Genomic DNA, 115,343 nt, shown 5'->3' with positions numbered 1-115,343 from the left:
GGGCTAACTCTTCTTGATAAAGAACTGGGGAACGCCTATTGTTACTGAACATAGGAAGAACTTTTTAAATGGGAAGGCTGAGAAAATGTGTAAAAGAAGGCGGGTATCAAACCGCACTTGATTCCTGTTCCACAAACCTAACATCTGAGTATATAATTAAATTCATGTTCAGAAAATCGTTTAAGTGAGGAGTATACATGAAAAGGGGAGTTAGTTTTCAAATACCGAATGAATATGGAAATTATCTATGGAGAATACTGCAGCCGTTAGAAATAGCTAATTATATGTGGCAAACGAGTGGGGAATCTTATTTTGTTGTAGACGGAGAGCTAGATAATGAGGAGCTCTTTAATGATTACGCAATTGTTGAAGGGGCTGACTTTGCGAATCGATTAAAAACAAATCAGTACTACACCATTTTCGTTGAATTGAAAGCATTTCCATTTGGAAAAACGGTTAATGAAGTCCAGACATATGAAGAGTTTGTTGACAGTGATTGCGAACTTGTCCTTTTGATAGCAGATAATAGCTATGTTTCGATTTACTGTAAAAACAAAAATACCATTGAAAAACTTTACTTCAATGCTTTAAAGAATGATTTTGAAGAAGTTCTATTTATAACTGATGAAAACGACACAAGAACAGGCCTTACCGTATGGTAATTCAATAATGTTAAAGGAGTAATACATATGACAATGCAAATTAAAATCAAATATCTAGATGAAACACAAACAAGAATCAGCAAAATTGAGCAAGGAGATTGGATTGATCTTCGAGCAGCTGAAGATGTAGCAATTAAAAAAGGTGAATTTAAACTTGTCCCATTAGGTGTAGCTATGGAATTGCCCGAAGGTTACGAAGCACATGTCGTTCCTCGTTCGAGTACATATAAGAACTTTGGCGTTATTCAAACAAACTCAATGGGTGTTATCGATGAGTCTTATAAGGGAGACAACGATTTTTGGTTCTTTCCTGCTTATGCGTTACGTGACACAGAGATTAACAAAGGGGATCGGATCTGCCAGTTCAGAATCATGAAAAAGATGCCGGCAGTTGAATTAATTGAAGTCGAGCGTTTAGGGAATGAAGATAGAGGAGGACACGGTTCAACGGGAACGAAGTAAATAATAAAAACCTTGGCTGTATTCATGCTTTGATCTGAACAATGGAAGTTTCATCCAAGGTACATATAATAATATGTATAAAATGAATATTTTAATACGAAGGGTTTAATTATAAACAAATTTTAAAAAGGGAGGTTTTGGAAAAGAGAAATAGTAATAACTAAAGTAGATAAAGAACCTAAAGATGTCAAAGAAACAATTTTTCGGGTGCTTTGCTTTTTTGAAGGTTTACTTAGTTCATGAACAACTGCACCCCATAAAAGCATGGATGCTAAAACTATAATACTTATATACATATAGATGCTCCTTTTCTTATTTACAGTTTTTACATTTTTATCGATTTTACCACATTTAGGATTGAGATGTCGATGAAACAAGCATCTCTATAAAAGAATACTTTTATCTAAATTTTTATAAGTAGGGGAAGGCAGCCATGAGAAAAGTTCAAAATATAAGATGAAATGAGACACAAGACTTCACAAAAAAATCTGAGTATCGTCGACAAATATCATAAAAAAAGCCCCCGGTATGTCGCCGGGGAATAAATAGATGTTTAAGAGATTTAGTGATGTTTTTTATATGATTCGACAAAATCATAATAATGATCATCGTCATCATAATACTTTTTGTCGTAATGATAATCGTGATCATCGTAATACTTTTTATCATGGTCATAATACTTTTTGTCGCAATCATAATGCTTCTTATCATGGTCGTAATACTTTTTGTAATACGTTTTTTTCCAAGTGTAATACTCTTCTTTATATTTTTTATAATAACCCAATTAAATTCCTCCCTTTATTTGATTCGAAATTAATTTATGAAGTTTAAATGATATGGTATGGTCAAATGAAATAAGAATAGTAAAAAGAGGCTGTTTAAAAAACTTTCTGAAAAACAAAATGGATAACTGCTTATTAAAGTAAGAGCGGGAGAAGGACTCAATCACTGTAAAAGAATAAAATAATATAGTGTATGGAGAAGATTAATATACGCAAAGAGAGACTTTCTCTAATTGAAGAATATTTGAACGTCTTGGTTAAGATTCAAGAACTCTATGTTGTGATTCCTGATGCTGCTTTTGAAGGATTTAAAGTTAGACCTTAACAAACAGCAAACCGGTCAGAAACGGATTAAAGAAGGAATGAACTGCTGCCAAATATCATAAAAAAAGTTGTAAATGATCAAATGAATGAAATTAGAGGATTTATTTTAAAGAAAGCCCAATTGCACATGGACAAATGACAATTGATATTGAGGTAAAATACAATGCATTAAATCAGAGGGAGCGATTGGAGGGTTTAATGTGTTTAGACAATATCCAATTTGGTATACACAAACACCTTACTATTTGAATGTTCATGTGCCTCAATATCAAATCATTTCTTATAATCCTCAACAATGTTATCAACGGTGTATGTATCAAACTGGCGGTAACTATGAGCAATGTGACAGACTATGTTATGGTGAAATACAGGTGTAAAAGAGGGGGTTAACTCCTCTTTTACAGTAATTAGAATAAAAATCTCATTTTATCTGCATGTGCTTAGTATTTGCGTTAATATTGTTTTCGTAATAAATTATGCCAAGTAACTGAAAATGAAAGAAGGATATGAATAGTTATGACTCAATTCGATAAACAATACAATTCAATCATAAAGGACATTATGAATAATGGAATCTCAGATGAAGAATTTAATGTAAGAACCAAGTGGGACTCTGATGGAACACCGGCTCATACACTAAGCGTGATTAGTAAGCAAATGAGGTTTGACAACTCAGAGGTTCCTATTTTAACGACAAAAAAGGTTGCCTGGAAAACAGCCATTAAAGAGTTGCTCTGGATTTGGCAGCTAAAATCTAACGATGTTACTGAATTAAACAAGATGGGCGTACATATTTGGGATCAGTGGAAACAAGAAGACGGCACCATCGGAAATGCTTATGGATTTCAGTTGAGCAAGAAAAACAGAAATCTAAATGGAGAAAAAGTGGATCAAGTTGATTATCTTCTTCATCAATTGAAGAACAACCCATCTTCACGCAGACACATTACAATGCTATGGAATCCAGATGAATTAGATTCAATGGCCTTAACGCCATGTGTATACGAAACTCAATGGTATGTTAAGCAAGGAAAGCTCCACCTCGAGGTAAGAGCACGGAGCAATGACATGGCGTTGGGAAATCCATTCAATGTATTCCAGTATAATGTGTTACAGCGCATGATTGCTCAAGTCACTGGTTATGAGCTTGGTGATTATATCTTTAACATTGGTGATTGCCATGTGTACACACGTCATATCGACAATTTGAAAATCCAAATGGAAAGAGAGCAGTTTGAAGCACCTGAATTATGGATCAATCCTGAAGTCAAAGATTTTTATGACTTTACGATTGATGATTTTAAGTTAATTAACTATAAGCATGGGGACAAGCTTTTATTTGAGGTAGCAGTATAATGCTGCCTCTTTATTGATCACTATATTGTAGTAGGCAATCCTAATTTTATTTTTAAGACATCCGGAAGATGAATGAATTTGGATTATCGAAGAAGTTAAAAAGATAAATACATATATTCTAAAGACTCATATAAAAAAGATTAACTTTACAAGTTAATCTTTTTTATTTAGAAGAAAATATCCTAATTTTGAAACTAGATACAACGTGAAAGCGATCATTAAGGTTCTTGATATTACAATTCCATGAATGGCCAGATCATATCCAGCAGGTATCAACGCTTTTGTATTAAACATAAAATACATTGATATTAGAAGCGCTATAATAACCAAAAGCATTCCAAAAGGACCTGTCTTTCCATATTTCATACAATTTCCACCCTATATTAAAATATGATATAACAAACAAATGAGCTGAAGATTCTGATGATTATTTCTAAAATAATGCGAGCTATGAACAGCATGCCATTTTTTGTGTAATTGTCCTAATAAAACCGCCTGGCAATGCCGGCGGCCTTTTGCTGCTTTATTTATTAACAGAAATCGAAACGTTATTTCCTGAAACAGAAACCTTTGCGAAATCCTGTGTATCTACCACAGGAGTGACGGCTTTATTGTCGATTGTAATGTTGTTAAAAGATGTCGAAAAGGTTGCTTTGATGGCATTACGCTGACTTTCATACGAAACAGCCGCGGTAGCAAGTGTTTTCCATTTTGAAATCGTGCCGATGTTGGTTCCTTGGATTTCTGTGATAATCCGTCCGGTATAACCATCATTGTTCGTTCCCCAAAGAGTCATGCGTGTATTGCCGAAATTGTCATTTGGACTGTGCTTCCAGGGCGGAAGCCTTTATTGTATGTGAATTTGTCTTTTCCTTCGATATACGTTTCTTCATTTTTGGCCCCAACCTTCATGAGGGGCTTCCAGACGTTGTATTGTTTGCTGTACTGGAGCCCGATGTCTGCCTCAGTTCCGCTTGTTGCCCTGAAGCCTGAATAAATATAAGGCGTAGAGACCGAGTCATCATGTTTTACGGTGTCGGGAAGCTTGATTTTAGCTGTGAAAACGGTGCCAGTACTGTTCAGATAGGCGCGGCCGCCGATGCCTTTAGGCAGCTGGGTGGCTGCTTTTGCGACCTGAGTGTCTGCCGCGGGCAACCCTGGAATACCCGCTGAAAGTGTTCCGAAAAGAACTGCTGTTCCTACTGCACCTGCAATCAATACTTTTTTCATCAAAATTCCCCCTTTTAATAGTGGTTTCGTCATTCATTATACCTTATTTTGGAACTGGATTTATGTATATCAATCGACAAAATATTTCATTTCGCCAATCAGTTTCATGTTGGATGGTTTATGGGACGAAACGGCTCCTCCAATTTGAAAACTATATACATTTATTAGATGAGAGGGTTAGCTCACAATGGTTTTAACCGATTTGAAATCTTCCTCAAAATAAAAACACAAATGCTTAAAGAAACGATAATCAAAAGAATGACCGCTATTGTTTCCCAGCCGGTAAAAAAGGGGTGATCTTTAATTACTGCTTGTCCTTGCAAAATCATAAAAGTACAGGTACCGACTAAGAAAAGAAAACAAATACTTAGAATCGCCAACGATTTACGTGTATATGTTTTCAATTCGTCTTTAACATACAGCAAAACGAAAACAAAGCAGCTAACATTGGCAATCGTTTTTACCACATCAAAGTTTTTCATGACAATTGATATAAATAGACAAAGTAAAATAAGATAAAATACGATGTTTTTAGACAAAGAATCTCTCCTTTTATGTATGGCCCTTAAAGAGCTTACAAAAGTTCCTTTATCACTGCAATACTTGGAAGCAGAACCAATCGCACTTTCATAAACTAATTTAACTATGTACTAAATATTCAACATAAATTTAGATTCAGTCATTAAGGAAAACTTCAGATTATACCAACAGTAGATCAAACAAAAAAAACCCGGCATTAGCCGGGGAAAAAGTGAAATCGAGGAGATGTTAATGGAGTTTAGTAATGTTTCTTATGCTTTTTATACTCTACAACATAATCATAGTCTTTTTTGTCGTGATCATAATATTTTTTATCATAGTCGTAATATTTTTTGTCATAATCACAGTCATAATATTTTTTATCATGGTGATCATAGTATTTTTTATCATATTCGTAATACTTCTTATAATACGTTTTTTTGACCGTATAATACTCTTCTTTATATTTTTTGTAATAACCCATATTTACTCCTCCTTTATTATTGATACGCTTTATTATATGGCGAATTGATTGTGCGGCTTGGACAGTTACTATCATAGAAGAAAAAAAGGGCTGTCCAAATCATAGAAAAAGAGGCAGATGACACAGAAACAAATCAACATAAAAAGCCGATTTTTTATCGTCCCAAATCATTTATCTTATATTAGTTTGTCTTCTTTGTTTTCTGAATCACTTTTTCTTACATCCTGAGTCAGTCCGCTGGCCGCTTGTTTACATCTTGATAAGGCTTTTCCGGCAGCACGGCCAACAGGTCCAAATACGAAAAAACCTACAAATAAATAACGAGTATTTTTGTGAAGCTTACTTCATGTTTTTTTCCTCCTGATTGAAGTACAACCTGCGAAACAAATGATAAGAGATGACGATTCAAATGGAAATGCGCTTATTTTGAACAAGAGTTGATTCATAAAATGGCTGCAGCCGAATATAATGTCCAATGCCATTTGTAAAAAAAGCGGAGAGGTGATCTGGATCAATGTTGTTTACGCTGGCCAGTATCTATGGCTTTTGCGAACAAGGCACGGGGGGTATAGGGATCATATCGGCCATACTGGGTGGCATATTAGATTCAAAGCAATGATAGTACTGTGACTTGCTATGATTGAAAGAGAGGAGAGATATGGTTGATACGATTCAATAAGGTAATTGGATTCCTGTCTGTTTTAGGATTCACTGCGGTTTTACCATTAACAGCACAAGCAGAACAAGCGGGAACTGCTGGGGCTGGGGAGTGGGATAAGTTGGGGACTTACACATATACTTATTCAAGTCCGACGGTATATTCGAGCGGAGGAGATTTTAGAGTCTGCCTTTCAGGAAGCACTCCTTTTTCTGTCTCGCTGCACTTATATGAGGATGATGCCGGTGACAATCCTGATGATTATGTAGGGGCAAACTATTTTTCTCCCGGAGAATGCCACACTTTTAGCAGTATTGGAAAATTTGTAGATGGGAGCAATAACAAGGCCGAGTTCTTTGTTACCGATTACTCTGGTAAATCTAAAACAGTTACGTTTTATGATTGATGGACTCAAACTGTGAAGTATAACCTTTGAAAACAAAAGAGAGAGACACCTCTCTCTTTTTCTATTCTTCGACAGTCTTACGAAGCCGTTCATTTACAATGCTTGTCCAGCCTCCATCCATCTTATCGCGTATGATGGAGCTTTTCTCGTTTGCTTTGCCAATCATTTCATTTGGCTCCTTCCAGCCGCCGTGAATAAGGGTAAACCTCGTCTTTTCTCCTAAGTCTTCTAATTGAAAGGTAACGATCCATCCATCTGTATCCCATTCAAATGAAAGTTCAGTGGGAACTTGAACAGTCAAAACTTTACAAGGAGATGGCCCAAACGGCGATTGTAAGTGGAATTCTTGTCCTTCTTTCAGCTGAAAATCATTGGGCATAAACCACTTGGCAATGCCTTCTGAAGTGGAAATCGTTTCCCAGACTTTCTGAATAGGTGCCTCTAGGGTAATATTTTTCGTAATATCCGGTAATGTATTTTCGCGATTTTCACGATTTTGATCCATTTCGTTTACCTCTAACATATGATGTTTTTTTCAATTAAATCATATAATAACTAATAAGATCATGTCCATATCTTGCATGATTTATGCTGCAGCCTGTTGTTGAACATTGTATCAGTCCCATCCAGTTTGATCTGTTAAAGGGGGGAGTTCCTGCGTGTACGAGAAAGAAAATACAGTGAGAGAGTGGAAAGTGTATCTTTTCGTCTTTTCATTCATGATTCTTTGTGCAGTTGCATTTGTTATTTTTGAATCGAAAATTTTGTTCAGCCAAATCGTTCTGCGCGGATTTGATGCCTTCATCAGTTTTGTTTTATTAACGAATGTGCTGTTTTTCTGGAGAAGGAGCAAACGTATAGCATATGTTTCAGGAGTTTTAGCCGTTATCAATCTCATTATGGTTATTTCTCTGGTTTAATCTAAAACAGGAGGTTTTTTTATGCTTGGAAAAATTAAAGCAGCCATTGATAATAGTCCGGGAAAGCCGGCTAGAATTGTAGTCAGTGAAAAAACGTTTCAGCAACTAGAAAAAGAGATGCGTTTCGTTTACGTTTCCAAACCGAAAACGATAATGGGAATACCTGTGGAAGTGTCAGATCAGGCAGAAAGCTTCAAGCTGGAATTTTAATCTATTCCGAACTGCAAAAAGGCTCATTTTGAGCCTTTTTATTATAATAAAGTTAAGATTCGTTATCATTTCAAACAAGCGCTTGCAAACATGTTTCAGTTTTTTATACTTAAGTGGAGTATTTCAGCTTTTTTAGAATGCTGAGAATATGGGAGGGAGCAATGCACAAACATAAGCGCAACAGCTTTAAAACTCTGATAGAAATTTTAATTGTTTCGACAAGACTCGGGTTTACATCATTCGGAGGTCCCATTGCTCATCTGGGCTACTTTTATGAAGAATATATTCGCAAAAGAAAATGGCTGGATGAAAAAAGCTATGCTGATTTGGTTGCTTTGTGCCAGTTCTTGCCCGGACCGGCGAGCAGCCAAGTTGGGATTGGGATTGGTGTTATGCGTGGCGGGTTACTCGGCGGTATCGTTTCATTTCTCGGCTTTACGCTGCCCTCTGTTTTGGCACTTATCATATTTGCTCTTTTGTTAAAAAGTACCGATATAGAGCAAGCCGGCTGGATTCATGGTTTAAAAATCGTGGCGGTTGCAGTTGTTGCACATGCTATAACAGGAATGGCTCAAAAACTGACGCCTGATGTTAAGCGAAAAACGATGGCTTTGTTTGCATTGGTTGTTTCACTTTTATGGCAAACCGCGTTTACCCAAGCAGGTATTATAATCATTTCAGCAGCGATTGGTTTTCTGCTGTTTAAAGAGTCTATCGACAAAAAAGAATCAGCATTCCATTTTCCTATTTCTAAGACATTCGGAACAGTGTGTCTTTCATTATTCTTCGGATTGCTTGTTCTTCTGCCTGTTCTGCGAGAAACTGCGGATTTGCGCTGGCTTTCTATGTTTGACAGTTTTTACAGGGCAGGTTCCTTGGTTTTTGGCGGGGGACATGTTGTATTGCCGTTATTGGAACAGGAATTTGTACCAACTGGAATGGTCAGCAAAGAAGCATTTTTAGCAGGATATGGTGCAGCACAAGCTGTGCCGGGACCGTTATTTACATTTGCCGCCTATCTTGGTGCAGTCATGGGCGGCTGGCAGGGCGGAATGTTAGCTGCTATTGCCATTTTCCTGCCTGCGTTTTTGCTGATTTTAGGTGCGTTGCCCTATTGGGATATTTTGCGGAGGAATCCCAACCTAAAGGGAGCTCTTGCAGGAGTGAATGCAGCGGTAGTCGGAATTTTAATTTCAGCTTTTTATTTTCCGATTTGGACAAGTGCGATTTTGAATCCGATTGATTTTGCGTTTGCGGCTGTATTGTTTAGTATGCTTGCTTATTGGAAGCTGCCTCCTTGGGTGATTGTAGTCACCGGTGTCATTGGCGGTTTTCTTCTGAACCTTCTTTACATTTGACTTCTTTAAAGCGTGATGAAGACGTTCATCATGCTTTTTTTATTGGGAAAAAAGACGAACATAAAAAATAGATATACGGGAAAAATAATCCTATTAGACAGAATTTCATTCCATGTCGATATTGAAACAGAAGGGGATTTGGTTGAAAACTGGAACACAAAAGAGACGTCGGACACTCAGTTTTTAGAACGTATTGAAACAAACACTGAAAACGAAGTAAAGAAAATAGTCGGTAATGTATTAAAAAAAATCCAGCATGAATATAAAGCAGATGTTGCGGGTTTTGATGAATCTTTAAGACTTGAGCATCCGGACTTATGGAAAAAGGTGAAAAATAATTGGGGTGACACATTCAGTAAGGTTGCCATCACGTACAGCGTAAACGCCACAATTACTCATTATGGAACGGTTAAAACACAGTGATGAATCAAATAGATGCTTAAAAAGAAGAGAAGGCAAATATCTCTTCTTTTTTATGTGTTTTTAGGATTAGTATACTTTTTTTGGAGGTAATGGATTTTTTTGAATGGTCAATATGCTAATATAGAATTGCTTCAAATCGAAGGGAGGAGGGGCTGTGAGACAGAAACCGATTTATGTAGAAATCGAAATGAGATCTGATCTGGATAAGCTTTGGGAATATACACAAAACCCATCGCTGCATAAGGAATGGGACCTCCGGTTTTCAAATATCACGTATTTGCATAGGCAGCCATACGAAAAGCAGAAGTTTCTTTACGAAACAAGGATAGGCTTTGGATTAAAGGTATCGGGTACAGGAGAAACAGTCGGTGTTTTCGACAAATGTTCATCTGAAAGAGTTTCCTCACTGGCTTTTGGCTCTGACCATCCGTTATCTCTGATTCAGCATGGCAGCGGGTACTGGAAGTATATACAGCGAGACAACGGGAAAATGATGTTTTTAACACAGTACCAATACAAAACAGCCTACGGGCTGCCGGGAAGATGGATCGATCGTTTATTATTTCGGCCGCTTCTTGGCTGGGCGACTGCATGGAGCTTTGATGCATTAAGGCTTTGGATTGAGCAAAATAAACATCCGAAACACACAATTCGATCGGCTATCGTCTATGTGTTAATGTGTCTGTTTTTCAGTCTGTTTTGGTTTTATCAAGGCTTTACAGGTTTTTACACAAGGATTTTTGCAGGGGCAGCGGAGATAGGTATGGGTATTTTATGGCTGATTCCATTAAAGAGAAAATGGATCATTCATGCTGTACAGGCTTGTATCTTTGCTGGATTCGCTTTTCGAGGTTCCGAGATATTATGGATACTATTGAGTGTGTTTTCTGCGGCAAGTGGCGTTCTTAGTCAGCAGCTCCCCAGTGCCCGGCACACAAAACGAAAGAGAAAGAAGTGACATTGTGAGTTCGATTTATGAAAAAACGATCAAGAACTATCATTTACTGCATCCCAAGCTGCGAGAACGGTATCAATTAGACGAATCTCATACATTCAGCGGGACAGGAACGATGTCAGAAATAAGCGGAGGCTCTTTTCTGGTCAGAATGCTGTTAAAGCTGGGTGTTTTTTTCAGGTGCTTTTTTTCGGAAAGAGGCAAAAACATCCCATTTACCATTCAAAATAGAACTTGTCTTTTGAATCGGGAACATACTGGGATAGAATGGAATCGTACATTTTTCTTTAAAGGCAAAAAACGTTTCTTTGACGCGATCATGGTATACGACGAAAAAGAAGATAGAATACTTGATTTCTTCGGCAAACCTCATCTTCTGCTGTCTGTTTTAGCGTTCGAGGCATCTCCTGACGGCTCTCTAACCATTACAACGGGAAAGCAATGGCTATTGATATGCGGAAAAAGAATACCGCTTCCAAAATGGCTGACCGGTACATCCGCTGTTTGCGAAACGTTTGATGAAAGAAAGAATTGCTTCACCATTCAAGTGCATGTCCAAAATACAATTCTCGGCACTCTTTTCTTTTATAAAGGAATGTTTCAGGAAGAAGAGAGAGAATCATGATAAAACGAAATGGCATGATCAGTTCGCTTTGCTTTATAGGATTTCTTGCAGCGGAAGCACCTCATATATCAGTGGCAGAGGCACTTGTTTTGTTATCCATTCTTTTTTTTGTGCCGGGAATTTTTCTTTTTGTCTTTCAATCGCAGCTTCGGGCTGCTCCATTTCTGGAATCTGTGTTAATCCAATGCTATCCGGCAGCCGCTTTCTTTGCGGTGCTGGCTCTTGTGACAGACATCGGAGGTTTCGCGCTGATCTGGTGGATGTACACAGTTTTTATGGCGCTGTATGCGATCCTTCGTCTTTGGGAAACAAAGATACATAGAATCGAAGAGACATCAGTTCTGTTCGGGCTTATCTATTTGGCGGGAGGAGGTTTTTGGTTTTTTGCTTATGCTGCACATTTGCAGATAATGCAATTTGGCCCTCTCATCATTTTGCTGACTGCTGTCCACTTTCACTATTCAGCTTTTCTTATCCCGATCTTTAACGGCTTGCTCGGGAGAATCACCAGAAAAAATCGGATGTTGTACAGTTGGATAACATGGGTGATTTTGTTTTCGCCCCTTCTTATCGCGCTTGGCATCACATATTCAAAAACACTAGATGTCATTGCGGTTGGCATCTATATGGCGGCGCTTTATCTTCACGCATTTTTGGTGTTCACCACATCTTTTCGCAGCAAGACGGGGAAATTTCTTATTCGGTTCTCTTCTGCCGTTCTAATGATAACGATCTCTTTCTCGATGATTTATTCATTTGGTGTATTTCGGCAAGACGTTACACTGACCATTAATCAGATGATTTGGATTCACGGTTTTGTTAACGCGTTTTTTGTTATATTGCCCGCTCTCATAGGATGGAGAATAGAAGATCCGAAACCTTTTGATGCAGACAGCGTAAAGACATTCAGCCGTATCTACGGAAAAAGAAGGATTGGAAAAGACTTTTTAGCTAACATTCAAGCTGAAAATAACGTTCAGTACAGAGGGCTCGTGGATGATATGGGAAGCCTTCGATCAAAAGATTTTTCACCTGAAAAACTGGCGCCGTTCATTCTTTCGTTTTATGAACAAACCATTGATTATGATGTAAAAGCAAAAGTGACGTGGAGCACGTGGTTTCGGCCGCTTGCAATGGTTTACGAAAGGTTCAGCAGAAGAACCGGCCAAATCCATTTGTCGACGAACCCTGACTGGTATAGGATGTACAGCACGATAAAGGGTGTTCATTCGAAAAAAGACGGAAGAAAAAAAGTGCGTGCCTGGATCAGAACAAATGAAAAAAACGAAACCATTTTTACCGCTCTATATTCAGTATATCGTTCGAATGGAGAAGGGTATATGAACATTTCTCTACCGCTTCCATTCAGCAGTATGACAGGCATTTTAAAGCCTTATCATCATCGTGAGAAGCTGGTTTTGACAAGCCGGCGGAGAAAAAGCGGAGCCGGGGATGAGGGGATTTATCTGCAAACAAGAGCGGGAACTTGTCCGCTGCCTTTATCTGAAACCTTTCTGATAGAAGCTATACATGACAACAAGTTAACTGCTGTTCATCACATGTGGCTGTTTGGAATAAAATTTCTAACTGTACATTACATCATTACATATTGTCCGTCCAAATGAAAGAACCTAATACATAGAAGAGGATTCATCGGCCAGCTGTTTAATGATTAGATCTGCTACATTCCAATTCTGCGCCGCATCTAGACGGGAAAGGAAGGATTAATGATGTTTTATATCAGTTGTTTTCTGATTCTTTGGCTGGCTGCGGGATTTACAGTGGGAATGAAACAAGTGTATGTCGATCAGCTGTTTGATAAAGACGTAACCGAAAGACTGGAAAAAGAAGCGGATGATCATGGCCACGCTGACCGGATGATCAAACAGCGTGTCCTTTACATTGCAGCAGTGACATTAAGCGGGTTTATCGCTGTTTATTATGAAGTGAAAACAATCCCGCAAAGGCGAAAAATAAGAAAAATTGAAAAAAACATCATGAAACTGAATAAAGAAAATAAACGAAGAATGAAAAGAAAATAAAAATGCACAGGCCAAAGGGCAGGTGCGTTTTTTTTCTGTTTGATATGCGAATTGGGAAAAAGGTAGTTGGTACCAACTTACTTTTCATAAATTCAGAAATGGGAAGAACAGCGCCCGGGCCAATGGTATATAATATTGTGAATTTAACAAAAATTTAACAAGGAGGACGAGAAATTCGTGCTAAAGCCTCAAAGAAACCGACATCCTGTTGATTTGGACTTAGAGGCGGAGTAGATGAAACCGGCCAAAGTATCCCTGCTCCGCCGTTTGCTCCATTCCTTGAAGCATGTTGATTGTAACATAGCCAAACGTTTTCCATCAACTCTTAAAATTGTAAAATTATTGTTTATTTTTATGGTATTTACTCCGATTTCTTCAATATATGCTGAAGATGTATATCAGAATTTTGAGGAATTAAAAAACAATGAAGATCCTTCTGATTACGGCATTGTTACGAAAGAAACCGGCAGTCCTGTTCTTGTTTTAGCCATTCACGGAGGAGGTATTGAAGGCGGGACAAGTGAAATAGCGAGAGAGCTCAGCAAAGAGTACTCGATGTATTTATTTGAAGGCTTAAAATCGTCAGGAAACTCAGTGCTGCATATTACGAGCACGCATTTTGATGAGCCTCGGGCCCTGAAAATGACGGGAAGTCATGAATATGTCATTTCATTGCACGGATATGCAGAAGAAGATCAGCAGATCGAAGTCGGCGGTACAGATCGTGTAAGAGCGTCAGATTTAGTTGAAAAACTGCAAAATGCCGGTTTTCCTGCTGTATTGCTCGGTATGGACCATCCGCATGCAGGCGTAAGTCCGAATAACATCGCAAATAAATCAAAAACAGGTTTGAGTATCCAGTTAGAAATGAGCACAGGTTTTAGAAGATCTTTGTTCGGCGTTTTTTCTTTAAAAAGCAGATCTGTTACTCAAAATGAGAGGTTTTATGATTTCACAGAAGTGATGTCCCGTTTTATCAATAATAGCTACTGAAAAATAGGAGGCGCTAAGCCTCCTATTCCTCATGCTTCTCATTCGTAACGTCAGGAAACAGTTCGTCTGCGGCTTCTGTTTGATACTGCAGTGTGTTATCCCTGGCTGACAGTTCATTTCGGAAGGTTTCATCCAGCACATTTTTTAGCAAATACCGATGAAAAAAGTATTCAAAAACAGTAAGACAGAGGGCGGAAAGTAGAGCAGCTGCAAACGGTGGGAAATCATTTCTTGTTTGGGTTAAAACAAAGACCCAAAGAATAACGAATGAAAGTCCAAAGTCAGCCAATGAAGCTGTAATATTGTTTGTTCGCGGAAGGACGAGCATGTCACCGGATAGATAGGAAACAAAACCTAGGAAAAGTGCAATAAACATTACACTTAAAAAGGGCGCGTGATAGACTCTGTCCAAAATCACATATAAAAGGGCGAGAGTGAAAGCAACCTTTGAAGCAAGAGCAATGATATGTTTCATTTGACCACCTAAATTGTTATTTTTGAAGAAAACCCTTGGCTGTAAACAAATTATAAAAACATAAGTAATTCAATTCGACAATCATTATTTTAAACAATCCGATTTTGTTTACACTGGTATTTTTTGCTGACTGCATGAAACTTTTTTGGAAAAAAGTCGTACATATGGATGATCAGCTTTCAAGGGGGAATGATTTGTGAAGGTAAAAGGAATCAATCACTTATTATTTTCAGTTTCTCATCTGTATACATCGATTGATTTTTATCAAAAAGTGTTTGATGCCAAACTTTTGGTAAAGGGAAAAACAACAGCATATTTTGATTTAAATGGCATCTGGCTTGCGCTTAATGAAGAACCTGACATTCCGAGAAATGACATTAAGGCGTCTTATACCCATATTGCATTTACTATTGAAGATCAAGAGTTTGAGGAAATGTCAGCAAAATTAAAAACGCTTCATGTCAATATTCTGCCTGGCAGAGAACGAGATGAACGCGATCGAAAATCAATTTATTTTACCGACCCTGACGGCCACAAGTTTGAATTTCATACCGGAACCCTTCAAGACAGGCTTCGTTATTATAAACAGGAAAAAACGCATATGGATTTTTATGATTGAAACGACCTCTTTATATTACACAGAACATATACATAAATCTCATGTAGGGTTAAAATGTGGTAAAGGAGGGGTGTAATTGAAAATAAAAATCTTAGGCTTAACAGCAGTTTTGATGTGTTTTTTTGGCATTGGCAGTACCCATGTGTCAGCTTTAGATTTTGATCACAAAACAGACTTTATTTTAAATGACAGCACAAAATCGTTTGTTCTGGAAAATATCAGTGATGTCCCGGCGATCGACTATATTTTAGGCTATCAGTTTACGATCTTGGGAGCCAATACTTGTTCAGTTGAGATTAAACTTCAGCGAATGGGGCTTACGGGAGAATATACCACACTGAGCACGAAGCAATTCAGCGGCAGCTGGTTTGATTTTAGTGCTCAGGATAAGGTTTCTATCGATCCATTTCACCGATACCGTATATTAGCAGAAGAACACTCAGAAAACTGCACGAGTGTTCGGGTAAAGGGCAGTTATGGTATACAATATTTTCATTTTGATTGAAGCTCACGTTGATCAAGAGAAGTGAGCTGTTTTTTTAGAAAATGTTGAACCAACTACACTATGTACTAAATTTTCATTAAAATTCAATTACTGCCGCGCTCCTTACATAAACATGAAGCCACGTCATTCCACGACCTAAGAAAATGAAACATTTTTAAGGACATAACGTCTAATATTTTAAACGGACAATATTCAGATAAAAGTTTCCTGAAGGAAAGAAAATTTCTTGACTTCAACAATTGTTTGGTGGATAATTATGGTGTAAACATGATGTTCTTTTTCCTCCTATTCAGGCTCGCACCCATAAGTCAGGGCGAGCCTGCTTTTTTGTACAATAAACCCCCTCTCCATAAAGGAAGAGGGGGTTATTTCATGCATTTGATAGATCAATAGGTTAATGGACGGTTCTGAACACGCCAATCACTTTCCCTAGAATGCTGACATTCTGCAAGATGATAGGTTCCATCGTTGGGTTTTCAGGCTGTAAGCGAATGTGAGTATCCTCTTTATAGAAACGTTTTACCGTAGCTTCATCATCTTCTGTCATCGCAACTACAATTTCCCCGTTGTTCGCTGTATTTTGCTGTTTAACGATGACATAATCCTTATCGAGAATACCAGCATCAATCATACTGTCTCCCATAATCTCCAGCATAAACACATGCTCGTCCGGAGGAACCATACGGTCAGGAAGCGGAAAATATTCTTCAATATTTTCTACTGCTGTAATAGGAGATCCCGCCGTGACTTTCCCGATGACCGGTACATTAACGACCTGACTTTGCGGAATGTCTACTTCTTCATCAAGTATTTCTATTGCTCTAGGTTTTGTCGGATCCCGTCTGATCAGCCCTTTTGTTTCCAAACGGGCCAAATGGCCGTGGACAGTTGAGCTGGACGCAAGCCCAACAGCCTCTCCGATTTCTCTCACGGAAGGCGGATATCCTTTTGATTTAACCTCTGCTTTAATAAAACGGAGGATATCAAGTTGCCTTTTTGATAGCTTCGTCATTTTTCGCACCTCAAAACGTCGATTTTAAGAAGATTATAGCATGATTTTCCTTACAGTACAAACATAGGTTCGAAAAAACAATTGACAGAAACGTTTGTTCGTATATACTGAAATTATAAAAAAGCGAACAAACATTCCTGTTGGAGGTTATGATCATGAGTAAAGAATCTATTATTTTTGTCGGTCTATTCTCAGTGATTTTGAGCGCGGTTATCCTTTTGCTGTCATATACAAGCAGCGGTCAGGAACTTAATCAGTATGCTAAAATAGAAGTCCAGCAAGGCGACACACTTTGGTCAATTGCTGATCAGGTAGCAGATACAAAAAAGATAAACAAAAACGATTTTATTGAATGGGTAGCTGATAAAAATCATCTTCAGACGTCTGATATCCAGCCGGGAGATGAGTTGGTGATTCCATTGAAAAAGAAGCATCAGGATGCATATGAATTGGCAACTGTAAGATAGAGAGGAAAGATAGAAAAAATGAAAGCACTCATATATGCCCGCGTAAGCACAAATAAAGAACAGCAGGAAACTTCATTAAAGCGGCAGGTGGAGGAGCTAACGGCCATTGCAGCCGAGAACGGCATGGAAGTCGTCAAAGTGATTTCTGAAAAAGCCAGCGGATATGAAATGGATCGAGACGGTGTATTTGAGCTGCTTGATGAGATCAAGAATTCGGGAATTGATGTTATTTTGGTTCAGGATGAGACTAGGCTCGGTCGGGGAAATGCAAAAATCGCCCTGCTCCATTGTATCTACAGAGAAGATGTGAAAGTCTATACAACGGCTCACAGAGGTGAACTGGAGTTATCGGAGGCTGACTCGATGGTGCTGGAGATCGTCAGCATTGTGGAAGAGTACCAGCGGAAAATTCACAATATGAAAATCAAGCGGGGAATGAAGCGTGCAGTAAAAAACGGTTTTAAACCGCAAAAAAACCTGAAAAACCAACATGAAAACAGCGGAAAGGAAAGAATAGAGGTCCCAATCTCAGAGATCGTCCGCCTAAGAGCGAATAAACTGACGTTCGCAGAAATTGCCGCAACGCTAAGAGGGTTTGGCTATGATGTGTCTAAAGCGACCGTCCACCGGCGGTATCAGGAATACATAGAGAATGACGAGACAGCCGAGTGAATCAGTTGTAAAACTCTTTTTGATCTAGTACTATATAGACAAAATGCAATAAAGGAGTTTAACATGATTTCAAACGCTAAAATTGCCAGAATTAATGAACTTGCTGCTAAAGCCAAAGCTGGCGTTATGACAGAAGAAGAAAAAGCCGAACAGCAAAAGCTTCGTCAAGAGTACTTGAAAGGTTTTCGCTCTTCTATGAAAAACACGTTAAAAAGTGTGAAAATCATAGACCCAGAAGGCAATGATGTAACACCAGAAAAGCTAAAAAAAGAACAACAAAATAACAAACTTCACTAATATAAGAGGAATACGGAAATATCGTATTCCTCTTTTGCATATACTATAAGCAAAACTCTTATGTGACAAAATTCAACAAGTTTCTCTCAAATTTAAGCTGAAACAGTTGAGAAAAAGTCGTCAGACATTTATGATGTAAGGGTACAACACATAAGGAAGGGGATTTTTATGGATACAATTGAAAAGAAATCAGTTGCTACCATTCGCACACTGTCAATAGACGCTATTGAAAAAGCAAATTCTGGTCACCCAGGGATGCCAATGGGGGCCGCTCCAATGGCATACACGCTGTGGACAAAATTTATGAACGTAAGTCCGGCAAACCCTGGCTGGTTTAACCGTGACCGTTTTGTTTTATCTGCTGGACACGGATCAGCACTTTTATACAGCATGCTTCATTTAAGCGGGTTTGATCTTAGCATCGAAGATCTTAAGGGATTCCGCCAGTGGGGCAGCAAAACACCTGGACATCCTGAATTCGGACATACTGCTGGTGTTGATGCGACAACAGGTCCGCTCGGCCAAGGAATTGCCATGGCGGTCGGAATGGCTATCGCTGAACGCCATTTAGCAGAAACTTACAACCGCGATTCATTTAACGTAGTCGATCATTATACATACAGTATTTGCGGTGATGGTGATTTAATGGAGGGCATTTCTTCCGAAGCTGCTTCACTCGCAGGCCATCTTCAGCTTGGCCGTCTGATCGTATTATACGATTCTAATGACATCTCTCTTGATGGAGATCTCGACCGTTCATTCTCTGAAAACGCAAAACAGCGTTTTGAAGCAATGAATTGGGAAGTTCTTTATGTTGAGGATGGAAACAATATCGAAGAATTAACAGCGGCTATCGAAAAAGCACGCCAAAATGAAAAGAAACCTACATTAATTGAAGTGAAAACGACTATCGGTTTCGGTTCACCTAACCGTGCTGGCACATCCGGTGTTCACGGTGCTCCGCTTGGTAAAGAGGAAAGCAAGTTAACAAAAGAAGCTTACGCGTGGACATATGAAGAAGATTTCTACGTACCGTCAGAAGTATATGAGCATTTTGCTGCAGTGGTTAAAGAATCAGGCGAGAAAAAAGAACAAGAATGGAATGCTCAATTCGCTAAATATAAAGAAGTTTATCCTGAACTTGCTGAACAGCTTGAGCTGGCAATCAAAGGAGAGCTTCCGAAGGACTGGGATCAAGAGGTTCCTGTTTATGAAAAAGGAAGCAGCCTGGCATCCCGTGCCTCTTCCGGTGAAGTTCTCAACGGACTTGCGAAAAAAATTCCATTCTTTGTCGGAGGATCTGCTGACCTAGCGGGATCAAACAAAACGACAATTAAAAATGCCGGTGATTTTACAGCGGTTGATTACTCAGGCAAAAACTTCTGGTTCGGTGTTCGTGAATTTGCGATGGGTGCAGCCTTAAATGGTATGGCGCTCCATGGCGGACTGCGTGTATTCGGCGGAACTTTCTTTGTCTTCTCTGATTACCTGCGTCCGGCAATTCGCCTTGCAGCGTTAATGGGTCTTCCTGTCACTTATGTCTTCACACATGACAGTATTGCGGTAGGTGAAGACGGCCCGACGCACGAGCCTGTTGAACAGCTTGCTTCACTCCGTGCGATGCCTAATCTTTCCTTGATCCGTCCTGCAGACGGAAATGAGACAGCGGCAGCATGGAAGCTTGCAGTGCAAAGCACTGATCAGCCAACAGCGCTAGTATTGACACGCCAAAACCTTCCTACGATTGACCAAACTGCTGAAGAAGCATTGGCAGGAGTGGAAAAAGGAGCATATGTCGTTTCTAAATCTAAAAACGAAACACCTGACGCTCTTCTTATCGCTTCAGGCTCTGAAGTAGGTCTTGCGATTGAAGCACAAGCTGAATTGGCAAAAGAAAATATCGATGTTTCTGTTGTCAGCATGCCTTCAATGGACCGTTTCGATAAACAATCTGTTGAATACAAAAACTCTGTCCTTCCTGCAGATGTGAAAAAACGTCTTGCGATTGAGATGGGCGCATCATTTGGATGGGGCAAATACACAGGGCTTGAAGGAGATGTGCTCGGCATAGACCGATTCGGTGCATCTGCTCCTGGCGAAACCGTCATCAATGAATACGGCTTCTCAGTTCCAAACGTAGTGAACCGAGTTAAAGCATTACTCAATAAGTAAAAGTCTTTTAAAGAGGATGAGTCAAATCATCCTCTTTTTCTTGTTTATCCGACAAAAATAGTATTGGCTGTTTAACAGTAATAGACAATTCTTTCTTTTCTTCTTTTGTATAATAGAGAGCAAATGAAATGCTGCTGGAAAAGGGGATGAAAAGATGGAACGTCACTACTATACGTACCTGATAAAAGAGGAGTTTGCTAATCACTATTTCGGGCGGGAATCGGTTATGTTTGAGCTGTTTCAAGATTATCATTGGACAAGCCTGACAAAGCAGCAGTATGAAATGACAGAGAAACAGATTCAATATATTACACAGCCAATCCCGATTCTACATATGCATCAGCGGTTAAAAATGAATTTACACAATACGGATTACAGGCAGCTAGATTATATTTATAGATTAGCTTTGCCGAAAGCAAAAGGCCACGCGACGTTTATGATGAAGGAGCACATGATAGAATTAGTGGCTTCGGGGGATTACGAGGCAGAAACGATTTTCTTTGAGGTGTTGAGAAAAGTAAGCCCTTGCTTTCTGGCTATGGATTTTAATTCGAAGCGTTACGGATGGCTAAATCCGGTGAAAGAAAGAAATTTTGTCTAAAACCGAAGAAAAAGAGATGTAAATGTTGTATAATAGCTTTTGGTTTAGTACACTTTAAACTAGACAACATGAAGGAGGAAATAAAATGACTTTATGGGTTGGCATCCTAGTGGGCGTAGTTGCATTGCTCATAGGTGTTGCACTCGGGTTTTTTATTGCTCGTAAATATATGATGAGCTACCTTAAAAAGAATCCGCCTATTAATGAACAAATGTTACGCATGATGATGATGCAAATGGGAATGAAACCTTCTCAAAAGAAAATCAATCAAATGATGAAAGCCATGAATAATCAAACGAAATAATACGTAAAGATTATGATATAGAGAAACATGGTTATAAAATAAAAAACCCTTATACGGGTTTTTTATTTTGCAATCATTCATCACCCGCTACTGCTCTAAGGCGCTGCTTTTGATATTGTATGAGAAGATGGTCAAGCTCCTGACTGAGCTCTATCGTAATATGAGATGTCATTCCGTTCGCCATGACAATTTGCAGCAGCTCTGCTCTTTTTTTTTCAATTTCATTTAATAGATGCTCTCTAATCACAGGGATGTATCCTTTCATACATTAGATCTTCAAAGTGAATGTTTATATTATATCCATATTTATACTAATTTTCAAATGAGAAGGAGTACAATATCTCAATGTCAAATTAAATTATATAAGTTTTTTCTGTAAATAGAAATCCTTCAAGTGAAAGTGTTAAAAAAATGAAATGATTTTGTCATAACTTGAAGGAATGTCAAATCATGAAGGGATGATGACATGGGAGACGTGAATTATTTTTTGACATTCGGAGCGGGATTTTTATCCTTTATTTCGCCTTGCTGCCTGCCGCTTTACCCAGCTTTCTTGTCATATATTACAGGGGTCAGCATGGATGATGTGAAAACAGAAAAGCTGCTGCTGCAGAAAAGAAGCTTGTTTCATACTTTGTGTTTTTTGCTTGGCTTTTCAGTCATTTTTATCGCTTTAGGCTATGGAACATCTTTTGTTGGCAGCCTGTTTAGGGATTATCACGATGCAATTCGGCAAATTGGAGCGTTGCTTATTATTTTGTTCGGTTTCATTACGCTCGGCGTGTTCCGGCCTGAGGCTATGATGAAAGAGCGGAGAATCCACTTTAAGCATAAACCAAGCGGGTTTTTAGGTTCCGTCTTAATTGGAATGGCATTTGCGGCGGGATGGACGCCATGTACCGGTCCGATATTAGCTGCTGTTATCACACTTGCAAGCACAAATCCAGGCTCAGCGGTGCCGTACATGATGTTATATGTACTCGGTTTTGCTGTTCCGTTTCTTTTATTGTCTTTCTTTATCACAAAACTGAAGTGGATAAGAAAGAACCAGCTTTTGATCATGAAAGCAGGCGGCGTTTTGATGATTGTGATTGGTGTGCTGTTATTCTTTAATTGGATGAGCCTGATCATTATTTTGCTGTCGGATCTTTTTGGAGGATTCACTGGTTTTTGACGGTAAATTACTTTCGTACTACTACTAGTCCTTTTGTTTTTGGTACAATAAGACTATTATCTGTGGAAATCGATTGTTGGAGGGGAATATGACAAGAGTTTTAGTTGTAGACGACGCCAAGTTCATGAGGGTGAAAATCAGAGAGATCTTGGAAGAGGCAAATTACATAATCGCAGGCGAAGCCGCGGACGGTGAGCAAGCCGCGGACCTGTATAAAAAACTGCGGCCGGACATCGTGACAATGGATATTACAATGCCAGTGAAAAACGGCATTAAGGCGCTTCGTGATATTTTAACCTTCGATCCTAAAGCGAAGGTCATCATGTGCACCGCCATGCGCCAGCAAAGAATTGTAACGGAAGCGATTGAGCTGGGGGCAAAGGACTTTATTGTCAAGCCGTTCGAAGAAACAAAAGTGTTAGAGGCTGTCAGCCGCGTTATGGGATATTAACGTCATTTCTTTTCAAAATGGTTTTTTTTATTGTTTTGGAGTATAGTATATAGTATCAACACTCCTAGAAACAAAGGAATGATAAGTATGATGATTATAGTTTCATCGATTATTGCTGTGTTAATGGCTGTAGCTGTGATGGTGGTCAGAATAAAGTCCTCTGACAAGCCCGTTTCACCGAAAAAAATCATTCTTCCGCCGATTTTTATGAGTACGGGAGCGTTAATGTTTTTATTTCCGGTATTTTGGGTCACTGGTGCAGAGTTTTTAGAAGCAATCACTTTAGGCGTGATTTTTTCTATTTTTCTCATCAAAACTTCTAAGTTTGAAATTAAAAATAATGAAATTTACATGAAACGCTCTAAAGCATTTGTATTTATATTAGTCGGTCTTTTGGTGATCAGAATCGCGATGAAATCGATTTTAAGCACATCAATTGATTACGGCGCACTGAGCGGAATGTTTTGGATTCTGGCTTTCGGTATGATTGTGCCGTGGAGAATCGCCATGTATTTATCATATCGAAAACTTCATAACGAGCTGCAGTCAGCTAATATTCAAATGAATTAAAAAACCTTTCCTTCTATCAGGAAAGGTTTTTTATTTGAGAAGGGTCTGATAAGGTTCGAGATCGATTTTTTTATCCTGCAGATGTCTTTTTAAGAAGGTATGGTCTCTTTTAGGAGTTGCGAGAATATAGCCTCTGATCATCAGTTGCTGATCAATCTTTGATACCTTTTCTTCTAATGCAAGCTCACCGATTTTACCTGCGATTTTGGCTTTTGCTGCATCTCTGAACAGCTCCGGAACCGGCGAAACCAATTCATTAAGAAATTGTTTGTTTTCATTGCTCCACAAATGCATGCTGTTTTCGATATAGTAATCCTGCCAATCAAGCTCTGACCTGCCGTCTTCTTTCGGTAAACGCTTTAAAAACTTTCGAAACATAAAAAAACCGCCGATTGATAATAAGACAACCATCATGATCACCCAAAACAGAATAAACCACAAAAACCAGCCTTCCAGCATCAACCATTCCCCCCTTATTCTAACCATATTGTATACGAAGAGAGATTAGAAGAACACAGTAAAAAAAGAATAGAAAGAAATGATAGACGTCTAGTCAAAAGAGATAGTAGATCATATTCTATTGTATAGTGAATCTGCTATTTGGCCATGGGAGAGTCACTAGAGGGTATTTGACGATAAATGGACGGAAAAAAGTCACTTTCATAATAGGGGATGAAAGTGACTTTTTATGTTAGCTGAGAGGAAATTGAAGAGAAAAAGAAGAACCATCTTCTGTTTCTTTATTGACGGCAACTGTGAGTATTTGATTTTCGCATTCGGTTTGAATGGTTTTGTCATTAAAATAAAAAGGAAGCATCATTTGTTTTTCAAAAGTCTGCCCTGACGATTTGACTGTTAAGATGAACTCGCAGCCAGACAGAGTAACCGTTACTTGTGTCGGCTGTAAAAAAGTCAGATCCGCTTCAATAATATACTGCTGACTTGTTTCATATAAATCAATAGGCAATGTGTCGTCGTACCAGGCGAAGGGGTCTTCAAAAAATTGCCGAAGCCATTCATCCATACTATCGAAATCATTAGCGTCATTACGTTTTGAATGGGTCATGGAAGCATTCCTCCACATATCAACCTTGCTTTACATCATATGCGGAATATCAGAAATGGGTGAACGCATAAAAAAACAGACACTAAGGTCTGCTTTTCTTACATATCATGGCTTGAGTTGTGCTTCTGTCTTGTGTGGTTTCGGTTTTTTACTTTTTTGCTACCGCTGAGAGGCTCCGGCTGACCCGGATTGTGTCCTTTAGGGGCGTTTTTATGCATATCTTTACTTGTATTTTTATTGGTCATAAAATGAGAACCTCCTTAAAAAGAGTCCGGTGCTATTGATTGGTTTTTCTTTTTTTATTATTTTGGCGTTCAGCTTCAGTCAGTACAAGCTGGTCGTTTTCGACGTAGCCGGCGCCTTTGCCTTGGCTTTTCGCGTCATTCATTCCGTTAATGACGTGATTCGCTTTTCTTTTGACCATCATTATCACCTCAATCATAATATGGCTCCTTTTGTTGTGTTATATGAGAGAGCATAAACAGTAATAATTACCGGTACATTTGTCCGATAAGCCGAACTTATTGTATTTAATAAAAACATTGATATTTACTTATGTATGATTTTGTTTTAATATGAAATTGTGAGAAAATTGTGATGGAATTTACTTCATCTGAGAATGATCTGATCTGAAGGGGGATTTTGGAGAATGGCAAACGAGCAAAAAACTGTAGCAAAAGACGTTTTCCAAGCGAGAAAAACGTTTACTACTAATGGGAAAACATATCATTACTACTCTTTAAAGGCGTTAGAAGATTCAGGAATCGGGAAGGTTTCGAAGCTTCCTTATTCTATCAAAGTTCTTTTAGAATCAGTATTGCGTCAAGTTGACGGATTCGTCATCAAAAAAGAACACGTAGAAAATTTGGCAAAGTGGGGAACTGCCGAATTAAAGGAAATCGACGTTCCGTTTAAACCGTCTCGTGTTATTTTACAAGACTTCACAGGGGTTCCGGCAGTAGTAGACCTTGCTTCACTGCGTAAAGCGATGGCGGCTGTCGGCGGAGATCCTGATAAAATTAACCCTGAAATTCCTGTTGATCTCGTTATCGACCACTCTGTACAGGTTGATAAAGCGGGCACAGAAGATGCGTTAGCTATTAATATGGACTTGGAATTCGAAAGAAATGCAGAACGCTACAAATTTTTAAGCTGGGCAAAGAAAGCGTTTAATAACTATCAGGCAGTGCCGCCTGCAACAGGTATCGTGCACCAGGTAAACCTGGAGTTCCTGGCAAGTGTCGTCCATGCCACTGAAGAAGACGGTGAACTTGTAACGTATCCTGATACGCTTGTCGGAACAGACTCACATACCACAATGATTAACGGTATCGGTGTTCTTGGCTGGGGTGTCGGCGGAATTGAAGCTGAAGCGGGAATGCTTGGACAGCCTTCTTACTTCCCAGTTCCTGAGGTAATTGGCGCGAAACTTGTCGGCAAGCTTCCGAACGGAACAACAGCTACTGACTTGGCGTTAAAAGTGACACAGGTGCTGCGTGAAAAAGGCGTTGTCGGCAAGTTTGTTGAATTCTTTGGACCGGGAGTTGCTGAACTGCCTCTTGCAGATCGCGCAACTATTGCGAACATGGCTCCGGAATACGGTGCTACATGCGGATTCTTCCCAGTAGATGAAGAAGCGCTAAACTATCTGCGCCTGACAGGCCGTGACCCTGAACATATTGATGTTGTCGAAGCATACTGCAGAAGCAATGGCTTGTTCTACACTCCAGATGCGGAAGACCCTCAATTTACTGATGTGGTTGAAATTGACCTGTCTCAAATTGAAGCAAACTTATCAGGTCCAAAACGCCCTCAGGATTTGATCCCGCTTTCTGCTATGCAGGAAACGTTTAAAAAGCATTTAGTCAGCCCTGCGGGTAACCAAGGATTCGGTTTACATGCAGAAGAAGAAGAAAAAGAAATTAAGTTTAAACTCCTTAATGGCGAAGAAACAGTTATGAAAACGGGTGCGATCGCCATTGCTGCGATCACAAGCTGTACGAATACATCCAACCCGTTCGTTCTGATCGGCGCCGGACTCGTAGCGAAAAAAGCGGTTGAGTTAGGGCTTAAAGTGCCTAATTACGTAAAAACGTCACTTGCACCTGGCTCTAAAGTCGTTACAGGATATCTTGTGAATTCAGGCCTTCTTCCATACATGAAAGAGCTTGGTTTTAACCTCGTTGGGTACGGATGTACAACATGTATCGGAAACTCAGGTCCGCTTTCACCAGAAATCGAAGAAGCGGTTGCGAAAAATGATCTTCTGATTACATCTGTCCTTTCCGGAAACCGTAACTTTGAAGGGCGTATTCACCCGCTGGTTAAAGGTAATTATCTTGCTTCTCCGCCGCTCGTTGTGGCATATGCGCTGGCTGGAACGGTAAACATTAATTTGAAAACTGATCCGATCGGTGTGGGCAAGGATGGTCAAAACGTATACTTTAACGATATTTGGCCATCAATGGACGAAATCAATTCACTTGTTAAGCAAACTGTTACGCCTGAGCTCTTCCGCAAAGAGTATGAAACAGTATTTGATGACAACAAGCGATGGAACGAGATTGAAACAACAGATGAAGCCCTATATAAATGGGATAACGAGTCAACTTACATTCAAAACCCGCCATTCTTCGAAGAAATGTCTGTTGATCCAGGTAAGGTTGAGCCATTAAAAGGTCTGCGTGTTGTCGGTAAATTCGGCGATTCAGTCACAACTGACCATATTTCTCCTGCGGGGGCAATCGGAAAAGACACGCCTGCCGGAAAGTATTTGCAAGAAAAAGGCGTTTCTCCTCGTGACTTTAACTCCTACGGTTCCCGCCGCGGAAACCATGAAGTTATGATGAGAGGAACATTTGCAAACATCCGCATCAAAAACCAAATCGCACCGGGTACAGAAGGCGGATTTACAACGTACTGGCCGACTGGTGAAGTAACGTCCATCTATGATGCGTGCATGAGATACAAAGAAGATAAAACAGGTCTTGTCGTATTAGCAGGAAAAGACTACGGTATGGGATCTTCACGTGACTGGGCTGCAAAAGGAACAAACCTTCTCGGCATCAGAACGGTAATTGCTGAAAGCTTTGAAAGAATTCACAGAAGCAACCTTGTATTCATGGGTGTGCTGCCGCTTCAGTTTAAACAAGGTGAAAATGCGGAAACACTCGGTTTAACAGGTAAAGAAGTTATCGAGGTTGATGTGGATGAAACAGTTCGCCCTCGTGACCTTGTGACAGTAAGAGCAATCAATGAAAACGGTAATGTAACAACATTTGAAGCAGTCGTCCGCTTTGATAGTGAAGTGGAAATTGATTACTATCGCCATGGCGGCATCCTGCAAATGGTGCTTCGTGAAAAAATGAAGCAGTCCTGATGAATCAATAGGAAGAGAAGGCATTTCTGCTTTCTCTTCTTTTTATGACAAAGTGTGCTGCGGAGGTGGCATATGCTGAAAAAATGGCTCGCAGGTATCCTGCTTATCATGCTTGCCGGTTATATGGGATGGAATTTGTATCAAACATACAGCAAAAAAGAAGTCGGAATTGAAGAGGGACAGCAAGCACCTGATTTTGCTTTGAGAACGCTATCGGGAGAGAAAAGTTCCTTACAGGACACAAAAGGCAAAAAGGTGCTGCTCAATTTTTGGGCAACTTGGTGTAAACCGTGCCGTCAGGAAATGCCGGCGATGGAACAGCTGCAAAAAGAACACGCTGACGAACTTGCGGTTGTTGCGGTAAATTTCACTTCAGCTGAGAAAAGCGAGAAACAGGTCCGGGCATTTGCTGAAACGTATGATTTAACGTTTCCCATTCTGATTGATAAACAAGGGATCAATGCTGACTATAACGTGATGTCATATCCAACGACGTATATCTTAAATGAAAAAGGTGTTATTCAAGACATACACATTGGCACCATGACAAAAAAAGAAATGGAACAAAAACTGGATCTTGATTAGATTCAGTTTTTTTTATGTTCAGATATGCTTACAAGTTTTCAGAATTGGAAAAAATAAAAGAATATGCGGAGGTGAGAAGAGTGAAGAAGATGAGAAAGCGTTCTTTTCATGAGCTCGTCATGGAAAACAAAAAAGAGCTGATGACCAATACGGAGTATTTAAATCAGCTTGAGGAAAAGCTTGAACAGCGATTTAAGCAAAAATAACCTTTAATTTGTATTCATGTTTACCCCTCCTTTTGAGAATCCTATCTGTTGAGGAGGGATAAACATGGGAAACAACAAGAAAAACGGTCAGCCTCAATATGCTCCCAGCCACTTGGGTACAAAGCCTGTAAAATATAAAGCCAATAAAGGGGAAAAAATGCATGATACTTCAGGGCAGCAGCCGATCATCATGCAGACAAAAGGCGAGTAGCGCCGAATCAAGTTTATTTCTAGGGGGTACATCCGAATGACAAAGAACCAAAATCAATACCAGCAGCCTAATCCTGATGATCGTTCTGATAACGTAGAAAAATTGCAGGATATGGTTCAAAACACAATTGAAAACATAGAAGAAGCAGAGGAGTCAATGGAGTTTGCTTCAGGAGAAGATAAACAGCGTATCAAAGAAAAAAATGAAAGACGCGAACAGAGTATCGAAGCGTTTCGTAATGAAATTCAAGACGAATCTGCAGCGAGACAAAACGGATACCGTTCATAAAAACCAGGGAAACCTGGTTTTTTTCTTTCTGATTTGATTATGGTAAAATGGGGCTAAATTGACGTTAAGGGAGCAGAGTAATCTTGCATGTATCAAAAAAAGAAATAGAAGTGCGTTATGCAGAAACAGATCAAATGGGGATTGTTTATCACGCAAATTATCTTGTATGGATGGAGGTCGGCAGAACGGCCCTCATTAAGGACTTAGGCTTTTTATACAGTGATATGGAAAAGAGAGGCGTTCTGTCTCCAGTCGTTGATATCAATATTTCCTATAAAAAGCCGCTTCATTACGGAGAAACCGCGGTTGTGCAAACATGGATAGAGGAATACAACGGTTTTAAAACCGTCTATGGTTATCACATTTATAATCCGGCCGGTGAGCTTTCCATCAAAGCCACCTCATCTCATATTTGTGTAGATAAAGAAAGCTTTAAGCCTATTCAGTTTCGTAAAGCTTTCCCTGATTGGCACGAGGCATATGAAAAGGCCAAAAAATAGGGAAGTGAACGAGATATGGCGTTTGGTGTGAAACGTGAGGAACTCAACCGGTGGAAACAAGCAGTGAAAAGAGGAGAAATCGCATTTTTAACACATTACTGGCTGGATGACCGGTTTCCGGAAGCAAAGACTGTGACAAAAGCTGGCTGTGCAGATATTGATAAGCTGATTCAGTGGGGAGCGGCGTACGGTTTAAAAAAAGAATGGATACATAAAAAAAGTGAATTTCCTCACTTTGATCTGCTGGGTGAGACACAAAAATATATTTTGGAGCAAGAAAACCTGACAGATCATCTTATCAGATTTCATTTATAAAAAAAGAGCGCACATAATGTGCGTTCTTTTTTTATTGGTATTCAAAAACCGGTTCATCAGCGTCTGCTGAATAGCTGACTAGTAGGTCGTGGTTATCGAAGTACCAAAGATCACTTTCTTCAATAAAGAAGGTGATGCCGCCGGCTTCTGCAGTGGCTCCAGCCTCTTGTGGGGCATCTTTCGCCACTCCGAGGGAAAATCCCTTTTGAACGTTGCTGCAGCCGCCGTAGCGGACGAAAAAGCGAACCTGGTCTCCGCTTTCTAAATCGAGCTCTTCCTTATACCAGTTCAGTGCGTCTTCGTTAATTGTCATATTCATAACAGAACACCCCTTTGTTCTTCATTTGAATTTTCTCTATTATAAACGTATTAGGCTATTCTGTGTCAAAAGAGAAGGTTTATAACCATTTCACTTTAGGTTCTGTTTTATTGATAATTCGTTTAATGTTCGCCCGGTGTCTGTATATCACAAAAATAGTGAGCAGGGTAACGACAATCAATAAATACTTATCATGGACAAAGAGACTATATATAACAGTATAGATCCCTGTTAACATCGATGACAGAGAAACAAATTTAGTTAAGTATAAAAAGATGAAAAATACCGCGACCATCGTGATAAATAACAGAGGTGCGTAAAATAGCAAAACGCCTCCGGACGTTGCCACGGCTTTGCCGCCTTTAAATTTAGCGAAGACGGGAAACACATGGCCCAAAACTGCAAAGACTCCTGCTAGAAGCGGGTGAATATCAACATGCATGAGAAAAGGCAATGCAGTTGCCAGCGTACCTTTCAAAATATCTCCGGCTATTACGATCGAACCAGCTTTTACGCCCAACGTACGGAATGCATTGGTAGCTCCTAAGTTGCCGCTCCCGTGCTCCCGGATATCAATTCCCTTGGCAAGCTTGCCAACAATTAAGCCAGATGGAATGCTGCCTATCAAGTAGGCCAAAATAATCAATAAAGCAATTAACATCTACATTTCTCCTTTTTCAAAATCCCTTCTTTCTATTTTAACATGAGATATCATAATCTGATGATAAGTTTTTTGTAAAGTTTGCTTACAAATCCAATCAAACATGCATCATATTTTGATTTCTTACATTTTGATCGTGTAAAATAGATGAAAAAGGAGTGGTACATGATGCAAAACCCTTCCAAAGCGGAAATTAAAGAGATTCTTGATCAAAGCAAGCGAATCGCGGTAGTGGGGCTTTCTGACCGCCCGGATAGAACGTCGTATATGGTTTCCAAAGCGATGCAGGATGCGGGCTATGAAATCATTCCCGTCAATCCTACAATTGATGAGGCACTTGGTGTCAAAGCTGTTTCATCTTTACAGGAGATTGATGGTCCGATTGACATCGTCAATGTATTCCGGCGCTCAGAACAGCTGCCAGGCGTGGCGGAAGAGTTTTTGGAGACAGACGCTCCAGTATTTTGGGCACAGCAAGGGCTGGTAAACGAAGAAGCTTACCAGATGCTAAAGCAAAAAGACAGAACGGTTATCATGGATCTGTGCATAAAAGTGGCGCACGCTGTAACAAAATAGATGCAGAACTGCAAAAATCCTTGTGAATTCAAGGATTTTTGCTTTTTAATTTTAAGATATTGTTTGCGTATTACGGTGAAACAGATACAATAAAGCTTGAACAGCTTTTTTTGAATACCTTGTCTAGCTGGGTTTCGGCCGTTCGATTTGCGAAGGTCTGCTGCTTTATATATAATAAACAAACATACGTTCTCATAGTGTAAAAACAGCACTATCCGATGTTTTGCGAACTGATTCGTTAGCTCTATGTTGCGATTGCAAACATATTGGTTATAATGAGGAGTCCAAGGCAGTACCGGCTCGAGGCGAGGTTTATAACAAATACTTTATACTATTGATGGTGTAACACTGAAAAAGAGAAAGACAATGTTAGTTTTTGAAAGGGGTTTGTACGTTTGGCTAGAAAACAGCAATTTGATTACAACGAAGATGCCATACAGGTGCTCGAAGGCCTTGAGGCTGTCAGGAAAAGGCCGGGTATGTATATTGGCTCTACTGACGCACGGGGCTTGCACCACTTGGTTTATGAAATTGTAGATAACTCTGTCGACGAGGTGCTTGCCGGCCATGGAGATCACATAATCGTCAAAATACATAAAGACAACAGTATATCTGTACAGGATAGAGGCCGCGGCATGCCAACCGGAATGCATAAGCTCGGCAAACCAACCCCTGAAGTGATTTTAACGGTGCTTCATGCCGGAGGAAAGTTCGGTCAAGGCGGCTATAAGACAAGCGGAGGGCTGCACGGAGTTGGTGCATCAGTTGTGAATGCTTTATCTGAATGGCTGACGGTTACCATTGAGCGGGACGGTTTCGTCTATCAGCAGCGTTTTGAACACGGAGGAAAGCCAGTCACATCTCTCGAAAAGATCGGCAAAACAAAAAAGACAGGAACGCTAACACACTTTAAGCCAGATCCAACGATGTTCAGCACAACGACTTATAATTTTGAAACGCTTTCTGAACGCTTAAGAGAATCTGCGTTTTTGTTAAAAGGATTAAAAATTGAGCTGATTGACGAGCGCAATGACCAGCAAGAGGTCTTTTATTATGAGAACGGCATAGAAGCATTTGTCGCTTACTTAAATGAGGAAAAAGACGCCTTGTCTGAAGTGGTCTCATTTGAGGGAGAGCATCATTCAATAGAAGTGGACTTTGCGTTCCAGTTTAACGACGGCTATTCTGAAAACATTTTATCGTTTGTTAACAACGTCAGAACAAAAGACGGCGGGACTCATGAGTCAGGTGCAAAAACAGCGATGACACGCGCTTTTAATGAATATGCACGAAAAGTGGCTTTGCTGAAAGAAAAGGATAAAAACCTGGAAGGCACTGATATAAGGGAAGGGCTTTCAGCCATTATTTCTGTTCGGATTCCTGAGGAGCTTCTTCAATTTGAAGGACAAACAAAAGGAAAGCTGGGTACGAGTGAAGCGAGATCAGCAGTTGATGCGATTGTTTCAGAGCAGCTTGCTTACTTTTTAGAGGAAAACCGGGATACTGCAACGCTTCTTGTCAAAAAAGCTATCAAAGCGAGCCAGGCACGCGAAGCGGCACGCAAAGCCCGTGAAGAAGCAAGAAGCGGCAAAAAACGAAAAAAATCAGAAGCGACATTAAGCGGGAAGCTGACGCCTGCGGGTTCGAGAAACCCGGCAAAAAATGAATTGTATCTCGTTGAGGGGGATTCTGCAGGCGGATCAGCCAAGCAGGGAAGAGACCGCAGATTCCAAGCAGTTCTGCCTTTACGCGGTAAAGTCATTAATACGGAAAAAGCTAAGCTTGCTGATATCTTTAAAAATGAAGAGATCAATACAATCATACATGCGATCGGCGGGGGTGTCGGAGCTGATTTCTCAATCGATGATATCAACTACGACAAAATCATCATTATGACCGATGCGGATACGGACGGCGCTCATATTCAAGTGCTGCTTCTTACCTTTTTCTATCGCTATATGAAGCCGCTCATTGAACATGGCAAAGTGTTCATTGCACTGCCTCCTTTATATAAGGTCAGCAAAGGAAGCGGAAAAAAGGAAATCATTGAATATGCATGGTCTGATGAAGAGATGGGTGATGTCCTGAAAAAAGTCGGCAAAGGTTATACCATTCAGCGATATAAGGGTCTTGGAGAGATGAACGCAGACCAGCTGTGGGAAACGACGATGAATCCGGAATCACGTACGCTTGTAAGGGTCAAAATCGACGATGCGGCACGTGTAGAGAGACGTGTCACGACGTTAATGGGAGACAAAGTAGAGCCGCGCAGAAAGTGGATTGAGAAAAACGTCGCTTTCGGCTTAGATGAAGAAAGCAATATTTTAGAAAATGAAAACTTATCGGTCGCTGAGGAGGTTTAATGTTGTCACAGCCAGAATTATTTCATGATTTACCATTAGAAGAGGTGATCGGCGACCGTTTTGGACGCTATAGTAAATATATTATTCAAGACAGGGCGCTTCCTGATGCAAGAGACGGCTTAAAGCCGGTACAGCGCAGAATTCTGTACGCGATGCATACAGATGGAAACACGTTTGATAAAAACTTCAGAAAAGCGGCCAAAACGGTCGGTAACGTCATCGGTAACTATCATCCGCACGGTGACAGTTCGGTTTATGAAGCAATGGTACGGATGAGCCAGGATTGGAAAGTGCGAAATGTGTTAATTGAAATGCATGGGAACAACGGAAGCATCGACGGAGATCCCCCGGCAGCTATGCGTTATACAGAAGCGAGGTTATCTCCGATCGCTTCTGAGCTTCTTCGGGATATTGACAAAAATACAGTTGAATTTGTGCCGAACTTCGATGATACAAGCAAGGAGCCTGTTGTACTCCCGGCGATGTTTCCTAACCTATTGGTCAACGGATCTACCGGGATTTCAGCAGGATACGCAACCGACATTCCCCCTCATCATCTGGGAGAAGTCATTGATGCTGTCATCAAGCGCATTCAAATGCCATCTTGCTCTGTTGATGAACTCATGGAAGTCATTAAAGGGCCTGATTTTCCGACAGGCGGGATTATTCAAGGCGTTGACGGCATAAAAAAAGCTTACGAAACCGGAAAAGGAAAAATCATTATCCGTGGAAAAGCTGAAATTGAAACAATCAGAGGCGGACGAGAACAAATTGTCATTACGGAAATTCCATTTGAAGTGAATAAAGCAAACCTTGTGAAAAAAATGGACGAGTACCGCATTGATAAAAAGGTTGAAGGCATCTCAGAGGTTCGCGATGAAACGGATCGAACTGGGCTGAGAGTGGTCATTGAACTGAAAAAAGAAGCGGATGCCAAAGGCATTTTGAATTTCTTATATAAAAATACTGATTTGCAGATCACCTATAACTTTAACATGGTGGCTATTCATAATCGCCGTCCGATGTTGATGAGCCTGCCGTCTATTTTGGATGCATATATCGGCCACCAAAAGGAAGTCGTCACAAACCGGTCCGTTTATGAGCTTCAAAAAGCAAAAGACAGACATCACATCGTAGAAGGACTCATGAAAGCTTTGTCCATTTTGGATGAAGTCATTGCAACAATTCGTTCTTCAAGCGATAAACGTGACGCTAAAAACAACTTGATAGCGAAATATGAATTTACAGAGCCTCAGGCTGAAGCCATCGTGTCACTGCAGCTATATCGTTTAACCAATACAGATATCACAGCACTGAAAGAAGAAGCAGAAGAGCTCGGCAAAAAAATTGAAGAGCTCGAATCCATTCTGAGCAATGATAAAAAGCTGTTAAAAGTGATCACAAACAGCTTAAAAGCACTGAAAAAGAAATATGCAGACACGAGACGCTCCGTGATTGAAGAAAAAATTGAGGAAATTAAGATTAACCTTGAAGTCATGGTTGCGTCTGAGGATGTATATGTGACCGTTACGAAGGATGGCTACCTAAAACGGACGAGCCAGCGTTCATTTGCCGCTTCCAACGGCCAGGATTTCGGAATGAAAGATACGGACAGGATGCTCCATCAGTTTGAAATGAATACGACGGATGTGCTGCTGCTCTTTACGAACAAAGGAAGCTACATTTATTGTCCGGTTCACCAGCTGCCTGATATTAGATGGAAGGACATGGGCCAGCATTTTTCAAATATAATCACCATTGACCGTGATGAAACGATTGTAAAGGCCATACCGATAAAAGAATTTGATCCGTCGGCGTATCTATTGTTCTTTACGAAAAACGGAATGGTGAAAAAGACAGAGCTCACCCATTATAAAGCACAGCGTTATTCTAAAGCGCTTGTGGCCTTAAATCTGAAGGGTGAAGACGAACTGATTGATGTACATGTAACAAATGGGGAAAGCCAGATCTTTATGGCCACTCACCTAGGGTATGGCTTATGGTTTGGAGAAGACGAAGTAAATGTAGTTGGCGCGCGTGCCGCTGGTGTCAAAGGGATTAACTTAAAAGAAGATGACTTTGTTGTCTCTGGAGAAATCCTTCAAGAATCTGATTCAATTGTATTGTTCACACAGCGGGGAGCGGTGAAACGCATGAGTCTTTCCGAGTTTGAAAAAACATCCCGTGCAAAACGTGGTGTTGTTATGCTAAGGGAACTGAAGAAGAATCCTCACCGGGTCGTAGCGCTGTTCGCTTGCGGTCTTGAACAGCGGCTTATGGTGGAAACAGAAAAAGGCGACAGAAAAGAACTGCAGGCAAAAGACTTGCGGACAAACGACAGATACAGCAATGGCTCTTTCTTTATTGATGAAGAGGAATCAGGCAAGGTTACAGCTGTCTGGCGCCTTCATACAGAACAATAATAAAAAACCCGCTCATATCATGTGAGCGGGTTTCGTTTGTTTTTCAATTAGCTTTCATGGCTAGTGAAAAGATCTGTAAAGGCATGAACAAATTCAATTCCTTGCCATACAAATAAATTCAGAGCGGTGAAAGAAAATAAGCCTAAAATCACCATTCTTAAGATAAACAACATGTTTAACAGCCTCCTCATATTTTCGTTATATAATCGGGTGATGTTGAACATGAAGTTTGCCGAAATAAGACGATTGATAAAATTTGGCCAGTATAAAGCTTTTTTTCCGCTGGCGCCTGCGGGAGTAACCCGTACTTTTGCTTTCAGCGGTCAGAAGCAGAACAGCCATTGCCCATAGAGCAGTCAGCGCAAATGCCCCTGTGATGGATTTCTTCTCATCATCTGCATTTTGCCCGGATTTCATCTCATGCATTTCCTGCTGGTCGGCTACGGCTTTATAATGATGGCCGATATCAAAGGCGTGGGGAATTGAGAACAAATGAAAGCTGGCAATCGCCAAAAATAAGATGGACGCTTTTAGTATCGTTACTTTTTTCAAATGATCTCCCCCTCCTTTAATATTACTGAATATTTTTATAATAATACCCTAATCCATCCTAAAAGTAAACCTGATTTATTAAATTTAAAAATAAATTTCACTTTGTTAAGTATATATCTTTTTGCTTATTTTTGAAAGAGAAATTTCTTTTATTAGTGTATGTATACCCGGTCTAAGATGTGAATAAAAACACATTTTAAAAGATATGTTTGTTGTTTAGGAATTATGATTTTATTTATCAAAGGAAACGGAAGGTGGCAGGAAAGAAATTCTTACTTTTAAAAGAGAAATCTTGCTTATAAGAAATATTTTTATTCATAGGAAAATAATAGAGAGGGAGACCAAAGGAGTGAAGCATCAATCTAGGACAACAATCTTCACGAAAAAACTTCCTAATTCGACATATTGTGATATAATAAAACTCGTTATGTTAAAAAATCTAACATCAAATATGAATTCACAATGAATTGATGAAAACGGGAGGTCAATATGGAGTCTTTTTTCAACAGTTTGATCAATATTCCAAGTGATTTTATCTGGAAATATTTATTTTATATTTTAATAGGACTTGGACTATTTTTTACACTTCGTTTTGGTTTTATCCAATTCCGTTATTTTATTGAAATGTTCAGAATAGTAGGTGAGAAGCCTGAAGGAAATAAAGGTGTTTCGTCTATGCAGGCGTTCTTTATTTCTGCTGCATCCCGAGTCGGTACAGGGAATTTGACTGGTGTTGCCTTAGCAATTGCGACAGGTGGACCCGGCGCTGTATTTTGGATGTGGGTTGTAGCTGCTGTAGGTATGGCTTCAAGCTTTGTTGAGAGTACGTTAGCACAGCTTTATAAAGTGAAGGACGGAAACGATTTCCGCGGCGGACCGGCCTACTATATTCAAAAAGGTCTTGGAGTCAGATGGCTCGGCATCGTATTCGCTGTCTTAATTACCGTGTCATTCGGTTTAATCTTTAACGCTGTTCAATCCAATACAATTGCGGGAGCGTTAGAAGGCGCATTTCATGTGAACAAAACAGTTGTGGCTATTGTTCTTGCTGCTTTAACGGCTTTTATTATTTTCGGCGGTTTAAAACGTGTAGTCGCAGTGACACAATTGATTGTTCCAGTGATGGCTGGTCTTTATATTCTCATTGCACTATATGTTGTATTCACCAATATTTCTGCATTTCCAAGCGTTATTGCGATAATTGTCAAAAATGCTTTGGGATTTGAACAAGTTGTCGGCGGCGGACTGGGAGCTATCATCGTCATCGGTGCACAGCGCGGGCTTTTCTCTAACGAAGCGGGAATGGGTAGCGCGCCTAACGCTGCTGCGACAGCTCATGTTTCGCATCCGGCAAAGCAGGGCTTTATTCAAACATTAGGCGTGTTTTTCGATACATTTATCATATGTACGTCTACAGCGTTTATCATCTTACTATACAGTGTAACACCAAAAGGTGACGGCATCCAGGTTACACAAGCTGCTCTGAGCCACCATATTGGAGGCTGGGCGCCTGGTTTCATAGCAATTGCAATGTTCTTGTTTGCCTTTAGTTCAGTTGTCGGAAACTACTATTATGGGGAGACAAACATTGAATTTATTAAAACAAGCAAAACATGGCTGAATATTTACCGCATCGCGGTTATTGCTATGGTTGTCTTTGGATGTGTAGCAGGGTTCCAGATTGTGTGGGACATGGCGGACCTCTTTATGGGTATCATGGCGCTGATTAACTTAATTGTTATTACACTGCTGTCGAACGTTGCTTACAAAGTGTATAAAGATTACGCGAAGCAGCGTAAACAAGGACTTGATCCTGTATTCAAAGCGAAAAACATCCCGGGTCTTAAAAACACTGAAACTTGGGAAGATGAAAGACAAGAAGCATAAGAACACGGCTGCATTCAATCAATTGAATGCAGCTTTTTATTTGGCGAAAAGAAGCGGAATGTTTTGATTTCATAAAAAAATAACGTGTAAAGTCCTGGTTACATACTTTTATATGTGGTCCACATGTATCAGCAGTATCTGAAACAAGACAAAAAGAGCAAATTGGCAGGCTTTTAAACCGCCTAAAAACAAGAAATTAGGTTGATAGACAATCATGAGAAAGATTTTTACAATGAGTCCGTGCTAAAAAAGCGAAAGGGAGGAGAACGGTACTAGGCATATGTTTTACATAATCATTTGAAGGAGGAAAGAATATTCTATATGAAACGTTCAGTCTCTATCTTAATTGTATATTTATTTATTGCATTACTAGCAAATAGCGGCTTGACTGCTCCAGAAGCATCTGCAACAGTGACAAAAACGCCAGTATCCATAAATGGCCAGCTTAGCATAAAAGGTACACAGCTAGTCAATCAAAACGGCAAAGCGGTGCAGCTGAAGGGGATCAGTTCACACGGATTGCAATGGTATGGCGATTTTGTCAATAAAGACAGCTTAAAATGGCTGAGAGACGATTGGGGCATTACGGTTTTCCGCGCGGCGATGTATACGGCCGACGGCGGTTATATTGATAATCCGTCTGTGAAAAACAAAGTAAAAGAAGCGGTTGAAGCGGCAAAAGAGCTTGGGATATATGTCATCATTGACTGGCATATCTTAAATGACGGCAATCCAAATCAAAATAAAGAGAAGGCAAAAGAATTCTTCAAGGAAATGTCAAGCCTTTACGGAAGCACGCCAAACGTCATTTATGAAATTGCGAACGAACCAAACGGCGATGTGAACTGGAAGCGTGATATTAAACCGTATGCGGAAGAAGTGATTTCCGTTATCCGCAAAAACGATCCCGACAACATCATTATTGTCGGTACCGGTACATGGAGCCAGGATGTGAATGATGCTGCCGATGATCAGCTAAAGGATGCAAATGTCATGTACGCGCTTCATTTTTATGCCGGCACACATGGCCAGTTTTTACGGGATAAAGCAAACTATGCACTCAGCAAAGGAGCACCTATTTTTGTGACGGAGTGGGGGACAAGCGATGCTTCCGGAAATGGCGGAGTATTTCTTGACCAGTCGAGGGAATGGCTGAATTATCTCAACAGCAAGAACATCAGCTGGGTAAACTGGAATCTTTCTGATAAGCAGGAATCATCTTCAGCTTTAAAGCCGGGAGCATCTAAAACAGGCGGCTGGCCGTTATCAGGTTTATCCGCTTCAGGAGCATTCGTAAGAGAAAACATTCTCGGTACCAAAGATTCGACGAAGGACATTCCTGAAACGCCAACACAAGATCAACCCACACAGAAAAACAACATTTCTGTGCAATACAGGGCAGGTGATGGTAGTGTGAACGGGAACCAAATCCGCCCGCAGCTTCACATAAAAAATAACGGCAACACCAGGGTTGATTTAAAAGATATCACTGTCCGTTACTGGTATAACGCAAAAAACAAACCTCAAAACTTTGACTGTGACTACGCGCAGATTGGATGCGGCAATGTGACCCACAAGTTTGTGAAGTTACATAAACCTAAGCAGGGTGCAGATACCTATCTGGAACTAGGGTTTAAAAATGGAACGCTGTCACCGGGAGCAAACACAGGGGATATTCAGCTTCGTCTTCACAATGATGACTGGAGCAATTATGCACAGGGTGAGGATTATTCCTTTTTCCAATCAAATATGTTTAAAACAACGAAAAAAATCACATTATATAATCACGGAAAACTGATTTGGGGAACAGAACCCAAATAGTTTAGCTTTTGGCGGGCATCAGCAATGATGTCCGTTTTCATCATCTTATACAGCAAAACAAGGAGGTTTAGGTTGTGGATGAAACACTGAAGCAGTATATGATGCTGTTCAAAGAAATGAATAATGCGATAAATGGTCCGGACTATCCTGGTAAGGAAAAAGACATCCAACATCAAAAAGAACAGATCGAAGCTTACGAAAAACAGCTACAGCAAGGTTTTTCTACAGATTATGACTACGATGTATTTGCTGACTCGGTTATCAAATGCGCATATGGCGATATGACGCTGGAAGATTTAGAAGCAGTTTATTATGGATTGACAACGCCATTTTTTTGATTAGACTTCCAACAGTAAAATTTCAATTTCTGTCTCACTAACTTAAGTATACTTTTGTATTGAGACAGAAATTCATTTATTTTGTTTACTTCCTAGAATATATATTATGTAAACTAACAAAATGAAAACAGGCAGCTGTTGTATTTCATTATCGTCCTCCCCTTCTTTTTTAATGGTTTGTTCATATTTTAGTAATTGTTTATTCAACTCTATTCTTTAAAGTGATTTGTACATAAGATGGCTTCCGCGGCCACTACTGAATTTCTTCGATTGGAGGTAAAATGGAATGCCGTTATGCTGAAGAAACAAATGACTACGCTTATACGTTTTTGTACCGTCGGAGTTGGCAACACGCTTATTGACTTTTGTGTATTTTTCCTTTTAACCGCTTTACAGGTGCCATATCTCATTGCCCAGGTTTGTTCTTATACGTCCGGAATCGCCAACAGTTATATTTGGAATCGGATTTGGACGTTTGAAGTGAAGAAAAAAGCCGACAAACAGGAAATGATTCGGTTTATCGCCGTTAATCTCGCAGCGTCCGGTATGACGTTTTTGCTGCTATTCGGCCTTCAAAAAGCCGGATTGTCTCTTCTGATCAGCAAATTGATTGCAACTGTCGGCGGTATGGTGATTAATTTTATCGGGAATCGCCTCTGGGTCTTCCGCGATCCGTTGAAAAAATCAGAATCAATGTAAGAAAACTGAAATGGAGTGAAGGAAATGAAAAAAATCAGAAAAGCCGTCATCCCTGCAGCAGGTCTAGGAACACGTTTTTTACCTGCAACGAAAGCTCAGCCTAAGGAAATGCTCCCTATCGTTGATAAGCCTGCTATTCAATATATCGTTGAGGAAGCGGTTCAGTCAGGTATTGAAGATATTTTGATTATTACAGGGCGAAACAAGCGCGCGATTGAAGATCATTTTGACCGTTCCATTGAGCTTGAACAGAATTTGATTGAAAAAGGGAAAACAGACATCTTAGGCGAAATGCAGGACATTGCAAATCTTGCGAATATCCATTATATTCGTCAGAAGGAGCCGCTTGGCTTGGGACATGCCGTTTTGTGCGCGGAGCATTTCATTGGCGATGAACCGTTTGCCGTCCTTTTAGGCGATGATATTATGGTGTCTGAAACACCGGCTCTTCGGCAATTAATGGATGTATACGGCGCTTATGGAACAGAAGTAGTCGGTGTACAGTCAGTTCTCCCTGAGGATGTCAGCAAATATGGTATTATCAATACATCAGGTTCTCAAGGGCATGTATACGAAGTGAACGATTTGGTGGAAAAGCCTTCTCCTGAAGAAGCGCCTTCGGAAATCGCCGTGATGGGACGTTATGTGCTGAATTCATCGATCTTCCCCGTTTTAAAGTCCATTGGCAGAGGCGCGGGCAACGAAATTCAGCTGACAGATGCGCTTCGTGAGGCTTGCCGTAAGCAGCCGATCCATGCCCGGCTGCTGGAAGGAAATCGATATGACATTGGCGATAAGCTGGGCTGTTTTAAAGCTAGCACTGAAATCGGCTTAATGCGCCCCGAAATGAGATCTCAGCTTTTGGCCTATTTAGAAGATGTGATCAAACGGGAAACGAAAGAAATGCTGCGATAAAAAATTGTAACCATCTTGCTCGTCAATCAGTCATATAATAGAGAAAAAGATTAGGACAGGTGTGAAGAATGTGGGCAGTTTGATAAGCGAAATTTTAACATGGCTGACGAACATGGGATATGCGGGCATTGCGATTGGCTTGATGATTGAAATCATTCCGAGTGAAATTGTATTGGCCTATGGTGGCTATATGGTATCGGAAGGCACGATTGGGTTTATTGGCGCCATCATTGCGGGTGTTATCGGGGGCACCATTGCCCAGATCTTTATTTATTGGATCGGACGCTATGGCGGCAGACCGTTTTTGGACAAATACGGGAAGTACTTATTGATTAAAAAGCATCATATCGACATGTCAGAAAACTGGTTTCAAAAGTACGGCACGGGTGTTGTCTTCTCGGCACGTTTTATACCAGTTGTCAGACATGCGATATCCATTCCCGCAGGCATTGCCAAAATGCCGTTTCTCAAATTTGTGGTACTGACTGTACTTGCTATCATTCCGTGGTCTATCCTCTTTGTTTATTTAGGCATTCAGCTCGGAAGTCAGTGGGATGACGTTGAGAACATTGCGGGTACTTATACAACGCCGATAATGATACTGGCTATTGTCGTTATCGCCCTTTATTTTGTGATTAAAAAACGTACAGCGATATTTAAACGATAGCTAGCGGATATGCATAGGGATGATTGATTCATCCCTATGCATATTTTTTTATCTGCGATGCTGGTTTGCCAGCTTCAAATGCTCCGCTAAAAAAGCGACAAATACTTCATCCCGCACGAGCGACGCGGCATAATTTCTTTTAATAAACCATTCTGCTTCTTCAAAAGCTGCGAATGTTTCATCCTGTGTTTCTCCGTTAATTTGGATATTCCACTCGTTGTCTAAAGGAAACAGAAAAAATCTCATTTGTGCGCGATTTTCATATAATGATCCGTTCGCCGATCCCTTTAGGTTATAGATATTACGGAAAGCATCTGGACGGACAGGTTCAATCCGGAATGCTTCAGCAACAAACAATTCGTATACTTCGTCGGTGATTGAACATCCGGATGCCTTTGCATGCCCCCCGCCTCCGTATCGGCCGGCGATTTCTGACACATCGATGTAATCATGAATGGTGCGCAGGCTGACTCGTTTTGACCCCATGCTTAAAATCGCAATGTAATCGAGGTGGGGATTTTCTTTTCCTAGTCTGTTTCCAAGCTCTGAATGATACGATTCTGCGTGGACAATGCCCACACAATGTTCATGAACAAAGGTTTGCACCATCTCCCTTTTCTTTCTGCGGAGGTAGCGCTCGATTTTTGCATCTTCTAAATCAAGCAGTTTCTCTTCAAAATCATCAAAGAAAAATTCATCATGCGCAGAAAGACGCTGAATCATTTTTTCTTCAAATTCATCGATTGACAGCAGAAAGAAAAGATCATTAAGCCGCTTCGCCTGTTTTTGATCATACTGCTCCCACTCCCATGTATCATATTGGCGGACGAGCTCTGTAAATTGATCTAAGGCATTTGTCGGTTTCATAAAACCATTTTCAACGAGATAGCCATATAAAAGCGATGTGGCCGATGAGAGCCTTCCATCATCGTACTCCACTTGGACAAATCCCCATTCATGCTCATTCAAATGAAGCGCTGTTTTATGATGGTCAATCAGCTTCACTTTTCCGCCCGCATGAACATACTTATTTAATCTCTCTTCGTTTTCTTCGTTGACGGCGAGATCGGTGATGAATAATGCGTCTTGTCTGTTGCTCTCCTTCGCTTTTTCTAAAAAGTACTGCACTTGAGCGTTTAAGCCGTTGACAGAGTTATACCGGACCTCAACATCTTTCCCGAATGCCAATTTTGCTACGATTCCGCACCCTACTCCGTCCAAGTCGTTATGTGAATATAAATGATACATAATGTAGACCCCTTTTTATGATGAACTGACAATTGCCGCTAGAGGTGCGGCAGCCTTTATTTACTATTCTAAAAACCATGGTGTTTTATGCAAAGTTAATTGGTTTACATAATATAATTATTGCAAATATAAAAAGAGCGCTTTTTGCGCTCCTTAAGTCCTTGCTTTTTTATACAGGATAAACCGGATGCTTTCGATTGGTAAATGTCATTTCCTTTGTCATGTATGCCTTGAGCCGTTTGGCCAGCTCATCACGCAGCGAATTGGCTGGGATCACGGCATCAATGATCATTTCTGAAGCCAGGCGGTAGATATTGATGTTCTCTTTGTATTCCTCCCGTTTGCTGCTGATAAATGATGCCCTCTCTTCTTTCGGCAGCTCAGCGATTTTTTTTGCATAGACGGCGTTTACAGCTGCTTCAGGGCCCATGACGGCAATTTGGGCGGTTGGGAGCGCTAAGCAGCAATCCGGTTCAAACGCAGGCCCTGCCATTGCGTACAACCCCGCTCCGTACGCTTTGCGGACAATGACAGAGAGCTTTGGAACAGTTGCTTCCGACATCGCTGAAATCATTTTTGCTCCGTGCCTGATAATGCCCGCTTGTTCTACCTTTGTGCCGATCATAAAGCCGGGGATATCCGCTAAGAACAGCAATGGAATATGAAACGCGTCACATAAGGTAATAAATTTAGCCGCTTTGTCTGCTGAATCGTGAAATAAGACGCCTCCTTTTACCTTTGGTTGATTAGCAACAATGCCGACAGGCTGTCCGTGAATTCGTGCGAGGCCCGTTATTAATTCCGGTGCGAATAAAGCTTTGATTTCAAAAAATGAATCTTCATCAATAACCCGCTCAATCAGCTCATGCATATCAAAAGGCGCATTTTGATTTTGCGGAATGATGTCGGCAAGCGGGATGTCGAAGTGTTTTGGCGGGCGTTTCTCTTGCATAGGCGCTTTTTCTTGATAATTAGCCGGAAAATACGATAAATAAGCCCGTGCCAGACGTATGGCTTCTTCTTCAGTTTCTGCAAGAATATCTCCGCAGCCGGAGATTGAGCAATGCATACGTGCCCCACCCATTTCTTCGAGAGACACTTTTTCGCCAATGACCATTTCCGCCATCCTCGGCGAGCCTAAATACATGGAGGCGTTACCCTCTACCATAACGACAATGTCACAGAAGGCTGGAATATAAGCGCCCCCTGCCGCAGACGGTCCGAAAAGCAGGCAGATTTGCGGAATGCGTCCCGATAATTTGACTTGATTGTAAAAAATTCGTCCTGCTCCACGTCTCCCTGGAAAGACATTGATTTGGTCTGTGATTCTGGCGCCAGCCGAATCGACTAAATAAATGAGCGGACAGTTTAACTTTTCGGCTGTTTCTTGAATTCTGATGATTTTTTCAACGGTTTTGGCTCCCCATGAACCTGCTTTCACTGTTGAATCATTGGCCATCACACAAACGGTTTGGCCACCGATTTTGCCGATAGCCGTCACCACTCCATCAGCGGGAAGCCCGTCTGACATACATTCCGCAAAAAAAGCGTCTTCAAGCTCGATGTCATCGTCAAACAAACGAGCAAGCCGCTCTCTGACAAAGAGCTTGCCTTTTTCTTGGTTGCTCTGATGATACTTTTCCGCCCCGCCTTTTCGAATCTGTTCGGCCCGTTCTGTTCGTTCCTTTTCATAATCCATGAGCATTGCCTCCCTTTTATATTCCCTTATATACGGCCCGTCTTTTTTCTTGAAACGCTTCAAGTCCTTCTCTCCTGTCTTTTGTCGGAATGGTATGTTCATATGCTTTTTGTTCAATTGCCAGGCCTGTAGCAAGATCTGTCTCCAACCCTTTATTAATTGCGAATTTAGCCTGACGGACAGCAATCGGCCCGTTGGCAGAAATAGCTGCGGCCAGTTCCTCTGCTTTTGGCATGAGGTCACGAGGAGCCGTGACATGCTCTACAAGGCCTATCTCTTTTGCTTCGTGTGCGGTTACGCGTCTGCCTGTATAAATTAATTCTTTTGCTTTTCCTCTGCCAATCAGCCGGGGCAGCCTTTGGGTCCCACCAGCGCCTGGGATAATAGCTAACCCTGTTTCCGGGAGGCCCAGCACAGCTGATTCAGCTGCGATTCGAAGGTCGCATGCCAATGCCAATTCTAGCCCGCCGCCTAATGCGCTTCCGTTTATCGCGGCTATGACCGGCTGCGGCAAGGCTTCAAGGAAAGCCGCCGTTCTTTGAATGAGAGATACACTTTCCAGAACCTGATCTTCTTTTAGTTTTATCCGTTCTTTCAGGTCTGCGCCCGCGCAAAACGCTTTTTCACCGGTGCCTGTGAGGATGACGCAGCGGATGTTCGAGTTGAATTCAATTTCCTGAAGAATCAATTGCAGGCTTCTAAGCATTTCCGCTGAAAGAGCATTTGCCGCCTGAGGCCTGTTTAAGGTGATCAACGCAATATGTTCATTTTGGACAGTAAAAAGAACCGATTCTCCCATTGTATTTGCCCTCTCTTTTATGAAGATGATTTAAATACCTGTAAATTTCGGCTTGGCAGCTGCTTGCCCATTTTTTCTTCTATCCATTTGGCTGCGGATAGCAGTTTATCAAGATTTACATTTGTTTTGATGTCCATCTGTTCAAGCATGTATACGATATCCTCAGTTGCAGCGTTTCCGGAGGAACCTGGGGCATATGGACAGCCTCCGAGTCCGCCTGTCGAGCCGTCGAACACAGTGATGCCCATTTGGAGAGCTGTGACCATGTTGGCCAGCGCCGTTCCTCTCGTATCATGAAAATGCAGGGCAATTTGATTGGCCGGGAATCGTGCCAAAAGAGCTTCAAGCACGGTTTCAACTTGGGCGGGATTTGCCGCTCCGATCGTATCTCCAAGCGATAGTTCAGAAATCCCGAATTCAAATAGGGCTTCAGAAAGGCGGATGACTTGTTCAATGGGGACATCTTTCTCGTACGGACAGCCGAAAACGGTTGAGAGGTAGGCTCTTGTTGAGAGGTTTGCTTTTTTTGCGTCATCGTTTACTTGTTTTAGAATATGAAGGGTTTCAGTAGTAGATTTGTTGATGTTCTTTCTGTTGTGCGTCTCGCTGGCGGACATAAAGACGCAAGCTTCGTCAATGCCTCCTTCAAGCGCATTCTCCAGCCCCTTTTGATTCGGGACAAGTGCCGCGTACGTTACCCCTTTTGCACGGTCGATGCCTTTTGCCACGTCTATGGCATCTCGAAGTGCCGGAATCCATTTCGGGTGAACGAAGGATGTGATTTCAATATACGAAAGCCCTGTCCGGGATAGCTGGTTGATCCAAGCGATTTTATCTTCTGTTTGTATCCATCTGGGCTCGTTTTGTAAGCCGTCACGCGGGCCGACCTCTTTGATTTTCACTTTTTTAGGATATGACATGGTCTTCCTCCAAATTATTGAGTGGAATCGCTCAATTCGAGCAACACGTCTCCTTCATTTACAAAATCGCCTTCATTTTTTTTGACTTCTTTTACGGTTCCGCTTCTGTCTGCAACGATCGGGATTTCCATTTTCATTGATTCCAAAATGGCAACTTCCTGGCCTTTTTCAATGTGGTCGCCGGCTTTGACGTGCACTTTCCACAGGTTTCCCGCCATTTGTATCATAACCGTCATGACAACTGCCTCCTTTATAGGTGTTGTTTCAAAAAGTCAGTCGTGACATCCCCTTTTTTAAATGCTTTTGATGCCGCAGCCTGTATGAGAAGCGGAAGATTTGTTTTGATTCCCTCTATCCGATAGTCGCGGAGCGCTGTCTCCAGCTTTTCAATGGCCTCCGCTCTGGTTTGGCCTTTGACAATCATCTTGGCGATCATCGGGTCATAAAAAGGGGTAACGGTGCTGTCTTTTGCTACCGCACATTCGTGTCTGACCCCTTTTGGGAGTGAAAACGCAGTGATTGTACCTGGTGACGGATAGAAGGTCTTGGGATCTTCCGCGTATATTCTAACCTCTATCGCATGCCCGTTTCGTTTGATGTCTTGCTGGGAGAATGTGAGAGTATGGCCCGCAGAAATCCGTAACTGATGCTCCACTAAGTCCAGGCCCGTTATTTCTTCAGTCACGGGGTGTTCAACTTGCAATCTCGTATTCATTTCGAGGAAATAAAAGTTTTGATTCGGGTCAACTAAAAATTCGATTGTGCCTGCATTTGTATAGCCGATCGCTTTCGCTCCTTTTACGGCCGTTTGCCCGATCTTCATTCTTAGTTTATCGTCTAAAAATGGTGACGGCGCTTCTTCTATGACCTTTTGATGCCGCCTCTGAACAGAGCAATCGCGTTCAAACAGGTGTATTGTATGGCCATGCTGATCGGCCAAAAGCTGAACTTCGATGTGGCGGGCATGTTCAATGACTTTCTCTATATACATTGAACCGTCACCGAAAAAATCTGCTGCGCGCTTTTTGTTCCCCTCGTACGCCTTTCTTAATGCTTCCTCGTTTTGAACAAGCTGCATACCGATGCCGCCTCCGCCTGCTGAAGCTTTCAGCATGACAGGATAGCCGATTTGTCTTGCAGTGCGGCAGGCTGCCTCTATGTCTCCGAGGGATTCTGAAACGCCGGGCACCACAGGGACACCTGCCGCTTCCATTGCTTTACGTGCTTCAATTTTGCTACCCATCTTTGCGATGATATCGGGTGCAGGGCCGATAAACACGATGTTTTCTTGCTTGCAGCATTCAGCGAATCGGCTGTTTTCTGATAATAACCCGTATCCCGGGTGGATGGCGTCGGCGTTTGCTTTTTTCGCTGTCTCTATGATTCTCTCTATATTTAAATAACTTTCACTGACTCTTGATTCCCCGATCAAATAAGCCTCTGTGGCCGCCTTTGTATGGGGAGCATCTCTGTCTGCTTCAGAATAAACCGCGACCGTTTTGATGCCGAGACGGCTGCACGTTCGGATAATTCTCATTGCGATTTCTCCACGATTGGCGATCAGTACTTTTGTAAACATGACTTCACCTCATTGACATGATGATAAGTTGAACATTTTAATCGTTTTTTCACGCAGTTTATATTTTTGAATTTTGCCTGAAGCCGTCATCGGGTACTCGTCTGTAAAAATAACATAACGCGGAATTTTGTGGCGGGCGATTTTCCCTTTGCAATAGTCCTTAAGTTCTTCAGGTGAAGCGGTTTTTCCGTCTTTCAGTTTAATCCAGGCTGCGGCCTCCTCCCCGAATTTGGCGTCAGGCACACCAACGACCTGTACATCTAAAATATCAGGATGCCGATATAAAAATTCTTCGATTTCCCGCGGGTAAATGTTCTCACCGCCTCTAATGAGCATGTCTTTTAATCTTCCGGTGATGCGGCAGTACCCGTCTTCATCCATGACAGCAAGATCTCCGGTAAACAGCCATCCATCGGGATTGATTGCTTTTCTGGTCGCTTCTTCGTCTTTATAATAGCCTTTCATAACGTGATAGCCGCGGGTGCAAAGCTCTCCCTGCACGCCTCTTTGAACTTCTTGACATGTCCCGGGTTCTACAATTTTCACTTCTGCATGAGGCAGGGCACGGCCGGTTGTTTCGACTCTCCTTAAGAAGGAATCATGTGCCCTCGTTTGCGTAATGACCGGTGAGGCTTCGGTTTGTCCATAGGCGATCGTAATGTCTTTCATGCCCATCTTTTCAATAACAGCTTTCATCACTTCACTTGGACAGGGAGAGCCGGCCATGATGCCTGTTCGGAGCGTCGATAGATCATATGCATCAAAATCCGGATGATGCAGCTCGGCGATAAACATGGTCGGCACACCGTGGAGCGCTGTGCATTTCTCTTTTTCTACCGTTTTAAGGACGGTAACGGGATCAAATTCTTGTACAGGTATCATGGCTGCCCCGACAGACACACACGCTAAAACCCCAAGCACGCATCCGAAGCAATGGAAAAACGGAACCGGGATGCACATGCGGTCTTGCGAGGTTAATGCCATACATTCAGCGATATTGGCAGCATTATTGATGACATTAAAATGGGTCAGCATTACCCCTTTAGGAAACCCTGTCGTTCCTGATGTGTATTGCATGTTAATCACATCGTCTTTTTCAAGGCTGTTCATTCTGGCTTCCAGCTCAGCATCCGACACTGTTTTCGCAAGTATTTCTGTATCGTTCCAATGATACATGCCCGGCAAACGTTTATCGCCAATATAGATCAGCGTTTTTAAAAAGGGATATCGTTCTGATTTCAGCTGGCCAGGCTCTGTTTCTTGCAGCTCTGGAATGAGGCTCTTCAGGATGTCTGTGTATGAAGTGCCCCGGTATGAATCCATGACAATAAGAGCGGCAGCATCCGATTGCTTTAACAAGTAATCGAGTTCGTGTGCTTGATAATTAGTATTGACGGTCACGAGCACAGCTCCGATTTTTGCGGTGGCGAACTGAACGGCAAGCCATTCGGGGATATTCGAAGCCCATATGGCTACATGGTCTCCTTTCCCAATCCCCATCCGCATGAGTCCTTTAGCGGTTTGACGGCACAGACTGTCAAATTGGGCGTACGTATAGCGAATTTTTCTGTCTGGATAAACAACCGCTTCTTGATCGGGATAGGTTTCAGCGATTTGTTCCAGCAGTCTGCCGATTGTGGAATGGATGAGTTCAGCCATTCATTGTTCCTCCTTTCTAAGTAATTGGAAAGCGTTTACATTTTATTTCAATAGCTGTCTGGCAATCACGATACGCTGAATTTCAGATGTGCCTTCACCGATTTCCATTAATTTTGCGTCCCGCAGCATCCGTTCTACCCCATATTCCTTCATGTAGCCTGAACCTCCATGGATTTGAATGGCTTGATTACAAGCTCTTGTCGCCATTTCAGATGCAAACAGCTTGGCATATGCTGCTTCTTTTGTGAACGGACGGTTATGGTCTTTCAGCCAAGCGGCTTTTAACACCATTTGCCGTGCAAGATCAATTTCCATCGCCATGTCAGCAAGCTTAAATTGGATGGCCTGAAAGGAAGAAATCGGCTGTCCGAACTGCTTTCGTTCTTTCGCATATGCCAATGATGCTTCAAGTGCCGCTTGGGCGATGCCGACTGCAAGAGCAGCGATGGAGATTCGTCCGCCGTCCAGCGTGTATAGAAACTGCTTAAACCCTTTTGTTGGATCGCCAAGTAAGTTGCCCGCAGGCACTCTCACATCCTCAAGCAAAATTTCCGCTGTATTTGAACCGCGGACACCCATTTTATCGTACGGGCTCGTAATCGTAAGTCCGGCTGTGTCAGTTGGCACGATCAATGCGGAGATGATGTTTTTTCCTTCTTTGTTTTTGCCTGTTACTGCGGTTACAATCACCGTTCGTGCGTAACTTGCATTCGTGATCCAGCACTTTTCGCCGTTGATTACATACTCATCACCATTTGTAATGGCTTTCGTTTGAGTCCCTCCTGCATCTGAGCCGGCATTTGGTTCCGTCAGGCCGAATGACCCGAGTGCTTTGCCTGAAGCCAGCGGAGTCAAATGCGCCCGTTTTTGTTCTTCTGTTCCGAAGTAATAAAGAGGACTTGCGCCGAGCGAGACCGCTGCAGCGTAGCTTAATCCAGTACTTCCGCAGGCTTTGCCGATTTCTTCAACCGCTAAGGCATATGAAATCGTATCGCCGCCTGATCCGCCGTATTCTTCGGGAAATGGAATACCCATCAGCCCGAGCTCACCCATTTTTTTAAATGTTTGTATCGGGAACTCGCCCGTTTGATCTATATGTTCAGCGTGAGGAGCGATTTCTTTTTTCGCAAAATCCTTTACCATTTCACGAACCATTTGTTGTTCTTTTGTCAGCTCAAAATTCACTTGATTTCCTCCTTCACATCTTTGTAACATCCTATTAGGCGAGTTCTGTAATCATTCCCTGACAAAAGAAGTCTGAAAATTAAAACCGAGTCATTTTTTACGTGAAAACATCAATGGGATAAGCAAATACATGCCATAGGCGCATACCATCCATATGGCAAACGCTGACCTGTTCCTTTGATAGCGCTGGAAAGATGATGGGATGGCTCCAAAGGGAAATCGTATCAATCAATAAACCGACCGCTGATCCCCATATGCCCAGCTTGATCACCGTGTCCTGTGATCTTTGATAGAGAAAGAACACAAGGCATAAAACGAGCAGTGCCAGCTTCCAGAAGAAGAAAGTTCAGCAAAAAGGTTCTTCAGCCGGATCAGTTAATACAGCGTCTCCGAACAGAACAAAAAATAGCGTGGCACCGAACCAGACGAGAAATGAAAACGTAAGGACAAGACCTAATTTTTGAGTAAACATGTTTGATCTCCTTTCGTGTTATGTCATTTTTTCAGTCAGCTTCTCCAAGATCCATTCGAGCTCTTGATAAACATCTTCTGATGGAAAATCACCGGAAACGAGAGACTGTCTGGCAAGCCCGTCAATTAAAGCATTCAGCATGATTCCCCTTGTCGTTAAAGAAACGCCTTTAATCGGAGATTCGCCCCACAATTGAGTGAGCTCTTCTGTCAGACAGTGATTTTCAGATTGTAATTCTATTTACATTGACTTTCTCAAATAAAAATGAGACAAGCATGCGGACGGATTCAGTGGCAAAGCCTTTCCCTCGGAATGATGCCGCAGTATTCGAACACTTTGTCATTATCGTAGATTGAAAATACATCTTGTACGTGCTCCTCTTTGATGTTACTTAAAACTAGACTTTCAGATTCCAATACTGGGAAATGTGCAAAAACCGCTTCCATATTCATGTGAGTCCCTCCCTTGCTTTTCTTTAACAAATTCAGCGGCTCATCATAAGTATCTTATCTACCAAAATAACTTTTTAAAAAAAGACGACTTAGAAAGCCGTCCTTCTCATTTCTTATTTTGTCTTTCGTTTGGAAGCCTTGCTTTCGTTATGGAGCCGGTCTGCTGAAGTGACATAATACGTATATTTCTTGTTTGGTTCTGCCGTCTCATCTAAGAAGGTTTGCTGCTCATTTGTTTTTCTAGCGGTTGCCAGCAATGTTTTGTGCTTTTTCCCTTCGGCTCTGTATATCGCATAATAGGCTGTTTCTTTCGTTTCTTGATTTGATGGGTGGTCTTGTATGTGCAGAAGATTGCCGTTTTTGTCTTCGGTGACCTTCGTAAGCTTCGGTTTATTTGGGGCGGTACTGTCAAGCCAAGGCATTTGCGGAACCAGTGCCGGTTTGCTGTAAAGCTCGATAATGAGCCTGTCTTTGATGCCAAGCGGATTTTTGTTGAGGTCTTTGAGGCTGAAATGCATGCTTCCTTTCACAAGCTCAAGCTGACGGTTCAAGGTGATTTGTCTTACATACTCCTCCGGGTCGGACCATGGCGGATCAAAGTTATTATTGATTTTATAGGCTGCCTGGCCAATATATAAATGAACAGGCCTATTTTTGACTTCATTGCTCCACCAATCAGCCAGTACGTCGTAAGCTGCTGCATTGAAGCCGATGCTCCAATAGATTTGCGGAGCAATATAATCGATGTCGCCTTCTTGGATCCAATGTCTCGTATCTGCATAAAGGTCGTCATAGTTCCTGACGCCTGCTTTGGTATTCGATCCGGTTGGGTCATCTGCCGCGTTTCTCCATACACCAAAGGGACTGATGCCGAATTTGACATATGGCTTTGCAGCTTTAATTGTTTGGTTGATTTGTTTGACAAGCTGGTTCACATTATCCCGCCGCCAGTCATCAATATTGGAAAAAGTGCCTTTTCCGTATTGTTCATACTGTGTTTGATCAGGAAATTCCTGTCCCGCTATTTTATAAGGGTAAAAATAATCATCCATATGAACGGCGTCGATATCATACTGTTTTACCACTTCTTCGATACCTTTGACGATAAAATCTCTCGCTTCAGGAATGCCCGGATGATAATAAAGCTGGTTTCCATAAGCGGCAACCCAGTCTGGATGCTGTCTTGCCGGGTGATCCTTAGACAATTTATTGAGGTCCGTATGATTCATTGTAATGCGGTAAGGATTAAACCATGCGTGAAATTCTAAATTTCGTTTATGGGTTTCTTCAATCATAAATGCAAGCGGATCATAGCCCGGGTCTTTCCCTTGGACACCGGTTAAGTATTCAGACCAAGGTCCGTAAGCGGACGGATAAAAGGCATCTGCCGTCGGTTTAATCTGAACAATAACGGCATTCATCCCCATTTTTTGCACATCGTCCAGCAGTTTGATATACTCCTGCTTTTGCTCTTCCACCGATAAACCTTTTTTTGACGGCCAATCAATGTTCAATACGGAAGCAATCCATACGGCTCTCAGTTCCCTGTCAGGCTGCGCATTGGCCATTAACGGAACGGAGATGACAAACGTTCCGATGATCAAGCTGACAAGGAAACGGACAATCGACTTTTGACAAACCTTCATTCTGTTTCTTCTCCCCCATTACATCACTTTCACTATTCGCTATTACGGTATTCCCGGGCTGTAAAAGGGTGCTTAATCGGATTGAAGAAATCAGGATTTATGTCTATATCACCAGATAAACGAAAAAAGTCCTGAAGCATTTTGTTCCGCTGCTTTAGGACTTTTTATCATTTATCATGGTTTGCAGGCTCTTTAACACATCAATGAGTTTTACGCCGACACCGACAGCTGTTTCAAGAATCGCCTGTGCTCCTGCGATGGCTAAAATAAAGATGACTGGAACTGCAATACGAGGCAAAAAGAGATATCCCAGTCCAATCAAGATTGCACACCAAACGCCGGCACACCAGTAGCAATTGAGCATGTATCCAAAGTTAGAAGCTGGCACGCTTTTTTCGTCTACATGTCCGTTTTGATCAACAATCCTTTTCTTTTTCATAAAAGGTTTTCGGATAAATTCCGTGATTTTATCGAATACAATCAAATGTGTCAGCCTGTAACTGGCTAGAATCAACATGATAAAAGTAAGCAAAGAAAGACGATCCATGACAAGCCTCCAAGAAAAAGGATGATGTTATCATTCCCAAGTGTCTGCTATCCATTCTTAATACAAAAAGAAAGACGGACAGAGAATGGCCCCTGTCCGCTAATCTGCTGCCTCATCATTCAGAGGTAAACTTTATGGGTGAAGTTAAAGCGTTCTTCAACCAGCACCTTATTTTCGATCAGATTTTGTGCGACTCGTATATGGCAGTTGTTCATGAGGTACAAGCTCACCAAAATGCCGTTCTTCAATATTTTTCATGATAGACCGAATCGTATTCACGTTCTCTTCAATATATTGAGGATCAAATATTGTAACGTGGCCGCCCTTTAATTCATATTCCTGGTAATTGTGAGCGGTTGAGTGCGTCCAACCTCTTTCGGTCATATCGTCGCATAACAAGTGATGAATGTTGGCATTGATGGTACCGGAATTGATCAGTTGATTATGATATGCAAGATAGCCTCTAATTTTTTCTTTTATTGAAGGAATGGTTAATATCTCTCTATAATAAATCGGAATAATATCCAGATTTAGATGGACGATCTCTTCTACTTCCTTTTCAGATAAATGAGTCAACGAAGTGGTGATTTGAGAGTCCAGCATAATCACATCAGATACGGTGCGTCCTCGCTGCTCCAAGGCTTTGGCCACTTCAAAAGCCAAATTCGATCCTGAAGAATATCCAAGCAAAACAAATGGTCCCTGTTCTTGAATGTCTATCATGCTTTCTGCATACCGGTCAATTATCGGTTTCTCATAGGATGGGTCTTCTGTAAAATCAGCGGCATAGACAACGCAGTCGCCATCAAGCCTGTTCGCCATTTCATTATAAACCAACCCATACCCAATTAATGGAGGGAAACAGAACACAGGGATCGAACCGTTTTGATTCAACTTGACGAATACGTTTTCCGTCTTGGACGGTAAAGCCGCGGCTTGAATAGCCCGTGCCATTGTTTCGATGGTAGAGGCTTCGTAAACGACGTGATAATGCAATTTGATTCCCATAACGGCTTTAATTTGATCAACTAATTGTAATACTTTGAGTGAATGGCCGCCAACGTCAAAGAAGTTATCTTTAATCCCCAGCTCAGAATGAGCCAAAACGTCTTTCCATATCTCAGCCAGCTGCTTTTCAATCAACGTTCGGGGAGCAGCATACTCGGTTCCGGCCAGCATATTTCCATCAGGAGCGGGCAAAGCTTTTCGATCGATTTTGCCATTGGCTGTTAAAGGCATTTCATCTACCCGTACAAAGTAGGCTGGAATCATATAAGCGGGCAGTTTGTCCTGCAATTGCTGCTTGAGCTGGAGCGTTTTTAATGATTCGTCTCCTGTCACATAAGCACACAACTGGTTGGAGCTCTCTTCTTCGACCGCGAGGACGACCGCTTCTTTAACAGATTCCACTTGCAATAAAGCCGCTTCGACCTCGCCGAGTTCAATACGGTAGCCTCGGACTTTCACCTGATGATCGATTCGTCCCAAATACTCCATATGTCCATCCGGCAACCAGCGGGCGGCATCGCCCGTTTTGTACATTTTCTCGCCTGCGGCAAACGGATGTTCAACAAATTTTTCAGCCGTTAAGTCAGGACGGTTCAAATATCCCCTGGCTACTCCGGCTCCGCTAATATACATTTCTCCGGGGACACCGATCGGCACCGGTTTCATACCCGAATCCAGCAGATAAATGTTCATATTGGCCGCAGGCTTACCAATTGGCACCGATTCCTGTCTGTCTTTCTTCGGATCGTAGATATAAATCATACATCCGACTACAGTTTCCGTTGGCCCGTATTCGTTAAAGATTTCAATTTGATCTTGAAATTGTGCGCTGATGCTTTTTGCCAGCCGTGTACTTAAATTGTCGCCGCCGACAATCATTTTCCGGATCGTGCACTCAGGCGAGATGTTCATTTCTTTCAATAACTGCAAATGAGCCGGGGTCAGCTTGATAATATCAACCCTGGAATCCTCAACAATGGATGAAAGCAAAGTCGTCCTGTCTTTATCTCCGTAGACAATGATGGCATTGCCGCTGATGAGCGGTGTAAAAATAGATGTTACCGTTAAGTCGAAAGCAATGGATGAATATAGCGGAAAGGTCGTTTTCTCACCTTTTACATACACCCTGTCAGCCCACCAAATATAATTGGTTAAGCCTTGATGCTCGATTAATACCCCTTTAGGCTTTCCTGTAGAGCCCGATGTATAGATGACATACGCCAAATCTTTTATATTGCTTATCCGCTCAAGATTAGAGCGCTCTTCGTGATAAGAATTTTCATCATCCAATAGAACGATTGTGCCTTCATGGGCCAATCGCTGCTGAAGATGGCTCTGTGTCAAGACAATTTCTGTTTTGGAATCGTCTAATATATACTGTATACGCTGCTCTGGATAATCCGGATCAATAGGCACGTAGGCGCCGCCGGCTTTTAATACGGCCAGAATTCCCACAACCAGTTCAATGCTGTGGTCGCTGACGATAGCTGCGGTTCGGTCCGGCCTCACTCCCTTGGCCCTTAAGGTTCGTGCCAATTGATTTGCTTGTTCATTTAATTGGCGGTAGGTCAGTTTCTGATCCTCAAAAACAATTGCGACCTGCTCAGGTGTTCGCGCCGCTTGTTCCTCAAACAATTGATAAATTGTTTTTTCCTTTGGATACTCGGTCGCTGTATCGTTACATTTTTCGATAAGGAGCGATCGCTCATCTGCCGAAAGGATATCGAGTTCTTGAACATGCATCGCCGTATCGTTTACCATTTGCTTGATGATTTCCATAAAATGTGCTTGTATCCGTTCAACAGTTGCTTGATCATAAACATTGGCATTGTATACAAAATGCATTTCCATATCTTCAGCCGGCATTACAATGAAATTAAAATCGTAATGAGTATGTTCTTCCAAATGGAAATCACTAATGTCTAAGACGTCGTGATCCCGCTTCATATGCTTCATTTGTTTCTCGACCGGGTAATTCTCAAATACCATAATATGATTGATCAACTGCTGCTTTTGTTCGGTTTGAGCCTGAATTTCATACAATGGAAATGTATCGTATGGTTGAGATGCCAGTGCATGCTCCTGGTTCATTTTCAATACTTGTGCAACTGTCATCTCTGGTTGAGCACAAACACGTATGGGAATGGTATTAATAAATAGGCCTACCATTGATTCAATACCCGGAATGTCTGCCGGCCGGCCGGATACGACAGTGCCGAAAACGACATCCTGAGTACCGTTATATCTTTGCAGCAACAAGCCCCATGCGGTTTGCATCCATGTATTAACGGTGACATGATGTTGACTTGCGGCTCGTTTGATTTCCTCTGTGAGCTGCTTTCCGAGACGGCACGCAAGCTTTTGTTTTTGATATCCTCTGGCCTGATCGGAAAATGGTTCTTTCAACAAAACAGTTTGCCCTTCATAACCGTCCAAATAATCCCGCCAATAGACTGCAGCTTGCTCGTGATCTTGTTCATCCAGCCATTCGATATATCGTCTGTACGGCGTCACGGCGTCACGCTTCGGTTGCCTACGCTCAATAATCGCATAATAGGTTTCAAACACTTCTTTCGTAATCAGCGGCAAGCACCAGCCATCCATTAAAATATGATGAAAGCTCCAAATCAATCGCGCTTTGTCTTCATCGGTTCGCAGGATCGATACGCGCATTAAAGCATCGCGGGTAAGATTGAATCCCCGCTCCTTATCTTTTCTCGCAAAAGCAGCAATGAACTCGCTGCGTTGATCAACATTCATATTGCGAATATCTTCAACGACAGTTTCAATCGGCTTATGCCGGAGCACAATTTGCAAGGGCTGTTCTTTCCATTCGGTATAAAATTGAGTTCGCAGAATGTCATATCTTTTGGCCAGCTGCGACAAACTCATCATAAAAGCCTCGATATCCAAGAGGCCCTTCAAATCAAAACCCGCTTGTTCAAAGTAAGCTCCGGAAGCCGAATCAATTAAACTATGGAACAACATTCCCTTCTGCATAGGGGTTAACGGATATATATTTTCAATTTCACCAAGATGCTGTGCTTGTTGCACAAATTGATCTAGTTCGTCGATAGATATTTCTTTTAACGAAATATCGCTTGGTGTCAGCTGAACTTGATCCTGGGCCGTACAATGTTCGATGACTTGTCGCAAACTGCTTTTTAACAGATCGGCGCATGTTTCCATTGTTTCTTTATGATATTGTTTACCGCAGTAGCTAATTGCCAGTGACAATTGTCCGTTTGAAATCATGCCGTTAATATCAAGGGCATAGGTGATGGGATGCTTGTCGCTGGCTATTTTTCCGCTGGGGTAAGGTGATACCTCAATACCCCCTTTTTGTAAATCTTGATCAAATTGCCCCAGAAAATTAAAACTAATTTCCGGTTGTCCGGTAAATTCCCGAGCCTCTCGGTGATCGGATAAATACTTGATCAGGCCGTAACCTATTCCTTTTTGGGGAATCTTACGCAAATGTTCTTTCACGGTTTTAATCTGCTGCGAGATATCTTGGTCCGCCTTGATGGGAAGGAATACCGGGTATTGGCTCGTAAACCAGCCCACTGTACGTGAAATATCGAGGTCTGGAATAATAGACTCTCTGCCATGTCCTTCAAGATGAATGAGAATGTCTTCGTGTCCAGTCCAACGATGAATAGCAATTCCCAGCCCGGTCAGCAATAAATCGTTTATTTCAGTCGTATAAGCTCGATGAGCGTTTTTTAATAACCGCTCTGTTTCCTCTGCCGTCCATTGGACGATGATCGTTTCCCGGTCTTCGGCTAGGCCGATTTCCTGCTCGTTATCCTTTGGCAGTTTAGGTGCTGGAATATGTTCATGCTGGAACCAGTATTGATTTTTCATTTCAAACTCCGGACTTCCTGCATAACGTTTCAACTGTTCCGCCCATAACAGGTAGGAATCCGTTTTCTTTGGAAGCTGGATCGCTTCTCTGTTTTGCAGCTGCTCGTAAGCAGCCGCTATATCTTCGATTAATATTCTCCATGAAACGCCATCGATGACTAAATGATGGGCCACAATCAGCAAATGATCTCCATCATGACACTGAAACAATCCCAGTTTAATGAGCGGGCCTTCAGCTAATTGAATGGATTGCTGAATCTCATTGGATAATGTTTCAATCGCTTGGGCAACATTGTTTTCTTCGTGTAACGAGAACACTTCAAGACTGAATAGATCCCCTTCGTCGATCCCCCGATTTCGAGCTTCGTATCCATGTTTTGCAGGAACAAAGACCATGCGCAAAGCATCATGATGCTCGACGATCTTTCTCATGACTTCCTGAAGCATCGGTACATTCAATCCCTCTTTCCAATAAAGCATGACCGCTTGATTATAGTGGTGCAGATCGGGGTGTTGCTGGTCAAAAAACCAATGTTGAATAGGCGTCAGCAAAGCCGGACCTTTGATTTCCCCTTGTTCTGCAACTCGGGTGACCGGTTCTACATAGGGAACAAGTTCAGAGATCGTTGGGTATTTAAACAAGTGTTTGATTTCAAACTTATACCCGGCTTGGTATAATCTTGAGGACACTTGAATCGACTTAATGGAGTCCCCCCCTAATTCGAAGAAATGATCCGAGACTCCGACCCGCTCTAAGCCTAATACTGACTCCCACGTTGCGGCTAGTATTTTTTCCAGTTCTGTCCGCGGAGCTGTATAGTTCATACCTGTGAGATTCTCTCTCGGAGAAGGCAGTGCCCGGCGATCTATTTTTCCATTCAAAGTTAGCGGCATCGCTTTCAGCTGAATGAAATAAGCAGGTATCATATAGGAAGGCAGCTGTCTGGATAGATGCTCCCGAAGCTCGCCTGCCGTTAAAGTATCGTTTGCGGTGTAATAGGCGCACAGGGATGTTTCCCCGTTGATTTCTTGTGCTAGAACGATGGATTCCTGAATTGACGGGATATGGAATAAAGCGGCCTCGACTTCGCCAGTTTCAATCCGATAACCCCGAATTTTCACCTGGTGGTCGATTCGGCCCAAATACTCGATATTTCCGTCCGGCAGCCACCTTGCTAAATCTCCCGTCCGGTACATCCGCTCTCCCGCTGAAAACGGGTTATCTACAAATTTCTCCGCCGTCAGCTCTGGGCGGTTCAAATAGCCCCGCGCAAGTCCATCTCCTGCTATGCACAGTTCTCCTGCCACACCAACTGGCTGCATATGTCCGGCCTGTAATATATACAATTGAATGTTTGAAATCGGCTTGCCTATAGGAACCGAGGTATACCTTTTGTCCGCCTTGCATTCAAAGTACGATACATCGATCGTTGCCTCAGTCGGTCCGTACAGGTTGATGATTTGAGCATGGCTCACCGGTGCTATAATGCGCTGAAACCCGTCCACATGTTTGGGCGTTAAGGCTTCGCCGCTTGCAAACACATATCTTAACGACGCCAGCTTTCGCTTTAGCTTTTCGCCGGGCTTCTGTTCCATTGATTCCAGAAAAGCATGCAGCATCGCTGGTACAAAATGCAATGTGCTGACACCTTTTTGTGCAATTGTATCCAATATCAACTCAGGGTTCTTTTCTCCTCCGTTTGGCAACAATACCACTTTAGAGCCTACGATTGACCACCAGAACAGTTCCCATACCGATACATCAAAAGTGATCGCGGTTTTTTGCAGAATTGCATCCCGTTTATCCAGCGGGTAATTTTCCTGCATCCACACCAGTCGATTGATCACTGAGCGGTGCTCCACCATAACCCCTTTCGGCTTACCTGTTGATCCTGATGTATAGATGACATATGCCAACTGATTCGGACCGGAAGTCGATTCCAAGTTTGAACCGTCTTCGCTGAAGGTTTGCGGATCTTCCATATCCAGCACTTTCCCCGTAAAAGGCACTTTCTCCCGCAGATGACTTTGCGCTAATAGCAACTTCGTATCTGAATCTTCCAATATGTATCGAATCCGTTCCTCAGGATAGCTCGGATCAATCGGCACATACGCACCACCAGCTTTCAAAATCCCAAAGAGCCCTACGATCATTTCCAGGGAGCGTTCGGCCATAATCCCTACCGGCTGATCCGGATGCACACCTTCGGATTGCAGCGTTCGAGCGATCCGATTCGCCTTTTCATTAAGTTCCTGGTACGTCAGCTGGCTTTCCTCGTACACGACAGCCACTTGATCCGGCGTACGATTCGCTTGTTCCTCAAACAATTGATGAATCGTTTTTTCTCGCGGATACTCGGCCGCCGTTTGATTATAGTCTTGAAATGTATTAATTTCCGTGTCAGTCAAAATATGAAGCTGGCTAATGGTGATGTCAGGTTGAAATAGTATGATTGAATAAAGGCGATTTAAATGTTCGATCACTTGCAACATATACTGATGATCATAAGCTTGTTCGTTGTAAGTTACTTTTAAATGAATAGCGTCATTCTTGATGTCAAATTGAAATAATGTATCTGAAGCAGCTGTCTCTTTAAAATGGGTGAGGTGAATTTGATCTAATGATACGATCGCAGGGATCATTGGCAAATGGTTGGAATTGTAGGTTAGATTTAATGGACCGACCATTTTATCAAAAGGAACATCCTGATTTAAGATGGCATCGTTCAGCGTATGTTTGAATTCATTAAATATGGATTTAAACGTACTGTTCTCATTTATGTTTTGTTTGAGCAACATAATTTGATCCAAACGAAGGTCTTCATCGGTTTCGTCTTCGAAGGTTGGGACACCTACAATAATACTCTCTTCCCCTGTATATTTGTGCAAAAGGCACTTGATACCAACCAAGAGAACCAAATAAACGGCCATTGGTGATTGATTCGCCATCGTCATGATGCGCAGGGATACATCGGATCGCAATGAAGTATGAATACTGTTAGAGGTGTTTAAAGCATCGTGCTCTAATGCTGATGAGTCCGACATGTGAAACGAAGGGAATGCAATGGGACGATCTTCCGCGTCGAACATGTTGCTCCAGAACAGTTCCTGTTGTTTAAATTCTGACATTTAAATCCCTCCAGTAAATTTAAATTCTTGCTTCGAAGGCGGCTGACGGCTGTCCCCGCATGATCAACATGATGGAGACAGCTGCTACCGACTGTTTTTAGAAATCTAATTCGATTACGCTTGCAAAGTGTTCCTTTTTGTTTACTTTCTCGCTTAATTGGATCTCTTTTAATGGAATTGATGAGTTTTGTATAACTGCTGACAGGATCATCACGTAATCCTGTGCCAGCGTAGCAATGGTTCTTTTTTTAAATAGCTTCGTACAGTAGTCAAAGCTGCCTTGAATCTCGTGCTGGTTCATCTCGAAGGTCAGCTGCAAATCAAATTTTGCCACTGTATGTGTTTCTTCATAAGGTCTGACGGCAAGAGAATCTATTTCAATATCCGTTTGCTCTGTATTTTGCAGAACAAACATCGTATCGAATAGCGGATTACGGCTTAAATCTCGTTGCACTCCCAGCTTCTCAACCAATTCTTCAAAAGGATACTCTTGATTTTCATAAGCTTTTAGCATTGTTTCTTTGGTTTCTGTTACATAATCTATAAAGGTCTTTTCTCCAGCCGGAGCCGTGCGAATGGCTAATGTATTCACAAACATCCCGATGATATGTTGTAAATCTTCATGCACTCTTCCCGCCACAGGTGTACCAACAACGATATCTTCTTGACCGCTATATTTGGCCAGCAGTATGGTATAGGCTGCGAACAAGATCATATACGTAGTCGATCCCGTCAATTCTTCCAGCTGTTTAACACCTTGGACAACAGACTCGTCGAGAACAAAGTTGTATCGTTTCCCATCAAAGCTTCGAACTTGCGGTCTGGCAAAATCTTTCGGCAACTCAAATGACGGAAGCGCCTCGTGAAATACATCCAGCCAATAGTCTTCCTGCTTCTTCATCCGTTCTTTCTGCGCTGCTTGCTGCTGCCATGCAGTGAAGTCTTTGTATTGAATCCGGAGCGGTGCTAATTCTAAACCGTCATACAATTGAATCAGTTCTTCGACAAAAATGTTCATAGAAGCGCCGTCCGTAACGATATGATGCATGTCAAACATGAAAATATGCTTTTCTTGTTCCAATTCAATAAGTCCAACTCGAAGCAATGGGGCCTGGCTTAGATCGAATGTACGTACGAAGGTGCGGAACAGCTCCTCGACCTCCTCAGTCGTTGCCTTGTACCTTTCGATAGTGAACTCCACCTCCGGCTTGACCATCTGCATCGGTTCTCCACGGATCATTTCAAATCCGGTTCGCAGCGATTCATGGCGCTGAATCAGTCTATGGAACGCAGTTTGTAAACGATCCATGTCGATCCTTCCCTCCAGCGTCAAAATCCCCGGCATGTTGTAACTTAGTTCTCCGCCTTCAATTTGTGTGGATAGGTAAACCATCTTTTGTACGGAAGATACAGGATAAACATCCTTCACTTCTACAGCAGGGATATAATCCGGTCCGCAGGTTTCCGAGTTTGCGATGACTTTTGCCATTTCCTCAATGGTCGGCCCTTGAAATACTTCTCTTAACGAAATCGTTTTGTTGAATTGCTTATGGATTTTGCCAACGAGCGTCATCCCCCGTAACGAATGCCCGCCCAGATCGAAAAAGTTATCTTTCACGCCTACTTGTTCTACCTTCAATACTTCTTTCCAAATGAGAACTAACTGTTCTTCCAGTCTCGTTCTTGGAGCAACATAGTCAATCCCGGTTTGCATGCCTGCTACGGGCAGCGGCAATGCACTGCGATTCACCTTTCCATTTGATGTTAACGGCATTTGCTCCAGCTGCATCAGGTATGAAGGTATCATGTAGCCAGGTATTTGCTGAGCAAGCTTTTCTTTGAGTTGACTGATTGGCAGTGCTTGCTCCGCTACAAAATAGGCATACAAATCGCTTTGCCCTTCTGCGTTTTCTCTGGCCAGAACAACTGCTTCCTGTACATGCTCAATGTTGAGAAGAGCTGCCTCGACCTCGTTTAGTTCGATACGGTAACCGCGAATTTTGACTTGATGGTCCATTCTTCCCACATATTCAATGTTGCCATCAGGAAGGTAGCGGGCAAGATCACCAGTTTTATACATCCGTTTATTTGCATCATAGGGATGCGGAACAAATTTTTCGCGTGTTAAGGATTCCCGGTTATGATAACCTCTTGCCAAACTGACCCCCGCAATACAAAGCTCACCAACGATACCAATAGGCTGTAGCGTCCCGGCTTCATTCAGGATTAGAATTTCTGTGTTCGAAATCGGTTTACCGATTGGCGGCATCTCCTGATGAATTTCCGGATCGACGGTACACATGGTCACGACATGCGTTTCTGATGGACCGTAATGATTATGCAGCGTAACTTGGTGACGCATCAGCATTTCACGCAGCGTATTCGTCATAATAAGCTGCTCTCCCGCTGTGATAATATGATCCACACATTCGGCAAACGGTTCAAAATATTGTTTCTCCGATGCAAGGAGCTTGAGGAACGCAGTCGGGAGAAATGCCGTTTGTATCCTGTGTGTCTTGACAAATTCGTTGAGCTCACGAATCTCCCGTTTTGCCTCGTTGTCGATAATATAGAGTGTCCCTCCGCTTAAGATCGTGGAGAAAATCTCTTGATAGCAAACATCGAAACTCATTGCGGCAAATTGCAGCACTCTGTCAAAGCGCAGCTGTGTATATTCCCGCTCATAAGCGAGTAAATTCAACATGGTTTTATGCTCTAATTGAACCCCTTTAGGTTTTCCGGTAGTACCTGATGTGTAAATGACATAGAATAAATGATTTTCCGCATAGGAAAGGTTAAGATTGCTTGCATCACCCTGATATACCAATGGATCGTCAAGCAGAACTACAGATCCTTCGAAAGAAGGAGGAACGGTATGCCCTGCACAAGTCACAAGTACATCGGCGCCGCTGTCTTCCATTAAATAAGCACGCCGTTCATCAGGGAGTTCCGGGTCTATAGGAAGAAATGCCCCACCGGCCTTTAATATCGCTAATATTCCGATCAACATATTTGCCGAGCGCTCCGTGAGAATGGCAACCACCCGATCGGCACCTACGCCTTGATTCCGAAGCACACGCGCCAGTTGGTTGGAGCGTTCATTCAACTGACGATAGGTAAAGGTTTGATTTTCAAACAAAATGGCGACACGATCAGGAGTATCCTCAGCCTGCTGCTCGAATTGTTGATGTATTGTTGTTGGCATACGTTCATCGATTACTGCAGTATCATTAAAAAGATTCCAAATTTCATTCTTTTCTCGCGGTCTCATCATCTCCAAAGAAGCGAGCCTTGCCTCAGGATGTTCGATGATCGCATCGATCAGCTGCACAAAATGCCGCATCATGCGTACTACCGTTTCCGGTTTGAACAGTGTCGTCAGGTATTCCATTGTGCAATGAATGTGTGTCTCTTCTTCTACAGCCGTTAAGGTTAAATCAAATTTAGCCATCGTATGCTTGCTAGGATAAGGTTTAAACGTCAAACCATCCATCCCTAATTGTTCTTGCTCTGTGTTTTGCAACACAAACATCGTGTCGAACAATGGATTACGGCTTAAATCCCTGGCGATGTTCAGCTGGTCGACGAGCGCTTCAAACGGATAATCTTGATGCTCATAAGCTTTTAATGCATTTTCCTTCACTTCAGCGAGGTACTGAGAGAATGTCTTCTCTTTGGCAGGATAATTTCGCATCGCCAGTGTGTTGACGAACATCCCGATGATGGAATCCAAATCCGCATGCGGTCTTCCTGCTATGGGACTCCCCACAACAATGTCTTCCTGGCCGCTGTATTTGGAGAGCAATAAGGTGTAGGACGCCAGCAGCACCATATATAAAGTGGATTCGGTTTTGAGTGCCAGTTGTTTTAATCCCTCGCTTCTTTTCTCATCAATCGTAAAGTGCAGCGTCGCCCCGGTAAAATCCCGTGTGGAAGGCCGTATATAATCGGTTGGCAAATGAAGGACAGGGATATCGCCACTGTACAGCTCCAACCAATAGTCTTCTTGCTTTTGGATTTGTTCTAATCGCGCTTCTCCGGTTTGCCATACTGAGTAGTCTTTGTATTGGATTCGCAGGGGCGGTAATTCCGCTCCTTGGTATGCTCTTACAAATTCTTTGATCAGTACATTCATGGATGTTCCGTCCGAGATAATATGATGCATATCAAACATCAGTATTGCGTGATTGGGTTGAAGCTCAATCAGCCCGACACGAAGCAGCGGAGGCTCCTCCAGTTGAAATGCACGAACAAATTGACTGATACAATGATCGATTTCATCTTCCTTGGCATAATACGACTCTACTGCAAATTCAACGTGATCCAAGATGTACTGAACAGGTTCTCCGTCCACCATTTTGAAGCCAGTGCGTATAGATTCATGGCGATGAATCAATTTGGCAAAGGCCTGCTGCAGCTTATCCCGATCCAGCTCACCTTTGACAGTCATCAGGCCCAGCATGTTGTAACTCAGCTCTCCGCCTTCCAAATGGTTGAGAATATAAAGTCTTTTTTGTGCAGAAGAAACTGGGTAATAAGGCCTCTTTTCAATTAGAGGAATAGAAGCATACCCGGTTTCCTCCATCGTCATGATTGCCTGTGCGAGCTGTTCAATTGTTGGGAACTGGAATATGTTTCGCAATGGAATTTGAACATGCAATTGCTTTTGAATTTTTGCAATGAGCGTCGTCGCTCGCAGGGAGTGTCCACCGATATCAAAAAAGTTATCTCGAATCCCCACCTGTTCTAAACCGAGAACATCCTGCCAAATCCTTGCGAGCTTCATTTCTGTTGAATTTCGCGGCGGCACATATTCCGAGCCCCCATATCGCTTTCCATCCGGTTCTGGTAATAAGTTGCGATTCAGCTTTCCGTTTGGCGTTAATGGCATTTGATCCATTTGCACAAAATAAGCCGGAATCATATATCCTGGTAAATGCCGGGTGAGGCGATCCCGAAGCTGACTCGTCGGGAATGGCTTGTTCGCTACATAGTACCCGCATATATAATGCTCGCCATCTGCATCTTCAAGGATAGAAGCGACGGCTTCTTGAATCTCAGGAATGTTCAACATTATCGATTCAATTTCACCGAGTTCAATCCTAAAACCATGAATTTTCACCTGATGATCGACGCGCCCAATAAATTCTATATTGCCGTCCGGCAAAAGACGGGCCAGATCTCCGGTTCTATACATTCGACCCGAAGGAACAAACGGATCGTTAACGAATTTTTCATTCGTTAATTCCGGCAAATTCAAATATCCGCGCCCAACGCTATCCCCAGCAATGTACAACTCGCCTTGAACGCCCACTGGCTGTAATCGCTGCTGCGAATCGAGAATGTACATGCGATTGTTGCCCAGCGGCTTGCCTATAGGGGCATGAACTTGACTGCGAGTCCAAGCGTCCGCAGAAACTTTGATGTTGAACAAGGAAGCATCGACACAAGTTTCGGTTGGTCCATATACATTTGTGATGGCAGGTACTGCGCCATCAGCGCCAAATAAGTGCATGAACTTGGTTACCGTCGTTTTCGGAAGTGCCTCTCCTCCGATTAACAGATGACGAAGCGGTACTCCTTCCCTATCATCTGCAGCTACCAGCAGCTTCAAATGGGCGGGCGTCCCGTCGGTTACGCCAATGTGATGCTGTCGATAGTATTGGCATAAGGCCTCGCCATCAGACACAGCCTCTTTGGGAACGATAAACAAGGTATGTCCTAACAACAAGGAAGCATACATTTGCTGGACCGAAGCATCAAAATAATATGGAGCGAGCATGGCCACATGCAAAACCCCATCATAAGCGGAGTAAACCTCATTACGCAGTCCTTCGATGAGATGAATCACCTGGCGATGTTCAATCAACGTGCCTTTCGGCGTACCTGTCGTGCCAGAAGTGTAAATGCAATAGGCCAGTTGATCGAACTGGCATGGCACCGCCAGATTGATATCTGTTTCATGGTAGGCTTGCTCCTCTTTCATATTGATACATGTTCCGGAGAAGTTGAGTTTTTCAGGCAGTTCGCCGTGTGTAAGCAATACGTTAATGCCTGAGTCCCTTGCGATATAATGAATTCGTTCTACAGGAGAATCAGGGTCTATTGGCAAATACGCCCCGCCCGCTTTTAAAATCCCGAAGATCCCTACAATCATCTCCAGAGAACGTTCAGCCATAATGCCGACGAGTTGACCCGCTTGTATTCCTTCGACTCGCAAGGCTTGCGCAAGCTGATTGGCTCGTTTGTTCAGTTCGCGATAGGTTAACGATTCTCCCTCGAATACAACTGCTGCACGATTTGGCGTACGGAGCGCTTGTTCCTCGAACCGCTCATGAATTGTTTGTTCGTGTGAGTAGCGCATTTCTCTAGTCTGAAAACGGCTGAGCAGCTGTTCCTTCTCTTGCTGAGTCAAAAGCTCCAATTCTTCTATTTTGATGTTTGGGTGCTCTAATACCTGATGCATTAGCTGTTCAAAATGCCCGCTAATCCGCTTCACTTCTGATTGTTCATATACGTTTTGGTTATAGCCAAAATGAACGTTCAGTTGTTCGCCAGGAATGACAACCATATTAAAATCGTAATGAGAATGCTCTTCCATATGAAAATTCATAATGTTTAGCTCTGCAGCATCATGGCCTTGCTCCACCTGTTGTCCTATCGGATAGTTTTCAAAGATCAGAATATGATCAATTAAGTTTTGCTTTTGCTCCGTTTGTGCCTGAATTTCATATAACGGATAGGTATCGTATGATTGGGAAGCCAGTGCCTTGTCTTGAACCATTTTCATCGCTTCAACGAAAGAGCTGCCCTCATCACAGCAGATTCGAACTGGAATTGTATTAATGAACAGACCGATCATTTGTTCCACTCCAGAGATTTCTGCAGGCCTTCCCGACACGACACTGCCAAAGACAACGTCTCCGGTCCCACTATATTTTTGTAATAAAATTCCCCATAGCGTTTGAATCAACGTATTTACCGTGACATGATGCTGGTTTGCGATCCGCTGCAATTGTCTTGTTTGTTTTTGATCGAATCGGCTGATCTCATTGGCATAAGCATACGCTTTTCGTTCATGCTGCGGTCTTTTGTGAAGAATACGGTTTTCACCTTTGTAGTCTTCAAGATACTTACTCCAGTACCGTTTGGCCGCATTTTGATCCTGCTGATCAAGCCATTCGATATATTTACTGTAAGGATCAGTATACGCAAGGTCTGTTTCCCTGCCCTCTTGCAAACCGATATAGTGTTCAAATACTTCCTTCGTAATAAGAGGCAGGCACCAGCCGTCCATAACAATATGATGGAAACTCCAAATCAAATGATACTTGCGCTCTTCGATACGGAAAATCGCGATGCGCATCAATGGATCCCTAGCCAAGTCAAATCCTTTCGCTTTATCCTCACTTTGGTAGGATGCGATTTTATCCTTACACCGGTTCTCATCTATGTCACGTAAATCTGTAAAATGAACTTTCATTCTTTGTGTCTTATAGACAATTTGTAAGGGGATATCATTCCAGTCGCTATAAAAACGGGTTCGCAGCACGGCATACTTAGCAAATAAATGATCCAAGCTTGCTTCAAACCTGTCGATCTTTAATTCTCCCTGTAAATCAAATGATGCTTGTTCGAAATAAGAATTTGAAACTTCATCCAGCAAGCTGTGAAACAGCATCCCCTTCTGCATCGGAGTTAACGGATACACATTCTCGATCTCACCTGAATTCGGCAGTTGGATCAAAAGCTGATCTAATTCGTCAATGGTCATGCCTTTTAACAAAATATCGCTTGGCGTCAGTTCCGTTTGTTCTTTATGAACACAATGCTCAATGACTGTTCGAAGGTTGTTTTGAATAACTGCCGATAACTGGTCGATCGTTTCTTTTGCGTATTGTTTGGTGCTGTAGCTAATCGTCACCATCAATCGATCATTGACAATCAGACCGTTCATATTCAATACGTACGGTCTGATTTGATTTCCGCTCGAGTCTGAACCGCAGGAGTAGGAAGATAATTGAACCGCATGATTTTGAAAATCTTGATCAAACTGCCCTAGGTAATTAAAACTGATCTCTGGAGTCATTTTCGCTGGGAGTGGCGCTGTTGAGCCGCTTAAATACCTTAGTACTCCATAGCCGATCCCTTTATGCGGGATTTGGCGCAGCTCTTCTTTGGCCGTCTTGATGTAATAAGATATTTCTTTGCCTGGTTCTATGTGAAGCACAACCGGAAACAGACTTGTAAACCAGCCCACCGTGCGAGAGATATCCATATATGTGATCACTTCTTCTCTTCCGTGTCCTTCTAAATGAAATGCAATCTGTTCAAGTCCTGACCAATGTGATATGGAAAGTCCTAAGGAGCTTAACAGAAGATCGTTTATTTCAGTGTTATAAGCGCGATTGGCTTGTTTTAATAATTGCTCCGTCTCTTCTTTGGTCCATTCCACAGTTACTGTTTCACTGTCTTTTGCATACGTATGCGATTCCTGAAAATCTTTAGGCAACGGTTTCACATCGGTTTGTTCAATCCGTGCCCAATACTCTTGTTCGTGCTTTATGGCATCACTTTGCGCATATGCCGAGAGCTTTTCGGCCCATAGCCGGAAAGAGTCTGTTTTGTACGGCCATTGAATGTCTTGCCCGTTCTCGGCTTGCTTGTAGCCGCTAACGATATCCTCCATTAAAATGCGCCAGGAAATCCCATCTACAATTAAATGATGGATTGCAATGAGCAAATGATCCCCATCCGCACATTGAAACAATCCTGCTTTCATCAATGGCCCATCGCTTAACTGCATGCTGCTCTGTATCTGGTTAGCCTTGGCTTCAATGGCCGAACCTGGGTCGGCTTCTGCTTTTAAATTGATGACGTCAAGATGATATAGCTCGCTTTGAGCGCTCTCTGCATTCCAGGCTTTGTATCCGTGTTCTGTCGCATGGAACGTCATGCGGAGCGCATCGTGATGCTCTCCAAGCTTTTGCAGCGTTTGGCGAAGCGGCGATTCCTGAAAGCCTTGCGGCGCATACAGCATGACAGCTTGATTATAATAATGTGGATCTGTCGTTGTTTGCTCAAAGAACCAATGCTGGATTGGAGTCAGGCTTACCTTTCCTTTGACTTCATCTTGATCGGGAATGCGCACGTTCTGCTCGATATGCGGACTTAATTCTGCAATCGTCGCATATTGAAACAAGTGTTTGATTTCCATTTTGTATCCCAGTTGATTTAGTCTGGAAGACACTTGAATCGACTTAATGGAATCCCCGCCAAGATCAAAAAAATTATCCAGAATGCCAATCTTTTCAGCGCCTAATACTGACTCCCAAGTCGAAACTAATAGTTGTTCCACCTGAGTGCGAGGAGGCTTATATGCTACTCTGTCCTGCAGCTGTAAATCAGGGGCCGGCAGCTCTTTTCGGTTTATTTTTCCATTCGGCGTTAAAGGCATTTTCTCCAGTTCGGTAAAATAGGCTGGAATCATATAGCCAGGCAGGGATTGAGACAATTGCTCCCGGATATGGGATACCGTTATGGATTGGCCGCTCACGTAATACCCACACAGCTGCTTCAATCCATGTGCATCTTCTCTGGCTATGACAACAGCTTCTTTGATCTCTTCTGCTTGAAGCATCGCTGTTTCAATCTCGCCTAATTCGATGCGATAGCCTCTGATTTTGACTTGCTCATCCATTCGTCCCAAGTATTCAATGTTCCCATCCGGGAGCCACTTCGCCAAATCCCCGGTCTTGTACATTCTGGCTCCGGTTACAAACGGGTTTTTAACAAATTTCTCAGCTGTTAATTCCGGCCGGTTCAAATATCCTCTGGCAACGCCGGCTCCACTTATATATATTTCTCCAGGTACGCCGATCGGCATCGGTTTCATATCCTCGTCCAACACATAAATGCTCATGTTGGCCGCTGCTGTACCGATTGGCACCGATTCTCTCATGTCTTTGACTGCATCGTAACGATAAAGCATGCATCCCACAACAGTTTCCGTCGGCCCGTACTCATTGCATATTTCAATTTGGCCGTCGAATTGCTCATGAATGCTTTGGGCTAACTGAGTGCTGAGATTCTCTCCTCCTACGATCATTTTTCGGATCGCTGTCTTATTGGCGATATTCATTGCTTTCAATACGTGCAAATGAGCCGGGGTCAATTTAATGATATCCACCCTTTGGTCCTGCACAATCGATGAAAGCAAAGCAGTTTTGTCGTCTCCGTCATAGACAATAATCGTATTGCCTGTGACCAAAGGTGTAAAAATAGAAGTCACTGTTAAATCAAAAGAGATGGACGAGTATAATGGGAAATTGGTTTTCTCTCTCTTTACATAGACCTCTTTCGCCCACCAAATATAATTGCTCAATCCCCGGTGCTCGATTAATACGCCTTTAGGCTTGCCTGTGGAACCAGACGTGTAGATCACATAAGCCAAATGGTTCGCATTGCTGAGCGGTTCAAGGTTAGAGGCTTCTTCGTGATAGGCGCTTTCCTCATCCAATAAAATCACGACGCCTTCATAGGTAATCTGCTGTAGGATGTCACGCGGCATCAAGATGATTCCGGCTTTTGAATCTTCCAGAATGTACTGAATTCGGTCTTGCGGATATTCTGGATCTATTGGGACGTAGGCGCCCCCGGCTTTTAGAATGGCAAGTATCCCAGTCACCAATTCGATGCTGTTCCTGCTGATGATGGCCACAGGTTGGTCCGCTTGCACACCCCTAGCTCTCAATGTTCGTGCCAGCCGGTTTGCTCGCTCATTGAGCTGATGGTAAGTAATCTGCTTGTCCTCATCAATAACAGCAGCTTGATCTGGTGTTTGCTGCGACTGCGCTTCAAACCATTGATAAACCGTTGTCTGCGGATATGGCGCGGCTGTATCATTCAGGGTCTGAAGAAGCTGTCTTTTTTCGCCTTCCGTCAACAATTCCAATTGTTCCACCCGGATATCCGCATCAGCAACGACTTGATGCAAAATTTGCAAGAGGTGTCCGCGAACCCGCTCCATGCTTTCGCGATCATACACCTTAGCGTTATATTCAAAATTAATATTGATTACATCACCCGGTATAACAGTTAAATTTAAATGGTAGTTGGTTTGCTCTTCCATTTTAACGTTTGAAATTGCGATAGGCGATTCGTGATGTTGACCGATACTTTCCATGTACTGATCTACAGGGTAGTTTTCAAATATCATTAAATGTGTAATTAAATTTTGTTTTTGGGTCGTAAGAGCTTGTATATCGTACAACGGATACGTCTCATACTTTTGAGAGGCTACTGCCCTTTCCTGCGTCCGTTTCATGAGCTCAGCAAAAGTGGTTCCAGCTTCACATTGGATTCGCACAGGAATGGTGTTAATGAATAAGCCAATCATGGTTTCCACGTTTGGAATCGCCGAAGGCCTTCCGGATACAACACTTCCAAAAACAACGTCACGGCTTTGATTGTATTTCTGCAGCAAAATCCCCCACGCCGTTTGCAGCAGTGTGTTCAGTGTGACATGGTGCTTGCTGGCCGTTTGCTTCATTTTCAAAGTGAGATCGGTGTCGATGGCACATGCCACTTTCTCCGGAAAATAATGCTCATCCTCTGCTTGGTGACTGTCCTTGAGAAGGACGGTTTGTTCTTCATACCCTTCCAAATATTGATCCCAATAACGCTTGGCCTCTTCTTCATCTTGACGATCAAGCCATTCAATATATTGACTATATGGTGTAATCGCTGATTGTTCGGGCTGCTTTTGCTGGAGCAAAGCAAAGTAATGATCAAATATTTCTTTCGTGATAAGCGGCAAGCACCATCCGTCCATCAAGATATGATGAAAACTCCATATAAAGCGATATGTCGTATCATCCGTGCGAAGGACAATTACGCGCATTAACACGTCTTTCGCTAAGTCGAACCCCCGAAGCTTATCTTCTTTGGCGTATGCACAAATCCGGTCATCTTGCTGCGCTTGATCCATCTCACGCAAATCGATGAATTGGAAACCAATCTTTTTCGTTTTACATATGATTTGCAGCGGCTGATCTTTCCCTTTGAGAAAGTTCGTGCGGAAAATTTCATATCGTTTTGTTAAATCATCCAAGCTTTTTGAAAATGAATCGATATCCAAATCTCCATGCAAATCAAACGTCGTTTGCTGAAAATAGGCGCCGGAACTTGAGTCAAACAAGCTGTGAAACAGCATACCTTTTTGCATCGGCGTTAACGGATATATATTTTCCACTTCGCCTAATTCACGCGTTTGGTCCAAAAGCTCTTCCAATTCGTCTATTTTGATATCCTTTAACAAAACATCACTTGGCGTCAATGACGTCTGCTGCTGGCTTACGCAATGCACAATGATTTCTTGCAGACTTTCTTTTATACTTCGGGCAAATTGCTCCATGGTCGATCTTTCATATTGCTTATGGCTATAGCTGAGTGTCAGCGATAATTTCCCCTCTGCAATCATGCCATTCAAATCAAGTAAGGCCGTTCTCGGCTGGTTTTCATTCATCGATACACCTGTCGAATAAGGAGATACCTGTAAAGCATGCTGCTGCAGGTCTTGGTCAAACTGCCCTAAGTAATTAAACCGAATTTCGGGATGAAGCTGCAGGCTGTCAGCTTCCGCACGGCCGGATAAATATTGAATGATACTATAATTCATTCCTTTATTGGGAACCAGGCGCAGCCCTTCTTTCACAGTCTTAATGCGCTGCGACAGCTCTTTTCCTGCTTCCATCTTCAGTACGACAGGGTACTGGCTCGTAAACCATCCTACCGTGCGAGTGATATCCACATCTGGAATAACCGGTTCTCTTCCGTGACCCTCTAAGTTCACGACAACTTCCTCCATGCCTGTCCATCTGTGAACGGCCAGCCCTAGTGAAGTCAGCAAAAGATCATTAATTTCTGTGTTATAAGCGCGATTCGCTTGTTTTAATAATTGCTGTGTTTCTTCTCTTGTCCATTGAATCGTTACGTCATCGCTGTCTTTCAATAATGAATCTTCAACAGCGTTATCCTTAGGCAATGGTTTCAGCTCTAACCTTGTAAGCTCGTTCCAATAGGCAAGCTCTCGCTCCATATCGGTTTCCTGTGCATACTTGGACAATTGCTCCGCCCAGAATGGAAACGAGTCTGTTTTTTGCGGAAGCCGAACCATTTGCCCGCGCTCCGCCTGCTCATAGCCGCTTGCGAAATCCTCAAGTAAAATGCGCCAGGATACCCCGTCAATAACTAAGTGATGAATCGCAATAAGCAAATGATCTCCGTCTGCACATTTGAACAAACCAAGCTTCATCAAAGGTCCTTGGCTCAATTCCATACTGCTTTGAATCTGATTCGCTTTATTGGCAACAGCATGAGCCGGATCGGCATCCTCTTTACAATTCATCACTTCCAGCTCGTACAATTTACTTTCTTCTGTGCCCGCAATTCGAGCAGCATATCCGTTCGGCGATTCTTCAAAAACCATCCGCAATGCATCGTGATGCACAGCAATACTTTCTATCGCTCGGCGAAGCGGAGTCTCTTTAAATCCTTGCGCTGAATATAACATTACGGCCTGATTATAATGGTTCGCATGAGGCATATTTTGTTCAAAAAACCAATGCTGAATCGGGGTCAGGCTTGTCCTTCCCATCACTTCTCCTTGATCCGCCATTCTGCTAACCGGCTCTACAAATGGGCTTAGCTCCGCAATGGTGGGATATTTAAACAAGTGTTTCATGTCAATCTTATATCCGGATTGATACAATCTTGAAGAAACCTGAATTGATTTAATCGAATCTCCGCCAAAATCAAAGAAATTATCTAGAATTCCTATACGCTCAGTGCCTAGTACCTCCTGCCAAATAAACGCCAGCAGTTCTTCTATTGAGTTTTGTGGTGCTATGTATTCATTTTCCATCCGCGTTTTTTCATCAGCAACAGGTAAAGCTTTCAGATCGATTTTTCCATTAGAAGTGAGTGGTATTCGTTCTAAATGGATAAAGTAAGAAGGAATCATATAATCCGGCAGCTCTCGTGATAATATCTCTCTGAACTGCCCTGTACTCAAAGATGGTTCTCCAACATAATAGGCATACAATTGCTTGGTTCCGTCTTGACCCTCTCGCGCAACGACTGCCGTCTCACGAACCTCTTCCAGGTTGGATAGGGCCGCCTCCACCTCGCCAAGCTCGATACGGTAGCCGCGGATTTTCACTTGATGGTCGATTCGTCCCAAATATTCGATTTTTCCATCGGGTAGCCATCTAGCAAGATCCCCCGTTTTATACATCTTGCGGCCGGGGATAAGCAAATGGTCAACAAATTTTTCTTCAGTTAAATCAGGTTGATTAAGGTAGCCGCGGGCCACTCCAGATCCTCCGACATACAGTTCTCCGGGTACGCCTATCGGCTGGATTTGGCGGTGTGCTCCTAAAATATAGACTTGGTGATTGGCCACCGGCTTGCCAATTGTGATCTGTTCATCAGCAGAATAAACAGGTTGAAACGTAGAAACCACGCTATTTTCCGTAGGGCCGTATTCATTATTGATGCGAATCTGAGGCTGCAGAGAAAACAGCCGCTCTACCGTGTCGGGTTCAAGTTTCTCTCCGCCTACAACGACATGTTGAACATGAAAGAAGTCCTCTGCGCTCATCTGTTCGGTCATTGCTTGTAACAGCCGGGGAGAAGTCGAGAAATGGGTAATCCTCTCCTGCTTCAGAACGTTTTGTATTGCAAAAAGATCTTTGTTGTCTTCATTAGGCAAAAGATACAAAGCAGCGCCAGAGATTAGCGGACCGAAGAAATTTAAAATAAACGCATCGAAAACATAGGGATACAAAACAAGGACGCGATCCTCAGCAGAATGCTTAAAAAACGCCTTTTTCCACTGGAGCGAATTCACAATCCCGCCGTGTTCGACCATAACCCCTTTCGGCTTCCCTGTTGTGCCTGAGGTATAGATGACATAGGCCAAATGGCTGTGTTCTGCAATCGGCAATAACAGTGAGCAATCAGCATGGTAAGATGTTTCGTCATTCAGATCGATCATCGGGCCGTCAAAGACAAGGCTGTTTTTGAAATGCCGCTGAACAACAAGCACATCTGCATTCGCATCATTCAGCACATATTGAAGCCGCTCTTCCGGATATTCAGGGTCAAGAGGCACATAAGCGCCCCCTGCCTTCCAAATGGCAATGATGGACACGATCATTTCTAATGAACGCTCTGCCATGATCGCGACCAATGTATCGGCTTGAACACCGTAGTTTCGCAAGGTTCTTGCCAAACGATTAGATTTCTCATTCAATTCTCTGAATGTCATATGGTTGTTATCAAACTTAACAGCTACATAATCAGGCGTTCTTTCCGCCTGCTCTTCAAATAATTGACTTACAGTCTTGTTTCCAGGATAATCTGCGGCGGTGTCATTAAAGTCAAACAAAATTTCCTGTTTGACCGCTTCGGGTATGACTTGTGCTGTATGGATTGCAGCTTGGGGCTGGAACAAGATCACGGACAGCAGCTGATCGAGATGGGACACGATTTGGTCCATATAGTCCTCATCATAAAGATTTCCGTTATAAATAAGTTTCAAATGAATCTCGCTATTCTCCAAGTCAAAATGAAACAACGTATCAGTTGCAATGTCTTCCTTAAATTGCAAGGAATGAATTTCATTGAGTGAAACAACGGTATGAATTAACGGGATGTTCTCATTGTCATATTGCACATTTACATGCTGGACGATTTTTCTAAAAGGCAGGTTTTGATTTTTTAGCGAATCATTAAGCGCTTTTTTTAGTTGTTCGAACACAGTTTTAAATGTACTTTGGCAGCTAAGCGTATTTTTCAATAGGACAATGGTATTGACAGCTGAAGAGCTGCTTTTTTGCTTAGATACCGTTGGAATACCCAGAATCGTGCTCGCTCGATCCGTATATTTATACAACAAACATTCAATGCCTGCCAATAAAATCAAATAGGTTGCCATTTCGGAATGATTGGCCATTGTCAATATTCTTTGAGATACTTCTGGAGATAAGGAACGATAGATGCTTTTTTCCTGATAGCCAACACGGGTTAATGATGCGTTTTCCGCTGTTTTAAAATACGGGATTACACTAAGGCTATCCTCTTCATCAAACAGATTATCCCAGTACGTTACTTGATTTTTAAACACCGACATTGGAGCACCTCATTTTTTAGAGTATAAAGAAAATAATGTATGCTTTCCCATGCTTTTTAAAAGTTCAGTTCAATAGAATGGATCATGTTATCATCTTCCGCGGTGCTGCCGTTTAATTCGATATGTTCGATTTGAATACTTGGCTGTTGACTGATAGCGGATAAGATGTGTAAATAGTCTTTTGACAAAGCTTCGATTCTGCTTTTCTTAAATAGTTTCTTCGAATATTCGAACAGACCGTGATGTTTGTCTTGATTTGTCTGAATCGACAAGGTGAGATCGAATTTTGCAACTGTATGATGAAGCTTATAAGGCGTAAATCGAAGGGAATCAAGGTTTAATTCAGCCTGATCAAGATTTTGCAGCACAAACATCGTATCGAACAAAGGGTTGCGGCTTGAATCTTTTGGAAGATGTACATGTTGGATCAATTCTTCCAATGGATAGTCTTGATTTTGATAGGCATTTAGCATGTTTTCCTTCACTTCGTTTAAGTAATCCTCGAATGTTTTACGGCCTGCTGGGTGATTGCGAATGACTAAGGTATTGACAAACATTCCCACAACAGACTCTACATCTATATGACTTCGGCCGGCGACCGGGGTACCTACGACGATATCTTCCTGTCCGCTGTATTTGGATAAAAGAATCATATAAGCTGCCATTAAAATCATATACAATGTTGTTCCTGTAGCTTCTTCCATTTGACTTAAGCGCTGTTTTAATTCTGTCGGTATAAGAAATTCAAATGATTCGCCTTCGTAATTGCGTATGGCAGGTCTCTCGTAATCCGTTGGCATATCCAATACAGGAATCTCATCATGAAAATGATTGAGCCAATACGCTTCCTGTTTTTTGATGTTTTGCCTTTGAGTTTCCGTTTGCTGCCAAACCGCATAGTCCTTATATTGAATGGGAAGCGGATCCGGTTCGTTTCCCTCATAAAATTGGTTTAAATCTTTCATCAGAATGTTCATAGACACGCCATCGGAAATGATGTGATGCATATCGACCAGCAGCACATGCTTTTCAGGTGTAAGTTCAATCAGTCCGACTCGCATTAACGGCGGCTTGGTTAAATCAAACGATTTGATAAAATCAAGCACACGGTCTTCCACTTCCTCTTCTCTCGCTTGAATCTGTTCTATTGTAAATTCAACGCTTGGATGAATTCGCTGTGCCGGTTCGCCTTCGTATAGTTCAAAGCTGGTCCGCAAAACTTCATGACGTTCAATTAATTTTTGAAAAGCAGACGTCAATCGGTCTAAATCAATAGCCCCTTCTACACTCATGGCGCCCGTCATATTGTACGTCAGCTCGCCTCCTTCTGCATGACTTAACAAATACATCCGTTTCTGTGCCGAAGAAACCGGATAATAGGACATTTCCTGTGCAGACGGAATTGATACATATCGAATTTTCTCCATGCGTAACGCCATGTTAGCCAACTGTTCAATAGTAGGAAACTTAAATATGTCTTTTACAGACAGATTGACATCCAGTTCTTTGTGGATTCTGGCAGCTAAGGCCGTCGCTCGTATGGAATTTCCTCCAAGATCGAAGAAATTATGCTTGATCCCCACACGATGTATTCCGAGCACCTCTTGCCATAAGGCTGCAAGCTTAGATTCAACCTCATTGCCTGGCGGTACATATTCAGCTATCTGCTCTAAACTTACCTCTGGTGCAGGCAGTGCTTTACGATTTATTTTCCCGTTGGACGTTAACGGTAATTGCTCAAGTTGGACATAATGGGACGGAATCATGTAGTCCGGGAGCTCCTGTGATAATTGTTCTCTAATCTCCGCAATTGTTATAGGTTTATTGCTCACATAATACGCACACAATTGTTGTAAGCCATCCCCTTCTTCTCTGGCTATAACTACAGCCTTTTGGACCGCTTCCACTTTATGCATGGTAGCTTCAACTTCACCAAGTTCAATTCGATGTCCTCGGATTTTGACTTGTTCATCGATTCGGCCTAAATATATGAGATTTCCATCACGTAATCGTTTTGCCAAGTCCCCCGTTTTGTACATGATCGTTCCCGGAGCAAACGGGTTGTGAACGAACTTCTCTGCTGTTAAATCCGGACGATTCCAGTATCCTCTGGCTACACCGGCTCCACTGATATACATTTCACCCGGTACGCCGATCGGAACCAAATTCATGCTGGCATCCAACACATAAATGCTCGTATTGGCGGCCGGTGTGCCTATTGGCACAAATTCTCGCCTGTCACGTTCAGCGTCGTACCGATAAATCATACATCCGACGACCGCTTCTGTCGGCCCGTATTCATTGAATATGTCCAGTTGGCCTTTAAACTGCTCACTGATACTTTGGGCAAGCCGGGTGCTTAAATTTTCTCCGCCGACAATCATTTTCCGAATTGTTGTTCCCTCTGCTATATTCATTTCTTTAAGCACATGCAAATGCGCCGGCGTCAATTTGATGATATCTATTCTCGGATCCTGCATAATTGTTGATAGCACCGCACTTTTGTCTTCGCCATCATAGACAATAATGGTATTTCCTGTGATCAGCGGTGTGAAAATCGACGTCACCGTTAGGTCAAAAGAGACGGACGAGTATAAAGGGAAGTTGGTTTTCTCATCATTCACATAAACCTCTTTCGCCCATTCAATATAATTGGCTAACCCTCGGTGCTCAATGAGTACACCTTTCGGGTTCCCTGTGGAGCCAGATGTATAGATCATGTAAGCCAAATCATTTGCACCGCAGATCGGTTCAAGATTGGAACGATCCTCATGATATGAGCTTTCCTCATCCAAAAGCACAACGTCAGCATCAAGCGTTAAGTGTTTATGCAAATCGAGCTGTGTCAAAACGAGCTCAGCCTCTGAATCCTTCAGCATATACTGTATCCGGTCCTCAGGATACTCCGGATCAATTGGCACATATGCTCCGCCGGCTTTTAGAACAGCCAAAATCCCAACAATCAGCTCGATGCGATGAGGGCAGATGATGGCAACGAACTGATCCGCTTGAACACCCTTTTTTCTTAACGTTCGCGCCAATTGGTTTGCCCGCTCATTTAGCTGTCTATACGTGCACCGCTCATTGCCGAATATAACGGCTTCATAATCAGGCCGCTGTTCTGCTTGCTTTTCAAACCATTGACATACTGTGTCGCTGTGCGAAAGCGGCGTCTCTGTGTCATTACACTCCATCAGAAGCTGGTGCCTCTCGATGTCAGAAAGCATAGGAACGGAAGACAAGGATTTCTCCGGCTCCTTAACAAGGCTGTCTAAAATACGGGTGTAGTGCCTTATGATTTGTTCCACCGTTTCTTGTTCAAACTGGTTTGGATTAAAATCGAAATGAATATCTAACTGTTGTCCTGCATCCTCGATCGTTAACATCAAATCATATAAAGAGACTCCGGGATTACGTTCTTTTACCCTAAATGTACACCTATCTTGATGAATCTCTTGGAATTCAATATTTTGATACACGAACATTGTGTTAAACAGTGACTTACCCGTTGTTTCCCGTTGTACGTTTAATTTTTCTACTAGCCAGTCAAACGGATAATCCTGGTTTTCGAAAGCATCAAGCGTTTGCCGTTTTACTTCCTCCAAATAATCCGTAAACCTTTTATTAGCCTGTGGTTTCGTGCGAATCCCCATGGTTTGAATGAATATACCGATCATGCTTTCGATATTCGGGTGATTTCTTCCGGAAACAGGCGTGCCTACGACGATATCTTCTTGGCCCGTATATTTGTGAAGCAGCACGTTGTAAGCAGCCAGAAGCACCATATAAAGAGTCGTTCCCGTCTGTTGCGACATTTCTTGAAGCGAACGGATTAAACTCGACTGCAAGGAGCAGGTCACACGCTGTCCTTCGGAAGACCATTCCATCGCTCTTGAACCGTCTGCCGGCAGTTGAAGGACAGGAACTTCTTCCTTGAATTGCTCGAGCCAGTATGTTTCCTGCTGCTCCATGACCTCTCCGATTAACAGCTGGTTTTGCCACTCTGCGAAGTCTTTATATTCAAATTTAATTTCCGGTAATGGGTTACCGTGATAAAAAGCGAACAATTCATTTGTAAGTATGCTCATGGAATAGCCGTCGGAAATGATATGATGCATATCGATGAGCAATTCAGCCTGTTCATTATCGATCTTGATCAGCTCCGCACGAACCAAAGGAGCTAGTTCCAGACGGAAAGGTTGTACAAACCCATCTGCGTAGGCTTCAAATTCTTTACGGTCCATCGAATGGACACGAACGTTAAAACCAAGCTCGCCAGCAATCTGCTGCACAATTTCACCATCTATGATGTGAAAAGAAGTGCGAAACGCTTCATGCCGCTTCATGACATGTTGAAGGGATGCGATCAAGGCTTTTTCATCGTACTTCCCTATAATCGATATTTGGCCAAACATGTTTTGTGAAACTTGATTCGGTTCCATTTGATGGAGGAAATATACTCTTTGCTGAGCTGGAGATGTCCGGTAAAAGACTTTCTGCTCAACAGGCTTCATCGGGGGATAGTTGACATTCTTTTCACCCCGGATGACATTCGCCAACTCCTTAACAGTCTGATGGCTGAAGAATTGCCCTATAGATACCTTTTGATTAAATGTTTGCTGAATCTTAGAAAGCATAAGCGTCGCTTTTAGCGAGTTTCCTCCCAGAGACAGAAAGTGGTCAGATCTGCCCACTTTCTCCAGGCCGAGAAGCTCCGCCCAAATCTGCGCAATTTGCCGTTCTGTTTCATTTTCCGGCTCTTCATAAACGGCACGAACACCCTTATGGTCTAATGTTGAAGAGATACGCAGCTGATGATCGGCATACAGCTCAAGCAAGTCGAATTGATCTTCCTCGGAAAACATGATTAAGGCATCAAGAGGAGCCGAGTCTCCCTCAACCATTTTTTTCAGCAAGTTTACAAAGCCCGCTCCCCACTTGTTCATGATTTCCGGACTGATGACGTTCGTATTAAAATCGAAATCAAGAACATACTCTTGATCCAACTCCGTTACGTTAAGAAATAAATCGTATGAAATGCATTTTATAGGGTACGCAATGAGCTCAGCCTCCATCTGTCCGAAGTCAAGCTTTCGAAAAGGTCTGTCCAAATTAAAAATAATACGCATATCCGGCATTTGATCGTGCGGAAGCTGGCTGGCCACTAATGTCATCGGAACATCTTGATATCGCATGACTTGATCCATGGTTTCCTTCATATGACCCAGATAATCGGCTAATGTGCTTTCTGAAGAAGCAGTGTTCTTCACGGGAACCATGTTGACACAATTTCCAATCAGCATATGTTGTTTCATATGCAATTGGCCTGCGGTTGGAATCCCAATTACAAGGCCATCCTGCTTGGTAAGCTGCTGCAAAAAAAGATGAAATGCTCCCAGAATAGTTACAAATACGCTATTTTTTATCCGAATGCTTAATGACTTTATCGCCTCGCTCAATGGACGGTCCAGTGTAACTGTATAGCGATCTCCCTCGTAACCATGCGGATAACGGGAAGAACTCATGCTGGGCAAGAATGCCTGCGGTATTGGTTCAGAGAGATGCTTCCGCCAATAACGAACTCCTTCTTCATAATGACCATTCTCTATCTGAGCTTGCTGCCAATCTAAATATTGGCGAAACGAAGCAACCTCATGAGATGGAAGCGGTCTTCCTTGTACGATGGCAGCGTACGTGCTCTCTAGCTCTTGTACAAAAACAGCGATCGACCAGCCATCGGCGATGATATGATGAAATGTCAGCACTATCAGATGTTCGTCTTGATTCGACGTAAGCACATGAACTCTAAACAAGGGCTTCTGTTCCTGGAAATGAAACGGGCGCTTGGCATCTTCCGTCAGCCATTTTTGAACCTCCGACTCTCGCTGTTCATTGGGGTAACCGGTAAAATCGATGACAGGAATTTCAACATTTATTCGAGCCTGCACTTGCTGTACTTCGTCATCGACATGAATGACCGTGCGTAAAGCGTCATGGCGTTTTACAATATTTCGCACCGCTTGTTCTAACAGCGTATGCTGCACCGCCCCTTTCACTTTGAGCATAATAGATTGATTCAATGCCGCAGAAGCATCATTCCCATACTGGGATACTACAGCCAATTGTTTTTGTTCAGGAGAAAGCTCGTATGTTTCGGGTTCTTTATGGCCTCCTTCATCAGGAGAATTCGGCCCTTCTGGAATAAATCCGCCGCGGCGAAGATCTTTCACCGTTTCTTGAACGGCTTGAATGATATAAGCAATATCATCCGAAGTATGAGCCGTAGACAAGAAGCAGTTGCGTCCTTCCCAAACATAGACTCCTTTATAATTGAGATGGTAAAAGAACAAATCATTATCAACCGAAGAGACAAACCGGAATAAGGAACCAAATTGAACCATACGAATGGGCACTTGCGATTGTTCAAAATAGGAATTCAATTGATCAACCAAGTAGGCTGTCTTTTGATTTAACCGTTCATACAAAGTTTCTCCCTCGGCTTGAAGATGTCGAAGCACGGCTAATGACATTCTCATCGTAAGCGGGTGAGTATTAAAGGTGCCCGCTACAAACGTGCGTTTTGCCTCATCCGTTGGATAGGAGTCGTCTCCATACTGCCATGTTCCGCCATCGATCGTATTCATGAACTCAGATTTTCCGGCAACAATACCTAGAGGCTGGCCGCCGCCGATGATTTTCCCATAAGTGACCAAATCGGCTTGAATGTCGAACCATTCCTGCGCGCCGCCGAGACCGATCCGAAATCCTGTAATAATTTCATCCATAATCAGGGCTGTTCCGGATTGCTGTGTGATTGCCCGTAGTTCTTTCAAAAATGATTCCGGCTGCAAATCCGGCCTGCGGCTTTGTACCGGTTCCACCAGGACGGCTGCCAATTCATTTCCCAAATTGCGAATCACGTCCAATGAATCAGGATTGTTGTAATGCAAAATAATCAAATCATTCATAAAGCTTTGCGGTATGCCCGGAGCCAGCGGATTCGCAGGCGCAGACCCGCCTTTTGTGTTGGCAACACCTAATACGCCGTCAAATGTGCCGTGATAAGAGCCCGCAAACACTACCACTTTCGTTCTTCCTGTTGCCGCTCTCGCCAAACGTAGGGCAACCATGACTGCTTCCGTGCCGGAATTATAGAAAGCGACCCTTTCAACTCCTGTGCATGCACGAATTCGATCCGCAACTTCTCCGGCAACATTCGACATCGGACCAAGCGGAGGCAATGCAGAATGTGTTGAATCAACGACAGTTTGAGTAATAAAGGACGGATGATGTCCAAAAAGGTTCACCCCAAATCCCATGGTGATATCGATATATTCGTTTCCATCAATATCCCACATTCTAGAACCTTCCGAACGTTCAGCGATGATCGGGTAAACCATTTCCTTCCAATAAGATCGGAAGCTGGACAAGTTGCGGTTATTGGCATGAGCAAATCGGGTTTCGTCCGTATATTGCTTGGAACCTTTCGTTTTGTCTACGTATTTTTCTATAAATGATTCTAAATATTGTCTTTGCTTCGGAGTATAGTTGACCTGTTCATTCAAGGTCTGACGCTGAAAAGGAACATAAGGTTTTGCTTCTTGAGCCGAATTCTTTTTTACAGTGACAGGTTTGGGAGAAAGGCTCGACTTATCTTGCGAAATCTCGTATTCTTTCGATACAGAATGGCTGTTGTTTCTCAACAAATTAAAGCTATCCAATTGAGCTTGTAAAGTTTGCTGGATTAATTGATTCTGTGAAGCAATAATTTTGTCCAACATATGCTCTTGATGTTCCAACTCGGGCTGTGCTTCTGAAATAACAAGCTCTTCCTGCGCCGTAACACTTTCTTGAGGTGGAGTGAATGCAGCTGATGGAACAGCCTCTGCCAAATAATCGACAACATTTTGAATGTTGTTCATCGTATCAAAAAAACGTTCCATCGGAATATCCACATTAAATTCATCTGCGATCGCTTTTTTGAACTGTGTCAGCATGATGGAATCCAATCCGAACCCGATAAAATGGGCATTCGAATCGATCTCATCCGCTCTGATTCCCGATGCATTGCTGATGACAGTCTTCAGAAAGGATTCAATATGCGTCTTCGTATGATTTATATCCAATGCTACTTCCCCTTTCTCTTTTCTTTCCTTGGCGCTTTCATGGACAGCCTCAACCCAACAGCGATTCCGTTCAAATGGATACAAAGGCAATGGCGTTTTTTGTACAACTTCATTGGAATAAACCGCTCGCCAGTCAATCACGGCTCTTTGCACATATAATTCCGCAACACGATTCAACCAAATGATTCGTTCATCCTTTGTGCAGGCCCGATGCTGCATGAGATCAGAGACTTGTTTACTCAGATCGTCTTTTTCGGCAGGCTGCATTTCCTTGATGTTTTTATAGCTAAAGTGTACTTGGGGAAGATTTCTTTCGCCTTGAATCAAACTGGTCAGCTTATCTATTAATTCTTGTTTGCTGGATACAATCAGGGCTAAACAATAATCTAAATGAGCCCTTCCTGTACTGGCCGTATAGCAAATTGACCTCAATGATGATTGACTGTCATCCGAAATATATTGCCGATACTGATGAGCCAGTTCATAAAGTGAAGCTTCAGTATGGGCGGATAACACAAATAAATGCGGATCATTCCCTTCCTCCGGTGCATACTTACTTTCAGGAGTATATTCTTCCAGTACTACGTGTGCATTCGTTCCGCTAAAACCGAATGAACTGATACCACCCCGCAGCGGTCGGTCTTCAGGTGTGAAATCCATCACTTCTTGATTCACATAAAATGGAGAAGAGTGAAATGGAATTAATGGATTCGGTTTATTAAAGTGAGCCAGCGGAGGGATTTTTTTGTGATTCAACATAAGGACAGATTTTATCAGTCCAACGATGCCTGCCGCTTCAAACAAATGACCAATGTTTGCTTTAACAGAGCCGATCGCACAAAACTGTTTCTTTTCCGTAACCTTCTCAAACGCTTTACAAAGACCGTTAAATTCAACAGGATCCCCGAGCTTGGTTCCGGTGCCGTGCGCTTCGATGAAAGACAGCGTTTCAGGAGTAATGCCAGCGTCTTTCCAGGCCATCTCAATCACCTCGGTCTGAGCTGCCGGGCTCGGTGCGGTGATTCCAACAGTTGTCCCGTCTTGATTCATCGCGCTTCCCTTGATCACACCATAAATATGATCTCCATCGCGAATCGCAGCCTGCAAAGGTTTCAACAGGACTGCTGCCACGCCTTCGCCAGAGCCTGTTCCGTCCGAATCCTCGCTGAACGTTTTCGTGAGCCCGTCGGAAGATTCCATATCGAGACCGATACGCATCGGTAATAGCGAAGTTCGAATACCCCCGGCAAGAGCCATTTCACAATCGCCTGTAAGCAATGCTTTACATGCCATATGAACAGCAACAAGTGATGAAGAGCAAGCTGTATCCACGGTAACCGCTGGCCCTTTCAAATTTAGAAAGTAAGCAATTCGGCTCGCCAACACCGAGGGAAGATTGCCCACAATATAATGATGAAGCTCCTCCGGATAATTCGCAGAAAGGAGACGTTCGTAATCGTAACCCACCTTCGAGTACCCTACATATACCCCGACATGACTCCCGCTAATGGTGTCGCCGGCATAGCCTGCATCTTCAATCGCATGCCATGCGGATTGCAAAAATAGCCTTTGATTGGGATCCATGAATTTTGCGGTTTTGGGAGCTAAACCAAAGAACGAATAATCAAAACGGTTGATTTCATCTAAATAGCCGCCCTTTACAAATTGTTTTTCATTAAATTCGCTTTGAATGGATCGTAAATAATCCATCGCATCTTTAACTCTTGGTGCAGGATATTCCCGAATGCCATGCTCGCCGTTTTCGAGCAGGTGCCAAAAATCACTCTTACCCGATGCTCCTGGAACATTGAGAGACATTCCAATAATGGCAATGTCTTTTGACGAGGAGCGGCTTGGCTTTGCTGTATCAGTTTGTTTGATTTCGGAATGGCTTTCGACAAGAAATGCCGCTAAATCAGCGATTGAAGGATACGTAAAGAGATCAGCAACCGTAAGCTCGCAACCAAACCTTTGTTCAATGCGTTCGGCAATTTGAGATAACTGTATTGAAGTTGCACCCATGTCAAAATATTGATCATTTAGGTGAATCTTTTTTCCATCCATCACTTCGGAAAAGATAGACAGCAATGCTGTTTCGATTTCATGAATAGGAGTCTGTACCGGTTCCGTCGAATGACTCTCCAGAAATTCCTTGATTTTGGTTGACTCTAGCGCAAATTTCCCCGACTCATACTGCTCAGCCAGCTCATAGCGTTTAACTTTCCCGCTTGTCGTTTTTGGCAGCTTTCGGATCGGCAGGACTTCTTTGATGCTCCATCCGCCTCGCTGGTACAAATGCTTTTTAATGTCTTTAACAAGTGGTGCAAACTGCTCCGCTGATTTTTTGTAAACAGCAAAAAGTACGATTTCTCTGCTTCGTGACTCTTGATCATATACACCGCAGGCTGCAACTCTTCCTAAATCAATGTCTTTCATCTCAAAGGCGACTCGTTCAATATCGTGGGGGTACACATTTTTTCCGTTCACAAAAATAATGTCTTTTTCCCTTCCGGTTACGACTAAATTACCTTTTCTAATGAAGCCAAGATCTCCCGTTTTCACCCATCCATCAGGAGTCAGCGCTCTGTTCGTACTTTCGGGGTTGTTATAATACCCTTGGGTTACATTCTCCCCCTTGATCTGGATATGACCGATAAATCCGTCTTCCAATCTCTCGTTTGCTTCATTACAGATTCGAATTTGGCAGTAATCAATAGGCTTTCCCACTTCGACGAATGAAGCACAATTTTGATCCTCTTTGCTTACTTCAACGGCTCTTTCACCTAGATTTAGATGATCGCGATGCAAATAAACAGGGACAAATTCTTCTCCAATTTTAGAGAATGTTGCGCCAACCGATGCTTCAGCTAAACCGTAAACATTTAAGATGGCAGATCTTTTCATATTGAACGCTGCGCATCTGCTCAAAAATTCATCACATAGCTCTGGCAATATAGGTTCTGCTCCGTTTGCAATGACCCTGATATGAGATAAATCCCAATCGTAACTTTTTTTGTCTTTCAAAAATTTAAGGAAGTAATTGTATCCAAAATTAGGTGACGATAGAATGCTGGCTTTATGTTCATGAGCTTTTTTCATCCAGAGAATAGGTCTTCGAATAAATAATTCTGTCGGCATTAAATTTTGATTGATGCCGGCCAAGGCAGGAACAAGGTGGCAAGCAATGAGCCCCATGTCATGGGTTAAGGGCATCCAAGATAAAAGAGTGTCTTTTAAGTCGATAGCCAGCGCATTCCGGATTGCACATGTATTATGTATTAAGTTATGATGGGTTAACATGACTCCTTTCGGGTCTCCTGTCGATCCGGAAGAAAATTGAATAAAGGCCAATTCATCGGCCTCAGGTTCATATAGCGAAGCGGGGTGGTCGTAGATTCGATCCTGAATGATGTCGGATTTCTCGATTAATTGATGATGGAAATCTTGTAAATCGTGATCAGCAGCAAATTTTTTCATTTTATCTAATACTGTTTCAGAGGCAATCAAGAATGGATTGTTTAAGATATTCCAAATGCGCCATACCTTTAGCTTGTGGTCATCATCTTCTCCGATACTGACGGGTACCGGAATCATTCCTCCTAATAAACAAGCCCAAAAAGCGACGACAAATGATTTGTTTTCTTGGATTTGAAACACAATTTCTTGCTTTGGCTGAATGCCGATATGTTGTAAGTAGCCAAGAAAACCTTGCGCCTCGTCAAACAATTGGCGATAAGAGACAAATGTCTCGATTTTATCGGATTCGATAAAACGGATCCCGCGATCTGATATATTGCTTCTTTCCCGAATAACATCGACTAAGGTTTGAAATTGACTGGTATACATAGGTCCCCTCCTGGGCAGCTTTATTTTAAAATCCGCAATTGTTCCCAAGTCGGAAGTTGTTTAGCCTCACAAATTAATTGGCATAAATGGATCGAATGTTCGAGTTCTTCTGCTGAAAGCTCAACTTCTTTTCTTTCCACTCTCTCTTTGAGCAGTTGTATTTGCGGAAATAATGGGGTCGTCAGGTTGGAATAGGTCTTTGCATCCTTGTTATAATTTCGCGCAATGATGGATTGAATCATCATTTTATTCAATTGCTCCTTACGTAAATTAACAATATTTTCATTTCTTTCCGCAGAATCGGAAAGCAAATGCAAGTCAGATGTTTGACCAAAAGGGTAAGCTGCAATATGCTTCGTTATTTTTTTCAATAGACCGACCAAGACGTTCTTGGGACCCATTTCGATGACTTCCGTGACTCCATGCAAAAGCAAGTAGTGCATCGACTCCACCCATCTTACCGGCATAGTCATGTGCGATTGCAAATGTTCCTTGACCGAATGCCCATTGTTATACGGAACCGCTGTAACATTCGAAATGATCGGCCATGCAGCATCTTGGAAAGAATATTGATTTAATGCAGTCTGGAATTGTTCAGACGCTGATCTCATCATTGAACTATGAAAAGGGGCGCTGACGTTCAAATAAGTGTGATTAGCCCCCATTCTCTCAGCTTTTTTAATGACCAATTCCACAGCCTGCCGATGTCCTGAGATGACATGCTGTTGATCCGAGTTCATGCATGCCACGCCTACTGGAAAGTCTTCCGTCGAAATTTCCGTACACAGGTCTTGCAGTGGTTGGATATTGATCTGTGTGATTGCGGCCATCGTGCCCAGTTGCTCAGGATCTGCATTTTGCATGAGTACCCCTCGCTGCCTTACAAGCTTAACGGCATCCTGAAAAGAAAGGACACCTGCACAGACAAGCGCTGAATATTCGCCCAAGCTGTGACCTGCCAAAAAGTGCGGTTTAATTCCTATTTCCTGCATATATACTTGATAAGCGATGACACTAACCGTTAAAATGGCAGGCTGGGCATTCATTGTCCTTGTCAATTCAGTCATATCGCCATCAAAGCACAGCTTTTTTACATCCATGGAGATGGCATCGCTTGCCTCTTCAAATAATCTCTGCGCCAGCACAAAATCATTCCAAAAACTTTTACCCATCCCAACAAACTGAGAACCTTGTCCCGGAAATAAAAAGGCAAGATTATTCATTAGCTCCCTCCAATCTTTTCGAACGGATATACGTCATATACTTTTTGTACCGTCATAGCATCATCATCACAAAACATGCATATGGGCTCATTGTCATAATTGCAGCTAAATGGAAGCCTAACGATTAAACGTCTTTTTTTAGTTGATGCGTTTGTATGTCTCTGAGGGTGTTCAAGATTTGATTGTGTTTGATTATAGTTGAATAGCTCTAGGTGGAGGAAAACAAAAGCAAGGGTGAAAACCCGCGGCAGATAAAACTGCCAGGGGCGGACAAAGATGTCGTTGCAAATCGGCCCAAAAACTTTACTGAATTGAGCCACGCGACATATGGAGTATCTACTTTAGAAGCTATTGTTTGCGGAAGCTTGTCCTGCTAGTCTTGGGAGAGGCCTATAACTTACCACGCTAAAATGAGACCGGCTAAGGCGATACAGGTTTAACCATGGCTTGGGTAGTACATCTACAACTATGGATGCTGAAATCACCTGCAAAAAACACTGAAACAAACCAGCGAGTCGATAAACTGTACTTTCCTTTGGGCATAGGTTAAAGAATAAGGATGTTCGGCTCAATAATTCCCTCCAGTTCTAATAATAAGAGGTTAAGAAAGTGAAATAATGACAGAAAAAGAAATTATATGGCTATATAATCCATATATGCACTATATTAACGTATATTTTTTAAAGTACAATGAAAAATGTAAAATTTTTATAACGTTTTTTTAAAAATAGTATTATTTCTTTAGTTTTTACTTCTTTTTTTGTCGTAATTTTGAATATAACGTGATAAAAGTATCGCTTTTTGTCAGGTCTTCTAAACTAATTTTTCGGTTGTGTCACTTTTCTAAAACATGTAAATGCTGTTATGTGTTATATGTATACTATTGGTTTATATGTAATTTTAAGGAATAATTAATGTGATAGGGGACATAAAAAAACCTGTTTTCGCTTGGAAAACAGGTCTGACGCTATTATTGATTTGCCAAGATGACAGCGATTTGATCCTCAATATCTTTTCCATCCTCGTCATCAATTAATCCGTTTAGAAGAATTGAAAAAACAAGGGTTTTTCCGCTCTTGGTTTCTGCGTACCCGGATAGAGAGCTGACCGTGCTTAGCGATCCGGTTTTCGCCCTTATTTTTCCTTGTGCAGGAGTGTCTTTCATCCGGTTCCTCAGCGTTCCGCCTATCATTCTGTCACTATTGCCCGCAACAGGCAGAGATTTTAGATAAGCTGAGAACCATTTTTTATCTTGAATGTCATATAACAGCTTTGAGATTTGATCTGAGGATACAGCATTAATATGAGAGACTCCTGAACCGTCCCTTAACACAAGTGATTTAGGATCAACACCGAATTCGGGAAGCGTACTGTTTAATACTTCGAGTCCCTTTTTCCAGCTCCCCTCTTCTTTTTTCACTTTCCCCATTTCTTTTACGAGCACCTCGGCATGTCCGTTATTGCTTAATTTCATAAACGGAACAAATAGTTTTGACAAAGGCATTGAACGATGAGAGATTAACACGTCTGAAGAATCGGGTGCAGCGCCCGTCTTGACGTTCCCTTTTACAGTAATTCCTTGTTTTTGTAGTGCCTGCTTAAATAAATCCAAGGCGTATCCGGCCGGCTCCCAGACAGCAATCCATTCCTTTGTCTTGCTTGCGCCAACCGGTACGCTTCCTTCAATAGTGATCGTGTTTTTCCCATGCTCTCTTTCGATCGTGAGGTCTTTCTTTTGGCCGGCCGAAGTCGTTTCTGCATTGTTCTTAATCGTTACATAATCTGTCTTTGGAGATACAGAAACTGCAGGCTTTTCCCCTTCTTTTTTACCTGGGGTGACCTCTACAATTACAGTGCCTGCATCATAGTCTTCATTCGGAGACGCTGTTAAAGCAGAGACTTGCGCGCCGTAATACGTGTATTCATCACTCCATGGCATATCAGGTGATAATCGGATGTCATCATACCACGTTTCATCACCGATCAGATTGCCTTTAATCACGTTCACGCCGGACTTTTTCAATTTCTCAGCCATTTCTTCAAAATCGGATGGTAAAAGTGTCGGATCTCCTTTTCCTTTCAGATAAAGGTTTCCATTCAGCTTTTTCCCTTTAAGTGTGCCGTCTGTCCGGACCTCGGTTGTAAAGGAATAGTCCTCACTAAGGATAGAAAGTGCCGCGGCAGCTGTCAAAAGCTTCAGAGAAGAGGCGGGCCTCATTCGGATATCTCCTGAATGCTCATATAGAACAGCGCCTGTATCCGCAGAGCGAACAGTGATGCCGGCCATTGCGCCCTCGAGTGCAGGATGATCAGCTAAAATCTTATCGATCTGCCCGGCAAGTGCATCTTGTTTTTCAGCCGCTTGCGCAGCCTGATGCATATAAGGTACCGAAGCAACGACGAAAAGCAGCAAAACAGCAACATAAAGCTTTATGCTTTTTTTCATTTTTTTACCCCGCCTCTCTGCGCCTCATCATTGGCTATTGATGATTCAATTCGATGGTGATACTGCTTTTGGCTGTCGTTTCTTCTCCCGGCTCAAGCACTTGTAAACCAGTGAGTGATGAAGACAAATCAAGATTCACTGCGTTTGTCACCCATGTGTAAGGTTCAGGGCATAAATACCCCTGTTTTCCGTCCGCATTGTATACAACCCAATGTTTAAATTGTTCATCTGCCTTATAAATAATGCTTACATGTGCATGCTGATGATAAATGACTGCCTGATTTTCTCCGCCTCTTTTCTGATAAGCAGATAAAAAGACATCATCCAGCTGCTTGTGGCGTAAATCCATCCCTTCATGCAAAGCTTCTTTATTCGGTACATCCATCAGCTTTCCGGTCGGCAGCAGGCGTTCATCCAACTCCCATTGCTGATCTGCTGTCAGGGAGAATAATGAGCTTTCTTCTGGGAATACAAATGTAGTATGATAACCGATTCCCCAAGGAAACGCTTCCTTTCCTTTGTTCATGACGGTCGCATATTTAAGAAGAGTATTCCCCTTTAGCGTGTATGTCATCCGAACGACGGCATGATGTGGAAATTGCTTATACACATGGGGAAGCTCTGAAAGATCAATTTCCGTTTCAACGATCACTTCTTCATCAGTTTGCTTCATGGTCACTACGTTCCACTTTTCTTGATAAAGAAACCCGTGAAGATGGTTGTGTTTATCCTTTTCGTTGATATCAAAATGATATGTTCTGCCCCGGAAACTGAATGTACCGTCACTTATCCGGTTAGGCGGAAACAGGATCGGAATGCCATACAATGTTGGTGTGTCATGAAAGCTTTCTGCTGTTTCCGGTTCACGCAAAAGCTGGATCTTTGTTGCTTTGTCCATGAGAGAAATGACGTTGCTCCCCCACTCGGGAACGACAATCATTTCTATATGTTCGTTACCTGCTTTGATGGCAGGTGTTCCTAAATGCGTAATCTTCTCAATATAGTTAGCCATGTGTCCTCAACCTCTCCTTGATTCATTGCTCGTATAAGAATTCAATGTACTGTGCCATATTTCCTCCATTTTATGTTTTCCCTATCAAATAAAAAAACACCGTTCAAATCATGAACGGTGTGATTCGGGAGTCTATTGGATGAGACGTGTAATCTGTTTCTTCTTCCACACGAATTGATAATACCCATAAATCAACAGCAAGCTGACGGCAAACGCAGCCGGATAGCCAACCCAGACGCCGAGTATTTCAAGCTTTGTGTAGTGGGATAGTACGAATGCGACAGGCACCTCTACTCCCCAGATGGCAAAAATGCTGATAACGGTCGGCCATAAAACCGTTCCGCTTGCCCGCATCGTCGCAGAAATAATTTGGGCATTTCCAAACAGCAAATAGCTCCACAATGTAATCATCAAGAGACGGTGCGCGATGTAAAGTGTGTCTTTCTCGGTTAAAAATAACGCTAAAATCTGCTGTGAAAACACATAGATCAGAATGATCAACACGCCGCCAATGATATAATTCAGCCAAATCCCGACGCGGATGACCTGCTTTAAGCGGTCAGATTCGTTCGCTCCGATCGATTGCGCGGCGAAAATAGACACCGCAATACCAAGGCTGACGGCCGGCATCTGCACATAGCTGGCTACCTGGTTGACCACGCCGTATGCAGCTGTCGCATTAGAGCCGTAATGGTTGACGAATGAAATAACCGCTATCTCTGATAATGAGACGAGAATCATATTGATGCTTGATGGAATCCCGAGGCGCAGCAGGAGAGCCAGCAGTTCCTTATCCATTTTCAAATAACGCCGTACCGTTTTATCAAATTGCAGCGGATGGTTTCGTTTTCGTAAATACACCATTAACACGAGAAATGTCGCAATCGTGGAAAAGACGGTTGCATATGCGGAGCCGTATATGCCCAGTTTCGGAAAACCGAACATGCCAAGGATTAAGACGGGCAAAAGCGCTATGTTGATGACCGTGCTCACAATCAGCGTATAAAACGGTGTCTTAGAATCCCCTGTTCCGCGCAAAAATGTTGTATATGCAAAATATAAAAACATAAATGGCATAGCGTAAAATAAGATACGTGCATAGCTGGCGCTGACATGAATTACATTTTCAGGCGTGCCCATTAATCGAAGAATATCCAAAGTGAAAATACTGCCGATGACGGCTAATACAACCCCTAATAAAAATGTAAACGTGAGCGTCGTTCCGACAACAGCCTTTAACCGCTCCTCATTCTTCGCCCCGTAGGCTTGTCCGATCAGGATCGAACTTCCTGAACCGATCCCGATTGTAAATGAGATTAAAAGAAAAAATAACGGGAAAAAGGATGATACAGCTGCAACCGCATCAACACCAAGCCATCTGCCTACAGCCATCATCCCGACTAGCTGGCCGACTGATTGCAGCACATTGCTTAGCAGAAGCGGCACTAAAAAGAGTGACATAGACCGCCAGACAGATGGATTGCTTTTCTTCTGAGTGACAAGTTGTTCTTGTGATGTTTCCATATTGAAAGCTCCTTTATTTGAATTCGTTTGTAAACATGCCCCCTATTCTTTTGACAAAAACAGGATATGCAACATGTTATTATTCATCACTGTACATATGAAACCCTTCCCGATTCTTCTAATTTTACACATCTTTTTAGCTTATGAAGAATAAACTAGCAAGTAACAGCCTATTTCTTTGTAAGGAAAAGAATAAAAAATAATTTATGCAAAAGTGTTGTAATCTATCCGTAATTATTGTAACATTTGTAACATAAGAGAAAGAGATTTTGAAGGAGTGAACCACAATGAAAAAATGTCTTCTATTTCTAACAACTATTGCACTTATTCTGTCATTAAGCACAAATGCATTTGCGAAAAATAATTCAGGCGATTTATCACAAAAACAAGCACTGCAGCTGGCATTATCAGCAAGAGAGCATTTTTGGAACACAATGAGCGGCCACAATCCAAAAGCGAAAAAAGCAGTTTGTCCATCAGGCACATTTGAGTATCAAAATCTTCAATATGTGTATATGTGCAGTGATCTAGGCACTAAAGCAAAAGCAGTGAATTACTTAACTCCTATTTTCACAAAAACAGCAATCGAAAAAGGGTTTAAAGACTATCATTTCACTGTTTCAAAAGGAAAACTTGCGGTTCCAATCGGTGATGGAGACAACCTATTAAATTGGAAAAAATCAACCGCTAAACTGATTTCTAAAAAAGGCGGCACAGTCACATACGAATTTACCGTTCCTACTTTAGACGGATCACCTTCAGCGAAACGGAAAGTGACATTTGTAAAAGAAAATAAAAAATGGAAAGTCAATCAATTTGACGCAGTTATATAAGAAAAACGCCCGGTATAAGCGGGCGTTATTTATTTGGCATACAAAAAGACAACAGACGAAAAGCCTGTTGTCTTTTTGTTAATATAACGCTCTAGGAGAGATTCGAACTCCCGACCTGCAGTTTAGGAAACTGCTGCACTATCCGCTGTGCTACTAGAGCTTTTTGTATTTATATAGTAGCTCTGATGAACAAAATTTTCAAGCGGTTTGTATTAAAGCCCTCCAAAAACCTTATACGCGGCCCTTGTCGTGTCTTCATCAATACCGATATACCGCATTGTAATCGAGGGTGATGAATGATTCAGTATTCTCTGCAGCTCGGCAATGTCTTTTGTCCGCTGATAAAAATGATAGCCGAACGTTTTCCGGAGCGTATGCGTCCCTATCTCCTCAAGTCCGCACGCCGCGGCGGCTTCTCTTAAAATCCTGTAGGCCTGAATGCGGGAAATCGGTTTCCTGGTCCGGACAGACTTAAAAAGATATTCGTTTTCTTTCATGTCTTTTGTATACTCGTATATTTCCTGTTTCAGTGATTCTAAAATGAGAATCTTCCTTTTCTTTTTCGTTTTGCTTTCAGTCGCCCATAAATGATCTTTGTTTTTAACGTCCTTCACTTGCAGCGGCAGAATATCAGAAATGCGGAGCGCGCTGTTGATGCCGAAAATAAACAGAAAATAATCCCGCTTGTTTTTGTTTAGCAAATACTGTTTTACATCTTGAATTTTCTCTAAGCTGCGAATCGGCTGTACAATATGCATCAAAAAACTCCTTAAAAACCGTTATGTAACGTTTTGAGGTCTATGTTACTATTATAGCTGAAAAACGTTGAATGTCAAAGTACGGCGGCATTTATGTAACATAATATACATAGTGTTACATAAGGAGATGAAGTAGTTTCTAAAAACTCTCTCCCTCTTAAATGTATTTTAAAGCTTCATATAAAGCTTTTGATCTATTCGATACATATCCCTCTAGATATCATCAAAAAACCTCTTAAAACAAAATCTGACGATTCGGTTTTTCTGATGTTTTTAAAAGGATATACAAAAAAAGACACAATTTGAAATTGTGCCCTAATCCTCATCCTTTACATCAATATCTTCCGGGATCGGTTCATTTAATATTTCCTGCACGAGTGTTTTGTAATTTTCCAGCTGTTCGAGATGCGTTTTGAACTGTCCCTTATAAATCAAAAATTGCTCACCGTCATGAACGACCCTGATTTTTCCTTCGAGCACCATGCTTTTAATATAATCCTCTGAAAGATTTGCATATTCTGCTGTTTCTTTAATCGTTAAATACATATAGCAGTCCTTTCTTAATCCGTAGCTGATTCTAATATAGCACATGGCTCGTATCAATATAATCAATTTTGCACAGAAAAACTGGTTAATGTTCTATATAATATACCATTTGTCACTTGTGAAAACGCTGTAAATTTTTTACGCTAAGATTGTAACATAACAGCTTCATATAGGAGGGAGAACATGAAAAGAACGTGGAATGTCTGTTTAACAGCTCTGCTTAGTGTTCTGTTAGTCGCTGGAAGTGTCCCTTTTCACGCGGAAGCTAAAAAGCCGCCCAAAAGCTACGATGAGTACAAACAAGTAGATGTAGGGAAAGACGGCATGGTTGCCACCGCGCATCCTCTCGCTTCGGAAATCGGTGCTGATGTGCTGAAAAAAGGAGGAAATGCGATTGACGCGGCAGTTGCCATTCAATTTGCACTCAATGTAACAGAGCCGATGATGTCAGGCATTGGCGGCGGCGGTTTTATGATGGTGTATGACGGAAAAACAAAGGATACAACGATCATTGACAGCCGTGAACGTGCTCCAGCAGGCGCAACCCCCGATATGTTTCTCGATGAGAACGGCAAAGCCATTCCTTTCTCTGAACGTGTGACAAAAGGTACTGCCGTCGGTGTTCCAGGCACGCTGAAAGGCCTGGAGGAAGCCCTGGATAAATGGGGAACCCGATCGATGAAGAAATTAATCACCCCTTCTATTAAACTCGCTGAAAAAGGATTTCCGATTGATTCGGTGTTGGCAGATGCTATTTCTAATTATCAGGAAAAGCTGTCACGGACTGCCGCAAAAGATGTATTTTTGCCAAATGGCGAGCCGCTTAAAGAAGGCGATACATTGATTCAAAAGGATTTGGCAAAAACGTTTAAGCTCATTCGCTCAAAAGGCACTGATGCTTTCTATGAAGGAAAATTTGCCAAAGCACTTTCTGACACTGTACAGGATTTCGGCGGATCAATGACGGAAAAAGATTTAGAAAATTATGACATCACAATCGATGAACCGATTTGGGGAGACTATCAAGGCTATCAAATCGCCACTACTCCTCCTCCAAGCTCTGGCGGTATTTTCTTATTGCAAATGCTGAAAATACTTGATGATTTTAACCTTTCACAATACGATGTCCGCTCATGGGAAAAATATCAACTGCTTGCTGAAACGATGCATTTGTCTTATGCCGACCGTGCGTCTTACGCAGGTGATCCCGAATTTGTAAACGTTCCTCTCAAAGGCCTGCTTCACCCCGATTATATTAAAGAACGCCAGCAATTAATCAATTTAGATCAAGTCAATAAAAAACCGAAAGCCGGTGATCCTTGGAAATACCAAGAAGGATCGGCAAACTATAAGCAAGTCGAACAGCCGAAAGACAAAGTAGAAGGCCAAACAACCCACTTTACAGTTGCCGACCGCTGGGGAAATGTTGTTTCTTATACGACGACAATTGAACAGCTATTCGGAACTGGTATTATGGTCCCTGATTACGGCGTCATTTTAAACAATGAATTAACAGATTTTGATGCGGTTCCTGGCGGAGCTAATGAAGTACAGCCAAACAAACGGCCTTTAAGCAGCATGACCCCGACCATTTTATTTAAGGATGACAAGCCTGTCCTCACCGTCGGATCTCCTGGCGGGGCCACCATTATTTCATCCGTCTTGCAAACCATTCTCTATCACATCGAATACGGCATGGAATTAAAAGCTGCTGTTGAAGAGCCGAGAATTTACACAAACAGCATGAGCTCCTATCGCTACGAAGACGGAGTTCCTGAAGACGTCCTCAGTAAACTAAACGGCATGGGCCATAAATTCGGCAAAAGCCCGGTAGAAATCGGAAACGTACAAAGCATTTCAATCGACCATGAAAATGGCACCTTTAAAGGCGTAGCTGATTCAAGCAGAAACGGCGCGGCGATCGGCATTAATTTAAAACGGAAATAAAAGATAAAAACTGTACTCGCTTCAAATGAGTACAGTTTTTTATATGCAGTCCTTTTTTATATAAGAACGGAAACAATATCCACTTCCATTTAATATGCTTTTGTGTGGTATTCCGTATGCCAGCTTTCTTGACAATCGGCTACGCTCTTTGTTCAGCATAACAGACCGAAACCAATGCATCTTTCTTTATCATTTTATTACGCTTATCTCATCAATAAATCTCTGAAACGCACTTGTAATAAAAAAGTCTTTCCTGTATATAAATACGATCTCTAAGTCTTGATACGCTGCTGGCAGCTGATGAATCCATACATTCGTAGGACGCTCGGAGCAGTCTACAGCGGACTTAGGAAGCAGCGCCGTGCCCAACCCGGCGGATACTCCTCTTATAATGGCTTCCAATGTGCCAAACTCTATGATTTTTTGATTTTGAATGCCTGCTTCCTCCAGCAATCTTTTGACCCTGGCGCGATGAGAACAGCCAGCTCCAAAAAAGAGCATCGGCTGGCGAAGCATGTCTTCTGCCGTTTCTTCCCGCGATGAAATCAATACCAATTCATCATCGGAAACATGGATTTGTCTGACATCAGGGTGCTCAACCGGCCCGTATACAAAAGCGCCATCAACTTTATGATCAAGAACCTGCTGAATCAAATTGTGTGTATCAGCTGTGTTTACTGATAAATCTACTTCAGGAAAGCGCCTGAGGAAGGAGGCAGCATGCTCGGGCAGATGCGTTACCGCCGTTGTTTCCAACGATCCGATCCGCTCAATGAGGAGGCAGACAGCATGAAAGCTGTAATTCACAACGGAAAACCCGGACTTCAGGGATTATCATTTCAAGAGGTTCCATCAAAAAAGCCCGGATACGGAGAAGTAAAGGTAAAATTAAAATCGGCAGGTCTAAATCACCGTGACCTGTTTCTTATGAAAAACAAGTCTGAACGAGATCCTCATGTGATACTGGGATCTGACGGCGCCGGGATCATTGAAGAGGTTGGTGAAGGCGTCAAAAACGTTGCTATTCAAACAGAAGTAATTATTTTCCCGACATTGAACTGGGATTTGACAGAGAACGTACCGGCTGTACCTGAGATTCTGGGAGGCCCTTCTGACGGAACGCTTGCTGAATACGTGATCATCCCTTCACAAAATGCGATCAAAAAACCTTCTTATTTATCCTGGGAAGAAGCAGGCGTTTTACCTTTATCAGCTTTAACTGCATATCGAGCCCTGTTTACGAAAGCCCAATTAAAAAAAGGCGAGCATCTATTGATACCCGGCATCGGCAGCGGTGTTGCAACCTACGCTATGTTCATGGCTAAAGCGATTGGAGCAACCGTAAGCGTGACTTCCCGCAGTGAGGAGAAAAGAAACAGGGCGCTGCAATTAGGTGCTGATTATGCATTTGATAGTTACAGCAATTGGGATGAACAGTTGCAGGAAAAAAGGGCTGATGTTGTTCTTGACAGTATAGGCCCTGCCCTCTTTTCGGAATACTTCCGCCATGTAAAACCGAACGGCCGTATTGTCAGCTTCGGGGCAAGCTCAGGTGACGATCTCTGTTTTCCAGTACGTTCTTTATTCTTTCCTCAGATCAATATATTGGGAACATCAATGGGGAGCTGTGAAGAATTTCACGATATGCTGGCTTTTATTGAAAAACATAAGCTGCGACCTGTAATAGACCGCACATATCCTTTAGAAAAAGTATGTGAAGCATATACGAGAATGCAGGAAGGCAGACAGTTTGGAAACATCGGAATCATAATGGAATAAAAAAGAAACCGGCTGGCAATCAGACCGGTTTCCTTTATATCATAATCCCCTTTATTTACGGAAGAACTGAACTCCCCATCAAGTATCGATCCACTTCACGCGCCACTTCACGGCCTTCATTAATCGCCCATACGATTAAGCTTTGGCCTCTTCTTGCATCCCCTGCGGCGAATACGCCATCGATATTTGTTTGATAATCCCCATATGTTGCGCTGATTTTGTTATTTACAGAATCAACACCGAACTGTTTCAACAGCGGCTGTTCTGTGCCTTCAAAGCCAATAGCGATGAAGACAAGCTGAGCAGGCCATACTTTTTCCGTTCCAGGAAGCTCGCGGAACTCGTATTTTCCGTGCTCATTTTTCACTTTCTCCATTTGAATAGTATGAAGCTCTTTCAGCTTGCCATGTTTATCCGCAACCAATTTTTTCGTTTGAATGGAGTATTCCCTCGGATCTCTTCCGAATTTTGCTTCCGCTTCTTCATACGCATATTCAAGCGTAAAGATGTGCGGCTGTTCAGGCCACATATTGTCATTCGTGCGGGCTGGCGGAAGTTTCGGGTGTTTGCCGAATTGATGCACGCTTTTGGCTTTTTGTCGGAGAGCAGTAGCGACACAGTCAGCTCCTGTGTCTCCTCCTCCGATTACGATGACATCTTTCCCTTTGGCATCAATGAATTGCTTGTCTTTAAAGTTAGAATCTAAATAGCTTTTTGTTGCGAGTGTCAGGTAGTCCATCGCATAATGAACTCCTTTTGAGTCGCGTCCTTCAATTAATAGATCCCGCTGTTTTTGAGCGCCTGTGCACAGAATCACAGCGTCAAATTGCTCCTTCAGCTCATCAGCTGTAATGTCAACGCCGATTTCTGTGTTCGTGACAAAATCAATTCCTTCTTGCGTCAGCAATTTAACCCGGCGTTCTACAATCCCCTTCTCAAGCTTCATGTTCGGAATGCCGTATGTTAAAAGGCCGCCGGCTCTGTCTGAGCGCTCAAAAACAGTGACGGAATGTCCTGCTTGATTCAGCTGGTCTGCACTCGCCAGTCCGGCTGGGCCCGACCCGACGATGGCCACTTTTTTGCCTGTTCGTTTTTTGGGAATTCTAGGCTGAATCCAGCCGTTCTCAAATCCTTTGTCGATAATGGTCCGCTCAATGTTTTTAATTGATACGGCCGGGTCTGAAATCGCTAATGTACATGAACCTTCACAAGGAGCGGGACATACCCGCCCAGTGAATTCAGGAAAGTTGTTTGTTTTCAAAAGACGTTCCAATGCTTCTTTCCATCTGCCCCGGTAGACAAGATCATTCCATTCAGGAATTAAGTTGTAAATTGGACAGCCGGATGTAAATCCGTTAATGTCCGCACCGATCTGGCAAAACGGCGTACCGCAATCCATACACCGCGCCCCCTGACGTTTCGATGCTTCTTCTGAAAAAGGAGCAGAATATTCTTTCCAATCCTTTAAGCGAGTGAGAGGGTCCCGCTCAGCAGGTTTTTCTCGCTTGATCTCCATAAATCCAGTTGGTTTCCCCATGTTCCTCTCCCCTTCCTTACTGCACTACCGCTTGTTTTTGTCCCGATGTTGCTGTATTCTGCTTTGGCTTCGTGTTGGCTTCAAATGCGAACATGACGGCTTCTTCATCTGATAAACCTGCAGCTTTTTGCTCTTCGATGCTCGCCAGCATTTGTTTATAGTTTTTCGGAATGACTTTGACAAATTTTTTCACGCTGTTTTCCCACTGATCAAGCAGGTCTGCCGCTTTTTGGCTGTTTGTATACCCAGCATGTTTTTCAAGCATTGCTTTAATTTGTTCGATTTCTTCCTCATCCTCTAATGATTCAAATAAAATCATTTCAAGATTGCATTTGCGTTTAAACGCTTTTACATCTTCGGCGAGAACATAAGCGATTCCGCCGGACATACCTGCAGCGAAGTTTTTGCCTACATCAGCGAGTACGACAACACTGCCGCCAGTCATGTATTCACAGCCGTGGTCACCAATACCTTCTACAACCACGTTCACACCGCTATTCCGAACGGCAAAGCGTTCACCCGCACGTCCGTTAATGTATGCTTCTCCGCTTGTCGCACCGTAGAAAGCCACGTTGCCGATAATGACGTTGTCATCTGAAGCGGAATTGAATCCTTCCGGTGACTTGACGATGATTTTTCCGCCAGAAAGCCCTTTTCCGACATAATCATTTGAGTCTCCATCCAAATAAAGCGTCATTCCTTTAGGAACGAAGGCTCCAAAGCTTTGTCCGGCTGATCCGGTAAACTGCAGCTTGATCGTATCTTCAGGAAGCCCTTCTTCTCCGTAGCGTTTTGAAATTTCACTGCCTGTTATCGTTCCGGCTACACGGTTTGTATTGTTAATTGCGATAGAAACATCCGCTTCTTTTCCAGACTCGATGGCTTCTTGTACGGCCGGGAGAATCGCTGTGATATCAAGTGATTGATCAATTTTATGATTTTGTGGCGATTGGAATGTTCGTACGCCTTCAGGCTGATAAAGAAGTGTAGACAAATCAAGCTGGCTTGCCTTCCAGTGCGCCTTCGCGCGTTCACTCACATGAAGTACGTCAGTGCGGCCGATCATTTCATCAAATGTCTTGAAGCCTAACGCAGCCATGTACTCACGAACTTCTTCAGCAATGAACAACATATAGTTCACAATATGATCAGGATCTCCCATGAACTTTTTGCGAAGCTCTGGATTTTGTGTCGCTACCCCGACAGGACATGTATCCAAATGGCAGGCACGCATCATGACACAACCGAGTACAACTAATGGAGCCGTTGCGAAACCGAATTCTTCAGCTCCGAGCAAGGCAGCCATCACAACGTCTCGGCCCGTCATGAGCTTTCCGTCTGTTTCTAATACAACACGGTCACGGAGTCCGTTCAGCATTAATGTTTGATGTGCTTCTGCGAGGCCAAGCTCCCACGGAAGCCCTGTATGTTTAATACTGGTTTTCGGAGAGGCACCTGTACCTCCATCGTAACCGCTGATTACAATGACATCGGCAGTCGCTTTGGCAACACCTGCAGCAATTGTGCCTACGCCTGCTTTTGACACCAGCTTCACGCTGATTCTTGCGTCACGGTTGGCATTTTTCAAATCGTGGATCAGCTGGGCCAAATCCTCAATCGAATAAATGTCATGGTGCGGCGGTGGTGAGATTAATCCGACACCAGGCGTTGATCCACGGACATTGGCAACCCAAGGATATACTTTATTGCCAGGCAGCTGCCCGCCCTCACCCGGCTTAGCGCCTTGCGCCATTTTAATCTGCAGCTCATCTGCATTGACGAGGTAATGGCTTTTGACACCGAAACGTCCGGATGCAATTTGTTTGATTGCACTTCTTCTGTCATCACCGTTTTCATCTGGAACAAAGCGTTTTGGATCTTCTCCGCCCTCACCGCTGTTGCTTTTTCCGCCAAGACGGTTCATTGCGATTGCTAAAGCTTCGTGCGCTTCCTTACTCAAGGATCCAAATGACATCGCACCTGTTTTAAAGCGTTTGACAATCGATTCAGCGGATTCGACTTCTTCTAATTTCAGCGGCTTTCGGTTTCCGTCAAATCCAAACAAGTTCCGTAAAAATCCGATTCGCTCTTCATCTGCCGCTTTTGTATATTGTTTAAACAGATTGTAATCATTTCTGCGGCATGCCCATTGCAAGGTATGAATCGTTTTCGGGTTAAACGCATGATGCTCTCCGCCGTTTCTCCATTGGAAGTCACTTCCTGATTCAAGCGTTTTGCTGAAATCATCCTGATACGCTTCCCGGTGGCGGCGCTGCGCCTCTTCCGCAATTGTTTTTATGTCGATGCCGCCGAGCTGTGATGCAGTACCTGTGAAATAGCGGTCAATTACATCACGGCTGATTCCTACCGCTTCAAAGATTTGGGCGCCTCTGTAACTTTGTACAGTTGAAATCCCCATCTTGGACATGACTTTTACGACACCTTCAGTAATGCTTTTTCCATATTTGCTGACCGCTTCTTCATAGCTGATATCCAAACGTCCTTCATCAATTTCCTGCTTGTAGGTCGCATAAGCGAGATAAGGATTAATCGCATCTGCGCCGTAACCGATTAATGCTGCAAAGTGATGCACTTCACGCGCTTCTCCTGATTCCACAATAATGCTGACTTTCGTACGCAGCCCTTTGCGGATTAAATGCTGATGCAGCGCGCTGACTGCCAGAAGCGGCGGAATTGGTGTCAGGCGTTCATTCATCTTTTTATCTGATAAAATTAACAGGCTTACGCCTTGGCTGATGGCTTTCTCTGCCTGTGTGAACATGTCCTTTAATCCGCGTTCAAGATCCTCTGAAAACAGCACATCGATTTTTTGGCTTTTTAAATCAGGATGAACAATCGTTTTTAATGCGTAAAATTGTTCGTTTGATAAAACAGGTGTATACAGTTTAATCCGGCGAACGTTTCGCTCACTCGGATGAAGAAGATCGCCTTCTGCACCGAGCCACGTCATCGTTGATGTCACAAGCTGCTCACGAATCGCGTCGATTGGCGGGTTCGTTACTTGTGCAAACAGCTGCTTAAAGTAGTTAAACAGTGATTGCGCATGGTCTGACAGAACAGCAAGCGGCGCGTCATTCCCCATTGAACCGAGAGGATCTTTGCCTTCTTTAATGACAGGAATTAAATATTTTTGGATATCTTCATATGTGTATCCGAATGCCTTCTGGCGAGTAAGAAGATCTGTAAACTGTTCTTCCTCTCTTGATTCCGGATCAGGATTCACTTGCACAAGCTCTTCTTCAAGCCACTTTTGGTACGGGTACTCCGTTGCAATTTGTGTTTTGACTTCTTCATCCGAGATAATGCGGCCTTCTTCTAGGTCTATTAAAAGCATTTTTCCAGGTTCGAGACGGTTTTTATATAAAACGTTCTCCTGTTCAACTTCAATAACGCCTACTTCAGATGAGAAAATAATATAATCATCTTTTGTTACATAATAACGGGCCGGACGGAGACCATTCCGGTCAAGGATCGCACCGATTTGTTTTCCGTCAGTAAATGAAATGGCTGTCGGTCCGTCCCAAGGCTCCATCAGAGAGCTATGGTACTCGTAGAACGCTCTTTTTTCCTTAGACATATGCGTATTTTCCGTCCACGGCTCAGGAATGAGCATCATCGCTGTATGTGCCGGTTTGCGTCCAGCCATCACGAAAAATTCAAATGCGTTATCCAAAATGGATGAGTCACTGCCGTCAGCATTTAAAATCGGCAGAATCTTGTTTAAGTCCTCACCGAAGCTTTCAGATACAAATTGCTGCTCACGCGCTCTCATCCAGTTGATGTTTCCGCGAAGGGTGTTGATTTCACCGTTGTGAACCAAATAGCGGTTAGGATGCGCTCTTTCCCATGTAGGGAATGTGTTGGTGCTGAAGCGTGAATGGACAAGCGCAAAAGCAGAAACGAATGCTTCATCCTGCAGATCAGAATAAAACGCATCAACTTGTTCAGGTGTTAAAAGGCCTTTGTAAACGATGGTCTGGCTTGAAAGACTGGCAAAATAAAAATCAAAACCTTCCGTTACTCCCCAGTTTTCAGCCTGTTTGCGAATGACATACAATTTTCGTTCAAAAGACAAATTGTCCTTCAGATCAGAACTCGCACCGATAAATACCTGACGGACAAACGGACAGCTTTTTTGCGCTACTGTTCCGATTTTTCCGACATTTACAGGTACAGTTCTCCATCCAAGAACGACTTGGCCTTCTTGTTCAATCAGTGCATTGATTTGCTTTTCGATTTTTTTTCTTTCATCTTTCTTCTGTGAGAAAAAGACCATTCCTACCCCGTAACGCCCTTTTTCCGGCAGATTGATGTCTTTGCACTCTTTCCTAAAGAATGCATCAGGGATTTGAACCAGTAAGCCGGCTCCGTCTCCTGTATCCGGATCACTGCCTTGGCCTCCTCTGTGGTCTAGCTGGCAAAGCATCTTAAGCCCTTGTTTGACGATGTCGTGAGTCTGCTTGCCCTTTAAGTGCGCATATAGGCCGATTCCGCATGCATCATGTTCAAATTCAGGACGGTAGAGACCTTGAGCTTTTGGCATTTGATTGTACGTCATAATTCCTCTCCCCCGATCAATTTCCGATAATACCGGTCATAAAATCTAACACTCTATAATCATTGTAGGTTTTCAAAACGATATAAACAATATATAATTTAGATCAAAAGAATCTCAAAATGAGATAGATGGATGTGAGACAAACATGGAGCTGCGCCAACTGCGTTATTTTATGGAGGTGGCTGAAAGAGAACACGTTTCAGAAGCCGCTGATCATTTGCATGTGGCCCAATCAGCAATCAGCAGACAAATTGCAAATCTTGAAGAAGAATTAAATGTGACTTTATTTGAACGTGAAGGGAGAAATATCAAACTCACGCCGATCGGAAAAGAATTTTTAATTCATGTGAAAACGGCGATGAAAGCCATCGATTATGCGAAAGAACAAATTGATGAGTATCTCGACCCGCATCGCGGAACGGTAAAGATCGGCTTTCCTACAAGCCTTGCCAGCCAGCTTTTGCCGACTGTCATTTCAGCATTTAAAGAAGAATATCCGCACGTCGAATTTTTGCTGCGCCAAGGCTCCTATAAGTTTCTGATTGAAGCTGTCAGAAACCGCGATATTGATTTGGCTTTATTAGGGCCGGTGCCGACGAATTTCCCTGACATAGCAGGGAAAATTTTATTCACAGAAAAAATTTACGCGCTTGTTCCATTAAATCATCCGCTTGCCAAACAAAAAACGGTTCATTTAATTGATTTGCGCAACGACCAATTTGTATTGTTCCCGGAAGGATTTGTACTCAGGAAGATGGCAATCGATACTTGCAAACAAGCCGGCTTTGCTCCTCTCGTTTCTACGGAGGGTGAGGATTTGGATGCGATCAAAGGATTAGTGTCCGCAGGAATGGGCGTTACCCTTCTGCCTGAAAGCACTTTTGCTGAAACGACACCTCGTTTTACTGTGAAAATTCCAATTGAGTTCCCTCAAGTAAAACGGACTGTCGGGATCATTAAACCAAAAAACAGAGAGCTTGCTCCGTCTGCGAATGACTTTTATGAGTTTGTCATTCAATTCTTCTCTAAGCTGGAGCAGTATCAATAAAAAAACGAACCCGAGCTTCTATAAAAGAAGCTTCGGGTTTTTTACTGCAAATTAATTGACAGGCAAAGATAAATCTACATGGCAAACAAATGCTTCCTGATCAATCACAGCTTTGTTTATCAATTCTTCCTTCTTTTCCGGTTCTTGAAGCTGTACAGAAGAATAATTGACGATTCCGAGCCCGATTTCTGCCCCTTGTGAATCCATCAGCCGAACAACTGATCCGCTTTTGAATTTTCCTTTAATCTCCTGTACACCGTCCAGATATAAACTCGATTGGCCGCTTGTTATTTTTCGGGAATAATCATCTGATAAAATCATTTCACCTTCCGGGCCGGAATTAAAAGCGATCCACTGCTCCTTTTGATTCAACGGAAGCGTTCCCTCTGCTTCAAAATAGGTGCCTTCCGCTACTTCATGAACGGCTTGATATAAAATATCACCTGCATCTGCCTGACCAAGAAATCCTTTAATTCCGGATGCCATTACGATTTTAAACGCATCAAGCTTAGAGCGCATACCGCCAGTGCCGACGCCGCTGCCAGTATCACCTGCACACGCTTCGATGTCAGGCGTTATTTCACTTACCCGCTCCATCCTTTTCGCTTCTGGATTTGTACGCGGATTGCCGTCATATAATCCGTCGATATCTGATAAAATCACAAGCATATCTGCATCAATTAATCCGGCGACTTTTGCTGCGAGCGTATCATTGTCGCCAAACTTGAGCCGATTGACGGTAACTGTATCATTTTCGTTGATAATCGGGATGATGCCGCGTTCGAGAAGTACATTCATTGTATTCCGGACATTGTTATATCGATATTCATCAGAAAAATCGCTTCTCGTAATTAAAATTTGGGATGCAACATAGCCGTGTGCCAAAAACAGCTTTGAATAAGCTTCCATCAGCAGGCCCTGGCCAATTGAGGCTGATGCTTGTTTTTCCGGAAGCTTTTCGGGTCTTCGGATAAATCCGAGCTTCCGATATCCCGCCGCCACCGCGCCTGAGGAAACCAAAATCACTTCATAGCCGGCGTCTTTGAGTTTGACGACTTGGTCGACCAACGCTTCTAATTTTCGAATGCTGATTTCTCCATGAAGGCTTGTTAATGAACTGCTTCCAATCTTCACAACGACTCTTTTCATGTTTGTATCAGGCGTCACTTTATCACTCCTGATAGCGGTGCCGCTGTTTTTTCGATATCGTCGCTGATTTCCTTTGAACGCTTAGCCGCATGCTTAATCGCTTGAGAAATCGCTTCTCCGCCGCCGCTCTTTTTCAAGGCTTGCAGCCCGGCAGCAGTCGTTCCGTTCGGTGACGTGATATTGTCTCTTAAGACCTCAGGCTGTTCTCCTGTTTCCATGAGCATTTTTGCGGCACCTAAAAGCGTCTGTGCGCCGATGCTTCGAGATAACTGTTTATCGAGGCCCGCTTCCTCGCCTGTCTTTTCAATGAATTCCATTAAATAATAAAAATACGCGGGGCCGCTGCCGGCAATTCCGGTGAATATGTCCATTTGATTTTCTTGGATGGTATAGACTTCACCCATGCATCCGAGCAGTGCTTCAGCCAGCTTTTGCAGGTCTTCTGACACATACTTGCCAAGCGCAATGGCTGTTGCAGAAGCACCGATCATACTGGAGGTGTTGGGCATCACCCTGACAACCGGCTGTTGATTAAGCAATGATTGTTCAATAAAAGAGGTGGTTATGCCGGCAAGGACCGACAAGATTAATTGATGGGGTTGAATACGTGTTTTTAGTGATGACAGAGCGCTTTCGGCGTCTTTTGGCTTCATTGCCAAGATGAGCACATCCATGTCTTCAATACACATTTGGTTCGGTGAGGCGCCTTTGATTCCATATTGAAGTTCAAGTTCAGCTAATCGCTCTGTATTGCTGCGGTTTGTAACGCAGATGTTTTGTTTCGGGATTTTGTTGGCACGAACGATACCTGATATCATTCCTTCCGCCATAGATCCTGCTCCTATAAAGGCTACTTTTTTTTGATCAAAGATCGGTAACATCTCCTTTGTTCGCTTTTTTGTTCGCATTTTCACACGTTTAAAATGTTACCACGTGAGGAAATGATGTCAAGTGTGAAGGTCATCATTGATTTGTATTGTTTCTTTTCGACAAATATGTATAATGTAAAGCAGAAAACACCCGATGCACACTGCTGCGCGGGTGTTTGTTTCTATTAAAAATTATCTGAGAGCGCTTTTTCAATCAGTTTTTTACAGCGGTCCAGCTCAACCTTCAGCTGTTTTTTATATAGTTTGGCAGCCTCGTAATCTTTAAATTGATAGAGTACGACTTCCTGGAGCTTAGCCCCTTCTTTTTTTACTTTGATTTGCTTTAATATCCCGTCATCAAGAAGCTCATGCAAAGACCGGTATACTTCTGTGTGATTTGGTTTAAATCCAATCTCTTTAAATTCAGACCGAAGCACCTCAAGCAGCTTTAGTCCGTAAAGTCTTTCTTGCTCTGTCATCGTTATCATATAAAGTTTTAAAAATGCGCGCTGTTTAACTAAAAAGCCAGTTGAACTTCTTTTTTCCTCTTTCATCATATGCACCCCTTCTTCTGTCACTGAGAACACTATGTACTAAATATTCAATTTTATACTATTGGTTTCCTTCTTTATATTAAGGACTGTTAATCCAGTAATCCTCATATTTGCTGTTTATCATTGCAGCGGAATATAAAATAGATATTGAACATTTGGTACACAGTTCATTTAGTTTTATTATAGCCGATCTTCACCGTTATCTTCAATGTGAAACGATTGTCCGATTTACATTTTCTTTATTTTATGTCCATTGAATTGAAAAACAGGGTTTGGTAACGTATGGAGAAAGGAGATGATAGAATGACAAATCAAACTGCACGCCCTTCAAAGGAAGAACGTTACGCCAACCTTATTCCGATGGAAGAATTGCACTCCGAAAAAGACCGGCTTTTTCCTTTCCCAATTTATGATAAGCTCCGGCGTGAGTCCCCTGTCCGTTATGACCAACAGCGGGATTGCTGGGATGTTTTCAAATACGATGATGTTCAGTTCGTCCTGAAAAATCCCAAGTTCTTTTCATCAAAACGCGGCATACAGACTGAAAGTATATTAACAATGGACCCTCCGAAACACACCAAATTACGGGCTCTCGTCAACAGAGCGTTTACCCCAAAAGCAGTAAAGCAACTCGAAACCCGCATAAAAGACGTGACAGCATTTCTCTTACAAGAAGCACGGCAAAAGAGTACAATCGATATCATTGAAGATTTTGCAGGTCCCCTCCCTGTTATCATCATAGCTGAAATGCTGGGCGCTCCGATTGAAGACCGCCACTTGATTAAAACATACTCCGACGTACTTGTAGCTGGAGCAAAGGATAGCTCCGACAAAGCTGTTGCTGACATGCTCCATAATCGGCGTGATGGCCACACTTTTTTAAGTGACTATTTCAGGGACATCCTGTCAAAACGAAGAACTGAACCAAAAGAAGATTTAATGACAATGCTTTTACAGGCGGAAATCGACGGAGAACATTTAACAGAAGAACAGCTGATCGGTTTTTGTATTCTTCTTCTCGTCGCAGGGAATGAAACGACTACAAATTTGATTGCAAATGCAGTTCGTTATCTGACAGAAGACTCAGTGGTCCAACAGCAGGTAAGACAAAATACAGACAATATTGCCAATGTAATAGAAGAAACGCTTCGCTACTATCCGCCTGTGCAGGCCATCGGGCGTGTCGCGGCGGAAGACACAGAGCTTGGCGGAGTGTTCATCAAAAAGGGATCTTCCGTTATCAGCTGGATCGCGTCAGCCAACCGCGATGAAGACAAATTTTGTGAACCTGATTGTTTTAAGATTGACCGCCCTTCCTATCCTCATCTCAGCTTTGGATTCGGGATTCACTTTTGCCTCGGCGCTCCATTGGCCAGGCTTGAAGCGAACATCGCTCTTTCCTCCCTTTTATCAATGTCAGCCTGTATCGAAAAAGCTGATCATGATGAAAAGCTTGAAGCGATCCCTAGTCCCTTTGTGTTTGGCGTTAAACGTTTACCAGTGCGGATTACATTCAAATAAAAAAGCCTGTCGTAAGGGACTGACCCCATAAGATGAGACAAATAAAAACACCTTCAAGTTTGAAAACGGATGATTGTTATCCGAAATTAGACTTGGAGGTGTTTTTTCTATGAGGACAAGAGTGAGTTATCCGGTTGAAGTG

86 protein-coding genes, 1 tRNA gene and 7 pseudogenes are annotated in these 115,343 nt (G+C 42.5%); 46 read left to right on the top strand and 48 right to left on the bottom strand.

What is annotated here, in order from left to right; genetic code table 11:
* Positions 1-197: 197 nt before the first annotated feature.
* The gene (locus AC0DBE_RS05820) at positions 198-662 is read left to right on the top strand and encodes a DUF2691 family protein (RefSeq protein WP_472961430.1); all 465 of its coding nucleotides are present in this window, start codon (positions 198-200) and stop codon (positions 660-662) included.
* A gap of 27 nt (positions 663-689) precedes the next feature.
* Positions 690-1,124: a dUTP diphosphatase DutA gene (gene dutA, locus AC0DBE_RS05815; RefSeq protein ID WP_072183639.1), complete on the top strand. Its 435-nt coding sequence runs from the start codon at positions 690-692 to the stop codon at positions 1,122-1,124.
* Between the two features lie 122 nt (positions 1,125-1,246).
* Here dutA and AC0DBE_RS05810 read toward each other — a convergent pair whose 3' ends face one another.
* A complete protein-coding gene (locus tag AC0DBE_RS05810) occupies positions 1,247-1,420 on the bottom strand; it encodes a hypothetical protein (protein WP_014113906.1) in 174 nt (57 codons plus the stop codon).
* A 266-nt stretch (positions 1,421-1,686) separates the two neighbouring features.
* Entirely contained in the window at positions 1,687-1,908 is a 222-nt protein-coding gene (locus AC0DBE_RS05805; protein WP_087987052.1) for a spore coat protein CotU, read from the bottom strand.
* A gap of 457 nt (positions 1,909-2,365) precedes the next feature.
* On the opposite strand from AC0DBE_RS05805, the gene AC0DBE_RS05800 reads away from it, so the two are divergent.
* Both AC0DBE_RS05800 and AC0DBE_RS05795 read left to right on the top strand, forming a co-directional pair.
* Positions 2,366-2,479, top strand: coding sequence for a hypothetical protein (locus AC0DBE_RS05800; protein ID WP_152024364.1), 114 nt, complete (start codon positions 2,366-2,368; stop codon positions 2,477-2,479).
* A gap of 267 nt (positions 2,480-2,746) precedes the next feature.
* On the top strand, positions 2,747-3,586 hold the full coding sequence (locus AC0DBE_RS05795; protein ID WP_014113909.1) for a thymidylate synthase: 840 nt from the start codon (positions 2,747-2,749) through the stop codon (positions 3,584-3,586).
* 153 nt (positions 3,587-3,739) lie between these two features.
* Here the strand turns inward: AC0DBE_RS05795 and AC0DBE_RS05790 are convergent.
* From AC0DBE_RS05790 to AC0DBE_RS05770, 5 genes and pseudogenes are all read right to left on the bottom strand, one after another.
* Positions 3,740-3,952 (bottom strand): annotated as a pseudogene (locus tag AC0DBE_RS05790) (hypothetical protein); the annotation flags it as partial.
* 157 nt (positions 3,953-4,109) lie between these two features.
* Positions 4,110-4,819: pseudogene (locus AC0DBE_RS05785) on the bottom strand (YrpD family protein).
* Between the two features lie 179 nt (positions 4,820-4,998).
* Positions 4,999-5,355, bottom strand: a complete 357-nt coding sequence (locus tag AC0DBE_RS05780; protein WP_079287793.1) for a YoqO family protein — start codon at positions 5,353-5,355, stop codon at positions 4,999-5,001.
* Positions 5,356-5,594: 239 nt separating this feature from the next.
* On the bottom strand, positions 5,595-5,819 hold the full coding sequence (locus AC0DBE_RS05775) for a hypothetical protein (protein WP_014113913.1): 225 nt from the start codon (positions 5,817-5,819) through the stop codon (positions 5,595-5,597).
* A 176-nt stretch (positions 5,820-5,995) separates the two neighbouring features.
* Positions 5,996-6,147 (bottom strand): annotated as a pseudogene (locus tag AC0DBE_RS05770) (Sec-independent protein translocase family protein).
* Positions 6,148-6,484: 337 nt separating this feature from the next.
* Between AC0DBE_RS05770 and AC0DBE_RS05765 the strand changes: the two are divergent.
* Entirely contained in the window at positions 6,485-6,883 is a 399-nt protein-coding gene (locus AC0DBE_RS05765) for a hypothetical protein (protein WP_041521167.1), read from the top strand.
* A 61-nt stretch (positions 6,884-6,944) separates the two neighbouring features.
* Here the strand turns inward: AC0DBE_RS05765 and AC0DBE_RS05760 are convergent, their stop codons facing one another.
* Positions 6,945-7,388 carry an SRPBCC family protein gene (locus tag AC0DBE_RS05760; RefSeq protein WP_472961425.1) on the bottom strand — a complete coding sequence of 148 codons (444 nt, stop codon included), beginning with the start codon at positions 7,386-7,388 and terminating at the stop codon, positions 6,945-6,947.
* 154 nt (positions 7,389-7,542) lie between these two features.
* Between AC0DBE_RS05760 and AC0DBE_RS05755 the strand changes: the two genes are divergently transcribed.
* The 9 genes and pseudogenes from AC0DBE_RS05755 (at position 7,543) to AC0DBE_RS05715 (ending at position 14,409) form a co-directional block, all read left to right on the top strand.
* Positions 7,543-7,803 carry a hypothetical protein gene (locus AC0DBE_RS05755; protein ID WP_090557865.1) on the top strand — a complete coding sequence of 87 codons (261 nt, stop codon included), beginning with the start codon at positions 7,543-7,545 and terminating at the stop codon, positions 7,801-7,803.
* 21 nt (positions 7,804-7,824) lie between these two features.
* Positions 7,825-8,013, top strand: coding sequence for a hypothetical protein (locus tag AC0DBE_RS05750; RefSeq protein WP_014113918.1), 189 nt, complete (start codon positions 7,825-7,827; stop codon positions 8,011-8,013).
* Positions 8,014-8,174: 161 nt separating this feature from the next.
* Positions 8,175-9,371, top strand: coding sequence for a chromate efflux transporter (gene chrA / locus AC0DBE_RS05745; RefSeq protein WP_079287796.1), 1,197 nt, complete (start codon positions 8,175-8,177; stop codon positions 9,369-9,371).
* Between the two features lie 102 nt (positions 9,372-9,473).
* Positions 9,474-9,794, top strand: a pseudogene (locus AC0DBE_RS05740) (Ger(x)C family spore germination C-terminal domain-containing protein); the annotation flags it as partial.
* Positions 9,795-9,948: 154 nt separating this feature from the next.
* Positions 9,949-10,752, top strand: a complete 804-nt coding sequence (locus AC0DBE_RS05735) for a hypothetical protein (protein WP_090557867.1) — start codon at positions 9,949-9,951, stop codon at positions 10,750-10,752.
* A gap of 4 nt (positions 10,753-10,756) precedes the next feature.
* Complete coding sequence (locus tag AC0DBE_RS05730; RefSeq protein WP_061186400.1) at positions 10,757-11,374, top strand: DUF4166 domain-containing protein; 618 nt, start codon at positions 10,757-10,759, stop codon at positions 11,372-11,374.
* A pseudogene (locus AC0DBE_RS05725) lies at positions 11,374-13,009 on the top strand (YndJ family protein). Before AC0DBE_RS05730 ends, AC0DBE_RS05725 begins: the two are co-directional and overlap by 1 nt.
* Positions 13,010-13,101: 92 nt before the next feature.
* Entirely contained in the window at positions 13,102-13,416 is a 315-nt protein-coding gene (locus AC0DBE_RS05720) for a hypothetical protein (protein ID WP_087987048.1), read from the top strand.
* 234 nt (positions 13,417-13,650) lie between these two features.
* On the top strand, positions 13,651-14,409 hold the full coding sequence (locus AC0DBE_RS05715; RefSeq protein WP_072183325.1) for a poly-gamma-glutamate hydrolase family protein: 759 nt from the start codon (positions 13,651-13,653) through the stop codon (positions 14,407-14,409).
* A 22-nt stretch (positions 14,410-14,431) separates the two neighbouring features.
* Here AC0DBE_RS05715 and AC0DBE_RS05710 read toward each other — a convergent pair whose 3' ends face one another.
* A complete protein-coding gene (locus tag AC0DBE_RS05710; protein WP_014113928.1) occupies positions 14,432-14,884 on the bottom strand; it encodes a YndM family protein in 453 nt (150 codons plus the stop codon).
* A gap of 196 nt (positions 14,885-15,080) precedes the next feature.
* Here AC0DBE_RS05710 and fosM point away from each other — a divergent pair, with 196 nt between their 5' ends.
* Both fosM and AC0DBE_RS05700 read left to right on the top strand, forming a co-directional pair.
* Positions 15,081-15,503: a FosM family fosfomycin resistance protein gene (gene fosM / locus AC0DBE_RS05705; RefSeq protein ID WP_061186397.1), complete on the top strand. Its 423-nt coding sequence runs from the start codon at positions 15,081-15,083 to the stop codon at positions 15,501-15,503.
* Positions 15,504-15,579: 76 nt separating this feature from the next.
* Positions 15,580-16,008 (top strand): hypothetical protein, encoded by a 429-nt coding sequence (locus AC0DBE_RS05700; protein WP_014113931.1) that lies wholly within the window; start codon positions 15,580-15,582, stop codon positions 16,006-16,008.
* Positions 16,009-16,402: 394 nt separating this feature from the next.
* Here the strand turns inward: AC0DBE_RS05700 and lexA are convergent, their stop codons facing one another.
* Positions 16,403-17,020 (bottom strand): transcriptional repressor LexA, encoded by a 618-nt coding sequence (gene lexA / locus AC0DBE_RS05695; protein ID WP_003238209.1) that lies wholly within the window; start codon positions 17,018-17,020, stop codon positions 16,403-16,405.
* Positions 17,021-17,169: 149 nt separating this feature from the next.
* On the opposite strand from lexA, the gene yneA reads away from it, so the two are divergent.
* From yneA to AC0DBE_RS05665, 6 genes are all read left to right on the top strand, one after another.
* Positions 17,170-17,487, top strand: coding sequence for a cell division suppressor protein YneA (gene yneA / locus AC0DBE_RS05690; protein WP_072566333.1), 318 nt, complete (start codon positions 17,170-17,172; stop codon positions 17,485-17,487).
* An 18-nt stretch (positions 17,488-17,505) separates the two neighbouring features.
* Entirely contained in the window at positions 17,506-18,159 is a 654-nt protein-coding gene (locus AC0DBE_RS05685; RefSeq protein WP_014113933.1) for a YneB family resolvase-like protein, read from the top strand.
* A 63-nt stretch (positions 18,160-18,222) separates the two neighbouring features.
* Positions 18,223-18,456 carry a DUF896 domain-containing protein gene (locus AC0DBE_RS05680; RefSeq protein WP_014113934.1) on the top strand — a complete coding sequence of 78 codons (234 nt, stop codon included), beginning with the start codon at positions 18,223-18,225 and terminating at the stop codon, positions 18,454-18,456.
* A gap of 168 nt (positions 18,457-18,624) precedes the next feature.
* On the top strand, positions 18,625-20,628 hold the full coding sequence (gene tkt, locus AC0DBE_RS05675; RefSeq protein WP_061186394.1) for a transketolase: 2,004 nt from the start codon (positions 18,625-18,627) through the stop codon (positions 20,626-20,628).
* Positions 20,629-20,782: 154 nt separating this feature from the next.
* Entirely contained in the window at positions 20,783-21,229 is a 447-nt protein-coding gene (sirA, locus tag AC0DBE_RS05670; protein WP_014113937.1) for a sporulation inhibitor of replication protein SirA, read from the top strand.
* Positions 21,230-21,314: 85 nt separating this feature from the next.
* Complete coding sequence (locus AC0DBE_RS05665) at positions 21,315-21,533, top strand: YneF family protein (RefSeq protein ID WP_003221221.1); 219 nt, start codon at positions 21,315-21,317, stop codon at positions 21,531-21,533.
* A gap of 73 nt (positions 21,534-21,606) precedes the next feature.
* Here the strand turns inward: AC0DBE_RS05665 and ynzD are convergent, their stop codons facing one another.
* Positions 21,607-21,780, bottom strand: a complete 174-nt coding sequence (ynzD, locus tag AC0DBE_RS05660) for an aspartyl-phosphate phosphatase YnzD (protein ID WP_024121579.1) — start codon at positions 21,778-21,780, stop codon at positions 21,607-21,609.
* A gap of 219 nt (positions 21,781-21,999) precedes the next feature.
* On the opposite strand from ynzD, the gene ccdA reads away from it, so the two are divergent.
* The 3 genes from ccdA (at position 22,000) to AC0DBE_RS05645 (ending at position 23,728) form a co-directional block, all read left to right on the top strand.
* On the top strand, positions 22,000-22,707 hold the full coding sequence (gene ccdA / locus AC0DBE_RS05655) for a cytochrome c-type biogenesis protein CcdA (protein ID WP_014113938.1): 708 nt from the start codon (positions 22,000-22,002) through the stop codon (positions 22,705-22,707).
* Positions 22,708-22,795: 88 nt separating this feature from the next.
* Complete coding sequence (locus AC0DBE_RS05650; RefSeq protein ID WP_014113939.1) at positions 22,796-23,158, top strand: response regulator; 363 nt, start codon at positions 22,796-22,798, stop codon at positions 23,156-23,158.
* Positions 23,159-23,236: 78 nt separating this feature from the next.
* On the top strand, positions 23,237-23,728 hold the full coding sequence (locus AC0DBE_RS05645; RefSeq protein ID WP_268454683.1) for a CcdC family protein: 492 nt from the start codon (positions 23,237-23,239) through the stop codon (positions 23,726-23,728).
* Between the two features lie 30 nt (positions 23,729-23,758).
* Here the strand turns inward: AC0DBE_RS05645 and AC0DBE_RS05640 are convergent, their stop codons facing one another.
* The 4 genes from AC0DBE_RS05640 to sspO form a co-directional block, all read right to left on the bottom strand.
* Positions 23,759-24,187 (bottom strand): DUF2621 domain-containing protein, encoded by a 429-nt coding sequence (locus tag AC0DBE_RS05640; protein WP_003221232.1) that lies wholly within the window; start codon positions 24,185-24,187, stop codon positions 23,759-23,761.
* Positions 24,188-24,419: 232 nt separating this feature from the next.
* Positions 24,420-24,812, bottom strand: a complete 393-nt coding sequence (gene cotM / locus AC0DBE_RS05635; protein WP_472961415.1) for an outer spore coat protein CotM — start codon at positions 24,810-24,812, stop codon at positions 24,420-24,422.
* Between the two features lie 80 nt (positions 24,813-24,892).
* Complete coding sequence (locus AC0DBE_RS05630; protein ID WP_003221237.1) at positions 24,893-25,039, bottom strand: small acid-soluble spore protein P; 147 nt, start codon at positions 25,037-25,039, stop codon at positions 24,893-24,895.
* Between the two features lie 32 nt (positions 25,040-25,071).
* Positions 25,072-25,218 (bottom strand): acid-soluble spore protein SspO, encoded by a 147-nt coding sequence (sspO, locus tag AC0DBE_RS05625; protein ID WP_003221239.1) that lies wholly within the window; start codon positions 25,216-25,218, stop codon positions 25,072-25,074.
* Between the two features lie 225 nt (positions 25,219-25,443).
* Here sspO and acnA point away from each other — a divergent pair, with 225 nt between their 5' ends.
* The 7 genes from acnA to AC0DBE_RS05590 all read left to right on the top strand — a co-directional run bounded on the left by acnA (position 25,444) and on the right by AC0DBE_RS05590 (position 30,278).
* A complete protein-coding gene (gene acnA / locus AC0DBE_RS05620; protein ID WP_472961412.1) occupies positions 25,444-28,173 on the top strand; it encodes an aconitate hydratase AcnA in 2,730 nt (909 codons plus the stop codon).
* Positions 28,174-28,245: 72 nt separating this feature from the next.
* Complete coding sequence (locus AC0DBE_RS05615; RefSeq protein ID WP_061186392.1) at positions 28,246-28,758, top strand: redoxin domain-containing protein; 513 nt, start codon at positions 28,246-28,248, stop codon at positions 28,756-28,758.
* 80 nt (positions 28,759-28,838) lie between these two features.
* Positions 28,839-28,964, top strand: coding sequence for an FbpB family small basic protein (locus AC0DBE_RS05610; RefSeq protein ID WP_003244964.1), 126 nt, complete (start codon positions 28,839-28,841; stop codon positions 28,962-28,964).
* A 64-nt stretch (positions 28,965-29,028) separates the two neighbouring features.
* Complete coding sequence (gene sspN, locus AC0DBE_RS05605; protein WP_003221249.1) at positions 29,029-29,175, top strand: acid-soluble spore protein SspN; 147 nt, start codon at positions 29,029-29,031, stop codon at positions 29,173-29,175.
* A 36-nt stretch (positions 29,176-29,211) separates the two neighbouring features.
* Positions 29,212-29,463, top strand: a complete 252-nt coding sequence (tlp, locus tag AC0DBE_RS05600; RefSeq protein WP_003221250.1) for a small acid-soluble spore protein Tlp — start codon at positions 29,212-29,214, stop codon at positions 29,461-29,463.
* A gap of 83 nt (positions 29,464-29,546) precedes the next feature.
* Positions 29,547-29,963: a YbgC/FadM family acyl-CoA thioesterase gene (locus tag AC0DBE_RS05595; protein WP_014113943.1), complete on the top strand. Its 417-nt coding sequence runs from the start codon at positions 29,547-29,549 to the stop codon at positions 29,961-29,963.
* A gap of 15 nt (positions 29,964-29,978) precedes the next feature.
* A complete protein-coding gene (locus tag AC0DBE_RS05590; RefSeq protein ID WP_003221255.1) occupies positions 29,979-30,278 on the top strand; it encodes a hypothetical protein in 300 nt (99 codons plus the stop codon).
* A 31-nt stretch (positions 30,279-30,309) separates the two neighbouring features.
* Here the strand turns inward: AC0DBE_RS05590 and AC0DBE_RS05585 are convergent, their stop codons facing one another.
* Positions 30,310-30,597, bottom strand: a complete 288-nt coding sequence (locus AC0DBE_RS05585; protein WP_014113944.1) for a HesB/YadR/YfhF family protein — start codon at positions 30,595-30,597, stop codon at positions 30,310-30,312.
* Positions 30,598-30,676: 79 nt separating this feature from the next.
* Complete coding sequence (plsY, locus tag AC0DBE_RS05580; protein WP_003221258.1) at positions 30,677-31,258, bottom strand: glycerol-3-phosphate 1-O-acyltransferase PlsY; 582 nt, start codon at positions 31,256-31,258, stop codon at positions 30,677-30,679.
* Positions 31,259-31,426: 168 nt separating this feature from the next.
* Here plsY and AC0DBE_RS05575 point away from each other — a divergent pair, with 168 nt between their 5' ends.
* From AC0DBE_RS05575 to parC, 3 genes are all read left to right on the top strand, one after another.
* Positions 31,427-31,834, top strand: a complete 408-nt coding sequence (locus AC0DBE_RS05575) for a CoA-binding protein (RefSeq protein ID WP_014113945.1) — start codon at positions 31,427-31,429, stop codon at positions 31,832-31,834.
* A 395-nt stretch (positions 31,835-32,229) separates the two neighbouring features.
* Positions 32,230-34,197, top strand: a complete 1,968-nt coding sequence (gene parE, locus AC0DBE_RS05570) for a DNA topoisomerase IV subunit B (protein WP_014113946.1) — start codon at positions 32,230-32,232, stop codon at positions 34,195-34,197.
* A 2-nt stretch (positions 34,198-34,199) separates the two neighbouring features.
* Entirely contained in the window at positions 34,200-36,620 is a 2,421-nt protein-coding gene (gene parC / locus AC0DBE_RS05565; protein WP_041520973.1) for a DNA topoisomerase IV subunit A, read from the top strand.
* A 47-nt stretch (positions 36,621-36,667) separates the two neighbouring features.
* Here the strand turns inward: parC and AC0DBE_RS05560 are convergent, their stop codons facing one another.
* Complete coding sequence (locus AC0DBE_RS05560; RefSeq protein WP_014113948.1) at positions 36,668-36,793, bottom strand: hypothetical protein; 126 nt, start codon at positions 36,791-36,793, stop codon at positions 36,668-36,670.
* A 25-nt stretch (positions 36,794-36,818) separates the two neighbouring features.
* Positions 36,819-37,172: a hypothetical protein gene (locus AC0DBE_RS05555; RefSeq protein ID WP_472961405.1), complete on the bottom strand. Its 354-nt coding sequence runs from the start codon at positions 37,170-37,172 to the stop codon at positions 36,819-36,821.
* Between the two features lie 489 nt (positions 37,173-37,661).
* On the opposite strand from AC0DBE_RS05555, the gene AC0DBE_RS05550 reads away from it, so the two are divergent.
* From AC0DBE_RS05550 to uptA, 6 genes are all read left to right on the top strand, one after another.
* Positions 37,662-39,059, top strand: a complete 1,398-nt coding sequence (locus AC0DBE_RS05550) for an alanine/glycine:cation symporter family protein (RefSeq protein ID WP_072566340.1) — start codon at positions 37,662-37,664, stop codon at positions 39,057-39,059.
* 321 nt (positions 39,060-39,380) lie between these two features.
* On the top strand, positions 39,381-40,880 hold the full coding sequence (locus AC0DBE_RS05545; RefSeq protein WP_472961402.1) for a cellulase family glycosylhydrolase: 1,500 nt from the start codon (positions 39,381-39,383) through the stop codon (positions 40,878-40,880).
* A 74-nt stretch (positions 40,881-40,954) separates the two neighbouring features.
* Entirely contained in the window at positions 40,955-41,218 is a 264-nt protein-coding gene (locus AC0DBE_RS05540; protein WP_061186388.1) for a YnfE family protein, read from the top strand.
* A 294-nt stretch (positions 41,219-41,512) separates the two neighbouring features.
* Positions 41,513-41,917, top strand: coding sequence for a GtrA family protein (locus tag AC0DBE_RS05535; protein ID WP_061186387.1), 405 nt, complete (start codon positions 41,513-41,515; stop codon positions 41,915-41,917).
* A gap of 24 nt (positions 41,918-41,941) precedes the next feature.
* Positions 41,942-42,832, top strand: coding sequence for a UTP--glucose-1-phosphate uridylyltransferase GalU (gene galU, locus AC0DBE_RS05530; RefSeq protein ID WP_061186386.1), 891 nt, complete (start codon positions 41,942-41,944; stop codon positions 42,830-42,832).
* A 70-nt stretch (positions 42,833-42,902) separates the two neighbouring features.
* A complete protein-coding gene (uptA, locus tag AC0DBE_RS05525) occupies positions 42,903-43,499 on the top strand; it encodes an undecaprenyl phosphate transporter UptA (protein WP_014113955.1) in 597 nt (198 codons plus the stop codon).
* Positions 43,500-43,547: 48 nt separating this feature from the next.
* Here the strand turns inward: uptA and nrnB are convergent, their stop codons facing one another.
* From nrnB to AC0DBE_RS05425, 20 genes and pseudogenes are all read right to left on the bottom strand, one after another.
* Entirely contained in the window at positions 43,548-44,747 is a 1,200-nt protein-coding gene (gene nrnB / locus AC0DBE_RS05520; RefSeq protein WP_072181942.1) for an oligoribonuclease NrnB, read from the bottom strand.
* 169 nt (positions 44,748-44,916) lie between these two features.
* Positions 44,917-46,452: an acyl-CoA carboxylase subunit beta gene (locus AC0DBE_RS05515; protein WP_472961943.1), complete on the bottom strand. Its 1,536-nt coding sequence runs from the start codon at positions 46,450-46,452 to the stop codon at positions 44,917-44,919.
* Between the two features lie 10 nt (positions 46,453-46,462).
* Entirely contained in the window at positions 46,463-47,245 is a 783-nt protein-coding gene (locus AC0DBE_RS05510) for an enoyl-CoA hydratase (RefSeq protein WP_014113958.1), read from the bottom strand.
* A 17-nt stretch (positions 47,246-47,262) separates the two neighbouring features.
* The gene (ldeG, locus tag AC0DBE_RS05505) at positions 47,263-48,165 is read right to left on the bottom strand and encodes a hydroxymethylglutaryl-CoA lyase (RefSeq protein WP_090557881.1); all 903 of its coding nucleotides are present in this window, start codon (positions 48,163-48,165) and stop codon (positions 47,263-47,265) included.
* Between the two features lie 14 nt (positions 48,166-48,179).
* Positions 48,180-48,401, bottom strand: coding sequence for an acetyl-CoA carboxylase biotin carboxyl carrier protein subunit (locus AC0DBE_RS05500; RefSeq protein WP_072181940.1), 222 nt, complete (start codon positions 48,399-48,401; stop codon positions 48,180-48,182).
* A gap of 14 nt (positions 48,402-48,415) precedes the next feature.
* On the bottom strand, positions 48,416-49,744 hold the full coding sequence (locus tag AC0DBE_RS05495; protein ID WP_472961398.1) for an acetyl-CoA carboxylase biotin carboxylase subunit: 1,329 nt from the start codon (positions 49,742-49,744) through the stop codon (positions 48,416-48,418).
* 9 nt (positions 49,745-49,753) lie between these two features.
* The gene (locus AC0DBE_RS05490; protein WP_472961396.1) at positions 49,754-51,403 is read right to left on the bottom strand and encodes an AMP-binding protein; all 1,650 of its coding nucleotides are present in this window, start codon (positions 51,401-51,403) and stop codon (positions 49,754-49,756) included.
* Between the two features lie 42 nt (positions 51,404-51,445).
* Positions 51,446-52,588, bottom strand: coding sequence for an acyl-CoA dehydrogenase family protein (locus tag AC0DBE_RS05485; RefSeq protein ID WP_472961394.1), 1,143 nt, complete (start codon positions 52,586-52,588; stop codon positions 51,446-51,448).
* Positions 52,589-52,678: 90 nt separating this feature from the next.
* Positions 52,679-52,985 (bottom strand): annotated as a pseudogene (locus AC0DBE_RS05480) (DUF5367 family protein).
* A gap of 93 nt (positions 52,986-53,078) precedes the next feature.
* Positions 53,079-53,252 carry a hypothetical protein gene (locus AC0DBE_RS05475; RefSeq protein ID WP_472961392.1) on the bottom strand — a complete coding sequence of 58 codons (174 nt, stop codon included), beginning with the start codon at positions 53,250-53,252 and terminating at the stop codon, positions 53,079-53,081.
* Between the two features lie 95 nt (positions 53,253-53,347).
* Positions 53,348-53,512, bottom strand: a complete 165-nt coding sequence (locus AC0DBE_RS05470) for a hypothetical protein (protein WP_472961390.1) — start codon at positions 53,510-53,512, stop codon at positions 53,348-53,350.
* A gap of 113 nt (positions 53,513-53,625) precedes the next feature.
* Complete coding sequence (locus tag AC0DBE_RS05465; RefSeq protein WP_472961388.1) at positions 53,626-55,158, bottom strand: glycoside hydrolase family 10-like protein; 1,533 nt, start codon at positions 55,156-55,158, stop codon at positions 53,626-53,628.
* Positions 55,159-55,312: 154 nt separating this feature from the next.
* Complete coding sequence (locus AC0DBE_RS05460; protein ID WP_003220186.1) at positions 55,313-55,705, bottom strand: DUF1360 domain-containing protein; 393 nt, start codon at positions 55,703-55,705, stop codon at positions 55,313-55,315.
* Between the two features lie 168 nt (positions 55,706-55,873).
* On the bottom strand, positions 55,874-63,709 hold the full coding sequence (locus AC0DBE_RS05455) for an amino acid adenylation domain-containing protein (RefSeq protein ID WP_472961386.1): 7,836 nt from the start codon (positions 63,707-63,709) through the stop codon (positions 55,874-55,876).
* Between the two features lie 97 nt (positions 63,710-63,806).
* Positions 63,807-79,904, bottom strand: a complete 16,098-nt coding sequence (locus AC0DBE_RS05450; protein WP_472961384.1) for a non-ribosomal peptide synthase/polyketide synthase — start codon at positions 79,902-79,904, stop codon at positions 63,807-63,809.
* 56 nt (positions 79,905-79,960) lie between these two features.
* Positions 79,961-91,876 (bottom strand): amino acid adenylation domain-containing protein, encoded by an 11,916-nt coding sequence (locus AC0DBE_RS05445; protein WP_472961382.1) that lies wholly within the window; start codon positions 91,874-91,876, stop codon positions 79,961-79,963.
* 20 nt (positions 91,877-91,896) lie between these two features.
* Positions 91,897-93,099 carry an ACP S-malonyltransferase gene (fabD, locus tag AC0DBE_RS05440; protein WP_472961380.1) on the bottom strand — a complete coding sequence of 401 codons (1,203 nt, stop codon included), beginning with the start codon at positions 93,097-93,099 and terminating at the stop codon, positions 91,897-91,899.
* 970 nt (positions 93,100-94,069) lie between these two features.
* Positions 94,070-95,545 carry a D-alanyl-D-alanine carboxypeptidase/D-alanyl-D-alanine endopeptidase gene (gene dacB, locus AC0DBE_RS05435; protein ID WP_014113971.1) on the bottom strand — a complete coding sequence of 492 codons (1,476 nt, stop codon included), beginning with the start codon at positions 95,543-95,545 and terminating at the stop codon, positions 94,070-94,072.
* A 34-nt stretch (positions 95,546-95,579) separates the two neighbouring features.
* Positions 95,580-96,557, bottom strand: a complete 978-nt coding sequence (gene galM / locus AC0DBE_RS05430) for an aldose 1-epimerase (RefSeq protein ID WP_014113972.1) — start codon at positions 96,555-96,557, stop codon at positions 95,580-95,582.
* Between the two features lie 132 nt (positions 96,558-96,689).
* Entirely contained in the window at positions 96,690-98,081 is a 1,392-nt protein-coding gene (locus AC0DBE_RS05425; RefSeq protein WP_014113973.1) for an MATE family efflux transporter, read from the bottom strand.
* A 287-nt stretch (positions 98,082-98,368) separates the two neighbouring features.
* On the opposite strand from AC0DBE_RS05425, the gene iseA reads away from it, so the two are divergent.
* A complete protein-coding gene (gene iseA / locus AC0DBE_RS05420) occupies positions 98,369-98,914 on the top strand; it encodes a DL-endopeptidase inhibitor IseA (RefSeq protein ID WP_014113974.1) in 546 nt (181 codons plus the stop codon).
* Positions 98,915-99,001: 87 nt separating this feature from the next.
* Here iseA and AC0DBE_RS05415 read toward each other — a convergent pair.
* The 3 genes from AC0DBE_RS05415 to AC0DBE_RS05405 all read right to left on the bottom strand — a co-directional run bounded on the left by AC0DBE_RS05415 (position 99,002) and on the right by AC0DBE_RS05405 (position 100,218).
* Positions 99,002-99,074: transfer RNA gene (locus tag AC0DBE_RS05415), tRNA-Arg, on the bottom strand.
* A gap of 52 nt (positions 99,075-99,126) precedes the next feature.
* Positions 99,127-99,672 carry a site-specific integrase gene (locus tag AC0DBE_RS05410; protein WP_003220317.1) on the bottom strand — a complete coding sequence of 182 codons (546 nt, stop codon included), beginning with the start codon at positions 99,670-99,672 and terminating at the stop codon, positions 99,127-99,129.
* A gap of 315 nt (positions 99,673-99,987) precedes the next feature.
* Positions 99,988-100,218 carry an excisionase family DNA-binding protein gene (locus AC0DBE_RS05405; RefSeq protein ID WP_014113976.1) on the bottom strand — a complete coding sequence of 77 codons (231 nt, stop codon included), beginning with the start codon at positions 100,216-100,218 and terminating at the stop codon, positions 99,988-99,990.
* A gap of 183 nt (positions 100,219-100,401) precedes the next feature.
* On the opposite strand from AC0DBE_RS05405, the gene ggt reads away from it, so the two are divergent.
* Entirely contained in the window at positions 100,402-102,165 is a 1,764-nt protein-coding gene (gene ggt, locus AC0DBE_RS05400; protein ID WP_014113977.1) for a gamma-glutamyltransferase, read from the top strand.
* Between the two features lie 189 nt (positions 102,166-102,354).
* Here ggt and yofA read toward each other — a convergent pair.
* Positions 102,355-102,933, bottom strand: a pseudogene (yofA, locus tag AC0DBE_RS05395) (LysR family transcriptional regulator YofA); the annotation flags it as partial.
* 21 nt (positions 102,934-102,954) lie between these two features.
* Between yofA and AC0DBE_RS05390 the strand changes: the two are divergent.
* On the top strand, positions 102,955-103,944 hold the full coding sequence (locus tag AC0DBE_RS05390; RefSeq protein ID WP_472961375.1) for a zinc-binding dehydrogenase: 990 nt from the start codon (positions 102,955-102,957) through the stop codon (positions 103,942-103,944).
* A 55-nt stretch (positions 103,945-103,999) separates the two neighbouring features.
* On the opposite strand, the gene gltD is transcribed toward AC0DBE_RS05390, so the two are convergent.
* Together gltD and gltB are read right to left on the bottom strand one after the other, a co-directional pair.
* Positions 104,000-105,481: a glutamate synthase small subunit gene (gene gltD / locus AC0DBE_RS05385; protein ID WP_014113980.1), complete on the bottom strand. Its 1,482-nt coding sequence runs from the start codon at positions 105,479-105,481 to the stop codon at positions 104,000-104,002.
* A 16-nt stretch (positions 105,482-105,497) separates the two neighbouring features.
* Entirely contained in the window at positions 105,498-110,060 is a 4,563-nt protein-coding gene (gene gltB / locus AC0DBE_RS05380; RefSeq protein ID WP_472961373.1) for a glutamate synthase large subunit, read from the bottom strand.
* Between the two features lie 145 nt (positions 110,061-110,205).
* Between gltB and gltC the strand changes: the two genes are divergently transcribed.
* The gene (gene gltC, locus AC0DBE_RS05375; RefSeq protein ID WP_014113982.1) at positions 110,206-111,108 is read left to right on the top strand and encodes a glutamate biosynthesis transcriptional regulator GltC; all 903 of its coding nucleotides are present in this window, start codon (positions 110,206-110,208) and stop codon (positions 111,106-111,108) included.
* 51 nt (positions 111,109-111,159) lie between these two features.
* Here gltC and proB read toward each other — a convergent pair whose 3' ends face one another.
* The 3 genes from proB to rtp all read right to left on the bottom strand — a co-directional run bounded on the left by proB (position 111,160) and on the right by rtp (position 113,680).
* Entirely contained in the window at positions 111,160-112,275 is a 1,116-nt protein-coding gene (gene proB, locus AC0DBE_RS05370; RefSeq protein ID WP_326198841.1) for a glutamate 5-kinase, read from the bottom strand.
* Positions 112,272-113,165, bottom strand: a complete 894-nt coding sequence (gene proC, locus AC0DBE_RS05365) for a pyrroline-5-carboxylate reductase (protein WP_079288164.1) — start codon at positions 113,163-113,165, stop codon at positions 112,272-112,274. Before proC ends, proB begins: the two co-directional genes overlap by 4 nt.
* 146 nt (positions 113,166-113,311) lie before the next feature.
* Complete coding sequence (gene rtp / locus AC0DBE_RS05360) at positions 113,312-113,680, bottom strand: replication termination protein (RefSeq protein WP_003220337.1); 369 nt, start codon at positions 113,678-113,680, stop codon at positions 113,312-113,314.
* Between the two features lie 303 nt (positions 113,681-113,983).
* On the opposite strand from rtp, the gene AC0DBE_RS05355 reads away from it, so the two are divergent.
* Positions 113,984-115,201 carry a cytochrome P450 gene (locus AC0DBE_RS05355; protein ID WP_472961369.1) on the top strand — a complete coding sequence of 406 codons (1,218 nt, stop codon included), beginning with the start codon at positions 113,984-113,986 and terminating at the stop codon, positions 115,199-115,201.
* Positions 115,202-115,343: the final 142 nt, after the last annotated feature.

It is taken from the genome of Bacillus sp. VA15, assembly GCF_055721145.1.
Note: the sequence above shows the minus strand (reverse complement) of the source record. Positions and strands in the feature narration are given on the sequence as shown.

Bases quoted from the DNA above. Each gene is read 5' to 3' on its own strand.
- AC0DBE_RS05820 (WP_472961430.1), top strand. From the start codon at position 198: ATGAAAAGGGGAGTTAGTTTTCAAATACCGAATGAATATGGAAATTAT.
- dutA (WP_072183639.1), top strand. From the start codon at position 690: ATGACAATGCAAATTAAAATCAAATATCTAGATGAAACACAAACAAGA.
- AC0DBE_RS05810 (WP_014113906.1), bottom strand. From the start codon at position 1,420: ATGTATATAAGTATTATAGTTTTAGCATCCATGCTTTTATGGGGTGCA.
- AC0DBE_RS05800 (WP_152024364.1), top strand. From the start codon at position 2,366: ATGACAATTGATATTGAGGTAAAATACAATGCATTAAATCAGAGGGAG.
- AC0DBE_RS05795 (WP_014113909.1), top strand. From the start codon at position 2,747: ATGACTCAATTCGATAAACAATACAATTCAATCATAAAGGACATTATG.
- AC0DBE_RS05775 (WP_014113913.1), bottom strand. From the start codon at position 5,819: ATGGGTTATTACAAAAAATATAAAGAAGAGTATTATACGGTCAAAAAA.
- AC0DBE_RS05760 (WP_472961425.1), bottom strand. From the start codon at position 7,388: ATGGATCAAAATCGTGAAAATCGCGAAAATACATTACCGGATATTACG.
- AC0DBE_RS05750 (WP_014113918.1), top strand. From the start codon at position 7,825: ATGCTTGGAAAAATTAAAGCAGCCATTGATAATAGTCCGGGAAAGCCG.
- chrA (WP_079287796.1), top strand. From the start codon at position 8,175: ATGCACAAACATAAGCGCAACAGCTTTAAAACTCTGATAGAAATTTTA.
- AC0DBE_RS05720 (WP_087987048.1), top strand. From the start codon at position 13,102: ATGATGTTTTATATCAGTTGTTTTCTGATTCTTTGGCTGGCTGCGGGA.
- AC0DBE_RS05715 (WP_072183325.1), top strand. From the start codon at position 13,651: ATGAAACCGGCCAAAGTATCCCTGCTCCGCCGTTTGCTCCATTCCTTG.
- AC0DBE_RS05710 (WP_014113928.1), bottom strand. From the start codon at position 14,884: ATGAAACATATCATTGCTCTTGCTTCAAAGGTTGCTTTCACTCTCGCC.
- lexA (WP_003238209.1), bottom strand. From the start codon at position 17,020: ATGACGAAGCTATCAAAAAGGCAACTTGATATCCTCCGTTTTATTAAA.
- yneA (WP_072566333.1), top strand. From the start codon at position 17,170: ATGATCATGAGTAAAGAATCTATTATTTTTGTCGGTCTATTCTCAGTG.
- AC0DBE_RS05685 (WP_014113933.1), top strand. From the start codon at position 17,506: ATGAAAGCACTCATATATGCCCGCGTAAGCACAAATAAAGAACAGCAG.
- AC0DBE_RS05680 (WP_014113934.1), top strand. From the start codon at position 18,223: ATGATTTCAAACGCTAAAATTGCCAGAATTAATGAACTTGCTGCTAAA.
- tkt (WP_061186394.1), top strand. From the start codon at position 18,625: ATGGATACAATTGAAAAGAAATCAGTTGCTACCATTCGCACACTGTCA.
- sirA (WP_014113937.1), top strand. From the start codon at position 20,783: ATGGAACGTCACTACTATACGTACCTGATAAAAGAGGAGTTTGCTAAT.
- AC0DBE_RS05665 (WP_003221221.1), top strand. From the start codon at position 21,315: ATGACTTTATGGGTTGGCATCCTAGTGGGCGTAGTTGCATTGCTCATA.
- ccdA (WP_014113938.1), top strand. From the start codon at position 22,000: ATGGGAGACGTGAATTATTTTTTGACATTCGGAGCGGGATTTTTATCC.
- AC0DBE_RS05650 (WP_014113939.1), top strand. From the start codon at position 22,796: ATGACAAGAGTTTTAGTTGTAGACGACGCCAAGTTCATGAGGGTGAAA.
- AC0DBE_RS05645 (WP_268454683.1), top strand. From the start codon at position 23,237: ATGATAAGTATGATGATTATAGTTTCATCGATTATTGCTGTGTTAATG.
- AC0DBE_RS05640 (WP_003221232.1), bottom strand. From the start codon at position 24,187: ATGCTGGAAGGCTGGTTTTTGTGGTTTATTCTGTTTTGGGTGATCATG.
- cotM (WP_472961415.1), bottom strand. From the start codon at position 24,812: ATGTGGAGGAATGCTTCCATGACCCATTCAAAACGTAATGACGCTAAT.
- AC0DBE_RS05630 (WP_003221237.1), bottom strand. From the start codon at position 25,039: ATGACCAATAAAAATACAAGTAAAGATATGCATAAAAACGCCCCTAAA.
- sspO (WP_003221239.1), bottom strand. From the start codon at position 25,218: ATGGTCAAAAGAAAAGCGAATCACGTCATTAACGGAATGAATGACGCG.
- acnA (WP_472961412.1), top strand. From the start codon at position 25,444: ATGGCAAACGAGCAAAAAACTGTAGCAAAAGACGTTTTCCAAGCGAGA.
- AC0DBE_RS05615 (WP_061186392.1), top strand. From the start codon at position 28,246: ATGCTGAAAAAATGGCTCGCAGGTATCCTGCTTATCATGCTTGCCGGT.
- sspN (WP_003221249.1), top strand. From the start codon at position 29,029: ATGGGAAACAACAAGAAAAACGGTCAGCCTCAATATGCTCCCAGCCAC.
- tlp (WP_003221250.1), top strand. From the start codon at position 29,212: ATGACAAAGAACCAAAATCAATACCAGCAGCCTAATCCTGATGATCGT.
- AC0DBE_RS05590 (WP_003221255.1), top strand. From the start codon at position 29,979: ATGGCGTTTGGTGTGAAACGTGAGGAACTCAACCGGTGGAAACAAGCA.
- AC0DBE_RS05585 (WP_014113944.1), bottom strand. From the start codon at position 30,597: ATGAATATGACAATTAACGAAGACGCACTGAACTGGTATAAGGAAGAG.
- plsY (WP_003221258.1), bottom strand. From the start codon at position 31,258: ATGTTAATTGCTTTATTGATTATTTTGGCCTACTTGATAGGCAGCATT.
- AC0DBE_RS05575 (WP_014113945.1), top strand. From the start codon at position 31,427: ATGCAAAACCCTTCCAAAGCGGAAATTAAAGAGATTCTTGATCAAAGC.
- AC0DBE_RS05560 (WP_014113948.1), bottom strand. From the start codon at position 36,793: ATGTTGTTTATCTTAAGAATGGTGATTTTAGGCTTATTTTCTTTCACC.
- AC0DBE_RS05550 (WP_072566340.1), top strand. From the start codon at position 37,662: ATGGAGTCTTTTTTCAACAGTTTGATCAATATTCCAAGTGATTTTATC.
- AC0DBE_RS05545 (WP_472961402.1), top strand. From the start codon at position 39,381: ATGAAACGTTCAGTCTCTATCTTAATTGTATATTTATTTATTGCATTA.
- AC0DBE_RS05535 (WP_061186387.1), top strand. From the start codon at position 41,513: ATGCTGAAGAAACAAATGACTACGCTTATACGTTTTTGTACCGTCGGA.
- galU (WP_061186386.1), top strand. From the start codon at position 41,942: ATGAAAAAAATCAGAAAAGCCGTCATCCCTGCAGCAGGTCTAGGAACA.
- nrnB (WP_072181942.1), bottom strand. From the start codon at position 44,747: ATGTATCATTTATATTCACATAACGACTTGGACGGAGTAGGGTGCGGA.
- AC0DBE_RS05515 (WP_472961943.1), bottom strand. From the start codon at position 46,452: ATGCTCATGGATTATGAAAAGGAACGAACAGAACGGGCCGAACAGATT.
- AC0DBE_RS05510 (WP_014113958.1), bottom strand. From the start codon at position 47,245: ATGGGAGAATCGGTTCTTTTTACTGTCCAAAATGAACATATTGCGTTG.
- ldeG (WP_090557881.1), bottom strand. From the start codon at position 48,165: ATGTCATATCCTAAAAAAGTGAAAATCAAAGAGGTCGGCCCGCGTGAC.
- AC0DBE_RS05500 (WP_072181940.1), bottom strand. From the start codon at position 48,401: ATGACGGTTATGATACAAATGGCGGGAAACCTGTGGAAAGTGCACGTC.
- AC0DBE_RS05495 (WP_472961398.1), bottom strand. From the start codon at position 49,744: ATGTTTACAAAAGTACTGATCGCCAATCGTGGAGAAATCGCAATGAGA.
- AC0DBE_RS05490 (WP_472961396.1), bottom strand. From the start codon at position 51,403: ATGGCTGAACTCATCCATTCCACAATCGGCAGACTGCTGGAACAAATC.
- AC0DBE_RS05470 (WP_472961390.1), bottom strand. From the start codon at position 53,512: ATGAATATGGAAGCGGTTTTTGCACATTTCCCAGTATTGGAATCTGAA.
- AC0DBE_RS05465 (WP_472961388.1), bottom strand. From the start codon at position 55,158: ATGAAGGTTTGTCAAAAGTCGATTGTCCGTTTCCTTGTCAGCTTGATC.
- AC0DBE_RS05460 (WP_003220186.1), bottom strand. From the start codon at position 55,705: ATGGATCGTCTTTCTTTGCTTACTTTTATCATGTTGATTCTAGCCAGT.
- AC0DBE_RS05455 (WP_472961386.1), bottom strand. From the start codon at position 63,709: ATGTCAGAATTTAAACAACAGGAACTGTTCTGGAGCAACATGTTCGAC.
- AC0DBE_RS05450 (WP_472961384.1), bottom strand. From the start codon at position 79,904: ATGTCGGTGTTTAAAAATCAAGTAACGTACTGGGATAATCTGTTTGAT.
- AC0DBE_RS05445 (WP_472961382.1), bottom strand. From the start codon at position 91,876: ATGTATACCAGTCAATTTCAAACCTTAGTCGATGTTATTCGGGAAAGA.
- fabD (WP_472961380.1), bottom strand. From the start codon at position 93,099: ATGAATAATCTTGCCTTTTTATTTCCGGGACAAGGTTCTCAGTTTGTT.
- dacB (WP_014113971.1), bottom strand. From the start codon at position 95,545: ATGAAAAAAAGCATAAAGCTTTATGTTGCTGTTTTGCTGCTTTTCGTC.
- galM (WP_014113972.1), bottom strand. From the start codon at position 96,557: ATGGCTAACTATATTGAGAAGATTACGCATTTAGGAACACCTGCCATC.
- AC0DBE_RS05425 (WP_014113973.1), bottom strand. From the start codon at position 98,081: ATGGAAACATCACAAGAACAACTTGTCACTCAGAAGAAAAGCAATCCA.
- iseA (WP_014113974.1), top strand. From the start codon at position 98,369: ATGAAAAAATGTCTTCTATTTCTAACAACTATTGCACTTATTCTGTCA.
- AC0DBE_RS05410 (WP_003220317.1), bottom strand. From the start codon at position 99,672: ATGCATATTGTACAGCCGATTCGCAGCTTAGAGAAAATTCAAGATGTA.
- AC0DBE_RS05405 (WP_014113976.1), bottom strand. From the start codon at position 100,218: ATGTATTTAACGATTAAAGAAACAGCAGAATATGCAAATCTTTCAGAG.
- ggt (WP_014113977.1), top strand. From the start codon at position 100,402: ATGAAAAGAACGTGGAATGTCTGTTTAACAGCTCTGCTTAGTGTTCTG.
- AC0DBE_RS05390 (WP_472961375.1), top strand. From the start codon at position 102,955: ATGAAAGCTGTAATTCACAACGGAAAACCCGGACTTCAGGGATTATCA.
- gltD (WP_014113980.1), bottom strand. From the start codon at position 105,481: ATGGGGAAACCAACTGGATTTATGGAGATCAAGCGAGAAAAACCTGCT.
- gltB (WP_472961373.1), bottom strand. From the start codon at position 110,060: ATGACGTACAATCAAATGCCAAAAGCTCAAGGTCTCTACCGTCCTGAA.
- gltC (WP_014113982.1), top strand. From the start codon at position 110,206: ATGGAGCTGCGCCAACTGCGTTATTTTATGGAGGTGGCTGAAAGAGAA.
- proC (WP_079288164.1), bottom strand. From the start codon at position 113,165: ATGCGAACAAAAAAGCGAACAAAGGAGATGTTACCGATCTTTGATCAA.
- rtp (WP_003220337.1), bottom strand. From the start codon at position 113,680: ATGAAAGAGGAAAAAAGAAGTTCAACTGGCTTTTTAGTTAAACAGCGC.
- AC0DBE_RS05355 (WP_472961369.1), top strand. From the start codon at position 113,984: ATGACAAATCAAACTGCACGCCCTTCAAAGGAAGAACGTTACGCCAAC.